106 protein-coding genes (2 of these 106 running past the window's edge) are annotated in these 114,689 nt (G+C 73.0%); 51 read left to right on the top strand and 55 right to left on the bottom strand.

The window, feature by feature from the left end:
* The 4 genes from O7625_RS12125 to mfd all read right to left on the bottom strand — a co-directional run.
* Positions 1-179 carry the 5' portion of a DUF885 domain-containing protein gene (locus tag O7625_RS12125; RefSeq protein ID WP_282345930.1) on the bottom strand. The gene continues 1,441 nt to the left of window position 1, outside the view, so 179 of the gene's 1,620 nt are visible here — the first part of the coding sequence; the start codon lies at positions 177-179; its stop codon lies off the left edge, out of view.
* A 150-nt stretch (positions 180-329) separates the two neighbouring features.
* Complete coding sequence (locus tag O7625_RS12120) at positions 330-1,313, bottom strand: nucleoside triphosphate pyrophosphohydrolase (RefSeq protein ID WP_282346921.1); 984 nt, start codon at positions 1,311-1,313, stop codon at positions 330-332.
* Positions 1,310-2,095: a hypothetical protein gene (locus tag O7625_RS12115; protein WP_067302936.1), complete on the bottom strand. Its 786-nt coding sequence runs from the start codon at positions 2,093-2,095 to the stop codon at positions 1,310-1,312. The genes O7625_RS12120 and O7625_RS12115 overlap by 4 nt, the downstream gene beginning before the upstream one ends.
* A 165-nt stretch (positions 2,096-2,260) precedes the next feature.
* Positions 2,261-5,908: a transcription-repair coupling factor gene (gene mfd, locus O7625_RS12110; protein WP_282345929.1), complete on the bottom strand. Its 3,648-nt coding sequence runs from the start codon at positions 5,906-5,908 to the stop codon at positions 2,261-2,263.
* A 136-nt stretch (positions 5,909-6,044) separates the two neighbouring features.
* Here mfd and O7625_RS12105 point away from each other — a divergent pair, with 136 nt between their 5' ends.
* The gene (locus tag O7625_RS12105; protein WP_282345928.1) at positions 6,045-6,965 is read left to right on the top strand and encodes an AraC family transcriptional regulator; all 921 of its coding nucleotides are present in this window, start codon (positions 6,045-6,047) and stop codon (positions 6,963-6,965) included.
* A gap of 467 nt (positions 6,966-7,432) precedes the next feature.
* Here O7625_RS12105 and O7625_RS12100 read toward each other — a convergent pair whose 3' ends face one another.
* Positions 7,433-7,705: a hypothetical protein gene (locus tag O7625_RS12100; protein WP_282345927.1), complete on the bottom strand. Its 273-nt coding sequence runs from the start codon at positions 7,703-7,705 to the stop codon at positions 7,433-7,435.
* 243 nt (positions 7,706-7,948) lie between these two features.
* Between O7625_RS12100 and O7625_RS12095 the strand changes: the two genes are divergently transcribed.
* The 3 genes from O7625_RS12095 (at position 7,949) to ppc (ending at position 12,259) form a co-directional block, all read left to right on the top strand.
* Entirely contained in the window at positions 7,949-8,176 is a 228-nt protein-coding gene (locus O7625_RS12095) for a winged helix-turn-helix domain-containing protein (RefSeq protein ID WP_282345926.1), read from the top strand.
* 167 nt (positions 8,177-8,343) lie between these two features.
* A complete protein-coding gene (locus tag O7625_RS12090; RefSeq protein ID WP_282345925.1) occupies positions 8,344-9,354 on the top strand; it encodes a hypothetical protein in 1,011 nt (336 codons plus the stop codon).
* Between the two features lie 118 nt (positions 9,355-9,472).
* A complete protein-coding gene (ppc, locus tag O7625_RS12085; RefSeq protein ID WP_282345924.1) occupies positions 9,473-12,259 on the top strand; it encodes a phosphoenolpyruvate carboxylase in 2,787 nt (928 codons plus the stop codon).
* A 92-nt stretch (positions 12,260-12,351) separates the two neighbouring features.
* Here the strand turns inward: ppc and O7625_RS12080 are convergent, their stop codons facing one another.
* Positions 12,352-13,134, bottom strand: a complete 783-nt coding sequence (locus O7625_RS12080) for a hypothetical protein (RefSeq protein WP_282345923.1) — start codon at positions 13,132-13,134, stop codon at positions 12,352-12,354.
* A gap of 53 nt (positions 13,135-13,187) precedes the next feature.
* Between O7625_RS12080 and O7625_RS12075 the strand changes: the two genes are divergently transcribed.
* Entirely contained in the window at positions 13,188-14,339 is a 1,152-nt protein-coding gene (locus O7625_RS12075; protein WP_282345922.1) for a DNA recombination protein RmuC, read from the top strand.
* Between the two features lie 168 nt (positions 14,340-14,507).
* Here O7625_RS12075 and O7625_RS12070 read toward each other — a convergent pair whose 3' ends face one another.
* A complete protein-coding gene (locus O7625_RS12070; protein ID WP_282345920.1) occupies positions 14,508-15,002 on the bottom strand; it encodes a hypothetical protein in 495 nt (164 codons plus the stop codon).
* Positions 15,003-15,197: 195 nt separating this feature from the next.
* Positions 15,198-16,181 carry a 4-hydroxy-3-methylbut-2-enyl diphosphate reductase gene (locus O7625_RS12065; RefSeq protein ID WP_067302820.1) on the bottom strand — a complete coding sequence of 328 codons (984 nt, stop codon included), beginning with the start codon at positions 16,179-16,181 and terminating at the stop codon, positions 15,198-15,200.
* Positions 16,182-16,314: 133 nt separating this feature from the next.
* On the opposite strand from O7625_RS12065, the gene xseA reads away from it, so the two are divergent.
* Positions 16,315-17,541, top strand: coding sequence for an exodeoxyribonuclease VII large subunit (gene xseA / locus O7625_RS12060; protein ID WP_282345916.1), 1,227 nt, complete (start codon positions 16,315-16,317; stop codon positions 17,539-17,541).
* Positions 17,538-17,750 carry an exodeoxyribonuclease VII small subunit gene (locus tag O7625_RS12055; RefSeq protein ID WP_067302822.1) on the top strand — a complete coding sequence of 71 codons (213 nt, stop codon included), beginning with the start codon at positions 17,538-17,540 and terminating at the stop codon, positions 17,748-17,750. The genes xseA and O7625_RS12055 overlap by 4 nt, the downstream gene beginning before the upstream one ends.
* A gap of 46 nt (positions 17,751-17,796) precedes the next feature.
* Here O7625_RS12055 and O7625_RS12050 read toward each other — a convergent pair whose 3' ends face one another.
* From O7625_RS12050 to O7625_RS12040, 3 genes are all read right to left on the bottom strand, one after another.
* On the bottom strand, positions 17,797-18,534 hold the full coding sequence (locus tag O7625_RS12050) for an alanyl-tRNA editing protein (protein WP_282345915.1): 738 nt from the start codon (positions 18,532-18,534) through the stop codon (positions 17,797-17,799).
* Between the two features lie 121 nt (positions 18,535-18,655).
* Positions 18,656-19,501: a hypothetical protein gene (locus O7625_RS12045; protein WP_067302828.1), complete on the bottom strand. Its 846-nt coding sequence runs from the start codon at positions 19,499-19,501 to the stop codon at positions 18,656-18,658.
* Positions 19,502-19,661: 160 nt separating this feature from the next.
* Positions 19,662-20,405, bottom strand: a complete 744-nt coding sequence (locus O7625_RS12040; RefSeq protein ID WP_282345914.1) for a DUF4245 domain-containing protein — start codon at positions 20,403-20,405, stop codon at positions 19,662-19,664.
* Positions 20,406-20,562: 157 nt separating this feature from the next.
* On the opposite strand from O7625_RS12040, the gene glpX reads away from it, so the two are divergent.
* Together glpX and O7625_RS12030 are read left to right on the top strand one after the other, a co-directional pair.
* Positions 20,563-21,594 carry a class II fructose-bisphosphatase gene (gene glpX, locus O7625_RS12035; RefSeq protein ID WP_282345913.1) on the top strand — a complete coding sequence of 344 codons (1,032 nt, stop codon included), beginning with the start codon at positions 20,563-20,565 and terminating at the stop codon, positions 21,592-21,594.
* Positions 21,591-22,562, top strand: a complete 972-nt coding sequence (locus O7625_RS12030; RefSeq protein ID WP_282345911.1) for a DMT family transporter — start codon at positions 21,591-21,593, stop codon at positions 22,560-22,562. Before glpX ends, O7625_RS12030 begins: the two co-directional genes overlap by 4 nt.
* Before the next feature lie 70 nt (positions 22,563-22,632).
* Here O7625_RS12030 and O7625_RS12025 read toward each other — a convergent pair whose 3' ends face one another.
* From O7625_RS12025 to O7625_RS12000, 6 genes are all read right to left on the bottom strand, one after another.
* A complete protein-coding gene (locus O7625_RS12025; RefSeq protein ID WP_067302841.1) occupies positions 22,633-23,601 on the bottom strand; it encodes an NAD(P)/FAD-dependent oxidoreductase in 969 nt (322 codons plus the stop codon).
* 117 nt (positions 23,602-23,718) lie between these two features.
* A complete protein-coding gene (locus O7625_RS12020; RefSeq protein ID WP_067302843.1) occupies positions 23,719-24,372 on the bottom strand; it encodes a rhomboid family intramembrane serine protease in 654 nt (217 codons plus the stop codon).
* 114 nt (positions 24,373-24,486) lie between these two features.
* Entirely contained in the window at positions 24,487-25,185 is a 699-nt protein-coding gene (locus O7625_RS12015) for a transglycosylase SLT domain-containing protein (protein WP_282345908.1), read from the bottom strand.
* A gap of 286 nt (positions 25,186-25,471) precedes the next feature.
* Positions 25,472-26,887: a PhoH family protein gene (locus O7625_RS12010; protein WP_067302850.1), complete on the bottom strand. Its 1,416-nt coding sequence runs from the start codon at positions 26,885-26,887 to the stop codon at positions 25,472-25,474.
* A gap of 401 nt (positions 26,888-27,288) precedes the next feature.
* On the bottom strand, positions 27,289-27,654 hold the full coding sequence (locus O7625_RS12005; protein ID WP_067302853.1) for a hypothetical protein: 366 nt from the start codon (positions 27,652-27,654) through the stop codon (positions 27,289-27,291).
* Positions 27,655-27,685: 31 nt separating this feature from the next.
* Positions 27,686-28,030, bottom strand: coding sequence for a hypothetical protein (locus O7625_RS12000; RefSeq protein ID WP_067302942.1), 345 nt, complete (start codon positions 28,028-28,030; stop codon positions 27,686-27,688).
* 265 nt (positions 28,031-28,295) lie between these two features.
* On the opposite strand from O7625_RS12000, the gene O7625_RS11995 reads away from it, so the two are divergent.
* The 3 genes from O7625_RS11995 (at position 28,296) to otsB (ending at position 30,167) form a co-directional block, all read left to right on the top strand.
* Complete coding sequence (locus O7625_RS11995; RefSeq protein ID WP_067302856.1) at positions 28,296-28,736, top strand: XRE family transcriptional regulator; 441 nt, start codon at positions 28,296-28,298, stop codon at positions 28,734-28,736.
* A 162-nt stretch (positions 28,737-28,898) separates the two neighbouring features.
* Entirely contained in the window at positions 28,899-29,252 is a 354-nt protein-coding gene (locus tag O7625_RS11990; RefSeq protein ID WP_282345906.1) for a hypothetical protein, read from the top strand.
* 90 nt (positions 29,253-29,342) lie between these two features.
* Positions 29,343-30,167: a trehalose-phosphatase gene (gene otsB / locus O7625_RS11985; RefSeq protein ID WP_282345904.1), complete on the top strand. Its 825-nt coding sequence runs from the start codon at positions 29,343-29,345 to the stop codon at positions 30,165-30,167.
* 116 nt (positions 30,168-30,283) lie between these two features.
* Here otsB and O7625_RS11980 read toward each other — a convergent pair whose 3' ends face one another.
* The 3 genes from O7625_RS11980 to O7625_RS11970 form a co-directional block, all read right to left on the bottom strand.
* Positions 30,284-31,054, bottom strand: coding sequence for an isoprenyl transferase (locus tag O7625_RS11980; protein ID WP_067302864.1), 771 nt, complete (start codon positions 31,052-31,054; stop codon positions 30,284-30,286).
* A gap of 112 nt (positions 31,055-31,166) precedes the next feature.
* Complete coding sequence (locus tag O7625_RS11975; RefSeq protein WP_282345903.1) at positions 31,167-32,045, bottom strand: hypothetical protein; 879 nt, start codon at positions 32,043-32,045, stop codon at positions 31,167-31,169.
* Between the two features lie 40 nt (positions 32,046-32,085).
* Positions 32,086-33,930: a phosphoenolpyruvate carboxykinase (GTP) gene (locus O7625_RS11970; protein ID WP_282345902.1), complete on the bottom strand. Its 1,845-nt coding sequence runs from the start codon at positions 33,928-33,930 to the stop codon at positions 32,086-32,088.
* Positions 33,931-34,299: 369 nt separating this feature from the next.
* Here O7625_RS11970 and O7625_RS11965 point away from each other — a divergent pair, with 369 nt between their 5' ends.
* Together O7625_RS11965 and O7625_RS11960 are read left to right on the top strand one after the other, a co-directional pair.
* Complete coding sequence (locus O7625_RS11965) at positions 34,300-34,836, top strand: GtrA family protein (RefSeq protein ID WP_067302944.1); 537 nt, start codon at positions 34,300-34,302, stop codon at positions 34,834-34,836.
* Between the two features lie 60 nt (positions 34,837-34,896).
* Entirely contained in the window at positions 34,897-35,658 is a 762-nt protein-coding gene (locus tag O7625_RS11960) for a GtrA family protein (RefSeq protein WP_282345901.1), read from the top strand.
* A gap of 104 nt (positions 35,659-35,762) precedes the next feature.
* Here the strand turns inward: O7625_RS11960 and O7625_RS11955 are convergent, their stop codons facing one another.
* Both O7625_RS11955 and O7625_RS11950 read right to left on the bottom strand, forming a co-directional pair.
* Positions 35,763-36,329, bottom strand: a complete 567-nt coding sequence (locus O7625_RS11955) for a PH domain-containing protein (protein ID WP_282345900.1) — start codon at positions 36,327-36,329, stop codon at positions 35,763-35,765.
* A 117-nt stretch (positions 36,330-36,446) separates the two neighbouring features.
* A complete protein-coding gene (locus O7625_RS11950) occupies positions 36,447-37,322 on the bottom strand; it encodes a biotin--[acetyl-CoA-carboxylase] ligase (RefSeq protein WP_282345899.1) in 876 nt (291 codons plus the stop codon).
* Between the two features lie 110 nt (positions 37,323-37,432).
* Between O7625_RS11950 and O7625_RS11945 the strand changes: the two genes are divergently transcribed.
* Positions 37,433-39,013 carry an acyl-CoA carboxylase subunit beta gene (locus O7625_RS11945; RefSeq protein WP_067302882.1) on the top strand — a complete coding sequence of 527 codons (1,581 nt, stop codon included), beginning with the start codon at positions 37,433-37,435 and terminating at the stop codon, positions 39,011-39,013.
* Positions 39,014-39,031: 18 nt separating this feature from the next.
* Here the strand turns inward: O7625_RS11945 and O7625_RS11940 are convergent, their stop codons facing one another.
* The 4 genes from O7625_RS11940 to O7625_RS11925 all read right to left on the bottom strand — a co-directional run bounded on the left by O7625_RS11940 (position 39,032) and on the right by O7625_RS11925 (position 42,369).
* Positions 39,032-39,949, bottom strand: a complete 918-nt coding sequence (locus O7625_RS11940) for a hypothetical protein (RefSeq protein ID WP_282345898.1) — start codon at positions 39,947-39,949, stop codon at positions 39,032-39,034.
* Positions 39,949-40,440: a SigE family RNA polymerase sigma factor gene (locus O7625_RS11935; protein WP_282345896.1), complete on the bottom strand. Its 492-nt coding sequence runs from the start codon at positions 40,438-40,440 to the stop codon at positions 39,949-39,951. Before O7625_RS11935 ends, O7625_RS11940 begins: the two co-directional genes overlap by 1 nt.
* Before the next feature lie 71 nt (positions 40,441-40,511).
* A complete protein-coding gene (locus O7625_RS11930; protein ID WP_282345895.1) occupies positions 40,512-41,504 on the bottom strand; it encodes a 2-dehydropantoate 2-reductase N-terminal domain-containing protein in 993 nt (330 codons plus the stop codon).
* A 106-nt stretch (positions 41,505-41,610) separates the two neighbouring features.
* Positions 41,611-42,369, bottom strand: coding sequence for a M50 family metallopeptidase (locus O7625_RS11925; protein ID WP_282345894.1), 759 nt, complete (start codon positions 42,367-42,369; stop codon positions 41,611-41,613).
* A 188-nt stretch (positions 42,370-42,557) separates the two neighbouring features.
* Here O7625_RS11925 and O7625_RS11920 point away from each other — a divergent pair, with 188 nt between their 5' ends.
* Complete coding sequence (locus O7625_RS11920) at positions 42,558-43,310, top strand: GH25 family lysozyme (RefSeq protein WP_282345893.1); 753 nt, start codon at positions 42,558-42,560, stop codon at positions 43,308-43,310.
* Positions 43,311-43,419: 109 nt separating this feature from the next.
* Here the strand turns inward: O7625_RS11920 and O7625_RS11915 are convergent, their stop codons facing one another.
* Both O7625_RS11915 and O7625_RS11910 read right to left on the bottom strand, forming a co-directional pair.
* Positions 43,420-43,653, bottom strand: a complete 234-nt coding sequence (locus O7625_RS11915) for a hypothetical protein (protein WP_282345892.1) — start codon at positions 43,651-43,653, stop codon at positions 43,420-43,422.
* A gap of 93 nt (positions 43,654-43,746) precedes the next feature.
* Entirely contained in the window at positions 43,747-45,864 is a 2,118-nt protein-coding gene (locus O7625_RS11910; protein ID WP_282345891.1) for a serine/threonine-protein kinase, read from the bottom strand.
* Between the two features lie 90 nt (positions 45,865-45,954).
* Between O7625_RS11910 and O7625_RS11905 the strand changes: the two genes are divergently transcribed.
* The 5 genes from O7625_RS11905 (at position 45,955) to O7625_RS11880 (ending at position 50,552) form a co-directional block, all read left to right on the top strand.
* Entirely contained in the window at positions 45,955-46,167 is a 213-nt protein-coding gene (locus tag O7625_RS11905; protein WP_282345890.1) for an acyl-CoA carboxylase subunit epsilon, read from the top strand.
* A gap of 90 nt (positions 46,168-46,257) precedes the next feature.
* Positions 46,258-46,725, top strand: coding sequence for a hypothetical protein (locus O7625_RS11900; protein ID WP_067302910.1), 468 nt, complete (start codon positions 46,258-46,260; stop codon positions 46,723-46,725).
* A gap of 1,360 nt (positions 46,726-48,085) precedes the next feature.
* Positions 48,086-49,222 (top strand): S8 family serine peptidase, encoded by a 1,137-nt coding sequence (locus tag O7625_RS11890; RefSeq protein WP_282345884.1) that lies wholly within the window; start codon positions 48,086-48,088, stop codon positions 49,220-49,222.
* A 9-nt stretch (positions 49,223-49,231) separates the two neighbouring features.
* Complete coding sequence (locus O7625_RS11885; protein WP_282345880.1) at positions 49,232-49,888, top strand: Maf family protein; 657 nt, start codon at positions 49,232-49,234, stop codon at positions 49,886-49,888.
* 10 nt (positions 49,889-49,898) lie between these two features.
* Positions 49,899-50,552, top strand: coding sequence for an O-methyltransferase (locus O7625_RS11880; RefSeq protein WP_067302913.1), 654 nt, complete (start codon positions 49,899-49,901; stop codon positions 50,550-50,552).
* 146 nt (positions 50,553-50,698) lie between these two features.
* Here O7625_RS11880 and O7625_RS11875 read toward each other — a convergent pair whose 3' ends face one another.
* The 3 genes from O7625_RS11875 to O7625_RS11865 all read right to left on the bottom strand — a co-directional run bounded on the left by O7625_RS11875 (position 50,699) and on the right by O7625_RS11865 (position 53,170).
* Positions 50,699-51,454 carry an ABC transporter permease gene (locus O7625_RS11875; RefSeq protein WP_067302917.1) on the bottom strand — a complete coding sequence of 252 codons (756 nt, stop codon included), beginning with the start codon at positions 51,452-51,454 and terminating at the stop codon, positions 50,699-50,701.
* Between the two features lie 19 nt (positions 51,455-51,473).
* Positions 51,474-52,433 (bottom strand): ATP-binding cassette domain-containing protein, encoded by a 960-nt coding sequence (locus O7625_RS11870; RefSeq protein WP_282270954.1) that lies wholly within the window; start codon positions 52,431-52,433, stop codon positions 51,474-51,476.
* Positions 52,434-52,549: 116 nt separating this feature from the next.
* Positions 52,550-53,170, bottom strand: coding sequence for a PadR family transcriptional regulator (locus tag O7625_RS11865; protein ID WP_282346919.1), 621 nt, complete (start codon positions 53,168-53,170; stop codon positions 52,550-52,552).
* Between the two features lie 147 nt (positions 53,171-53,317).
* On the opposite strand from O7625_RS11865, the gene O7625_RS11860 reads away from it, so the two are divergent.
* Together O7625_RS11860 and O7625_RS11855 are read left to right on the top strand one after the other, a co-directional pair.
* A complete protein-coding gene (locus O7625_RS11860; RefSeq protein WP_282345877.1) occupies positions 53,318-55,069 on the top strand; it encodes a biotin carboxylase N-terminal domain-containing protein in 1,752 nt (583 codons plus the stop codon).
* A 290-nt stretch (positions 55,070-55,359) separates the two neighbouring features.
* Positions 55,360-56,799, top strand: coding sequence for a GuaB1 family IMP dehydrogenase-related protein (locus O7625_RS11855; RefSeq protein ID WP_282345875.1), 1,440 nt, complete (start codon positions 55,360-55,362; stop codon positions 56,797-56,799).
* Between the two features lie 267 nt (positions 56,800-57,066).
* On the opposite strand, the gene O7625_RS11850 is transcribed toward O7625_RS11855, so the two are convergent.
* On the bottom strand, positions 57,067-57,690 hold the full coding sequence (locus tag O7625_RS11850) for a TetR/AcrR family transcriptional regulator (RefSeq protein ID WP_282345873.1): 624 nt from the start codon (positions 57,688-57,690) through the stop codon (positions 57,067-57,069).
* 86 nt (positions 57,691-57,776) lie between these two features.
* Between O7625_RS11850 and O7625_RS11845 the strand changes: the two genes are divergently transcribed.
* From O7625_RS11845 to O7625_RS11830, 4 genes are read left to right on the top strand one after another with little or no spacing between them, the layout of a single operon-like run.
* Positions 57,777-58,223 (top strand): DoxX family membrane protein, encoded by a 447-nt coding sequence (locus tag O7625_RS11845; protein WP_282345871.1) that lies wholly within the window; start codon positions 57,777-57,779, stop codon positions 58,221-58,223.
* A gap of 31 nt (positions 58,224-58,254) precedes the next feature.
* Positions 58,255-58,776: a MarR family winged helix-turn-helix transcriptional regulator gene (locus O7625_RS11840; protein WP_282346917.1), complete on the top strand. Its 522-nt coding sequence runs from the start codon at positions 58,255-58,257 to the stop codon at positions 58,774-58,776.
* Positions 58,770-60,503 (top strand): ABC transporter ATP-binding protein, encoded by a 1,734-nt coding sequence (locus O7625_RS11835; RefSeq protein WP_282345869.1) that lies wholly within the window; start codon positions 58,770-58,772, stop codon positions 60,501-60,503. Before O7625_RS11840 ends, O7625_RS11835 begins: the two co-directional genes overlap by 7 nt.
* Positions 60,500-62,536 carry an ABC transporter ATP-binding protein gene (locus tag O7625_RS11830; protein ID WP_282345867.1) on the top strand — a complete coding sequence of 679 codons (2,037 nt, stop codon included), beginning with the start codon at positions 60,500-60,502 and terminating at the stop codon, positions 62,534-62,536. The genes O7625_RS11835 and O7625_RS11830 overlap by 4 nt, the downstream gene beginning before the upstream one ends.
* 58 nt (positions 62,537-62,594) lie before the next feature.
* Here the strand turns inward: O7625_RS11830 and thrS are convergent, their stop codons facing one another.
* Both thrS and O7625_RS11820 read right to left on the bottom strand, forming a co-directional pair.
* Positions 62,595-63,821 (bottom strand): threonine--tRNA ligase, encoded by a 1,227-nt coding sequence (gene thrS, locus O7625_RS11825; protein ID WP_282345866.1) that lies wholly within the window; start codon positions 63,819-63,821, stop codon positions 62,595-62,597.
* A 286-nt stretch (positions 63,822-64,107) separates the two neighbouring features.
* A complete protein-coding gene (locus O7625_RS11820; protein WP_282345865.1) occupies positions 64,108-64,386 on the bottom strand; it encodes an excalibur calcium-binding domain-containing protein in 279 nt (92 codons plus the stop codon).
* A 405-nt stretch (positions 64,387-64,791) separates the two neighbouring features.
* On the opposite strand from O7625_RS11820, the gene O7625_RS11815 reads away from it, so the two are divergent.
* The 4 genes from O7625_RS11815 to O7625_RS11800 all read left to right on the top strand — a co-directional run bounded on the left by O7625_RS11815 (position 64,792) and on the right by O7625_RS11800 (position 67,674).
* The gene (locus O7625_RS11815; protein ID WP_282345864.1) at positions 64,792-65,454 is read left to right on the top strand and encodes a DUF433 domain-containing protein; all 663 of its coding nucleotides are present in this window, start codon (positions 64,792-64,794) and stop codon (positions 65,452-65,454) included.
* The gene (locus O7625_RS11810) at positions 65,363-65,869 is read left to right on the top strand and encodes a hypothetical protein (protein WP_282345863.1); all 507 of its coding nucleotides are present in this window, start codon (positions 65,363-65,365) and stop codon (positions 65,867-65,869) included. Before O7625_RS11815 ends, O7625_RS11810 begins: the two co-directional genes overlap by 92 nt.
* 264 nt (positions 65,870-66,133) lie before the next feature.
* Positions 66,134-66,466 (top strand): hypothetical protein, encoded by a 333-nt coding sequence (locus O7625_RS11805; protein ID WP_282345862.1) that lies wholly within the window; start codon positions 66,134-66,136, stop codon positions 66,464-66,466.
* 572 nt (positions 66,467-67,038) lie between these two features.
* The gene (locus O7625_RS11800) at positions 67,039-67,674 is read left to right on the top strand and encodes a DedA family protein (RefSeq protein ID WP_282345861.1); all 636 of its coding nucleotides are present in this window, start codon (positions 67,039-67,041) and stop codon (positions 67,672-67,674) included.
* Between the two features lie 91 nt (positions 67,675-67,765).
* Here O7625_RS11800 and O7625_RS11795 read toward each other — a convergent pair whose 3' ends face one another.
* A complete protein-coding gene (locus O7625_RS11795) occupies positions 67,766-69,169 on the bottom strand; it encodes an NAD(P)H-quinone dehydrogenase (protein ID WP_282345860.1) in 1,404 nt (467 codons plus the stop codon).
* Positions 69,170-69,275: 106 nt separating this feature from the next.
* On the opposite strand from O7625_RS11795, the gene O7625_RS11790 reads away from it, so the two are divergent.
* Positions 69,276-69,731, top strand: coding sequence for a gamma-glutamylcyclotransferase (locus O7625_RS11790; protein WP_067304651.1), 456 nt, complete (start codon positions 69,276-69,278; stop codon positions 69,729-69,731).
* Between the two features lie 163 nt (positions 69,732-69,894).
* Here O7625_RS11790 and O7625_RS11785 read toward each other — a convergent pair whose 3' ends face one another.
* From O7625_RS11785 to O7625_RS11770, 4 genes are all read right to left on the bottom strand, one after another.
* Entirely contained in the window at positions 69,895-70,857 is a 963-nt protein-coding gene (locus O7625_RS11785; RefSeq protein WP_282345859.1) for a GNAT family N-acetyltransferase, read from the bottom strand.
* 62 nt (positions 70,858-70,919) lie between these two features.
* Positions 70,920-71,669 carry a hypothetical protein gene (locus O7625_RS11780; protein WP_282345858.1) on the bottom strand — a complete coding sequence of 250 codons (750 nt, stop codon included), beginning with the start codon at positions 71,667-71,669 and terminating at the stop codon, positions 70,920-70,922.
* 31 nt (positions 71,670-71,700) lie between these two features.
* Positions 71,701-72,720: a hypothetical protein gene (locus tag O7625_RS11775; RefSeq protein ID WP_282345857.1), complete on the bottom strand. Its 1,020-nt coding sequence runs from the start codon at positions 72,718-72,720 to the stop codon at positions 71,701-71,703.
* 3 nt (positions 72,721-72,723) lie between these two features.
* Positions 72,724-73,353 (bottom strand): MBL fold metallo-hydrolase, encoded by a 630-nt coding sequence (locus O7625_RS11770; protein WP_282345856.1) that lies wholly within the window; start codon positions 73,351-73,353, stop codon positions 72,724-72,726.
* Positions 73,354-73,472: 119 nt separating this feature from the next.
* Between O7625_RS11770 and O7625_RS11765 the strand changes: the two genes are divergently transcribed.
* Positions 73,473-74,447 (top strand): DUF4349 domain-containing protein, encoded by a 975-nt coding sequence (locus O7625_RS11765; RefSeq protein ID WP_282345855.1) that lies wholly within the window; start codon positions 73,473-73,475, stop codon positions 74,445-74,447.
* Here O7625_RS11765 and O7625_RS11760 read toward each other — a convergent pair.
* Both O7625_RS11760 and O7625_RS11755 read right to left on the bottom strand, forming a co-directional pair.
* A complete protein-coding gene (locus O7625_RS11760) occupies positions 74,404-75,666 on the bottom strand; it encodes an amidohydrolase (RefSeq protein ID WP_282345852.1) in 1,263 nt (420 codons plus the stop codon). The genes O7625_RS11765 and O7625_RS11760 overlap by 44 nt on opposite strands.
* Positions 75,667-76,195: 529 nt before the next feature.
* On the bottom strand, positions 76,196-77,779 hold the full coding sequence (locus O7625_RS11755) for a methylmalonyl-CoA mutase family protein (protein WP_282345850.1): 1,584 nt from the start codon (positions 77,777-77,779) through the stop codon (positions 76,196-76,198).
* 230 nt (positions 77,780-78,009) lie between these two features.
* On the opposite strand from O7625_RS11755, the gene O7625_RS11750 reads away from it, so the two are divergent.
* The 4 genes from O7625_RS11750 (at position 78,010) to O7625_RS11735 (ending at position 82,355) form a co-directional block, all read left to right on the top strand.
* The gene (locus O7625_RS11750) at positions 78,010-80,184 is read left to right on the top strand and encodes a protein kinase (protein WP_282345849.1); all 2,175 of its coding nucleotides are present in this window, start codon (positions 78,010-78,012) and stop codon (positions 80,182-80,184) included.
* Positions 80,185-80,253: 69 nt separating this feature from the next.
* The gene (locus tag O7625_RS11745) at positions 80,254-81,957 is read left to right on the top strand and encodes a phospho-sugar mutase (protein ID WP_282345848.1); all 1,704 of its coding nucleotides are present in this window, start codon (positions 80,254-80,256) and stop codon (positions 81,955-81,957) included.
* A 70-nt stretch (positions 81,958-82,027) separates the two neighbouring features.
* The gene (locus O7625_RS11740; protein ID WP_282345847.1) at positions 82,028-82,159 is read left to right on the top strand and encodes a hypothetical protein; all 132 of its coding nucleotides are present in this window, start codon (positions 82,028-82,030) and stop codon (positions 82,157-82,159) included.
* Positions 82,152-82,355 carry a DUF397 domain-containing protein gene (locus tag O7625_RS11735; protein WP_282345846.1) on the top strand — a complete coding sequence of 68 codons (204 nt, stop codon included), beginning with the start codon at positions 82,152-82,154 and terminating at the stop codon, positions 82,353-82,355. Before O7625_RS11740 ends, O7625_RS11735 begins: the two co-directional genes overlap by 8 nt.
* 224 nt (positions 82,356-82,579) lie before the next feature.
* Here the strand turns inward: O7625_RS11735 and O7625_RS11730 are convergent, their stop codons facing one another.
* Together O7625_RS11730 and upp are read right to left on the bottom strand one after the other, a co-directional pair.
* The gene (locus O7625_RS11730; protein WP_282345845.1) at positions 82,580-83,263 is read right to left on the bottom strand and encodes a GPP34 family phosphoprotein; all 684 of its coding nucleotides are present in this window, start codon (positions 83,261-83,263) and stop codon (positions 82,580-82,582) included.
* Positions 83,264-83,408: 145 nt separating this feature from the next.
* Entirely contained in the window at positions 83,409-84,041 is a 633-nt protein-coding gene (gene upp, locus O7625_RS11725) for a uracil phosphoribosyltransferase (protein ID WP_067304681.1), read from the bottom strand.
* A 200-nt stretch (positions 84,042-84,241) separates the two neighbouring features.
* Between upp and deoC the strand changes: the two genes are divergently transcribed.
* The 10 genes from deoC to O7625_RS11675 all read left to right on the top strand — a co-directional run bounded on the left by deoC (position 84,242) and on the right by O7625_RS11675 (position 95,815).
* The gene (gene deoC / locus O7625_RS11720) at positions 84,242-85,219 is read left to right on the top strand and encodes a deoxyribose-phosphate aldolase (protein WP_282345844.1); all 978 of its coding nucleotides are present in this window, start codon (positions 84,242-84,244) and stop codon (positions 85,217-85,219) included.
* Between the two features lie 5 nt (positions 85,220-85,224).
* Complete coding sequence (locus O7625_RS11715; RefSeq protein WP_282346916.1) at positions 85,225-86,676, top strand: aldehyde dehydrogenase family protein; 1,452 nt, start codon at positions 85,225-85,227, stop codon at positions 86,674-86,676.
* Positions 86,669-87,493, top strand: a complete 825-nt coding sequence (locus O7625_RS11710) for an aldehyde dehydrogenase family protein (protein ID WP_282345842.1) — start codon at positions 86,669-86,671, stop codon at positions 87,491-87,493. Before O7625_RS11715 ends, O7625_RS11710 begins: the two co-directional genes overlap by 8 nt.
* A 169-nt stretch (positions 87,494-87,662) precedes the next feature.
* Positions 87,663-88,118: a BlaI/MecI/CopY family transcriptional regulator gene (locus tag O7625_RS11705; RefSeq protein WP_282345840.1), complete on the top strand. Its 456-nt coding sequence runs from the start codon at positions 87,663-87,665 to the stop codon at positions 88,116-88,118.
* A gap of 10 nt (positions 88,119-88,128) precedes the next feature.
* Positions 88,129-89,034 (top strand): M56 family metallopeptidase, encoded by a 906-nt coding sequence (locus O7625_RS11700; RefSeq protein ID WP_282345838.1) that lies wholly within the window; start codon positions 88,129-88,131, stop codon positions 89,032-89,034.
* Positions 89,035-89,146: 112 nt separating this feature from the next.
* Positions 89,147-90,397, top strand: coding sequence for a cytochrome ubiquinol oxidase subunit I (locus tag O7625_RS11695; RefSeq protein ID WP_282345836.1), 1,251 nt, complete (start codon positions 89,147-89,149; stop codon positions 90,395-90,397).
* A gap of 10 nt (positions 90,398-90,407) precedes the next feature.
* Positions 90,408-91,415 (top strand): cytochrome d ubiquinol oxidase subunit II, encoded by a 1,008-nt coding sequence (locus O7625_RS11690; protein WP_282345835.1) that lies wholly within the window; start codon positions 90,408-90,410, stop codon positions 91,413-91,415.
* Positions 91,412-93,259: a thiol reductant ABC exporter subunit CydD gene (cydD, locus tag O7625_RS11685; RefSeq protein WP_282345834.1), complete on the top strand. Its 1,848-nt coding sequence runs from the start codon at positions 91,412-91,414 to the stop codon at positions 93,257-93,259. The genes O7625_RS11690 and cydD overlap by 4 nt, the downstream gene beginning before the upstream one ends.
* Positions 93,256-95,076: a thiol reductant ABC exporter subunit CydC gene (gene cydC / locus O7625_RS11680; RefSeq protein WP_348774002.1), complete on the top strand. Its 1,821-nt coding sequence runs from the start codon at positions 93,256-93,258 to the stop codon at positions 95,074-95,076. The genes cydD and cydC overlap by 4 nt, the downstream gene beginning before the upstream one ends.
* Before the next feature lie 67 nt (positions 95,077-95,143).
* A complete protein-coding gene (locus O7625_RS11675) occupies positions 95,144-95,815 on the top strand; it encodes a permease prefix domain 1-containing protein (RefSeq protein ID WP_067304708.1) in 672 nt (223 codons plus the stop codon).
* Positions 95,816-95,976: 161 nt separating this feature from the next.
* Here O7625_RS11675 and O7625_RS11670 read toward each other — a convergent pair whose 3' ends face one another.
* Positions 95,977-96,318, bottom strand: a complete 342-nt coding sequence (locus O7625_RS11670) for a helix-turn-helix transcriptional regulator (protein WP_067304711.1) — start codon at positions 96,316-96,318, stop codon at positions 95,977-95,979.
* 140 nt (positions 96,319-96,458) lie between these two features.
* Between O7625_RS11670 and O7625_RS11665 the strand changes: the two genes are divergently transcribed.
* Together O7625_RS11665 and O7625_RS11660 are read left to right on the top strand one after the other, a co-directional pair.
* Positions 96,459-97,439: a DNA primase gene (locus O7625_RS11665; protein ID WP_282346915.1), complete on the top strand. Its 981-nt coding sequence runs from the start codon at positions 96,459-96,461 to the stop codon at positions 97,437-97,439.
* A gap of 41 nt (positions 97,440-97,480) precedes the next feature.
* Positions 97,481-100,093, top strand: a complete 2,613-nt coding sequence (locus O7625_RS11660; protein WP_282345832.1) for a transposase — start codon at positions 97,481-97,483, stop codon at positions 100,091-100,093.
* 281 nt (positions 100,094-100,374) lie between these two features.
* On the opposite strand, the gene O7625_RS11655 is transcribed toward O7625_RS11660, so the two are convergent.
* From O7625_RS11655 to O7625_RS11640, 4 genes are all read right to left on the bottom strand, one after another.
* A complete protein-coding gene (locus O7625_RS11655; RefSeq protein ID WP_067304720.1) occupies positions 100,375-100,968 on the bottom strand; it encodes an ATP/GTP-binding protein in 594 nt (197 codons plus the stop codon).
* Between the two features lies 1 nt (position 100,969).
* Entirely contained in the window at positions 100,970-101,347 is a 378-nt protein-coding gene (locus O7625_RS11650) for a DUF742 domain-containing protein (RefSeq protein WP_067304754.1), read from the bottom strand.
* A gap of 93 nt (positions 101,348-101,440) precedes the next feature.
* Complete coding sequence (locus O7625_RS11645) at positions 101,441-101,845, bottom strand: roadblock/LC7 domain-containing protein (RefSeq protein ID WP_067304724.1); 405 nt, start codon at positions 101,843-101,845, stop codon at positions 101,441-101,443.
* Positions 101,842-105,501, bottom strand: a complete 3,660-nt coding sequence (locus O7625_RS11640; protein WP_282345831.1) for a nitrate- and nitrite sensing domain-containing protein — start codon at positions 105,499-105,501, stop codon at positions 101,842-101,844. The genes O7625_RS11645 and O7625_RS11640 overlap by 4 nt, the downstream gene beginning before the upstream one ends.
* Positions 105,502-105,823: 322 nt before the next feature.
* Between O7625_RS11640 and O7625_RS11635 the strand changes: the two genes are divergently transcribed.
* Positions 105,824-106,297 carry an ATP-binding protein gene (locus O7625_RS11635; RefSeq protein ID WP_231932359.1) on the top strand — a complete coding sequence of 158 codons (474 nt, stop codon included), beginning with the start codon at positions 105,824-105,826 and terminating at the stop codon, positions 106,295-106,297.
* A 1-nt stretch (position 106,298) separates the two neighbouring features.
* Here O7625_RS11635 and O7625_RS11630 read toward each other — a convergent pair whose 3' ends face one another.
* Positions 106,299-107,375 (bottom strand): adenosine deaminase, encoded by a 1,077-nt coding sequence (locus tag O7625_RS11630; RefSeq protein ID WP_067304732.1) that lies wholly within the window; start codon positions 107,373-107,375, stop codon positions 106,299-106,301.
* Positions 107,376-107,816: 441 nt separating this feature from the next.
* Here O7625_RS11630 and O7625_RS11625 point away from each other — a divergent pair, with 441 nt between their 5' ends.
* Complete coding sequence (locus O7625_RS11625; protein WP_282346914.1) at positions 107,817-108,662, top strand: putative RNA methyltransferase; 846 nt, start codon at positions 107,817-107,819, stop codon at positions 108,660-108,662.
* A 100-nt stretch (positions 108,663-108,762) separates the two neighbouring features.
* Here the strand turns inward: O7625_RS11625 and O7625_RS11620 are convergent, their stop codons facing one another.
* The 6 genes from O7625_RS11620 to O7625_RS11595 form a co-directional block, all read right to left on the bottom strand.
* Positions 108,763-109,443: a DUF4272 domain-containing protein gene (locus O7625_RS11620; protein WP_282345830.1), complete on the bottom strand. Its 681-nt coding sequence runs from the start codon at positions 109,441-109,443 to the stop codon at positions 108,763-108,765.
* A 135-nt stretch (positions 109,444-109,578) separates the two neighbouring features.
* Positions 109,579-110,859 carry a thymidine phosphorylase gene (locus O7625_RS11615; RefSeq protein ID WP_282345829.1) on the bottom strand — a complete coding sequence of 427 codons (1,281 nt, stop codon included), beginning with the start codon at positions 110,857-110,859 and terminating at the stop codon, positions 109,579-109,581.
* 52 nt (positions 110,860-110,911) lie between these two features.
* Entirely contained in the window at positions 110,912-111,622 is a 711-nt protein-coding gene (locus O7625_RS11610; RefSeq protein WP_282345828.1) for a cytidine deaminase, read from the bottom strand.
* 124 nt (positions 111,623-111,746) lie between these two features.
* On the bottom strand, positions 111,747-113,027 hold the full coding sequence (locus O7625_RS11605; protein WP_282345826.1) for an ABC transporter permease: 1,281 nt from the start codon (positions 113,025-113,027) through the stop codon (positions 111,747-111,749).
* Positions 113,028-113,030: 3 nt separating this feature from the next.
* On the bottom strand, positions 113,031-114,356 hold the full coding sequence (locus O7625_RS11600; protein ID WP_282345824.1) for an ABC transporter permease: 1,326 nt from the start codon (positions 114,354-114,356) through the stop codon (positions 113,031-113,033).
* A protein-coding gene (locus tag O7625_RS11595) for an ABC transporter ATP-binding protein (protein WP_348774013.1) crosses the window boundary here: on the bottom strand, positions 114,353-114,689 show its final stretch. The gene runs 1,298 nt beyond the window's last position; 337 of the gene's 1,635 nt are visible here — the last part of the coding sequence; the start codon falls outside the window, past its right edge; its stop codon occupies positions 114,353-114,355. The genes O7625_RS11600 and O7625_RS11595 overlap by 4 nt, the downstream gene beginning before the upstream one ends.

Here is a 114,689-nt window from a genome sequence, read left to right as displayed (position 1 = left end):
ACCTCGGCGAGCGCGTCGGCGGCCTCCTTCAGCATCGCCTGGTCCGCTGCCACCGCCGGCCCGGAGAGATCGGGCAGCCGATCGTCGAACCGGTGGTCACCGCTGGAGGTGGCCAACCCCGGCCGGCTCTCCAGCACCGCATCGACGATCCGCTCCGCGAGCGGCACAAAGAACCCCACCCACCGACCCTACCCGCCCCCGGCCCGGCCCCGGTCCCGCCCGGCCCCGGCCCCACCCGGCCTCGCCCCGGTCCGGCCCCGCCCGGTCCCGCCCCGGTGATCAAGAGGTTTACGCCAGGAAACCGCGCGGGCCTGACGTGAACCTCTTGATCAACTCGACGAAGCGGGTGGAGGGAGGGTGGGGAGGGGGAGGGCGAGGGTGGTCTTGCGGAGGGCGGCCTCCGGGTCCAGGTGGGCCTGGCGGGCCTGAGCGACCAGGGCGAGCAGGGTCGCGCCGAGGCGGGATTCCGGGTCGGACTGGGCGTCGGGGGTGGGGAGCGGGACGGTCAGCCCGGCCCGGCCCGCCCGGTCCAGCACCTTGGCGGCCAGGGAAAGGGCCGGCTGGCTCAGCGCGACGCCGTCCAGCACCGACGTGCGGGCCTTCTCGGCCTGCTTGATCCGCTCCCAGTTGGCCTCGATCTCCGCCAGGGAGGTCGCCTCGGCACCGGCGAAGACGTGCGGATTACGGCGGACCATCTTGTCGACCAGGGCACCGGCCACGTCGTCGACGTTCCACCGCTCGCCCTCGGGCAGCTCCTCCGCGAGACGGGCGTGCAGCAGCACCTGGAGCAGCACGTCACCCAGCTCCTCGCGGAGCGCGTCGGTGTCATCGTCGTTGATCGCGTCGTACGCCTCGTAGCACTCCTCGATCAGGAAACCGGCGAGGCTGCGGTGCGTCTGCGCCCGCTTCCACGGGTCACCGCCCGGGGAGGCGAGCCGGTCCATCACCTCCACCGCGTCGAGCAGCCGGGCTCCCGGCGGATCCCACGAGCCGTACATCAGCTCCAGCTCGGCCAGCCCCGGTTGGCGGGCCAGCCGCAGGCCCAGCTCCCGGGCCAGGGTCGCGTCACCGGCCGGACCGGCCAGCCACACCGCCGTACCGTGGGTCGCCGCGGCGGCCAGCACCGCGTCGGTCGCCCCGCCGGACACCACCGTGACCTCGACACCCGCCGCGCGTACCGCCGTGACCTGGGCGCTCTCCGCGCCGGTCAGCACCGGCGCGGAGCGGAGCGTGTCCCAGGCGGCGGCGGTCAGCAGCCCCGCCGGCAACCGGGGCGAGGTGACCAGCAGGACGATCCGGTGGGACGTGCTCAGGAGGCCACCGGCCCCTGCGCCGGGGTCGGGCTGCCGACCGGCTCGGGGGTCGACACGTCGGTCACCGGGCCGCTGGCGTCGATGTAGGGCAGCGCGTAGAAGACCAGCTCCTGGCCCTTGTTGACCCAGGCGGGGACGCCGAGCGGCCGGTACCGGGGGTTGACCTCGACGTCCACCGTGTCGGCCTGCTCCCCCAGCGCGGCGCTCAACGCGGAGGCGCTGCGGACGAAACCGCCGTCACCGAAGAGCTGCCGCACCTGGGCCACCGGCAGCCCCTTGTCGATGCCGCCGGTCTTCTCGATCGCGTGGTAGACCGCCATCACCGACTCGTCGCTCAGGTCGGCCGGAGGGAGCTGCTGGCTGAGCACGGCGAACAGGTCGGCCCACTCGCCCCAGAGCTGCACGTACTCCGCCTGCGGCGGGATCTGGAGCTGCTCGGCCAGCTGGTCCGGGGTGATCTGGTCGGGCACCTGGAGGTTCTTCTCGGCCGCGACCCGCTTACCCAGGTCGATGCTGACCAGCAGGTTCACCACGTCCTGCCGGGTCACCCTGGCCCGCAGCTGCTCGGGGCCGGGGGTCTGCCCGGCCTGGGCCGCGCCCTGGCGGACCGCGTCCGCGTACTTGGCCTGCGCGTCGGAGTAGATCGCGTCCACCCGGGCCACCGAGTAACGACTGTCGCCGATGTATGCGGCCACATCCGGAGATGCCTTGCCGCAGGCGGAGAGGGAGAGGACACCCAGAGCCGCGACGCTGGCGGCGGCGATGAGACGGCGTGCACGCATGACGGTCACTCTCTCATGCCTGCCCGGGTACGGTGACGCCGCCCACCGGGAGCTGCGCCCCCAACCGGGCGTCGCGCCACCCGGCCCCGGCGCGTCGACGTGCCGCCGGACGGCCGACTCGACCACCCACGCCCACGCGCCGTGCCGGCGGACGGCCGCGACCGTTCACGCCCGCGCTCCGGCCAGCGGGGCCGGCTCACCGAGGACGTCGGCGAGGAGCTGGCCGCACCACTCCAGCAGCGCCTGGTCACGCAGCGGCTCACCGCCGATCCGGCGGGTGCTCGGCCGGGGCACACTGACCTGGTCGGTGGCCGCCTTGTAGACCGAATCCGGGTGGTAGCGCTTGAGCCGCAGCTGCTTCGAGTCGGGCAGCGGCAGCGGCCCGAACCGCAGGTGCCTGCCCTGCATGCTGACGTCGGTCAGGCCGTAACGGCGGGCCAGCAGCCGGAACCGGGCCACCGCGACCAGGTTCTGCACCGGGGCGGGCGGCTCGCCGTACCGGTCGGTCATCTCGGCCACCACCTCGCGCAGCCGCTCCTCGTCGCGCGCCTCGGCCAGCTTGCGGTACATCTCCAGCCGCAGCCGCTCCACCCCGACGTAGTCGAGCGGCAGGTGCGCGTCGATCGGAAGATCGATGCGGACATCGGCCGCCAGGTCGTCGGACTCGGTGCTCTCCCCCTTGAACGCCGACACCGCCTCACCGACCATCCGGACGTACAGGTCGAAACCGACACCCTCGATATGCCCGGACTGCTCGCCGCCGAGCAGGTTGCCGGCCCCCCGGATCTCCAGGTCCTTCATCGCCACGTACATGCCCGCGCCCAGCTCCGTGTGCTGGGCGATGGTGGCCAGCCGCTCGTGCGCGTGCTCGGTGAGCGGCTTCTCCGGCGGGTAGAGGAAGTAGGCGTACGCCCGCTCCCGGCCCCGGCCCACCCGGCCCCGGATCTGGTGCAGCTGGGCCAGGCCGAGCAGGTCGGCCCGCTCCACGATCAGGGTGTTGGCGTTCGGGATGTCGATACCGGACTCCACGATGGTGGTGCAGACCAGGACGTCGAACTCCTTCTCCCAGAAGCCGACCATCACCTTCTCCAGGGCCTCCTCGCCCATCTGCCCGTGCGCCACCGCCACCCGCGCCTCGGGCACCAGCTCGCGCAGCTTCCGCGCCGTCCGGTCGATCGACTCGACCCGGTTGTGCAGGTAGAACACCTGCCCGTCGCGGAGCAGCTCCCGGTGGATGGACGCGGCCACCTGCCGGTCGTCGTACGCCCCGACGAAGGTCAGCACCGGGTGCCGCTCCTCCGGCGGGGTGGCGATGGTCGACATCTCCCGGATGCCGGTGATCGCCATCTCCAGCGTCCTCGGGATCGGGGTGGCCGACATGCTCAGCACGTCGACCGAGGCGCGCAGCGTCTTGAGGTGCTCCTTGTGCTCGACGCCGAAGCGCTGCTCCTCGTCGATGACCACCATGCCGAGTTGCTTGAACCGGGTGGCCGTCTGGAGCAGCCGGTGGGTGCCGATGACGATGTCGACGGTGCCGTCGGCGACCATCTCCAGCGTCCGCTCGCTCTCCTTGGCGGTCTGGAACCGGGAGAGCTGCCGGATGGTCACCGGGAACTGGTTCATCCGCTCGGCGAACGTGTTGTAGTGCTGCTGCACCAGCAGCGTCGTCGGCACCAGTACCGCCACCTGCTTGCCGTCCTGCACCGCCTTGAACGCCGCCCGGACCGCGATCTCGGTCTTGCCGTACCCGACGTCGCCGCAGATCAGCCGGTCCATCGGGACGGTCTGCTCCATGTCCCGCTTGACCTCCTCGATGGCGGCCAGCTGGTCGGGCGTCTCCTGCCACGGGAAGGCGTCCTCCAGCTCCCGCTGCCACGGGGAGTCCGGGGCGAACGCGTGCCCCTTGGACGCTTTCCGGGCGGCGTAGAGCTGGATCAGCTGGGCGGCGATCTCCTTGACCGCCTTGCGGGCGCGGGCCTTGGACTTCTGCCAGTCCGAGCCGCCCATCTTGTGCAGGGTGGGCTGCTCGCCGCCGACGTACCGGGAGAGCTGGTCGAGCTGGTCGGTGGGGACGAACAGCCGGTCGCCGGGCTGGCCGCGCTTGCTCGCCGCGTACTCGATGACCAGGTACTCCCGGGACGCGCCGTTCACGGTGCGCTGCACCAGCTCGACGTACCGGCCGATGCCGTGCTGCTCGTGCACGACGAAGTCGCCGGCCTTCAGCTCCAGCGGGTCGATGGTGTTGCGCCGCCGGCTCGGCATCTTGCGCATGTCCCGGGTGGAGCTGCCCCGGCTGCCGCTGACGTCGTTGCCGGTGAGCAGCACGAACCTCGACGTCTCATCGACGAAGCCGGCGCTCAGGCAGCCGCAGGAGACCAGCACCTCGCCGGGGGCGGGCGCGGCCGGCACCTGCTCGGTGAGCCGGGCGCCCAGGCCCGCGTCGCGGAGCACCTCGACGGCCCGCTGGGCGGGGCCGTGCCCCTCGAAGACCAACGCGACCGACCAGCCCTCACCGGTCCAGCGCTTGATGTCGTCGACCACCCGGCCGGTCTCACCGTGGTAGAGCGGGGCCGGCTGGGCGGCCAGGGTGACCGCGATCGCGTCGTCGGGGGTCACGTCGACCTCGGCCGGCGCGTCCTCCCAGGGCTGCCGGGCGGGGGCGGCGGTGTCCGCCTCGACCAGCCCGAACGGGGCCAGCGTCCACCACGGCTGGCGCAGGGCGCGGGCGGTGGCGCGTACCTCGGCCAGGGACTTGAAGGCGGCGGCGCCGAGGTCGACCGGGGCCTGGCCACCGACGGCGGCCGCGGCCCAGCTCGCCTGGAGGAACTCCGCCGAGGTACGCACCAGGTCGTGCGCCCGGGTGCGGATCCGCTCCGGATCGCAGAGCAGCACGTGGGTGCCGGCCGGCATGGTATCGACCAGCAGCTCCAGGCTCTCGCTGCCGAGCAGCGCCGGCACCAGCGACTCCATCCCCTCGACCGGGATGCCCTCGGCCAGCTTGTCGAGGATCTCGGCCAGCTCGGGGTGCTCCCGCCCGAGGACGGCGGCCCGTTCCCGCACCCCCGGGGTGAGCAGCAGCTCCCGGCAGGGTGGTGCCCAGAGCATCGGCACCCCCTCGATGGTCCGCTGGTCGGCGACGGCGAAGGTGCGGATCTCCTCCACCTCGTCGCCCCAGAACTCGACCCGCGACGGGTGCTCGTCGGTGGGCGGGAAGACGTCCAGGATGCCGCCCCGGACGGCGAACTCGCCGCGCTTGGTGACCAGGTCCACCCGGGCGTACGCCAGGTCGGTGAGCTGCCGGGCGACCTCTTCGAGATCCGCCTCCTCGCCGGCGGCGAGCTGCACCGGCTCCAGGTCACCGAGCCGCTTGAGCTGCGGCTGGAGCAGTGAGCGCACGGGTGCCACCACGACCCGCAGCGGGCCGGTGCGGCCGTGCGCGTCGGCGGACCCCGGGTGCGCGAGCCGGCGCAGCACGGCCAGCCGTCGGCCGACCGTGTCGGAGCGGGGCGAGAGCCGTTCGTGCGGCAGCGTCTCCCAGGACGGGAAGACCGCCACCTGCTCCGGCGGGAGCAGGCTGCCCAGCGCGGAGGCGAGGTCGTCGGCCTCCCGGCTGGTCGCGGTCACCGCGAGCACCGGGCGGCCCGCCCCACCGGCCGGCTCGTCGGCGGCGACGGCGGCGACCGCGAACGGGCGCAGCGCGGCCGGGGCGGTCAGGTCCAAGCCGTCGATCTGGGCGGCGCCGGAGCGGGCCAGGTCACGCGCCCTGGCCAGCCCGGGATCGGCCAGGGCGGCGGCGAACAGTCCGGTGAGCATGCGTGATCACTTCCCGCGGATGGCACACGACGATCACCCCTCGCCCGGTCTGGACGGGGGGTCTACGGATTCGACACTATCTCTTATCGGAGACGATCGGCCGCCATGCTGGTCGGCGAGTGCCTGGGGGAACCGAATGCCCGAGGGAACCGGCAGCGATCCGCGCCGCAAGACCACGCCCGCCCGCTGGCGGGTGCTCGGCCACCCGGACGGGATCCTCGTCTACGAGGGCCAGTGCATGGTCGAGAACCCCGACTGGAGTGAGACGGTCGCCGACAAGACGTACAAGGTGGTGCTGGGCCGCTCCGGCGCGTCCCAATACCGGATCAACGGCCGGTCGGTGCTCGTCGACCCCACCTCGTTGGTGATCACCCGGCCCGGTGACGAGCAGTCGGCGGCGCACCCGTACGGCTGCGGCGACTCGTTCACCTGCCTGGAGATCGACCCGGAGGTGCTGGCGGACCGGCCGGACGGGGCCCGTTGGCTCGATCGGTCCGGCTGGGACGGCCACTCGGACGCCTCCCTGGACCTGGCGCACCGGTTACTGGTGGCGGAGTCCCTGCGTGGTCTGGACCGGTTCGAGATGGCCGAGCGGCTGCACCGGTTCCTCGGCCGGTTGCTCCAGCACAGCGCCCTGGCCGGGGACGACGAAGGGGCCGAGATCGACCGCGCGGTACGGCGGCGGCCGGCGACGTTGGCCGCTCACCGGCAGCTCGCCGACCGGGCCCGCGAGGTGCTGGCCACCTCGGACTTCACCCTGGGCCTCGCCGAGGTCGCCCGTACGGTGGGTGCCTCGCCGTACCACCTCAGCCGGGTCTTCCAGCGGGTCACCGGCAGCAGCCTCACCGCCTACCGCAACCGGCTACGGGTCCGGGCGGTGCTGGACACCCTCGCCGAGCCGGATGGTCCGCCGCTGGGCCGGCTGGCCAGCGACTACGGCTTCACCGACCAGTCGCACCTGACCCGGGTGGTCCGGGAACAGGTCGGCCATCCGCCGGCCCGGCTGCGCAAGTTGCTCGTCCCGAAGCGACCGGCCGCCGACCGACCGCAAATCTGAGCAAATTTCTACAAGAACGAAGACCACCCCGAAGGCGAGGATTGATCGCATCAGCCCGGAACGGTCACCGGACAGGCGGCCGGACGGGGGTATGCGGGCCCGTACGGGGGTGCCCGACACCCCCTGCCGGGCACCGGGTGGCCCACCTCGCGGCAACCCCGAAGGTGCCGTGCAGTCCCTGCACGGCACCTTCGCCCTTCTCCGCCCACGCCGGCCCGTCCGGCGGATCTTGACCGGGTACGCCGGGCACGGTGCGGTGAGGCGAGCTGCCCCGACCGGTTTCCGGTTCACCGCCGCCCCGCCCCGGGTGGCCAGCATGGGCACGTTCCCGGTCCGCGCCTTCGCCACGGTCGACGGCTGAGCAGCCGCCCACCCGCCGATCCGGCGTCGATCATGGCGGTCCGACAGCCGGCCAGGCGGGTCGACGGGTGCTCAGGCGGCTCGGGCCGCGCCCGGGTCGAGCCGGCTCACCAGCCGTCGGGACAGGTGGCCAGCGCACGTGACTGCGCCAGGTCGATCGGCCAGCGTTCGACGTCGGAGCCGGCGGAGAGCTCCAGCAACAGGCCCGACGGCGGGGTCGGACCGACGTCCATCCGCCACAGGCCGACCCTGACCTGGATCACCTCGTCGCCCCGCACGGCCGTGCCGATCAGCCGGGACAGGTGCAGATCGTTCGACCCGGCGCAGGCGGGGCCGGGCAGACACCAAGGTGGATGAACGGGGTTCGGTAGGTTACTCATGGGCCAGGGTCGTCCTTTCCTGGTCAAGGCCCGGGGAGCGGAGTGCCAGCTCCACCCCGGGCCGCCCTGTTTCGGCGGTGGGCCTGCCACGGCCACCCGATATCTATGTGGCAGACCTGCCACGGTCGCCACCTCCAAGCTATGACTACCTGTCATGCCAGGTCAAGACCTGTCAGCACTTTTGATTGACGCTCCACCGGCCGCCGTGATCACATGGGCTTCACCTGCCACGGAAGTCTGCCCATGCCTGCGTACACCAAGAAACAGCAAGTCATCGACGCGCTGACCCGGCGTATCGAATCGGGTGAGTACCCACCGGGTGGCAAGCTGCCCTCGGGCACCGAGCTTTGCGCGGAGTTCGGGGTGTCGCGCCAGGTGGTTCGCTCCGCCGTCGACTGGCTCAAGGCGCGCGGACTGGTGGAGGGCGCACCGGGCGCCGGTGTCTTCGTGCGGGAACCAGGCGCCCGGTAGCGCCAATCACTGGCCGGCGGAGGGTGAGACCACCGCGACCCGGCCGCCCGGCTCCGGCTTGGTGGGGTACGCGGGAAACGCCACGACCGGAACCAACCGCCCGCCACCAGCGGACATCACCCGACGAAACCCCACAGGCCGGGTATTACGGATCATAGGCTGGGCCGATGGACGAGGAGCCGCGTACCCGGGACTGGCTGCCCCGCACGGTGGCGCTGCTGGTCGGCACGCTGGCGCTGGCCACCGCGTTCATCGCGGCCTACGTCGGCGCGCTGCACCAGCCGCACCCCCGGGACGTGCCGGTCGGCGTGGTGACCGGCGACCAGCGCGCCGAGTCGCTGCTGGCCGCCGTGCGCGCCCGCACCGACACCATCGAACCCGTCGGGTACGACAGCCCCGGCGCGGCCGACGACGCGCTCACCGCCCGCCAGGTGTACGCCGTGCTGACCTCGACCCCCGACGGCACGCTCGTCCTGACCACCGCCAGCGCCTCGGCCCCGGCCGCCACCGAACTGGTCACCCAGGTCCTCACCCCGGCCGCCCAGCAGGCCCGACTGCCGCTGACCGTCACCGACCAGGTGCCAGTCTCCCCCGACGACCCGCGCGGCCTGGTGCCGTTCTACCTGGCCGTCGGGCTGGTGCTCGGCGGCTACCTGGCCTCGACCGCGCTCGGCGTCTCGCTCGGCACCGCCCCACGCGGCCTGCGCCGGGCCGGGCTGCGGATCGGCTCGTTGGCGGTGCACGCGGTGCTGCTCGGGACCATCGGCGCGGTGCTGGTCGGCCCGGTGCTCGGTGTCTGGGACCACGACCTGGTCGCGGTGGCGGCGGTCGGCGTGCTCACCGTCTTCACCGCCGCGATGGTGGCCGCCGCGGTGCAGGGCTGGCTGGGGCTGCTCGGCACCGGGCTGGTGATCCTGCTGCTGGTGGTGCTCGGCAACCCCGGCTCCGGCGGCATCTACGCCCCGGAGTTCCTGCCCGCCGCGCTGCGCGGCATGCACCGCTGGAACGTCCCCGGCCTCGCCACCGACCTACTCAAGTCGGTGGTCTACTTCGACTGGCGGTCCACCCGCTGGCCGCTGGCCGGGCTGCTGCTCTGGGCCGTCCTCGGGGTGTCCGGCCTGCTCACCGCCGCCCTGTTCCGCAGCCGACGGGCCGATTCGGCGGGAGCCACCCGGTGAGGTCGCCCCGATCGTGGGGAACGTGACACACCGCACCCCTTCCTCCCCGACCGGGCCGCGCGGATACCATCCAGGGAGTCGGACAGCGCTGTCCTTCGTACTCACGTAAGGAGCGCACGTGACCGACCAGCACGATCACGACGGGCCCGACGCCGCCCTGCGGGCCGACATCCGCCGGCTCGGCACCCTGCTCGGTCAGACCCTGGCCCGCCAGGAGGGTCGACCGCTGCTCGACCTGGTCGAGGAGATCCGCGCCCAGGTCCGCTCCGACGCGCCGGCCGCCGCCCAGCGCCTCGGCGGGCTCGACGTGACCACCGGCACCCGGCTGGCCCGCGCCTTCTCCACCTACTTCCACCTGGCCAACATCACCGAGCAGGTGCACCGCGCCCGGGACCTGCGCCGCCGTCGGGCGGTCCAGGGCGGCTGGCTGGACCAGGCCGCCAAGATGATCGCCGAGCGCGGGGTACCGGCCGAGGAGATCGCCGCCGCCGCCCGCCGGCTCGCGGTACGCCCCGTCTTCACCGCCCACCCCACCGAGGCGGCCCGCCGGTCGATCCTGTCCAAGCTGCGCGCCATCGCCGACGAGCTGGACGCCGAGACCGCCAACGCCATCCTCTACGGTGCCAGCGACGAGGCCCCGGCCAACCGCCGTCTCGCCGAACTCCTCGACCTGATGTGGCAGACCGACGAGCTGCGCCTCGACCGGCCCGACCCGACCGACGAGGCCCGCAACGCGATCTACTACCTGCGCGACCTGTACGCCGAGGCCGCCCCGCAGGTCCTCGACGACCTGGCCGACACGCTGCGCACCCTCGGCGTGGAGACCTCGCCGACGTCCCGCCCGCTGACCTTCGGCACCTGGATCGGCGGCGACCGGGACGGCAACCCGTTCGTCACCCCCGCCGTCACCCGCGAGGTGCTGCGCATCCAGCACGAGCACGGCATCGCGGCCACCGAGGCGGCGATGGAGCACCTGGTCAACGAGGTCTCCGTCTCCCGCCGGCTGCGCGCCGTATCGCTGGACCTGTCGGCCAGCCTCGCCGCCGACCTGGACGCGCTGCCCGAGGTGGCCCCCCGCTTCCGGCGGGTCAACGCCGAGGAGCCCTACCGACTCAAGGCCCGCTGCGTGAAGGCGAAGCTGGCCAACACCCGGGAGCGGCTGCGCGCCGGCACCCCACACGTGCCCGGCCGGGACTACCAGGGCTCCGCCGAGCTGGTCGCCGACCTGGAGCTGCTGCGCGCCTCGCTGGCCCGCAACTCCGGGCAGCTCACCGCCGTCGGCCGGCTGGCGTCGACCATCCGTACCGTCTCCGCGTTCGGCCTGCACCTGGCCACCATGGACGTCCGGGAGCACGCCGAGAAGCACCACGAGGTGCTCACCCAGCTCTACGCGGCGGTCGGCGAGGTGTCGGACTACCCGTCGCTGAGCCGGCTGGAGCGCACCAAGCTGCTCGCCGACGAGCTGACCGGCCGCCGGCCGCTGTCCACCCTGGACACCCCGTTGACCGAGGCGGCGCGCAAGACGTTCGACGTGTTCGGGGCGATCCGCGAGGCGCAGGACCGGTTCGGCGGCGAGGTCATCGAGTCGTACATCATCTCGATGACGCTCGGCGTGGACGACGTCCTCGCCGCGGTGGTGCTGGCCCGGGAGGCCGGCCTGGTCGACGTGCACACCGGGCGGGCCCGGATCGGCTTCGTGCCGCTGCTGGAGACCCCGGCCGAGCTGAACGCCGGCGGTGAGCTGCTCGACGAGCTGCTGTCCCTGCCGGCCTACCGGGCGCTGGTCGCGGCCCGGGGCGACGTGCAGGAGGTGATGCTGGGCTACTCCGACTCCAACAAGGAGGCCGGCATCACCACCAGCCAGTGGTCCATCCACCGGGCCCAGCGGGCGCTGCGGGACGTGGCCGCCCGGCACGGCGTGCACCTGCGGCTGTTCCACGGCCGGGGCGGCACCGTCGGCCGGGGCGGCGGCCCCACCCACGAGGCCATCCTGGCCCAGCCGTACGGCACCCTGGACGGCGCGATCAAGGTGACCGAGCAGGGCGAGGTCATCTCCGACAAGTACACCCTTCCGGCGCTGGCCCGGGAGAACCTGGAGCTGACCGTGGCCGCGGTGCTCCAGGCGACGCTGCTGCACACCGCCCCCCGGCAGCCCGCCGAGCAGCTCGAACGCTGGGACGCGGCGATGGACGTGGTCTCCGAGTCGGCCTTCCGGTCCTACCGTGGCCTGGTCGAGGACCCGGACCTGCCGGCGTACTTCTGGGCGTCCACGCCGACCGAACTGCTGGGCGCGCTCAACATCGGCTCCCGGCCGGCGAAGCGGCCCAACACCGGGGCCGGCCTGGGCGGGCTGCGGGCCATCCCGTGGGTGTTCGGCTGGACGCAGACCCGGCAGATCGTGCCGGGCTGGTTCGGGGTCGGCTCCGGCCTGGCCGCCGCCCGCGCGGCGGGCCTGGAGGACGTGCTGGCCGAGATGAACCGCAACTGGCACTTCTTCCGCACGTTCCTGTCGAACGTGGAGATGATGCTGACCAAGACCGACCTCAGCATCGCCCGCCGGTACGTGGAGACGCTGGTCCCCGAGCAGCTGCACCCGATCTTCGACAAGATCGAGCAGGAGTACGAGCTGACCAAGCAGGAGGTGCTCGCGGTCACCTCGTCGCCGGCCCTGCTGGAGAACTCGCCGGTGCTCCAGCGCACCCTCGCGGTGCGCGACACCTACCTGGAGCCGCTGCACCACCTCCAGGTCGCCCTGCTGCGGCAGTACCGCGACTCCGGCGCCGCCGGCCGGGCGGTGGCCACCGCGCCGGGTGGCCGACGCGCCCCCAGCGACGGTACGGCTCTGGAGCGCGCCCTGCTCACCACGGTCAACGGCATCGCCGCCGGGATGCGCAACACCGGCTGACCGACGCCGCCCCTGCCGCCGCCCCGGCGGTGGTGGGGGCCGGCCGGGCCGGAGTCCACACCCCTGCGGGGCTTCCGGCCGGCGGCACCGGATCAGAAGTCGCCGCCCCCGAAATCACCGCCGCCGAAGTCGCCCCCACCACCGAAGTCACCCCCACCGAAGTCACCCGCGGTGCCGAAATCGCCGCCCGGATCCCCGGCGGTGCCGAAGTCGCCGCCGAAGTCCGCGCCGTCGCCGAAGCCCTCCTGGTAGCCGGCGTCGTAACCGGGGTCGGCGAAGGCCGGCGAGAAGAGCGCGTCGGCGATCAGCATCCCGCCGACCACACCGACGCCGGCCCCCAGCGCGGTCTTCCACCAGGGCGTCGAGTACCAGCCGGCCGGCACCGGCCGCCCCTGGTAGCGCCCGCCCGGGTAGTAGTACGGGGTGTCCCGGCCGGGCTGCGGACCGGCCCTGAAGGTCTGCCCCTGCACGTCCACCTGACGGTCCCGGGTGATCTCCCCGGCCCCCTGCGCGGCGGCCAGCGGGGGCAGCTCCGGCCCGGGGTCCAGGCCGAGCGCCACCCGGGCGGCCCGGGCGTAGGCGAGCCCCTCCAGGGCGGTCTCCCGGGCCAGCCGGAACTGGTGGACGGTGCGTGCCTGCTCCAGCTGGCTGCCCGCCGCGTTGTACCGCTCACCCGCGTCGACCAGGGCCTGGCGTACCGCCGGCTCGTCGCCGTGCAGGTTCATCACCTGGCCGCCGAGGCGTTCGTACCAGCGCTGGGCGTCGGCGCGGACGTCGGCGAGGCTGCGCGCCTCCCGGGCCGCCTTCTCCCGCCGCCACCAGACGAAACCACCGGCCAGCATGGCGACCAGGATGAGCACGAGCAGAAATTCCATCCCCCGAACGTACCCGGGGGCGTCGAGTCGTACCCGTTTGGCAAGCTCTGGTGATGGACTTCTCGACGCTGGCCGTGGTGGTGGTCTGCCTCGCCGCCGGCGGCGCGGTCGGCTGGTACGCCGCCCGCTCCCGGTCGGCCACCGAGATCGCCCGGCTGGAGGCCACCCTCGCCGCCACCCGGGAGGGCGAGAGCCGGCTGGAGCAGTCGATGCGGGCGCTGAGCTACGAGGCGACAGCCCAGTCCCAGGAGGCGGTGGCCCGCGCGGTCGCCCCGCTGCACGACACCCTGCGCCGCTACGAGACCCGGGTCGGCGAGCTGGAACGGGACCGGGTCGACGCCTACGCCGAGCTGCGCGAACAGGTCCGCTCGATGGGGGCCGTCTCGAGCGAGCTGCGCACCGAGACCAAGCAGCTGGTCGCCGCGCTGCGCGCCCCGCAGGTACGCGGGCGCTGGGGCGAGCACCAGCTCCGCCGGATCGTCGAGGCGGCCGGCATGCTGGAGCACTGTGACTTCAGCGAGCAGGTCACCGCCGCCACCGACCACCAGGGGGTCCGCCCCGACCTGGTGGTCCGGCTGCACGGCGGGCGGACGGTGGTGGTGGACGCCAAGGCCCCCTTCGACGCCTACCTGACGGCGATGGAGGCGCGTGACGAATCCGGCCGAAACATCCATCTCGACCGGCACGCCAAGCACCTGCGCGGGCACGTCGACGCGCTGGCCGCGAAGACCTACTGGGCGGCGTTCGACGACACCCCGGAGTTCGTGGTGCTGTTCGTGCCGGCCGACCCGTTCCTGGACGTGGCGTTGCAGCGCGACCCGACGCTGTTGGAGCACGCGTTCGCCCGCAACGTGGTGCTGGCCACCCCGGCCACCCTGGTCGCGCTGCTGCGGACGGTGGCGTACTCGTGGCGGCAGGAGGCGCTGGCCCGCAACGCGGTGGCGGTGCACTCGCTGGCCCGCGAGCTCTACGGCCGGCTGTCCACCCTGGGCGATCACGTCGGCAAGCTCGGCACCTCGCTCGGCGGCGCGGTCACGGCGTACAACCGGGCGGTCGGTTCGTTGGAGGCGCGGGTGCTGGTCAGTGCGCGCAAGCTGGCCGAGCTGGGCGTCTCCGACCAGGAGCTGACCACGCCCGGCCAGGTCGAGGTGGCCCCCCGCCAGCCCCAGGCCCCCGAGCTGCTCCCCACCGACGACCGCCCCTGACCCCCACGCGGCGGGGCGCACGGGGCGCTGGGCGGGGCGCATGGGGCGCTGGGCGCGCGGGGCGAGGCGCAATGTCGCCGATGTGGCGGTATCAGGGCGGCTGGACACCGCAATATCGGCGACATCGCGTCGACCCGGGCCGGGCCGACCCGGGCCGGGCCGGGCGGGTCAGGAGCGGCGGGCGGATTCCACCAGGAACGGGACACCCTGCTGGCAGGTGCTCGTCAGGTCGGGTTGGGCCCGGCCGGTGACGGTGACCCGGGCTCCCTTCACGAGCACGTCGGTGGGGCCGCCGACCAACTGGTGACCGTCGAGCAGCAGGCACCCCGGCTCGACCCCCGCCTCGACGGTGCCGGTCAGCTCCGTCGCGCCCGGACCGGGCGGCAGCCGTGGGCCACCGGGCGGCGGCTTCACACCGGGCGGCGGCTTCAGCCCGCCGGGCGGCACCGACCCGGCCGGTGGTGCGGACGGGGCCACCGAGCCCGGCGGCGCGGACGGCGGCACGGCGTCCGACGGGGTGACCGGGTCCGAGGGGGTGACCGTGGGCGGCGGGGAACTGGTCGGGACGGCCGGCGGCCCGGTGACGTCGGCACCGTCACCACAGCCGGCGAGCGCCACACCGGCGGCCAGCAGCACGACGACCGCCATCCGAGGAGTTCTCATACCCACTGCGACGCGCCCCGTCCGTGATCCGTTCCGTCCGCTGGGAACCCGCCGGACGTACCGGCGCTCCACTCCGCCACCGCCGCCGACGAAGACCGAGGCCGGCGGGCCACCGCCGGACCCGCCGGGCACGGTCGGCGTACCGCCCCGTGCCGGGGTCGCCACGGACGATCCCCGCCCGCGGCTGATCCAGGGTCAGCCGCGGGCTGCGGCCTTCATGTCGCGCTTGAGCTCCTGCGGCAGCGAGAAGGTCAGCCGCTCGTTGGCGGTGACCACCTCGTCCACGTCGGTGAAGCCCCGCTCGGCGAGGTAGGCCAGCACCTCCTGGACCAGCTCGTCCGGCACGCTCGCGCCGGAGGTCAGCCCGACGGTGCCGGCACCGGCGAGCCAGGCGTCGTCGATCTCGTGGGCGAAGTCGATCAGGTAACCGGCGCGGGCGCCGGCGTCCAGGGCCACCTCGACCAGGCGTACCGAGTTGGACGAGTTGCGCGAGCCGACCACGAGCACCACGTCGCAGTCCGGGGCGATCTCCTTGACCACGTGCTGACGGTTGGAGGTGGCGTAGCAGATGTCGTCGCTGGGCGGCGACTGGAGCAGCGGCAGCCGGGTCTTGAGCCGGGCCACCGTCTCCAGCGTCTCGTCCACCGACAGGGTGGTCTGGGAGAGCCAGACGACCTTGTTCGGGTCGCGCACGGTGATCCGGTCGGCGTCGTCGGGGCCGTCGACCAGCTGGATGTGGGCGGGGGCCTCCCCGGCGGTGCCGATGACCTCCTCGTGCCCCTCGTGGCCGATCAGCAGGATGTCGTAGTCCTCCGCGGCGAACCGCTTGGCCTCCTGGTGCACCTTGGTCACCAGCGGGCAGGTCGCGTCGATCGCCTTGAGCGACCGGGCCTTGGCCTGCTCGTAGACCTCGGGGGCGACGCCGTGCGCGGAGAAGACGACGGTGGCCCCCTCCGGCACCTCCTCGTTCTCCTCCACGAAGATCGCGCCCTGGGCCTCCAGGGTCCGCACCACGTGCTTGTTGTGCACGATCTGCTTGCGGACGTAGATCGGAGCGCCGTAGAGCTTCAGCGCCTCCTCGACGGTCTGCACCGCCCGGTCGACCCCCGCGCAGTACCCGCGGGGCTTGGCCAGGAGCACGCGCTTGCCGGTCTTGGGGGTCGCCTCAGCCTCGGTCACCCGCCCATCGTACGTGCCGGCATCTCCCCCGGCAGCGGCTGCGACCGGGGCCACAGCGGGGGTACGGCGGGACGCGCGGCACGGGCGGTCGGGGCCGCCCCGGATCGTCGGAGGCGGACCGTAGGGTGGGCGGGTGACCGACGCCCCGCGCAGCACCCCCGAGGAGCCCTGGCCGGTCCGGGTGGTCAGCCAGAAGGTCGGCGCCTGGATCGCCAAGCTCGGTTGGGTCTGGGTCGACGGGCAGGTGGCGCAGATCAGCCGCCGGCCGGGAGCGGGCACCGTCTTCCTCACCCTGCGCGACCCGTCGGCCGATCTCAGCCTCACCGTCACCACCAACCGGGACGTCCTGGACGCCGGTGCGCCGGAGCTGCGCGAGGGCGCCCGGGTGGTGCTGCACGCCAAGCCGGAGTTCTACGCGGCCCGGGGCACGCTCAGCCTGCGCGCCGACGAGATCCGCCAGGTCGGGCTCGGTGAGCTGCTGGCCCGGCTGGAGAAACTCAAGAAGCTGCTCGCCGCCGAGGGGCTGTTCGACAGGTCCCGCAAGCGCCGGCCGCCGTTCCTGCCGCAGCGGGTCGGCCTGATCACCGGTCGGGCGTCGGCGGCCGAGCGGGACGTGTTGACCAATGCCCGGCGGCGCTGGCCGGCGGTGGAGTTCCGCACGGTCAACGTGGCGGTGCAGGGGCCGGGGGCGGTGTCGCAGATCGTCGACGCGCTGCGGGTCCTCGACGCCGACGAGCACGTCGACGTGATCGTCCTGGCCCGGGGCGGCGGTGGCATCGAGGATCTGCTGCCCTTCTCCGACGAGGCGCTGTGCCGGGCGGTCTTCGCCTGTCGTACCCCGGTGGTCAGCGCGATCGGCCACGAGACGGACGCCCCGCTGGTCGACTACGTCGCCGACGTCCGCGCGTCCACCCCCACGGACGCGGCCAAGCGGGTCGTCCCCGACCTGGCCGACGAGGTACGCCTGATCGGCCAGGCCCGGTCCCGGCTGGAGCGGGCGGTCCGCAACCTGCTCGACCGGGAGTCACACCGGCTGGCCCTGTTCCGGTCCCGCCCGGTGCTGGCCCGCCCGCAGGTGATGGTCGAGCAGCGGGCCGTCGAGGTGACCGCGCTGCGCGACCGTTCGATCCGCAGCCTGACCCACCGGCTCGGGGCGGCCACCGACGACCTGGGGCACACCGTGGCCCGGCTGCGTGCGCTCTCCCCCGCCGCCACCCTCGACCGGGGTTACGCCATCGTGCAGCGCGCCGACGGGCACGTGGTCCGGGCGGCCGACGAGGTGGCCGGTGGCGACCCGCTGCGGGTACGCCTCGCCGAGGGTGAGCTGACCGCGACCGTGCAGGAGACGAGGACGAGATGAGCGACCGGAACCCCGACGAGCGGCTCAGCTACGAGCAGGCCCGCGCCGAGTTGGCCCAGGTGGTGGAGCGGCTGGAGGCGGGCGGCACCTCGTTGGAGGAGTCGCTGGCGCTGTGGGAGCGCGGCGAGCGGCTCGCCGCGGACTGCCAACGTGCCCTCGACGGCGCACGGGCCCGGATCGACGCCGCCCGGTCGACCCCGGAGTCCTGACCGCGCGCGACGGGCCGGGGTCAGTCGGGCCGGCGGGGCGGACGGGTCAGTCGGCGAGGCGGATGCGTACCCGACGGTTCTGCCGGCCCTTGCTCTCCACCTTGACGACCCGGAGCCGCCCCACCTGCCCGATGGACGCGACGTGGGTGCCGCCGTCGGCCTGCACGTCGAGGCCCTCGATGTCGACGATCCGGACCTCCTGCTCGTCCGGGGGGATCAGGTTGGTCTGGGTACGCACGATGTCGGGGATGGCCAGCGCCTCGTCGCGCGGCAGCACCCGTACGGAGACCCGCCGGTCGGTGGCCAGTTCCTTGTTGACCGCCTCTTCGAGCAGCCCCTTGAAACCCTCGGGGACCTGCGGCAGGTTGAAGTCCATCCGGGCCTCGCCGGGCTCCATGTTGCCGCCGGTCACCAACGCGCCGAAGTCGCGGAACACCACCCCGCAGAGCACGTGCAGCCCGGAGTGGGTCCGCATCAGCGTGAACCGGCGGGCGTCCTCGACCGCCCCCTGGACCTCGACACCGACCGGTGGTACCGGGTCGCCCTCGGCCGGGATCAGGTACAGGTCGTCGCCCTTGTGGGTGCCGACGATCCGGGTCTGCACCCCCTGCCACAGCAGGACGCCGTGGTCCGGTGGCTGGCCGCCGCCGCCCGGGTAGAAGGCGGACCGGTCCAGCACGATGCCGCGCTCGGGGTCGACGTGCACCACCCGGCAGGTCCACTCGCGCAGCGAGGGGTCGGCCAGGTCGAGGCGCTCGGTACGTCCGTGCCGGGAGATGCCCATGACGGCGCAGCGTACTACCGGTGGGCGCGCACCGTCAGCCCTGCCGCGCCGGTCCGGCCGGTGGCCCGACCGGGCCGGTGGCGGGATGGTCCGGGACCGTCCCGCCACCGGTCGACCGACGTCAGTTGAACAGGTTGTACAGCTCCTGGGGCGCCTCGACCACCTGGTCGGCGGCGGGCTTCTGGGCGGCGGTGGCGTTGCCGTAGTCGGAGTAAGTGATCTTGATGTCCTGCGCGGCGCTCTGGCCGGCGGCCGGGATCTGGACCACCATCTCGCTGAGCCGGCCCTGCGGGTCCAGCTTCGCGGTGAACGGCACCGACTTCGCCTGCGCGCCCAGCGCGGTGATCACCGTCGAGTCGACGGAACCGGCCTCGGCGGCCTTCGACACGTCCAGGGTGCCGGCGTAGCTGCCCTCACCGGTCTGCCGGACCTCGGTGATGCCCTGGGTCAGCACCGCACTGCCCGCCGGGTCGATCTTGTCGAAGTCGAAGCCGAGCGACTTGTTGCCCTTGATCCGGGTCTGGTCGAGGTGCTGGTACTTGCCGAGGCTGAGCTTCTGCGCCCCGGGGATGCTGCTGGCCGACGTGCCGCCGAGGTCCAGCTTCACCCAGCTGTCCGGCTTGGCGTGGATCACGTCCAGGTTCATCATCAGGTCCGAGGACGCGTCACCGATGCTCAGCTTGATCTGGGCGCTCTGACTGGGCTGGTGCACCTGCCCCTCGGCGGTGGAGCCCACCCCGGTCATGGTGAACCGGAAGTTGCCGTTGCGGATCTCGTTGGTGGAGTTGAGCAGGGCCTGCTTGGCGTCGGAGGTGCCGGGCGAGGCGCTGCCCGAGGCGGCGCTGCCGGAGGCCGACGGGGATGCGGAGGCCCCCGCCTCGCCGCTCCCGGAGTTGTTGCAGGCGGCCAGGCCGGGGGTGAGCAGCGCCGCGGCGAAGACCGCCGCGCTGAAACGTCGAATGGTCACGTCAGGCTCTCCAGTCGGGTCGTCCGGCCCCCGGCGGGTGCCGGAGGCGTGGCGCGCGGCCCCCGCCCGGTCGTACCGGCACCGGCGCGCATCCCTTCTGTTCCCGGACGTCGCCTTCCGCAATCCCCCGCGTCGCCACCGACCACCGGCCCGTGACCGGTCAGCGCAGCGCGCCGGCCAGCTCGCGCAGCTCGTTGTCCCGGGCATCCCCGACCACGATCACGGTGCGGTTCGGTTCGAGCAGCACCAGGGCCTGCTCGTTGCCCCGCCCGGTGTACCGCTGCCAGCTCGCCCCGCCCAGGTCCGCCGGCCCCTGCGGCTGCCCGGCGGCGGTCAGCTCGGCGGGGAGCAGCCGCTCCGGCGGCACGTTGCTCTGCACCAGCTGCGCGCCCCGCCCCTCCGGGGTGAGATAGCCCACCCGCAGGTTCGCGCCGTCGTCGACGGTGCGGAAGCTGGCGCTCACCGTCCGCCAGCCGGAGCCGAGCCCGGACGGTTCGGTGACCGGGAAGGCGTTCGCGGCGCGGGCCTGCTCGTAGGCGGGGCCGGCGTCGACGACGGTCGGCTGCTCGCCGCCGAGGAAACCCCGGTAGAAGGCGAGCAGCAGGGCGATCGGGACCAGCAGCACCAGCAGGGACAGGGCCATGTCCTTCGGCGAACGCTCGGAGCGGGCCTTCGCCACCCGGCCGCCGTCCGTCGCCGTCCGCCCGTCGGCCGGCGCGACCAGCGCCGGCTCCGCGCCACCGCCTGCCACCGGCTCCGCCGCGCCGGCCGGGACGGATCCGTCCGCCGGCGCGGCGGCGGGCACGCCATCACCGACCGGCCCGGCGGCCGGGGGCAGCGGCGGCTGGCCGTCCGGCGGGGTCGGATCGGCGGGTACGCGGTCGGCAGGCTGTGCGGGTTCCACCGGCCCATTCTCGCAGCCGCCCGGTAGGGCGATCCCGCCCACCGTCGCCCCGCCCCGCCGCCGGACCTGGCATCGTGTGAGGATCAGCGACAGAGCCGGCAGCGGCGACCGCCGTCCCCGCCGGTCCGCCCCGCACCGTCGCGAGGAGGAAGCCGCCATGACGAACACCAGGACGCGCGTCCCGCAGGACCTCGACCGTAACCTCGCCCTCGACCTGGTCCGGGTCACCGAGGCCGCGGCGATGGCCGCCGGCCGGTGGGTCGGCCGGGGCGACAAGGAGGGCGGCGACGGGGCCGCCGTCGACGCCATGCGGAAACTGATCAACTCGATCCAGATGCGTGGCGTGGTGGTGATCGGCGAGGGCGAGAAGGACAACGCGCCGATGCTGTTCAACGGCGAGCAGGTGGGCGACGGCAGTGGCCCCGAGGTCGACGTGGCGGTGGACCCGGTCGACGGCACCACGCTGATGAGCAAGGGCATGCCGAACGCGCTCGCGGTGCTGGCCGTCTCCGAGCGGGGGGCGATGTTCGACCCGAGCGCCGTGTTCTACATGGAGAAGCTGGCCGTCGGCCCGGCGTACGCCGACGTGGTGGACATCGAGGCCGGGCCGGCGGAGAACCTCCGGCGGATCGCCAAGGTCAAGGGCACCGACGTCGCCGAGGTGACCGTCTGCGTGCTCGACCGCCCCCGTCACGGAGACCTGGTGGGGCAGATCAGGCGGACCGGGGCGGGCATCCGGTTCATCTCCGACGGCGACATCGCCGGGTCGATCGCCGCCGCCCGGGGCGAGTCGGGCGTCGACGTGCTGATGGGCATCGGCGGCACCCCGGAGGGGATCATCTCCGCCTGCGCGCTCAAGTGCATGGGTGGCGCGATGCAGGCCAAGCTCTGGCCGCAGGACGCGCGGGAGCGGGAGAAGGCGCTCGCCGCCGGGCACGACCTCGACCGGGTGCTCGGCACCGACGACCTGGTCACCGGGGACAACTGCTTCTTCGTGGCGACCGGGGTCACCTCCGGCGACCTGCTGCGCGGGGTGCGGTACGCGGCCGGCGGGGCGTACACCCAGTCGATCGTGATGCGGTCCAAGAGCGGCACCATCCGCGTGATCGACTCGTACCACCGGTTGGAGAAGCTGGCCCTCTACTCGGCGGTGGACTTCGACGGCAGGCCACTGGCAGAGCAGGAGTGACCGCAACCGGAACGGCGACCCGACCCGTCCTGTCCGCCCCCCGCCGGATCGCCGGGATCGGGCTGGCGACCGCCGCCGGGGTCGGGGTGGCCGTCCAGTCCCGGATCAACGGCGAGCTGGGCGTACGCCTGGCCGACGGGATCGCCGCGGCGGTGGTCTCCTTCGGCCTCGGGCTGCTGGTGCTGCTGGTACTGGTGCCGGCCCTGCCCGGGGGGCGACGCGGCCTGGCCGCGTTGCGTGGGTCGCTGCGCTCCGGCGCGTTGCGCCCCTGGCAGACGCTGGGCGGGGTGTGCGGGGCGCTCCTGGTCGCCACCCAGGGGCTCACCATCGGCGTGCTCGGCGTGGCGGTCTTCACCGTCGCCGTGGTCGCCGGGCAGTCGGCCAGCAGCCTGGCCGTGGACCGGGCCGGCATCGGCCCGGGCGGGCGACAGCCGGTGACCGTGGCCCGGCTGGCCGGGGCGGTGCTGACCGTGCTGGCCGTGCTGCTGGCGGTCGGTGACCGGCTCGGCGACCCGGGCACCCTGGCGCTGGCCCTGCTACCGCTGCTCGCCGGGCTGGGCCTGGCCTGGCAGCAGGCGGTCAACGGACTGGTCCGGGCGGCGTCGGGCAGCGCGCTCACCGCCACCCTGGTCAACTTCGCCGTCGGGACGGCCGCCCTGCTGGTCGCCTTCGGCGTGGAGGTGGCCGTCCGGGGTGTCCCGGGTGGGACGTTGCCGACCGAGCCGTGGCTCTACCTGGGTGGCCCGATCGGCATCGTGTTCATCACGGTCGCGGCGGCGATCGTCCGCTTCACCGGGGTGCTGCTGCTGGGGCTGGCCACCATCGCCGGTCAGGTGGTCGGGGCCGTCGCGCTCGACGCGGTGCTGCCGACGGCGGCGTCGCACCCGGGACCGGCCACCCTGGCCGGCGCGCTGCTCACCCTGGTGGCGGTGCTGATCGCGACGCTCGGCCCGGCACCCCGGCGCTGACCGGCGAGCCGGTGTCCACCGGCGGCCGGGCAGGCCGGCGCTGACCGGCACCCCGGCCCGGGCGGGGCGGTCAGCCGGCGTCGGAGGAGTGGCCGGGGAACAGATGGGCGGCCGGGTCGATCGCGACGGCCGCGTTGTTGACCGCGGTGGCGGCCTCGCCGAAACCGGTGGCGATCAGCCGTACCTTGCCCGGGTACTCGGTGATGTCACCGGCGGCGTAGACCCGGGGCAGGCTCGTCGCCATCGCGCTGTCCACCACGATGTGCCGCCGGTCCAGCCGCAGCCCCCACTCGGCCAGCGGACCCAGGTCGGCGGTGAAGCCGAGGGCCGCGACGACCGTGTCGACCGGCAGGGTCTCCGTCGCGCCACCCCGTACGGTGATCTCGGCGGCGGTGACCGTGTCGTCGCCGTGCAGCCGGGTCACCTCGGCGTTGACCACGACCCGCACCGGCAGGGAGAGCACCCGGGCGACCGTCCCGGCGTGCGCCCGGAAGCGCTCGCGGCGGTGCACCAGGGTCACTGAACGGGCCAGCGGTTGCAGGGTCGCCGCCCAGTCGAAGGCGGAGTCACCGCCGCCGACGATCAGCACGTCCCGGTCGGCCAGCGCGGCCGGGTCTGGTACGAAGTAGACGATCCCGCCGCCGAGGAAACTGTCCGCGACCGGCAGTGGACGCGGGGTGAAGCTGCCCAGCCCGCCGGTGACCACCACCGCGCCGCAGCGCAGCTCCTCGCCGCCCGAGAGGCCGAGCACCGGCCTGCCGTCGGCGTGCGAGAGCTTCTCGGCCCGGGTGCCGAGCAGGTATTCCGGGTGGTAGGGCGCGGCCTGGGCGACCAGGTTGGCCACCAGGTCACGGCCCTTGACGGCGGGGAAGCCGGCGACGTCGAGGATCAGCTTCTCCGGGTACATGGCGGTGATCTGCCCACCCGGCTCGGGCAGCGCGTCCACCACCGCCACCGACAGACCGCGGAAGCCCGCGTAGTAGGCGGCGAACAGCCCGGTCGGGCCTGCTCCGATCACGGCGACATCGACCTCGCGCATGGGCGTACCGTCGCTTTCCGCTGGCGATAAACGCGTGCTGATCCCGACGTTAGGCCCGCCGTCCCGATCGGGCAAGCACCGCGCGGCCCTGCCGTGCGCCGGGCGGGTCGTCGACGCTCAGGAGTTCAGCGTGGACTCCACCCGGTACGGCCCGTACGGGTCGTGGGGGCGGCGACGCCGGAACAGGATCGCCGCGACCACCCCGCCGAGCAGCCCGAACAGGTGGCCCTGCCAGGAGATCCGCTCGTCGGTGGGGAGGATGCCGAGCAGCTGCCAGCCGTAGAGGAGGCCGACCAGCAGCACCACCGCGAAGTTCCACCAGCTGCGTTCGACGATGCCCCGGGTGAGCAGCAGGCCGAGGTAGCCGAAGATGACCCCGCTGGCCCCGACGACCACCGAGTTGGGCGAGCCGGTGAACCAGACGCCGAGCCCGCTGACCAGGATGATGACCAGAGTGGACCAGAGGAACCGGCGGACCCCGGCGGCCAGCACGAAGGTGCCGAGCAGGATCAGCGGGATGCTGTTGCTGTAGAGGTGGTCGAAGCCGTGGTGCAGGAACGGCGAGAAGAACACCCCGTCGAGCCCCTGGATGCGCTGCGGGATGATCCCGGCGGCCACGTCGAGCCCGAAGCCGAGCCCCTGGTCGAGGGCCTCGATGAGGAAGAGGAACGGCACCACCGCGCACATGGCGACGAAGGCCCGGCCGAGCGACGCGTAGAACGCCTCGGTGCCGAACCGGTCGGGGTCGCCGCCCGTCGGGTGCAGGGTCACCCCACTATGGCTATCAGCATTCCGGGACGACCGCCACCTCGGTCCCGCGCCGCACCGGGCCACGAACACGGTGGGGCGGACGGTCACCCGTCCGCCCCACCGGCACGTCGTCGATCAGTACCAGCCGGAACTCTCGCTCTTGGCCCAGGCTCCGCACGGACTGTCGTACCGACCCTCGATGTAGCCGAGGCCCCACTTGATCTGGGTCACCGGGTTGGTCTTCCAGTCGCTGGCGACCGAGCTCATCTTGTTGCCCGGCACGGCCTGCGGGATGCCGTACGCCCCGGACGAGGAGTTGCTGGCCTTGGGGTTCCAGCCGCTCTCCCTGGTCCAGAGCTTGTCCAGGCAGGGCATCTGGTCGATCTTGAAGCCCGCGCTGAGGAGCATCGCGCAGCCGGTCTTGCGGTGGCCGCTGTAGGAGTTGCACGAGGAGGGGATCTTGCCGGCGAACGGCTTGATCTTCGTGTCCTCCTCCTTCGCCTTCGCCTCTTCTTCCTCACGTTCCTTCTTGCGCGACGCCGCCGCGTCCTCGGCGGCCTTGGCCCGCTGGGCGGCCTCCTTGGCCGCCGCGGCGGCCCGCAGCCTCGCCTGGTACTCGGCGGCCCGCTGCTTGGCGGACTCCCGCCGGTGGTCGGCCTGCCGGTCACGCTGGTAGTCGTACTCGGCCTGGTCGACCTGGAGGCCGACCTGTGCGGTCAGGCCCTGTTGCTGGGTTTCCCGGTCTTCGCCCAGATAGAAACCGCCGGCGACGCCCACGGAGAGCAGCGCGACAGCGGCCGTACGGGCACCGAACCGGCTCCACAGCCGACTCACGTAGTGTCCCTTCGTCGGGGGCAAGGGCGCGACGCGGACCGGCCCGAACGGGCGCGGCCGTGCCACGAGCGCCCCGACCTGAGCCGGTCGCCACCGACGTACCGGCGGCGGGGCGGCGGGGCCGTCCGAGGAGGGGACGGACGGTCGCCGACCACCGCGCCGGGACGTGGGCGCTCGATGGACACCATTGCGCACAGTGAGGCTGTTGGGAAACCCACCCGCAGATTTGTGATTTGCACCACAAAGTGAATGTGGACGATGGGGGCGGACCCCGCCGCCGGACGACTCAGCCCGGAATGTCCTCCAACAGATCCGTCACCATCGCGGCGATCGGGGACCGCTCGGACCGGTTCAGCGTGACGTGCGCGAAGAGCGGGTGGCCCTTCAACGCCTCGATCACCGCGGTCACCCCGTCGTGCCGCCCCACCCGCAGGTTGTCCCGCTGGGCCACGTCGTGGGTGAGCACCACCCGCGACCCCTGCCCGATCCGGGACAGCACGGTGAGCAGCACGCCCCGCTCCAACGACTGCGCCTCGTCGACGATGACGAAGGCGTCGTGCAGGCTCCGGCCCCGGATGTGGGTCAGCGGAAGGACCTCCAGGATGCCCCGGGAGGTGACCTCCTCCAGCACGTTCTCGTGCACCACCGCGCCGAGGGTGTCGAAGACGGCCTGCGCCCAGGGCGACATCTTCTCCGACTCCGAGCCGGGCAGGTAGCCCAACTCCTGGCCGCCGACGGCATAGAGCGGCCGGAAGACCACCACCTTCTTGTGCCGGCGGCGCTCCATCACCGCCTCCAGCCCGGCGCAGAGCGCCAGCGCCGACTTTCCGGTGCCGGCCCGGCCGCCCAGCGACACGATCCCGATCGACTCGTCCAGCAGCAGGTCCAGGGCGATCCGCTGTTCGGCCGACCGGCCGTGCACGCCGAACGCCTCCCGGTCGCCCCGGACCAGCCGGACCGTCTTGTCGGGCAGCACCCGGCCCAGCGCCGAACCCCGGGTGGAGTGCAGCACCAGGCCGGTGTGGCAGGACAGCCCGGCGGCGGCGTCCAGGTCCAGGCAGTCGCCGGCGTAGAGCCGGCCGATGTCGTCGTCGCCCAACTCCAGCTCGGCCATCCCCGTCCAGGTCGGGTCACTGGCCTGGCCGTGCCGGTACTCGTCGGCCCGCAGCCCGACCGAGGCGGCCTTGACCCGCAACGGCATGTCCTTGCTGACCAGGGTCACCTCCCGCCCCTCGGCGGCCAGGTTGAGCGCCACCGACAGGATCCGGGCGTCGTTGGACTCGTTGCGGAAACCCGGGGGCAGGACGCCGTCGTCCGAGTGGTTGAGCTCGACCTTCAGGGTGCCGCCGGACTCGTTGGCGGGCACCGGGTGGTCCAGTCGACCGTGCCGGACCCGCAGCTCGTCGAGCATGCGCAGGGACTGGCGGGCGAACCAGCCCAGCTCCGGGTGGTGCCGTTTGCCCTCCAGCTCCGAGATCACCACGAGGGGCAGGACCACCTCGTGCTCGGCGAAGCGGTGGAAGGCCGCCGGGTCGGAGAGGAGTACGGACGTGTCCAGGACGAATACCTGGCCGGCTGGACCGGGCTCCTCGGGGCCGGGCGGAGCGGCGGCCGTGGCGCGGCGGCTCCGGGTGGATCGGCGGGTCGTGGCAGTCGCGGCCGGGATCTGGTCGACACCGGCGGGCGTACGGCGAGTCGTCACAGGCCTGCTCCGACGGACGGGCATCCGCCGTCCGCGTTCCGCCTCCTCCGGTGCCCGGGGACACGGGGTCGGATGCGGAACCCCGTGCGCGAGGTCGCAGATCCGGGCGGGCCGGCTGACCCGGGAGAACCCCGTGCCATGCCTAGACGCTAGCGGCGCCGGGCCGCCTCGGCTAGAGGGCGGACGAGGATCTCCCCGGGTGGGTGGTGGCCGGCGGCGGACCGGCCGGGATGCCTGCCCCCTGCGCGCATCCCGGCCGGTGGCACCGCGCGTCAGCGGTCCGACGCGGCCCCGGCACACGCGCCGACGGCTCGACGCGGTCCCTGGCACCGCGTGGTCTGACGCGGTTCCGCCGGTCCGCGCCCACCGGGGACGGCGTACCGACGGGAGTCGACCCCCGGTCAGCCGGACCGGCGGACCAGGGTGCCGGCCGGGCGCTGCCCACCGGTGGGTGGTCCCGGCACGGCGGCGAACGAGGAGCCCGTGTAGGTGGTGCCCTGGCGCACCGCCGACGAGGCGTGCGGCGGCGGCAGCGGGGCGGGAAGCCCGGCGGGCGGCGGTGCCACCGGGACGGCCAGGGCCGAGGCGAGCACGGCCCGGGCTTCGCGTCGACGCCGGTTCCAGGCCCCCCGGTCACCGTCGAAGTAGCCCTGCCGGTAGCCGAAGCGGTACCCGACCCGGTAGCTGAGCTGGCCGTGCAGCCGACCGGCCGCGTAGCTGGCCGCGCCCAGGACGAGCACGAGGAACAGCGCGAGGAGCGGGCTCATCGGGCGGCTCCGGCACGCCGTACCGGCCGGGTCACCGTTCCTCCGGCCCGGCCGGACCCGGATCGACGACCAGCAACCGTTCCAGGTCCTCGGTGCTGACCTCCTCGACCAGTTCGACGCTGATCCGGCAGCCGTCCAGCACCACCTCGGCCATCGAGGAGCGCCGGATCTCGCCGCCGACGTCGTAGACGCGGACGCTCATCTCCGGGCAGCCGAGGTGGGTCCGCCAGGCGTTCCACTCGTCCCGGTCGCCGACGCTCAGCGACAGGTAGCGGCAACCCCGGGCGAGGTAGAGCCGCCAGGGTGCGCTCAGCCCCGCGGCGACCCCCTCGGCGATCAGGCCGAAGGCCTGGGCACGGGTCGCTAGTTCGGTCACCACACCCCCCTCGCACCGGGGGCGTGACGCATGTGAGCACTGATCGTCTCAAGCACGTGACACACCGTAGGTTGTCCCATGAACGTGACAGTATCAGCTTTTCGTCCGGTTTCCTGGACGTGCGGATGTGGCTATTATGCCCAGGTAAGACCCGACGAGAACGGGCATGGACCCCGAACGGACCCCACCGCGAGGCCGTCTCATATGCGTGACAAAGATCCGCCCCGGGCAGGCTGGACGAGCGCTGCGGTCGTACCGTCACAGGGTGACCGAGACCGCCCCCGCCCGGAAGATCGCATTCGCCACCTTCGTTCGTCGAGCGCTCGACGACGCCCGGGCGATGCGGGCCTGGACCGGCACCGAGGTCTCCCGACGGACCGGTGTCTCCCGGCAGACGATCAACCGGTGGGTCCGCGGCGACTGGGCCAGCGACCCGGAGGCGGAACGGGTGGTGGCCTTCTGCGAGGGGCTGGGCCTCAACCCCGCCGCCGCCTTCGCCGCCCTCGGCTGGGACCGGGCCGCGGCCCCCCGGAACGCCGCCGGCACCCCGCCGATGGACCCGGACGTCGAGGCGCTGCTGCGCCGGCTGGTCGATCCGGCGGTCTCGGACGCGGAGAAGTTCCACATTCGAGAAACCATCCGTTATCTCGCATACCGCCCGACTCTCCCGCTGGATGCCCGGACCGGTGGAGAGCGGGCCGGGTAGTTCCTCAGATGGCGAAAGAACGCCGGATCGGACCTGATCGTTTCGCTCCGGGGCCGCGACGGGCCCGCTAGCGTCCGTATTCGTACTGCTTGGGCTCGTCGTCGGCGGGGGGACGGGACAAGGCCGGAATCAGCCCTGCGGGACAGAAGGAGGGGTCTGTCCGTGACCCTGAAATGGTGGGCAGTGCTGGTAGCAGCCGTCTCCCTGACCGCATGCGTGACCGCGAACCTGGTGGTCGGGATCGGGGCGGGCGGGCAGATTCCCCTGGTCGTCAACCTCTTCGCCCTCACCGTCGCCGGCACCGCCGTCGTTTTGGCGGTGGTCGCCGCCCTGCACGACCGGCTCGACGACCGGATCAGCGCGCTCACCGAGTTCCTGGTGGCACGGCTCGACGAGATCGACGACCGCACCGGCGACCGGAACACCGGCTTCGTCGAGGGTTACCTGCTCAACCAGGGTCGACCGGCCACAGTGGTGCCGTTGGGACGGCCCCGACGGGGTGCCGCCGAGCGCTGAGGATCATTCGCGGACAGCACTGCACTGCGCTGTCAAGAAGCCACGCCGAAGCCACGAATCCGTCACCGGCCCCGGGGTACGCTTTCGCGCGTGCCGCCGTTGAATCTGGGTTCCCAGCAGCCGCAGACCCCGCTGGATGCTGAGCACGCCTGGCGTACCACCGCCGAGCGGGCCGCCGACACCGTCTTCTTCTTCGACTTCGACGGCACCCTAGCGCCGGTCGACGACGACCCCACCGCGGTACGCCCCGCGCCGAAGGTGCTCGCCGCACTGGAGGCCCTCGCCCCGGTGGTGCAGCGGGTGGCGATCGTCTCCGCACGCCCCGTCGACTTCCTCCGTGACCACCTCGGCGGCCTCACCGGGATCGACCTCTACGGGCTCTACGGACTGGAGCACAGCCACTCCGGCGGCGAGACGGTGACCGAGCCCGCCGCGCTGCCCTGGGTGCCCACCATGGCCGAACTGGCCGACCTGGCCCGCGCCGAACTGCCCGCCGGGGCGCTGGTGGAGTTCAAGCGGCTCAGCGTGGCGCTGCACTGGCGTACCGCGCAGCAACTCGGCCCGGCGGTCGAACGGTGGGGCCGCGCGCAGGCCGAACGGCTCGGGCTGCGGGTGCAGGCCGGGCGGATGGTGCTGGAGCTCAAGCCCCCCGTCGACCGGGACAAGGGCCTCGTCATCGGCGAGGTGGTCCGGGACGCGGGCGGCGCCTGGTACTTCGGCGACGACGTCTCCGACATCAAGGCGTTCGCGGCGCTGCGCGCCCGGTCCGCCGCCGACCCGGCGTTCCTCGGGGTCTGCGTGGCGGTGGCCAACCCGGAGACCGGTCATGAGGTCGCCGAGGCCGCCGACCTCACCATCGACTCCCCCGCCGCGCTGGGCGACTTCCTGACCCGTGCCCTGCACCACCTCACCTGACCGGGGGCCGACCGCCGCTGCGGCTCGGACCCCGTACCGGCGTTGCCGGAGTGCCGACGGCGCTGCGCCTCAGGCCCCGTTAGCGGCGTTCCCGGGTGCCCGACCGCCGCTGCGGCTCAGGCCCCGTAGCGGCGTTGGCGGGTGCCGTAGGAGCGCAGGGCGCGGAGGAAGTCGACCCGGCGGAAGTCGGGCCAGTTGAGTTCGCAGAAGTAGAACTCCGAGTGCGCCGACTGCCAGAGCATGAAGCCGGACAGGCGCTGCTCACCGCTGGTCCGGATGATCAGATCCGGGTCGGGCAGCCCCCGGGTGTAGAGGTGCTCGGAGATGTGGTCCACGTCCAGCGAGCCGGCCAGCTCCTCGATGGTGCCGCCCTTGGCGGCGTGCTCCACCAGCAGCGAACGGACCGCGTCGGCGATCTCGCGCCGGCCGCCGTACCCGACGGCGATGTTGACCTGCGCGCCGCCGGTGCGCTCCCGGGTGCGCTCCTCGGCGGCCTTGAGCGCCTGGGCGTGCTGCGTCGGCAGCACGTCGAGCGCTCCGACCATCCGCAACCGCCAGGGGTTGCCCTCCTCGGCCAGCTCGGTGGTCAGGTCCTCGATGATCTGGAGCAGTGGATCCAGCTCTTCCGCCGGCCGGGAGAGGTTGTCGGTGGAGAGCAGCCAGAGCGTGACGTGACCCACGCCGGCCGCGTCGCACCAGCGCAGCAACTCCTTGATCCGCTCGGCACCCATCCGGTGCCCGTCGTTCGGATCGACCAGGCCCATCTCCCGCGCCCACCGGCGGTTGCCGTCGCACATCACGCCCACGTGCCGGGGCACCGGCCGGCCGGCGAGCCGGGCCGTCAGCCGCCGCTCGTAGACGGAGTAGAGGAGTTTCCGCAGAGTCATCACCCTGCAGCGTAGCGACCCACCCCCACCACCAGTGCCGCGGTGGCGCACCTATTGCGTGATCAAGAGAAATACGTCAGCTACAGGCCGCTCGATGTCCGAAACCTCTTGATCACCGTGGCTCGCCGACGGGAGGCGGGGTGCGGGGCGGGGTGCGGGTGGCGCGGTGGAGGGCGTAGAGGGTGAGCAGGACGGCGGCCAGGAGGGGGGCGCCGTCGCGGATGAGGCCGTCCAGGCCCAGCAGCCACCAGCAGAGCGGGAGGTCGACCGCGAGGACGCCGAGGGCGATGGTCACCAGCAGGCGGCGGGCCCACGGCCGACCGCGCATCAGGAACGCCGTGCAGAACAGCACCAGGTAACTGAGCACGATGCCCGCGCCGAACCAGAGCAGCACCACCGGCAGGGCGGCGAGCCGGCCGTCCAGCACCGCCCCGCCGGCCACCAGGGCGGGCACCAGCGTCAACGGGCTGTAGGTGAAGGCGGCCACCCGGGCGGTGAGCAGCCAGCCGGTGACCTGGGGGCGTTTCGGCGCGACCTCCCGCCAGGTGATCGTCCCGCCCTCGACCACCAGGCCCTTACGGTGCCGCACCAGGTGCCCGGCGACCGCGTCCGAGCGGTAGAGCAGCACCACCACGGCGACGCAGAGCGCGGTGAGCGCCGCGAAGCCGAGCAGGCCGGGCAGCGGCGGCACACCCTGCCGGGGCACCACCAGCCGGCCGACCGCGAACACGGTGGTCACCGCGAGGATCAGCCCGAACGGCTTCGCCCCGGCCCGACCCCGGTCCACCTGCCCGATCAGCAGCAGGAAGCCCAGCGAGCGCAGCATCGCCCAACCGGTCCGCACCGCCAGGCCGAACTCCTGCTCCGGGGCGTACCACCAGTTGAGCAGCTCGACCACGACGGTGGCGGCGGCGGTCGACGCGAGCAGCACGGTCAGCGCCCGGACGGCGGACGGCCGCCGGACCTGCGGGGTCACGGCGGCCGTCCTCATGACTTCCGGTGTTGCCCGGTACGGGCCACCGGCACACCTGCTAGCGCCGCGGCTGCTCCGCGTCGAGCCGGGCGCGCAGCGCGTCCAGCTCCGACCAGAGGACGGCGGGCAGCTTGTCCCCGAACTTGTCGAACCACTCGGTGACCAGCGGCAACTCGTTGCGCCACTCCTCCGGGTCGACCTTGAGCGCGATCCGGACGTCCTCCGGGGTCATGTCGAGCCCGTCGACGTCCAGCGCGTCGGCGGTCGGGACCATGCCGATCGGCGTCTCGACCGCGTCGGCGGTGCCCTCGATCCGCTCGACGACCCACTTGAGCACCCGCGAGTTCTCGCCGAAACCCGGCCAGAGGAAGTTGCCCTCGGCGTCCTTGCGGAACCAGTTCACGTAGTAGATCCTGGGCAGCTTGGCGGCGTCGCCGTCCACGCCCTTGCCCATCTCGATCCAGTGGTTGAAGTAGTCCCCGGCGTGGTAGCCGATGAACGGCAGCATGGCCATCGGGTCACGGCGCACCACGCCGACCGCGCCGGACGCGGCGGCGGTCGTCTCCGAGGAGAGCGTCGCCCCCAGGTACACCCCGTGCACCCAGTCCCGCGCCTCGGTGACCAGCGGGATGGTGTCCCGGCGACGGCCACCGAACAGGATCGCGTCGATCGGCACCCCGTTCGGGTCGAAGTAGTCGTCGGACAGGATCGGGCACTGGGTGATCGGGGTGCAGAACCGGCTGTTCGCGTGGGAGGAGAGGTGCTCGCTCTCCGGCGTCCAGTCGTTGCCCTTCCAGTCGACCAGGTGGGCCGGCGGCTCGCCCATCCCCTCCCACCAGATGTCGCCGTCGTCGGTGAGGGCGACGTTGGTGAAGATCGAGTTGCCCCGGTCCAGCGTCCGCATCGCGTTGGCGTTGGTCTTCCAGTCGGTGCCCGGGGCGACGCCGAACAGGCCGTACTCCGGGTTGACCGCGTAGAGGCGGCCGTCGGAGCCGAACCGCATCCAGGCGATGTCGTCGCCGATGGTCTCGACCTTCCAGCCCGGGATGGTCGGCTCCAGCATGGCCAGGTTGGTCTTGCCGCAGGCGGACGGGAACGCGCCCGCCACGTGGTAGACCTTCCCCTCCGGCGAGGTGATCTTGAGGATCAGCATGTGCTCGGCGAGCCAGCCCTCGTCCCGCCCCATCACGCTGGCGATCCGCAGCGAGTAGCACTTCTTGCCGAGCAGCGAGTTGCCGCCGTAACCGGACCCGAAGGACCAGATCTCCCGGGTCTCCGGGAAGTGCGAGATGTACTTCGTCTCGTTGCACGGCCAGGCGACGTCGGACTGGCCGGGGGCGAGCGGGGCGCCGATGGAGTGCAGCGCGTGCACGAAGTCGGCGTCGTCGCCCATCGCGTCGAGCACGCTCGCGCCCATCCGGGTCATGATCCGCATGGAGGCGACCACGTACGGGCTGTCGGTGATCTCGACGCCGAACATCGGGTTCTCGGCCTCGACCGGCCCCATGCAGAAGGGGATGACGTACATCGTCCGGCCGCGCATCGCGCCCCGGTAGAGGTCGGTCATCGTCCGCTTCATCTCGGCCGGCGCCATCCAGTTGTTGGTGGGGCCGGCGTCCGCCTCGTCCACCGAACAGATGAACGTGCGCTCCTCGACGCGGGCGACGTCCGTGGGGTCCGTGCGAGCGTAGAACGAGTTCGGCTTCTTCTCCGGGTTCAGCCGGACCAGGGTGCCGTTGTCGACGAGTTCGTCGGTGAGACGCCGCCACTCCTCATCGGAACCGTCCACCCAGACCACCCGGTCCGGCGTGGTGAGTTCCGCGATCTCCCGGACCCAGGCGAGCAGCTTGGGGTGGGTGGTGGGGGCCTGATCGATCCCCCGCACAGTAGCCGGAGCAACCATGACTCATCTCCTTGTGGTCGACGCTGACCGATTTATGGGATGCACGAGTCTCGGCCGACGCGGGCCGCGTCGCCTTCGTGGAAACCTGGGATTGGCCCCAGCGTAAACCGGGTCGACCCGCGAGTCAGTGGGACTGGTTGTGAACAACTGCACAAGGTGCGGCCCGGCTGCGGCAACACGAGCTGATACCCGCTTTCACGCGCAGTTTCACGCAAATCTTCCGACGAACTGCCGACGCCCCGGTAACGGCGGGCGGGAAACGGCGGAAGCGGGCGGCCGGGCGGCCGGGGTGACGGCACGGCGGCGGGTCGTCGCCGGTGCCCCGTCCGAAGTGCCGGCAACCGGTACGCTCGCGAGGTGGCCGCGACGATGACCGGGGACCAGCCTGGTGCCCCGCATACCCGCCCGGGTCTGGTCCGTTCGTTGCTGGACCGCTTCGGCCACCTCATCCGCGAGTTGAGCAAGTTCGCCACGGTGGGCGGGGTGGCCTTTCTGGTCGACTTCGCCCTGTTCAACTACCTGACGCTGGTGCGGGGCGTGGAGCCGGTGACCGCCCGGGTGGTTTCGACGGTGATCGCGGCGACCGTCGCGTTCGTCGGCAACCGCTTCTGGACCTGGCGGCACCGGGCGCGCTCCAACCCGGCCCGCGAGTACGCGCTGTTCTTCTTCTTCAACGCGGTCGGCCTGGGCATCGCGGTGGCCTGCCTGGCGGGCAGCCGCTACGGGCTGGGCAGCGTCTGGCCCGGCGTCTTCCGCACCCCGTTGGCCGACAACATCGCCAGCTACGTGGTGGGCACCGCGCTCGGCACGATGTTCCGGTTCTGGTCGTACCGACGGTTCGTCTTCGTGGATGCGGGAACTCCTGCGGCTCCGGAGGTGACCGGCGACCCGTCACCCGGGTCGTGAGCGGTCGCCCACCGTCCAGCCGGAGACTCCGGCATCCTCCTCTGCCCTAAGGTGTTGCGCATGCGTCTTGTCCGTCTGCTGCCCGAGCGCTGGCAGAAGTTCATCCGCGAGGCGCTCAAATTCGGCATCGTCGGGGGCGTCAACACCGTTATCAATTACGCGGTGTTCAACGCCCTGGCACTCACCGTTTTTGTCGACGGTCAACTGAAGGCGACGGTCATCGCCACGATCGTGGCCACCATCACGTCGTATCTGATGAATCGTCACTGGACGTACCGGGATCGGCCGAAATCAGCACTTCGACGGGAATACGCCCTCTTCTTCCTGTTCAACGGTGCCGGTCTGATCATCGAGCTGGGCGTGCTCGCCGCCGCCAAGTACGGGCTGGGGTTCACCAGCCTGCTCGCGCTCAACGTGGCGAAGACCGGCGGCGTGCTGCTCGCCACCCTGTTCCGCTTCTGGTCCTACCGGACCTTCGTCTTCCAGCCGGTGCCCCGGCACGCCGAGGAGAGCTGGCACTCCATCAAACGGGACGAGTGGGACACGATGGCCGAGCTGGATCCGGTCGCCGAGCTGGCCGAATCCGTCAGCGAGCTGGAGGAGGCCCAGGACCAGCCGGACCGGCGGCCCGACCCGGCCGGCGGCCCCCCACTCCGGCCCGCCACCGAACCGCCGCTCACGCCCGCGCCGGCCACCGAAGGGGTGTTCACCTCCGCCCAGGGCGGGAGCGCCGGCGTCGGCCGGACGGCGGCCGGCGGTGACCTGAACGCGGAGCTGGCCACCGAGCTGCACGCCGGCACCAACCGCGCACCACGCGCCTGACCGGCCCGACCCCGCGACGCACCACACCGCTACCCGACCGGGCAGAGGCTCCACGATCCCGGCCGACACGGCCCCGGGGACGCCCCGGGGCCGGCGCGCCCGGATCAACCGGTGGTGTCGCGCAGTGGCTTGCCCTCCCGCATGTCGGCCAGGATGTCGCGCATCTCACCGTCGCCCAGCGTGTGCTTGTCGTGCTGCGCCTCCACCAGCTCGTAGAGGGTGGTCTGCACCCGGTCGACCCGGGGCACGTCGACGAGCACCGACTGACCGCGTTCCCCGGCCGACTCGATGGTCAGGGTGCCGCAGCCGAGCAGCCGCTCGACGAAACGCTGGCTCATCGAGTGGTCGTTGATCCGGGCCAGCGGCAGGTCCCGCCGGTGCCGGGAGAAGACCCCCTCCTGGAGCAGCACCCGCTCGTTGGTGAACAGGTAGTGCGTGCTGCGCCAGACCAGGAACGGCCACAGTCCCAGCCAGAGCGCCGCGACCAGGAACAGCCCGGCGAGGACGGCGAGCACGACCGCGCCGTCGTCGGGCAGCAGGAGCCAGCCCGCCACCACCACCGCGACGCCGACCACCAGCACCAGGACCGGCCGCAGCAGCGCCTTCCAGTGCGGGTGCAGGTGCAGGACGACGTGCTCGTCCTCGGTGAGCACGTCTTCGGGGAACGCCACGGGAACCTCCTAGCCGACAACCGGACGCGCTGACCGTAACCGGTCGGCGCGACCCGTCGGATCAGCCGGGCGGCCCGCCGTGCACCCCGCGCACGAACCGACCGGAGACCGCCCGGCTCAGCGCAGGTGCAGCACGTCCCCGGCGGCCAGCCGGCGCTCCCCGGCGGCGGTGTCGACCAGCAGGTGCCCGTCGGGATCCACACCGGTGGCGAGCCCGGTCAACGCGGAGCCGTCGGGCAGCAGCACCCGCACCTGCCGGCCCACCGTGGCGCAGGAGGCCAGGTAGGCCTCCCGCAGGCCGCACGCGTCGGCGTCACCGCCGGCCACCCGCCACCGGTCGTACCAGTCGGCGAGCGCCCGCAGCAGGGCGCGCAGCAGCGGATCACGATCGGTCGCCGTGGCACCGGCGAGCTGCAGCGAGGTGGCCGGCAGCCCGGTCGGGTTCGCCGGCAGCTCGTCGGCACGCAGCGTCACGTTCAACCCGATGCCGAGCACGATCGCGGGAGGCTCCCCGACGGCGGCGGCCGGCACCGCCTCGGCCAGGATGCCGGCGCACTTGGCCTCGCCGAGCAGCAGGTCGTTGGGCCACTTCAACCCGGCGTCCAGTTCGGCCAGCCGGGAGACCGCCTCGACCAGCGCGACGCCGGCCAGCAGCGGCAGCCAGCCGTACCCGGTCGGTGGGGCCGGCGGCCAGTCGCGTTCGGTGACCGCCTCGCCGGGCCGGAGCAGGACGCTGGTCGCCAGGCCCGCCCGGGGCGGCGACTGCCAGGCCCGGCCGCGCCGGCCCCGGCCGGCGGTCTGCCGCTCGGCGACCACGACCAGCCCCTCCGGCTCACCGGCCCGGGCGGCGTCGGCCGCGTCCGCGTTGGTCGAGCCGGTCTCCGGGCGCAGGTCCAGCCGCCGCCAGGGGCCCAGCGGCGCGGTCAACGCCCGGGACAGCCGCGCCGCCGACAGCGGCGGTCGGTCCAGATCGGTGTACGGCGAGCCCGGCATCCCGCCAGCCTACGGGCCGGGCCGGCGACCCCGCCCGATCAGCCGCCGACGGAGGCCGGTGAGGTGCACTGCACAGCGGCGCCGGCCTGAACCATCGTTATATTCCCTGGGTGACTACCGAGACCGGGACCAACATCCACAGCACCGCGGGCAAGCTGGCGGACCTGGAGCGCCGGGTCGACGAGGCGGTGCACGCGGGGGCGCGCGGCGTCGAGAAGCAGCACGCGCGGGGCAAGAAGACCGCCCGGGAGCGGATCGAGCTGCTGCTCGACGAGGGCTCCTTCGTCGAGTTGGACGAGTTCGCCCGGCACCGGTCCACCAACTTCGGGCTGGACCGCACCCGCCCGTACGGCGACGGGGTGGTCACCGGCTACGGCACCGTGGACGGCCGGCAGGTCTGCGTCTTCGCGCAGGACTTCACGGTCTTCGGCGGCTCCCTCGGCGAGGTCTTCGGCGAAAAGATCGTCAAGGTGATGGACCTGGCCATGAAGATCGGCTGTCCGGTGGTCGGGATCAACGACTCCGGTGGGGCACGCATCCAGGAGGGCGTCGTCTCTCTCGGCCTCTACGGCGAGATCTTCTTCCGCAACGTGCGGGCCAGCGGGGTCATCCCGCAGATCTCCCTGATCATGGGGCCGTGCGCGGGCGGCGCGGTCTACTCCCCGGCGGTCACCGACTTCACCGTGATGGTCGACCGGACCTCGCACATGTTCATCACCGGCCCGGACGTCATCAAGACGGTCACCGGCGAGGACGTGGCGATGGAGGAGCTGGGCGGCGCGCGCACCCACAACACGCGCAGCGGCAACGCGCACTACCTCGCCGCCGACGAGGACGACGCGATCGACTACGTCAGGGCGCTGCTGTCCTACCTGCCGTCGAACAACCTCGACGAGCCGGTCGTCGTGGACGCCCCGGCCGACCTCGACGTCACCGACGCCGACCGGGAGCTGGACACCCTGATCCCCGACTCGGCCAACCAGCCGTACGACATGCACCGCGTCGTCGCGCACGTCCTCGACGACGGCGAGTTCCTGGAGGTGCAGCCGCTCTACGCGCAGAACATGCTGGTCGGCTACGGCCGGGTGGAGGGCCGCCCGGTGGGGGTCGTCGCCAACCAGCCGATGCACTTCGCCGGCACCCTGGACATCGCCGCCTCGGAGAAGGCGGCCCGCTTCGTCCGCACCTGCGACGCCTTCAACATCCCGGTGCTGACCTTCGTGGACGTCCCCGGTTTCCTGCCCGGCACCGGCCAGGAGTGGGACGGCATCATCCGCCGGGGCGCGAAGCTCATCTACGCGTACGCCGAGGCCACCGTCCCGAAGGTCACCGTGATCACCCGCAAGGCGTACGGCGGGGCGTACGACGTGATGGGTTCCAAGCACCTCGGGGCGGACCTGAACTTCGCCTGGCCGACGGCGCAGATCGCGGTGATGGGCGCGCAGGGCGCGGTGAACATCCTCTACCGGCAGGAGCTGGCCGCCGCCGAGGACCCGGCCGCCGTGCGCGCCGAGCGGATCGCCGAGTACGAGGACACCCTGGCCAACCCGTACGTCGCCGCCGAGCGCGGGTACGTCGACGCGGTGATCCCGCCGCACGAGACCCGTACCCAGATCGTCCGGGCGCTGCGGGTGCTGCGGACCAAGCGGGAGACCCTGCCGCCGAAGAAGCACGGCAACATCCCGCTGTAGCCCGCCGGCCCGGGTGGGTCAGCAGGGCGGACCGGCCGGGCGGGTCGCTGCCGGGCAGAGCCGGCTCGCGGCGGCCTTACCCACGTCGATCAGGGGGCCGTAGTCGATCCCGGGGCCGGTGTCGTCGACCCGGTCGAGGACCGTTTCCCGGGCGGGCACGACCACGCTGACCAGGTCACCGACCCGGACCACCACGGTGTTCTCGACGGTCGACGGCATGCCGACCGGCTCCCCGTCGGGCTCCGCCCGGGGTTGCAGCGCCACGTGTCGCAGCAGCACCGACTGGTCACCGGCGAAGTCGCGCACCGACGGCTCCCAGCGGTGCTCCTGATGCGTGCGGGCCGGCTGCTGACCGGCCGTCAGCGTGGACGTGACGAGATTCCACCTCGAACACGCGTCGAGCAGGCGGTCGATCTCGTCGAAGAACCACCGACCCCGGGTCGGCTCGATCCGGTAGACGTCCTGGGTCAGCACCGGCCGGGCCGAGGCGTCGGCCCCGTCCGCCGACCGGAGCAGGGTCTGCGACCGGGAGGCCCGGGACACCGGCAGCTGGGCGGCGACCTCGCGTTCCCGGCCACACGATTCGAGCAGCGGGTCGACCCGGACGGTCTCGCCCAGCCCCGCCTCGCTCAGCCGCACCCTGGTCCTCGTGACCAGGTCGGCGGGGGCGAGCAGCGCGTCGAGCGGGATCTCCGCCCGGGTCGGGGCCGGGGACGACGCCGCGACCGGGGCGGCCGGGGTCGACGACTGCACGGTGGACCGTTGCCGCACCGCCACGGCGGAGCCGGCCAGCACGACGAGCACCGTCAGCGCCGACAGCGCCGCCGTACGACGGCTGCGGCGGCGGGCTCGGGCGCGGATCTCCGCCGGCTCGGGCCAGCCGACCTCGCGGAGGTCCCGGTGCAGCCGGTCGACGAAGGGCGGGACCTCACTCATCAGACCTCCTCCAGGTCAGAGACGGCGAGCAGCCCGGCGAGCGCGGTGCGGCCCCGGGAGAGCCGGGCCTTCACCGTGCCCACCGGGGCCGCGGTCTGGCGGGCCACCTCGGCGACGGGCATGCCGACCAGGTAGTAGAGGGCGAGCGCGGTGCGCTGCTCCTCGGGCAGTTGCCGCAGGGCACTGACCACCTCCAGGGTGTCGGTGCCGGGGCCGGGCACGCTCTCCGCCGCCCCGTGCCGCAGGTAGGCGCGGGCTCGGCTGCGCAGGCTGCGCCAGCGGCTGACCGCGATCCGGGAGGCCACCACCCGTACCCAGGCCTCCGGGTCGTCGTATTCGCCCACTGTCGACCAACGCTGCCAGGCACGGATGTACGCCTCCTGCACGGCGTCCTGCGCCTCGGCCAGGTTGCCGGTGAGCGCGCAGACGAAGGCGAGCAGCCGGTGTCGGCTGCCCCGGTAGAACTCGTCGAACCCGTCGACGTCCGGCACCCTGGTACCTCCCCCGTGGCGGTCGCAGGTGACACGCGTACCGGACCCCGGTGGGTTGCGTGCTCAGCCGGTCAATCCGGCCGCTCGACCAGGTGGTCCAGCTCGGCCGGCGGGAACGTGCCGGCGGGGAGCCGGTCCCGGGCCAGTCGCCGCACCGCGACCTGCACGGCGGCATTGGCCGGCGTGGGCACCCCGAGCCGCCGGCCGAGCTGCACGATCTCCCCGTTGAGGTGGTCGGCCTCGGTGGAGCCGGCCGCCCGGGCCAGGCTCTGCCAGGTCGAACTGCCGCTGCGCGGCTGCCCGTCTACCGGCCGGGTGCCGACCCGGTCACCCCGTTCGGCCCGTTCCTCGTCGTCGGAGGGGTGCGCGATGCCGGCGGCGGCGAGCACGGCGACGCCCTCGGCCCGGACCCGATCGACCAGCCGGCGGGGATGGTCCGCCCCGAACAGGGCCTGCACCCCGTTGCCGAGGTTGTTCAGCAGCTTGCCGTACTTCCAGCGCATCACGTCGTCCCGGACGGGGGCGACGAAGCCGGCGGCGGTCAGGTCGGCCGACACCGCCGCGTCGACCTCGTCGGCACCCGCCGGGTAGCGGCCCAGGTGCAGCATCCCCGGGTACGGGTGACCGCTGGCGATCACCACACCGGGGTCGAGGTGGGTCGCCGGCAGCCAGACGCAGACCGGATGGACGTGGGCGAACAGGCGCAGCGCGGTGGGTTCGTTCGCCACCCCGTTCTGCGCGGTGAACAGCGGAAGCCGCTCACCGGCCGTACCGCCCCCGGCGACCGGAGCGTCCGCCCAGGTGTCCAGGGCGGCCCAGGTGTGCTGCGACTTGACGGTGAGCACCAGCACGGTGTCGGCCGGCAGCGGCGCCGTCCCCGGCCCGTCCACCGCCGGCCCGTGCCAGGTCACCGCCCGGTCGGGGGTGCGCAGGGTGAGGCCCTGACGTCGGATCGCCGCCAGGTGCGGCCCACGGGCCACCAGCGTCACGTCGCGGCCGGCCTCCCCCAGCAGCACGCCGATGGTGCCGCCGACCGCGCCCGCCCCGATGATCAGGTATCGCATCCGCCGATTCTGCCCGGCGCCGGACGATCCGGCGACCTGGACCTGGTCACCGGGTCGTCCGGCGGCCTGGGCCTGGTCAGCGGATCGTCCGGCTACCTGGACCTGGTCAGCGCGGAAGGTCGGCTCCGGTGAGCAGGGGGCCGGCGAGCAGGGGGCCGGCGAGCAGGGCCGCGCCGACGGCGAGGGCGGTCAGGTTGACCAGCCCGAAGACGGTCACCCAGAGCAACGCCGGGAAGGGCGTCAGCCGGGCCAACTGGTCGGCGTCGGACTCGGGCATCCGGCCCCGGCTGCGCATCCGTCGCAGCTCGAACACCGGCCGGACCCCGCCGATCAGCAGGAACCACACCGAGGTCCAGGCGAACGCGGCCTGCACCTGCGGGCTGGCGTACCAGGAGACGAGGAGCACCACCCCGCCGGTGACCAGCAGGGAGAGCACCCCGAAGACGTTGCGGACCAGCAGCAGCAGGGCGAGCAGCAGGGCCACCGCGACCCAGAGCAGCAGGGTGATCCGGTTGCCGCCGAGCAGCCACGCGCCGGCCAGGCCGACCAGCGACGGGGCGACGTACCCCGCGAGCAGGGTGAGGATCATGCCGGGGCCGGTGGGGTGGCCGGCGCTGAGGGTGAGCCCGGAGGTGTCCGAGTGCAGCCGGATGCCGTGCAGCCGCCGCCCGGTGAGCAGCGCCGCCAGGGCGTGGCCGCCCTCGTGGGCGATGGTCACCGCGTTGCGGGCGATCCGCCAGGACGACCGGACCGCGACGACCACCAGCGCGGCCAGCGCGGTGAGCAGCACCAGCAGGGGCGGCGGGTCGGGTTGGGCGCTGAACAGCCGGTCCCAGAGGTCGCCCAGCCCGTCGATCGACACCATGGCCGGGGAGCCTACCCGTCGAACGGCCGACGACGCCCACCCGCGGCGACCCCACCGACCTGACCGGTTCAGATCAGCGCCCTCCGGGGTCGACAACCGTCGATGAAAGTTTTCTTAGGCCCCCTTGCGATCAAGGGCAGGAATCTCCAAGGATTGGCGTCAATCGATTGGCGTCCCTGGAGGAATCCATGACCCGTACCAGATTCTCGCTGCGCCGGTTGTTCGCCGCCGGTCTCACCGTGGCCGCCACCGCGGCCGCGGCCCTCGCCGTCACGGCCGCACCGGCGGCCGCCGCCACCACCGCCGGCGTCGACGTCTCCCACTACCAGGGCGCCATCAACTGGACCAGCGTCCGCAACGCCGGCGTCGAGTTCGCCTTCATCAAGGCCACCGAGGGATCGTCCTACAAGGACCCGAACTTCAACACCAACTACGTCAACGCCTACAACGCCGGGGTGATCCGCGGGGCGTACCACTTCGCCCGGCCGAACGTCTCCTCCGGCGCCACCCAGGCCGGCTACCTCGCCAGCAACGGCGGGGCGTGGTCGGCGGACAGCCGCACCCTCCCGGCCGCCCTGGACGTCGAGGCCAACCCGTACAGCGGCGGCACCTGCTACGGGCTGTCCACCACCGCGATGCGCAACTGGATCCAGGACTTCCTCAACACCTACCGCTCCCGCACCGGCCGGTACGCGGTCATCTACACCACCACTAGCTGGTGGAACCAGTGCACCGGGAGCTGGACCGGCCCGTGGGCCAACCACCCGCTCTGGCTGGCCCGCTGGGCGAGCGCGCCGGGCACCCTGCCCGCCGGCGCCTCGGTCTGGAGCTTCTGGCAGTACACCGCCACCGGCAGCGTCTCCGGGATCAGCGGCAACGTCGACCGCAACTACTGGAACGGCACCCGCGCCCGGCTGGTCGCGTTGGCCAACAACACCTGACCGTCGCCGTCCACGACGCGGCGGCAGCGGGACCGGTCACCCATCCTGCGGTGCCGACCGGTCCCGTTGCCGCCCGTCGTGCCGGCCGGTCGCCTTCCGGTCCGCCGGCTCAGGCGTTCCTGCGGCTGGTCAGCGGCATGGTCACCGGGTCCGCGCCGGTGGTCATCGTGGTCCGGCGGGTCAGCCGCCAGGCGGCGACCCCGGCGGCGGCGACCGTCACGACGGCGACCAGCGCGACCAGCACGGCCACGCCGGCGCTCACCAGCAGCAGGACGACATCGCCGAGGGCGACGAGCATCCACAGTGCCAGCCTGGGTCGGGCGTCCCTGCGTCGGTAACTCATCTCGCTACCTCCTTCCGTCGTCGGGTACACCGATACCCCGGACGACGGAAAGTCATGCGAAACGATTTCACCCCCGGCGGGAATCCCCCGGGATCAGTTCCTCCGGTCCGGCACGAACCGGCTGGTGATCAGGGCGAAGTTGTCGAGGTTGGCGTTCCAGTCCTTCGCCGCCACCTCCCAGCGGATCGCGAAGCCCCGGTTCGTGGCGGTGACGAAACCCCGGTTGCGGACGTGGATCCGGGTGTTGTCCCGGCTCTCCAACCAGTCCCAGTCGGCGCAGGTGCGGTAGCCGCCACACGCCTTGATGTCGAGGTACTGGTAGTTGCTGACGTAGCTGCTCCGGTTCGGCTCCTGCGCCTTCCAGTCGGCGACCGCGTCCTTCTTCGGGCTGGACGTCCACTGGATGAGCAGTTCCCGCACCCCACCGGGCTCGGTGATGGTCACCGAGTCGGACCGGACGCTGCGCCGCCAGCCCTTCGGCACCGGCACGCTGAACGTCGGCCCCGTGAACATCTCCCAGCCGACCGGCAGCGCGTTCGGATCCACCGAGGGGCTGGCCGACGGGCTGGGCGTGGGCGCGGCGCTGGTCGGCGGCGGAGCCGCCGGAGCCGACGTCGGGGCGGCGGAGGACGCGGCGACACTGGTCGGCGCGGCCGGTGACGGGCCGTCGTCCGGGTCGTCGGAGCGGGTCAGCAGCGGGACGGCCAGCGCCAGCCCCACCAGCAGCACCACGACCAGCGCGCCGAGCAGCAGGTTACGTCGCCGGTTGTCCGGCGGCGTCCCGTCGTACACCGGGACGGAGGCGACCCCGGCGGACCCGGCGGACGGGCCGACCGGCGCGTCCAGAACGGCGGTGGGGTTGCCCGGCGGGGGCGGATCGACCCGGGCCGGCGGGGCCACCGTGCCGGTCGCGGCGTCGGCGTCCGCCGGTGCGGCGACCACGCTGGTCGGCGAGCTGTCGGCCGGGTCCACCGAGCTGGTCGGCGCGGCTTCGGCCTCGGTCGGCGGGGTGACCTTCGTGGTGGGTCCGGCGTCCGCCCCGGCCGGGATCGTCGCCGTGGCGTCCCCGCCCATGGTGGGGGCGTCGGTGCCGACCGTCGCCGTGGCGTCGGTCGGGGCGGTACCGGCGGTGGTGGTCCGCGCGGCGGCGCTGTCGTTCGTGGCGGCGCTGTCCGACGCCGCCTTCGCCGCAGCTGCCTTCGCGGCTGCGGCTTTCGCGGCGGCGGCCTTCGCGGCCGCGGTGCCGGTGGCGGCCCCCGCAGCGGCCGCCAGTGACGACGAGATCTTCCCACCGGTGCCACCCTGCGCCGGCACCACCGGTGCGCGCGGCTCACGCGGACCGTTCGGCCCGGGGCGGCGTACCCCGTCGAGCAGTGAGATGCCCTTGGCCCGCTTGCCGGCGGCCCGCCGCAGCATGCGCTCCGCGACCTCGGCGGTGATCCGCTCGGTCGGGTCCTTGCGGAGCAGGCCGGTCAGCACCGGCTTCAGCGGGCCGGCGTTCCTGGCCGGCGGCAGCGGCTCGGTGGCCAGCGCGGCGAGCGTGCCGATCGCCGACGGCCGGGCGTACGGCGACTTGCCCTCCACCGCGGCGTAGAGCGTCGCCCCCAGCGACCAGAGGTCGGCCTCCGGCCCGGCGGTGCCGTCCCTGGCCCGCTCCGGCGCGATGTACGCGGGCGAGCCGAGCACCATGCCCGTCCGGGTGACGTTCGGATCGCCGGGGATGGTGGCCAGTCCGAAATCGGTCAGCACCACCCGGCCGTCGGTGCCGAGCAGCACGTTGCCCGGCTTGACGTCCCGGTGCATCACACCGGCCTTGTGGGCGGACTTCAGCGCGCCCAGCACGCCCAGGCCGATCTCCACCGCGCGGGCCGGGGACACCGGCCCGTCCTCGGCGAGAGTGTCCTGCAACGACCGCGACGCCACGTACTCCATGACGATCCACGGGTCGCCGTCGGTGCGCAGCACGTCGAAGATGCGGACCACGTTGACGTGGTTGAGCCGGGCGATGGCCCGCGCCTCACGCAGCGACCGCTCCCGCATCTCGCGGCGCTCGTCGTCGGTCAGGCTGGGCGGCGGGACGAGCTCCTTGATGGCCACGTCCCGGTGCAGCACCTCGTCGCGCGCCTTCCAGACCCGACCCATGCCACCCTGACCGAGCGGCGAGAGCAGCCGGTACCGGTCAGCGACGAGTTGGGAAGGCACGTCAGACATCGGTGAGACGGTACCCGGCCCCACGAAGGCACACACCGCCGGCACGCCACTGTGCGACGTGGGTCAACTTTCGCCGCGTACCCTGGCGGCATGTCTGCCGAAGAGCCGCTGTTCCGGGTCGTCCGGGGGAACCCGACCGCCGAGGAGCTGGCCGCCCTGGTGGGCGCGGTCCTGCTCCGTTCCCGGCCGACCGGCACACCCCCGCAGGTCACCCGCTCCGCGTGGACCAGCAGCGCCCGACCCGCCGGCGTGTCCCCGGTGGCCGGTCCCGGCGCCTGGCGCGCGTCCGGCCTGCCCCGCTGACGGTCGGCGCCGCCGATGGGGGCTGCCGGTATCGCCGGACAGCCACTAGCCTCACTCTGGGGGATGGCGTCGTTACATTCGGGAGGACCAGTGATCCCTGAGGAGGGCCGTCCAGCTTCCTGGCTCGGTGACTACGGCGGCATCGAGGCCGATATCCGACAGATGCGGGAGTTCGCCGATCAGCTCCAGACCGAGGTCGACCGGCACTACGCCCCGCACCTGCGCCACATCGCCGACGACATGACCGCCGCGGTGCCCAACCCGTGCGACGCGTTCATCGAGTTGGTGCACTTCCTCCAGGCACACTGGGAGACCCAGCAGGCCACCTCCGACCTGGTGCACGGCCTGGCCGGGGCCACCGGCCGGCTCGCCGCCGCCGCCAACCGGATCGCCGTCGACTACCAGGAGACCGACGCCTTCGCCGAGGCGCGGGTCACCGACGTCGAACGTGCCCTGCGCGGCGCGCAGGCCACCGGGTCCACCCTCGCCGCCCGCTCCCCGTGGACCGCCCCCGAGCCCAACAGCCCGGACAATCCGGGGCCGGTGGTCCTCCCATGATCGAACGCGGCGGTGGCCGCACGTCCGGGCTGACCGACTGGCACCTGATGGACGTGCTCAGCATGTGGGCCTGCCTCCAGGACCAGGAGACGCAGGGGCACTGGAAACACGTCGCCGGTTGGCGCAAGGTGTGCGACCTCGCCCAGACCCACCTGCGGCGGCTCCAGCAGTACCGCAGCGGCCTCGCCGAGGCGTGGCCGCCCGCCACGAACGCCGCCGCCCGCACCTACCTCGGCGAGCTGGACGAGCTGATCGGCAAGGTGCAGCGCACCCACGACACGGCCGCCGCCAACCACGACGCCCTCGCCGCCGCCGCCCGCGCCATCGACAGCGCCCGGCCGGAGATCAAGCGGCTGCACGACGACTACGCCCGGCAACTCCACCAGAAGCGAGGGTACGAAGCGACACTGGCCGATCCCAGGGCGGCGGCGGGCAGCCGGGTGGTGGACCCGCCGGTGACCGACGCGGACCTGGAGAAGTTGAACACGCAGGCGCGCGGGATCATGTTCGGACTCAGCGGCGAACTCCAACAAGCCCAGTCCATGCTCCAAAAGCCTCCCGTGGCGCGACCCGTGCCGAAGGTTGACGATGAGACTCGACCTTTTGTTGCGGGAGGCGAAGCAGGACCCCTTATTCCTCCAATCGTTCCTACGCCCATCGCGATTACACCGGAGACCAAGCGGTCGTCGTCACCCAACCGGGCAACTCTCCCTTCAGGGATTTCTGATATTGGACCAACCCTAGGTGGGGCTGGCTCAGCTACTAGCCCACCTACAGCCACTCCCACGCCACCAAATGCCAGCCCGGCAAGCCCGCCGCCCGGGAACCTCGGCCCAATGCCAAGTGGATCGCCGATAGGGCAACCACAAATGCGACATCCCTCCGGAACACCTACCCACAAAAGATTCCCGATCACTGGAATTAAAGGCGGCCCATCTCCCGAACTTCCTCGACCAACGCCTCCCGGCGGAATAATTGGCGGCACCCCGGGGGTAAATCTCGGGCCATTAAATAGCACTCCCTCGCCAAGGCGAGTAAATCCAATCGGCGGGATAATTGGAGGAGGTTCAGCTGGCACCGCCCCGACCGGCGCTGCGGGCACTCGGCCTGGCATCGGCCGGAGCGCTCAACCCGGCGGACTCCACGGATTGCCGCCGATTGGGGGAGCACCCACCTTCGGGACAAATCTTGGCTCAGGTATTCATGGCGACCGAAACCATCGCCGCGGCTCCAGCGAGCCGGGAGCGCGATGTTGGGACGTCGACAATCCTTGGGGTACAGACAAAGGCGTACCTCCGATTGTGCTCCCGCCAGAGGACGAAGGCCCGATTGATCCGGGTCCGACAATCGGCATCAATCGGTGACTCGGGGCATATTCTGCGGGATTTTTGCTTTGGCAGCGGTCGCAGGACTAACTACCATCCCTCAGAATTCGAACCATATTGATCATCACCGCACCCAGCAATGGCACCTGACATATCTCAATGCCTCGGCGGCTCAACAAATCAGTCAAGGAGCTGGTGTGGTAGTTGCAGTTCCGGACAGTGGAGTGGATCGCCATCCCGACCTGATCAGGAACCTACTACCAGGAGTAGATATAATCCGCGGCGGCGACGGCGATGGGAGAGAAGATCGAGACGGACATGGCACAGGAATGGCGGGATTAATAGCTGCACACGGGCAGAAAAACAATCGCGGAACTCTTGGCATTGCACCCCACGCCAAGATACTACCAATCTTCTACTCACCACCCCGCAAAGATGGCGATGTCGATGACCTAGCCGCAGGCATTGAGTACGCAACCGCAAAACATGCGGATATCATCAGCATTTCTGCCGTAGCAGAGGCTAGCGTGCGCCTCCAGCGGGCGGTAAGGGCTGCACTAAGCGCAAATATTGTAATTGTTGCAGCTTCAGGCAATAGGCCAAATTCGCCATCGGTGGGATACCCTGCCAGCGAAATTGGGGTCCTATCAGTAGGGGGAGTTGGACCCGACGGCAATCACGCGTCCATTTCTGTGAGCGGTCCGGAGATTGATGTCGTTGCTCCGGCGGTCGACATCTACAGCACCAGCATCGACGGCAAGTACCGCAAGGGCACCGGTACGTCCGATGCGACTGCGATCGTGGCCGGGGCTGCGGCGCTGGTCCGCTCGAAGTACCCCTATCTGCCCGCCGCCGAGGTCGTCCACCGGCTCACCGCCACCGCCGTCGACAAAGGTCCGCCGGGCCGCGACGACGAGTACGGCTACGGCGTCATCGACCTGGTGGCGGCGCTGACCGCCGACGTACCCCCGCTTGGTTTCGAGAGCGTGACGGCGGTGCCGCCGAGCGGCGTGACGAGCGCAGCCGCGCAGCCGGCCGGGGGTGACGGCGGCCGTGGTGCCGCCACCCGGGGGTGGGTCACGCTGGGGGTGATCGTGGCGGCCGGGTGCGGATTCCTGGTGTGGCGGCGACGCCGACGTGCCGACGATCCGCCGCCGCGGATCAGCCGGTAGCGTCGGCCCGTGCCCAACTCCATGCCGCTCCGCCTCGTGCTCGCCTCGCAGAGTCCCGCCCGCCGCAAGTTGCTGCACGCCGCCGGGATCGAACCCGACGTGCTGGTGAGCGGGGTGGACGAATCCCAGGTCGTCGCGGATAGGGCCGAGGACCTGTGCCTGGAGCTGGCCCGGATGAAGGCGCAGGCGGTGGCCGATCGGCTGCGCCCCACGCCGGACGAGCGCACGTTGGTGCTGGGTTGCGACTCCGTCCTCGCGTTCGACGGCGAGATTCTCGGCAAGCCGGCGGACGCGGCCGACGCGACCCGGCGCTGGGGACGGATGCGGGGGCGCTCCGGGGTGTTGCACACCGGGCACTGCCTGGTCGACGAGGTGCACGAGGCCCGCGTCGAGGCGGTGGCCTCGACCGTCGTGCGTTTCGCCGACGTCACCGACGAGGAGATCGCGGCGTACGTGGCCACGGGTGAGCCGTTGGCGGTGGCCGGGGCGTTCACCATCGACGGACTGGGTGGGGCGTTCCTGGACGGGATCGAGGGTGACCCGGGAACGGTGATCGGGTTGTCGTTGCCGCTGCTGCGTCGGCTGCTGGGTGACCTCGGGCTGAGCATCACGGACCTGTGGGCCAGGGTCGCGCCGGGAGCCCAGGAGATCCGGCCGCTGGGCTAACGTCCGGGTCATGACCTCGAAGTCGTTGCCGCTGACGCCGGAACTGCACGCCTATCTCGTCGCCCACGGCTCCCCGCCGGACGAGATCCTCCGCGACCTGGCCGAGGAGACCCGGGCCGTCCTGCCGGCGCACGCCGAGATGCAGGTGGCGCCGGAGCAGGCGGCGTTCCTCACCTTCCTGACCCGGTTGCTGGGGGCACGCCGGGCCGTCGAGGTGGGTACGTTCACCGGGCTGTCGTCGCTGGCCATCGCCCGTGGGTTGCCCGACGACGGTCGGCTGACCTGCTTCGACATCTCGGAGGAGTTCACCGGCATCGCCCGGTCGTACTGGCGGCGGGCCGGGGTGGCCGACCGGATCGAGCTGCGGATCGGCCCGGCCGCGGAGACGCTGCGGGAGCTGCCGCACGACCGGCACCTGGACTTCGCCTTCATCGATGCCGACAAGACCGGCTACCCGGTGTACTGGGCGGAGCTGGTGCCCCGGATGCGGCCCGGCGCGGTCATCGCGGTCGACAACACCCTGCGTGGCGGCCGGGTGCTCGCCCCGCGTGACGCCGCCGACCGGGCCATCGCGGCCTTCAACGACGAGGTGCTGGCCGACGTCCGTGTCGACGCGGTGATGCTCCCCCTCGCCGACGGGGTCACCCTCGCCCGGGTGCGCTGACCGCTCGACCTGGGGTCGGCTGCGGAGATCGGCTCCGCTGCGCCGATACAGCGGTGTCCGGCACGGGCAGACACCGCTGTATCGGCGACATTGAGTCGATCAAGGGCACCCGGGCGACGTGGCGGGCGGGTGGGCGCGGCTCCCCGTCAGCGGACGCTGCGGGCGAACTGCCGGGCCGCCCAGTAGACCCCGGCGGCGGCGAGCACCGTGATGATGGCCAGCCCCTGCCAGACCTTGTCGTTGCCGAGGTCACCGGCGAACAGTGCCCGGGTGCCGTCCACCGCCCAGGAGAACGGGTTCCACTCGGCGACCCCCTGCAGCCAGCCGGGGGCGAAGGTCAGCGGCAGCAGGATGCCGGAGAGCAGCAGCACCGGCTGGGCCACCGTGTTCATCAGCGGGGCGAGCGCGTCCTCGCTCTTGACCTTGAGCGCGACGCCGTACGAGACGGCCGAGGTCATCAGCGCGATCAGGGCCAGCATCAGGTACGCCAGGAGCAGGTCCACGATGAAGACCCGCAGGTCGAACAGGAGCGCCAGCAGGGTGATGATCACCGCCTGGACGAGGAGCGAGACGACGTCGCGCAGCGAGCGACCGAGCAGCAGGGCGAGCCGGCTGATCGGGGTGACCCGGGACCGCTCGATCACCCCGGCGCGCAGCTCGGCGATCAGGCCGAAGCCCTGGAACAGCCCGCCGAAGATGGCCAGCAGCACCAGCAGACCGGGTACGAAGATCTTGTACGCGGCGGCCTGGGTGGGCGCGTTCAGGGCCGGCTTGAGCAGCGGGGCGAAGAGCAGCAGGTACATCACCGGCTGGAAGACGCCGACGAAGACCCAGACCGGGTTGCGCAGCAGCAGTTGAAGTTGGCGTTGGAAGATCAGCCAGGTGTCGCGGGCGAATTTCATCCGTGGTCTCCGGGGTGTCTCAGGACTCGCGCAGCGAGCGGCCGGTCTTGGTGAGGAAGACGTCGTCGAGGCTGGGGCGGTGCAGCTCGATGGAGCTCATGACCAGCCCGGCGTGGTCGAGCCGGCGCAGGATCTGCGGGATGGCGGTGGCGCCCTCGTCGACGTAGAGACGCAGTCCGCCCTCGTCGACGGTCTCCAACTTGTTGAGGTACTCCTCGCTGTCGAGGAGCTGGGCGGCCTGCGGGGTGCTCGCCACGTCCAGGCCGACCAGCACGACGTCGCCGGAGATCTCCCGCTTCAGCTCGGCCGGCGTACCCTCGGCGACCACCTCGCCGTGATCCATGATCGAGATCCGGTCGCAGAGCGCGTCGGCCTCGTCGAGGTAGTGGGTGGTGATGAAGACCGTCATCCCCTCGGTACGCAGCCGGCGGATCTCGTCCCACATGTGCGCGCGGCTCTGCGGGTCGAGGCCGGTGGTCGGCTCGTCCAGGAAGACGATCTTCGGTTCGTGGATGATGCCGAGGGCGATCTCCACCCGCCGCCGCTGGCCGCCCGAGTAGGTCTTGCACTTGCGGTCGGCGTACTCGGTGAGCTGGAAGGCCTCCAGGGCGCGGACCGCGCGGCGGTGCGCCTCGGCCTTGCCGATGCCGTACATCCGGGCGTGCAGGACGAGTTCCTCGCGGGCGGTGCTCTCGTCCCAGGTGCTGCCGCCCTGGGCCACGTAGCCGATCCGGCGGCGCACCTCGGCCGGGTCCTTGCGCAGGTCGGCGCCGGCGATGACGGCCTCGCCCCCGTCGGGCTCGATCAACGTGGCGAGCATCCGCAGGGTGGTGGTCTTGCCGGCGCCGTTGGGGCCGAGGAAGCCGAAGATCTCCCCCGCCGGGACCTGGAGGTCCACCCCTCGTACGGCGTCCACCGTCTTCGTCTCCCGACCCTGCCGGGAGCGGAACGACTTCCGCAGCCCCCTGGTCTCGATCATTTCTGCTCCTGGTCGTCCGGGCCGGGTCGTGCCGGCCGCTCTCTGCCCCGAGGCACCGTGCGGCGCACTCCCCACCATCGGGTCGGGAGCAGGCTAACGCGATATAGCTTCTATGGTCAACTTTGATTATTGCTTTTCCGTTCGGCCGGCGGACCACCATCGGTCCAGCCGGGCCAGACGTCCGGCCCCGTCAGCCCAGCAGGCAGGTACGACACCCCCGAATCGATCCGCTCGGCGATCCGCCCGCACCACGCCACCTCCGCCTCGGCCCGCGCCATCCACAGCTCGAACATCCAGGCCACGTGCACCGGCCTGCTGTTGCGTGCCCAGTCGGAGTCCAACGAGGCACGCATCCACTCGACACCGGCACGCAGCAGGTTCGCCCGGTTGCGCAGCGCTGCCGCCGCCTCCTCGCGGGGCATCGCCGGCAGGAACGAGAAGGCCGCCGCGAACGGGTCCGGCACCTCGTGCAGCCGCCACCACTGCGCCCGCAGCAACGTCTCGAACTCCTCGTCTCCCTTGGGCGTCACCTCGTACGTGGTACGCGCCGGACGGGCACCGACCTGCTCGGTGGCGACCGTCCGTAACAGCCCCTCCTCGGTCAGCTTGCGCAACGCGTGGTAGATCGAGCCGGGCTGCACGTTCGCCCACTTGTCGGCACCCCAGCTCAACAGTTCGCGGCGCACGTCGTAGCCGTGTACGGGCTGCATCCACCGAACCAGCCCCAGGATCATCATCCGAGTCGCAGACACCGCACGAGCGTAATAGCCAAACTTGACTAACCCTCGGCGTGGACAGTGCGGCATCCCACACTGAGTGATCGTTAGGGGTGCTTCCGACCGGCCGATACACTCCCCAGTCAACGACCCCGGGAGGAGCACCAGGTGCGCAAGGTTCTCATCGCCAACCGCGGCGAGATCGCCGTCCGCGTCATCCGGGCCTGCCGCGACGCCGGGCTGGACAGCGTCGCCGTCTACGCCGACTCCGACCGGGACGCCCTGCACGCCACCCTCGCCGACGAGGCGTACGCCCTGGGCGGCGACACCGCCGCCGACAGCTACCTGCGGATCGACAGGCTGATCGAGGTGGCCCGGCGGTCCGGCGCGGACGCCGTACACCCGGGCTACGGCTTCCTCTCCGAGAACGCCGACTTCGCCCAGGCCGTCATCGACGCCCGGCTGACCTGGATCGGCCCCACCCCGCAGGCGATCCGCGACCTCGGCGACAAGGTGACCGCCCGGCACCTCGCCCAGCGGGCCGGCGCACCCCTGGTCCCCGGCACCCCCGACCCGGTGGCTGACGCCGCCGAGGTGACCGCCTTCGCCGTCGAGCACGGCCTGCCGGTCGCCATCAAGGCCGCCTTCGGCGGCGGCGGGCGCGGCCTCAAGGTGGCCCGCACCCTGGAGGAGATCCCGCACCTGTTCGAGTCGGCCACCCGGGAGGCGGTCGCCGCGTTCGGCCGGGGCGAGTGCTTCGTCGAGCGCTACCTCGACCGGCCCCGGCACGTGGAGGCGCAGGTCCTGGCCGACCAGCACGGCAACGTGGTCGTGGTCGGCACCCGGGACTGCTCACTCCAGCGCCGGCACCAGAAGCTGGTCGAGGAGGCCCCGGCGCCGTTCCTCACCGCCGCGCAGCGTGCCCAGATCCACGACAGCGCCAAGGCGATCTGCCGGGAGGCCGGCTACCACGGCGCCGGCACGGTCGAGTACCTGGTGGGTGGGGACGGCACCATCTCCTTCCTGGAGGTGAACACCCGGCTCCAGGTGGAACACCCGGTCACCGAGGAGACCGCCGGCGTCGACCTGGTCCGTGAGCAGTTCCGGATCGCCGACGGCGAGAAGCTGCGCCTCACCGAGGATCCGACCCCGCGCGGGCACGCCATCGAGTTCCGGATCAACGGCGAGGACCCGGGCCGCAACTTCCTCCCCGCCCCGGGCGTCATCACCGCGCTGCGCCTGCCCAGCGGTCCCGGCGTCCGGGTCGACACCGGGGTACGGGCCGGGGACGTGATCGGCGGCAACTTCGACTCGCTGCTGGCCAAGGTGATCGTCACCGGCGAGACCCGCGCCGAGGCCGTCGAGCGGGCCCGCCGGGTGCTCGACGAGATGGTCGTCGAGGGGATGGCCACCGCGCTGCCGTTCCACCGCCTCGTCGTACGGGATCCGGCGTTCACCACCGAGCCGTTCACCGTGCACACCCGGTGGATCGAGACCGAGTTCGACAACACCGTCCCGGCGTTCACCCCGACCGCCGCCCCCGCCGAGACGGCGGCGGCACGCGAGACCGTCGTGGTCGAGGTGGGCGGCAAGCGGCTGGAGGTCACCCTCCCCGCCGGCCTTTCCGGGGGTACGACCACCGCCGCGCCGACCGCCCGGAAGCCGGCCCGCCGGGGCGGCGGCGCCAACGCCGGCGCGACGGTCAGCGGCGACGCGCTCACCTCCCCCATGCAGGGCACCATCGTCAAGATCGCCGTCGCGGACGGGGACACCGTCGCCGAGGGGGACCTGGTCGTCGTCCTGGAGGCGATGAAGATGGAGCAGCCGCTGCACGCCCACCGGGCCGGCACGGTCGCCGGGCTCACCGCCGAGGTCGGCGCGGTGCTCACCGCCGGCGCGGCGATCTGCACCATCACCTGAACCGCCCGGCTGCCCCGCCGTACACCTGCCACCCCCCCGCGCCGGTCACCGGCATCGCGTCGTCGGCATCCGGTCACCGGCATCCCGTCGCCGGCGGCATCCGGTCGTCGGACGACTCCGGCCGTACCCCGTGGTGAACCGGTGGGTCGGCACCGGCCTCCCGCCGCCGGACGGCCCCGGCCCCGGCCTCGTCGGGAACCGGTGGCCCGCCGCCGGGCAGTCCTGCCGCGGTGGGTGGTCCGGGCCACCGACGGGCGGCGGGAGGGACCGGGACCGGGAATGATGGTCGGGTGAGGTTCCTTCATGGCGCGGTGCCCGCGCACGACCTGACCTACAACGACGTCTTCATGGCGCCGAACCGCTCCGAGGTGGGTTCGCGGCTCGACGTCGACCTGGCCACCGGCGACGGCACCGGCACCACCATCCCCCTGGTGGTGGCGAACATGACCGCGGTGTCCGGTCGGCGGATGGCCGAGACGGTGGCCCGGCGCGGCGCGATCGCGGTGATCCCGCAGGACATCCCGATCGACGTGGTCGCCACCGTGGTCGACTGGGTCAAGCAACGGCACCTGGTGCACGACACCCCGATCACGCTCGGCCCGACCGACACCGTCGGTGACGCCATCCACCTGCTGCCCAAGAAGTCCCACGGTGCGGTGGTGGTGATCGACGAGGCCGGCCGGCCGGTGGGGGTGGTCACCGAAGGTGACACCCACGAGGTGGACAGGTTCGCCCAGCTCCAGCACGTGATGTCCACCGAGCTGCACACCGTGCCGGCCGACGCGGACCCGCGTACCGGATTCGAGCGGCTCAACGCGGGACGGCGGCGGCTGGCCCCGGTGGTGGACGCCGACGGCCGCCTCGTCGGGGTGCTCACCCGGCAGGGCGCGCTGCGCGCCACCCTCTACAAGCCGGCCGTCGACGACCGGGGACGGCTGCGGATAGCCGCCGCGGTGGGCATCAACGGAGACGTCACCGGCAAGGCCGAGGCGCTCCTCGCGGCCGGGGTGGACACGCTGGTGGTGGACACCGCCCATGGGCACCAGCATCGGATGCTCGCCGCCCTGCGGGCGGTGCGCAAGCTCGACCCGCCGGTGCCGGTGGCGGCCGGCAACGTGGTCACCGCCGAGGGGGTACGCGATCTGGTCGAGGCGGGCGCGGACATCGTCAAGGTCGGCGTCGGACCGGGCGCGATGTGCACCACCCGGATGATGACCGGGGTCGGCCGACCGCAGTTCTCGGCGGTGCTCGACTGCGCGGCGGCGGCCCGCGCCCTCGGCCGGCACGTCTGGGCCGACGGGGGCGTCCGGCACCCCCGCGACGTGGCGCTGGCGCTGGCCGCCGGGGCGTCCAACGTGATGGTGGGCTCCTGGTTCGCCGGCACCTACGAGTCCCCGGGCGACCTCTACACCGAGCCCGACGGCCGCCGCTACAAGGAGAGCTTCGGGATGGCCTCCTCGCGGGCGGTCAGTGCGCGGACCGCCGAGGACAGCGCCTTCGACCGGGCCCGGAAGGCGATCTTCGAGGAGGGCATCTCCACCGCGCGGATGTACCTGGATCCGACCCGCCCCAGCGTCGAGGACCTGATCGACGAGATCGTCTCCGGGGTACGCAGCGCCTGCACCTACGCCGGCGCCCGCACCCTGGACGAGTTCCACGAACGCGCCCTGGTCGGCGTCCAGAGCACCGCCGGCTACACCGAAGGCATGCCCCTCCCCACCAGCTGGTAACCCCACCCCTGCGCTCCGCCTGCGCCTGCGCCTGCGCCTGCGCGAGTTGATCAAGAGCTTTACGTCACCCCGCCCGCCCAGCCATGCCCCAAACCTCTTGATCACCGATACCAGAGCCGTCGGCGCCGGGTGATCAAGAGGTTTGGGGCAGCTCTGAGCAGGTGGGTGACGCAAAGCTCTTGATCACCCGTTCACACCGGGCGGGCGAGGCGGCGATCAAGAGGTTTGCGTCAGGTTTGGGCGGGTGGGGTGACGTAAAGCTCTTGATCAACCCGTGCGGGCAGGGTGGGGTGGGGAGGGAGGGGGCGGGGGAGGGAGGGGGGAGGGGGACGGGAAGAGGCGGCGGATGACGGTGCGGGCGGCGATGCGGGGGTCGGCCTCGACGTCGGGCGGCAGCGCACCGGAGAGCCAGAGCGTGGCGAAGCCGTGCACGATCGACCAGGCGGCCAGCGAATCCGTCCGCGAGCCGTCCGGGTCGGCACGGTCCGGCGGTAGGGCCGCCACCCCGACGTGCAGCGAAGCGCCGGCCCGTTCCCGGGCCGCCCGCACCTCGGGGGCGTCGGCGCGGTAGAGGTCGGGGCGGAACATCACCTCGAAGTGCGCCCGGTGGCGGACGGCGAAGTCGACGTACGCCACCCCCACGTCGAGCAGGTCGTCCCCGGCCGCGGACAGGGCGGCGGCCAGCAGGTCGAACCCCTCGACGGCGAGGGCGGTGAGCAGCCCCGCCTTGTCACCGAAGTGGTGGGTGGGGGCGGCGTGCGAGACGCCGGCGCGGCGGGCGAGGTCGCGCAGGCTGAGCGCCGCCGGGCCGGACTCCTCGATCGCCGCCACCGCCGCCGCGAGCAGGGCGCGTGGCAGGTCGCCGTGGTGGTAGGCGCGGGTGTCGGTCATGACACCGAGCATATCTTTACGTTGACAAGACGGCCATTCCTCCAGCTATCTTGTCAGCATAAAGATTTGCACCCGAGGAGGCCCGCATGGTTCCGTTGATCGCTCTGCTCGTCGGCACCGCCGCCGCGCGCCTGGCCGGGCTGGCCGGCGTGGCCGCGCTCGACGGCTGGCACCCCGCGCTCCGCGTCGGGCTGGCACTGCTGTTCGTGTTGACCGGCTTCGCCCACTTCACCTCACCCCGCCGGGAGGACCTGATCGCCATGGTCCCGCCACGCCTGCCCCGCCCGGGCGGTCTGGTCACCGTCACCGGGGTGCTGGAGTTGGCCGGGGCCGTGGCGTTGCTGGTCCCGGTCACCGCCCGACCGGCCGCCGCCGCCCTGGCACTGTTGATGGTGGCGATGTTCCCCGCCAACGTCTCGGCGGCCCGGCGCGGTCTGACGCTCGCCGACCGACCCGTCACCCCGCTCGGACCGCGCACGGTGTTGCAGATCGGGTACGTCGCAGTGGCCCTGACCATTTCGTTTGGCCCCTGACGGTCCGGGGGCTAACATACTGACCGTGCAGATGGAACCACTGCCCGCATATCCGGACGTGCTCCGCGGCGTGCCACTCGGCCGGCTGCTGTCGGTCGCCGGGCATCTCGTCGACCAGCACTGGGGTCGCTACCTCGCCGAGCACCACGGCCTGACCCCGGCCGGGATGCGGGTGCTGTTCACCCTCACCCATCTCGACGACGCCACCCACCGGGACGTGGCCGACCGCTGTTTCGTCCGGCCCGCCACCCTCACCGGGATCATCGACACCCTGGAACGGGACGGCTTCGTCGAGCGCCGCCGCGACGACGCCGACCGACGCACCGTCCGACTGGCGCTGACCGACAAGGGGCGCGAGCGCACCCAGGCCCTGGTCGACCAGATGCACACCGCCACCCCGCTCACCTCCGTCGACGCTGATCCGGCCCGGCGCGCGGTGATCCGGGATTTCCTGATCGAGGTCATCACGACCATGTCCGACGGGGAGGACAAGAGGTTGACAACACAGCACCAGGGAACGACCGACCCGAGGCCCGGGAGCCATCCGTGCTGATCAGTCTGTTGCGCCGCTACCTGCGGCCCTACCACCGGCCGCTGGGCCTGGTGGTGCTGCTCCAGTTCGTCGGCACGATGGCGTCGCTCTACCTGCCGAGCCTCAACGCCGACATCATCGACCTGGGGGTGGCCCGGGGCGACACCGACTACATCATCCGTACCGGTGGCTGGATGCTGGTGGTCAGCCTGGTGCAGATCGCCTGCTCGGTGGCGGCGGTCTACTTCGGCGCCCGCACCGCGATGGCCTTCGGCCGGGACCTCCGCTCGGCGATCTTCGGGCAGGTCAACCGCTTCTCCGCGCGGGAGGTCGCCCACTTCGGCGCCCCCTCGTTGATCACCCGCAACACCAACGACGTGCAGCAGGTGCAGATGCTCGTGCTGACCAGCTGCACCATGCTGGTCGCGGCCCCGATCATGAGCATCGGCGGGGTGGTGATGGCGCTGCGGGAGGACATCGGCCTGTCCTGGCTGATGCTGGTCAGCGTGCCGGTGCTCGCCGTCACGCTCGGGCTGGTCATCCGCCGGATGGTGCCCGGCTTCCGGCTCATGCAGACCCGGATCGACACCGTCAACCGGGTGCTCCGGGAGCAGATCACCGGCATCCGGGTGGTCCGGGCGTTCGTCCGGGAACCGTACGAGACGCAGCGGTTCGGGGTCGCGAACGCCGATCTCACCGCCACCGCCCTGCGGGTCGGCCGGCTGATGGCGCTGATCTTCCCGGTGGTGATGCTGGTGCTCAACGTCTCCAGCGTCGCCGTGCTCTGGTTCGGCGCCCAGCGGGTCGACTCCGGGCAGATCCAGATCGGCGCGCTGACCGCCTTCCTGGCGTACCTCATGCAGATCCTGATGGCGGTCATGATGGCCACCTTCATGCTGATGCTGGTGCCCCGCGCGGCGGTCTGCGCCGAACGCGTCGCCGAGGTGCTGGACACCGAGTCCTCGGTGGTCCCGTCGACCACCCCGGTCACCGACGTCGACGGGCACGGCGAGCTGGAGCTGCGCGGCGTCTCCTTCCAGTACCCGGGGGCCAGCGCGCCGGTGCTGCACGACATCTCGTTCCGGGCCACCCCCGGCCGAACCACCGCCGTGATCGGATCCACCGGCGCCGGCAAGACGACCCTGTTGACCCTGATCCCCCGGCTGGTCGACCCGACCGCGGGCCAGGTGCTGGTCGACGGGGTCGACGTCCGGGACCTCGCCCCGGAGGAGTTGTGGCGGCGGATCGGCCTGGTGCCGCAGAAGCCGTACCTGTTCACCGGCACGGTGGCGAGCAACCTGCGGTACGGCAACCCGGACGCCACCGACGACGAGCTGTGGACGGCGTTGGAGATCGCCCAGGCCCGCGACTTCGTGGCCCAGATGTCCGGCGGGCTGGACGCCCCGATCGCCCAGGGCGGCACCAACGTCTCCGGCGGGCAACGGCAACGCCTGGCCATCGCCCGCGCGCTGGTCCGCAAACCGGAGATCTACCTCTTCGACGACTCGTTCTCGGCGCTCGACCTGGGCACCGACGCCCGGTTGCGGGCCGCGTTGCGCCCGGTCACCGCCGAGGCCGCAGTGGTGATCGTGGCCCAGCGGGTGTCCACGATCATCGACGCCGACCAGATCATCGTGCTGGAGGACGGGGGTGTGGTCGGAATGGGCCGACACGACGAACTGCTCGACGACTGCCCGACGTACGCCGAGATCGTGGCGTCCCAGCAGACCACGGGGGTGCCGGCATGACCGCCGTACCCGAGCAGAAGAAGGCCCCGGAGGCGACCACGCCGCAGCGGCTGCCCACCGCCGCCGGCCGGCGCGGTGGCGGCCCGCCGTGGATGAGCGCCGCCATGCCCGCGGAGAAGTCGATGAACTTCGGGCCGTCGGCCCGCCGGCTGCTCCGCCGGCTGCGGCCGCACCGGGTGACGCTGACCGGCATCATCACCCTGGCCGTGGCCAGCGTCGGGTTCAGCGTGATCGGCCCGAAGATCCTCGGCCACGCCACCGACATCATCTTCGCCGGGGTGCTCGGCCGGCAGCTTCCTCCCGGCACCACCGTCGACCAGGCGGTGGCCGGGATGCGGGCCGCCGGCAACGACAACCTCGCCGACATGCTCGCCCGGATGGACGTGGTCCCCGGGGCCGGCATCGACTTCGACGCCCTCGGCCGGACGCTGCTGTTCGCGCTCGGCCTGTACGTGGCGGCCAGCCTGCTGGCCTGGTGGCAGGGCTGGCTGCTCAACGGGGTGGTGCAGGCCACCGTGCTGCGGCTGCGCGCCGAGGTGGAGGAGAAGCTCAACCGGCTGCCGCTGCCCTACTTCGACCGGCAGCCCCGGGGCGAGCTGCTCAGCCGGGTCACCAACGACATCGACAACATCTCGCAGACCCTGTCGCAGACGCTCAGCCAACTGCTCACCTCGCTGCTGACCGTGGTCGGCGTCCTGGCGATGATGTTCTGGATCTCGCCGCTGCTGGCGCTGGTCGCGCTGATCGCGGTGCCGCTGTCGGTGATCGTGACGCAGCGGATCGCCAAGCGGTCACAGCGCAAGTTCATCGCCCAGTGGACGCACACCGGTGAGCTGAACGGCCAGATCGAGGAGGCGTTCACCGGCCACGAACTGGTCAAGGTCTTCGGCCGCCAGCCGGAGGTCGAGGCCAGTTTCCACGCCAAGAACGAGGAGCTGTTCCGGGCCAGCTTCGGCGCGCAGTTCATCTCCGGGATCATCATGCCGGCGATGATGTTCATCGGGAACCTCAGCTACGTGGCGATCGCCGTGGTCGGTGGGCTGCGGGTGGCGTCCGGGTCGATGAGCCTCGGTGACGTGCAGGCGTTCATCCAGTACTCGCGGCAGTTCACCCAGCCCCTCACCCAGGTCGCGTCGATGGCGAACCTGCTCCAGTCCGGGGTGGCCTCCGCCGAACGGGTCTTCGCCGTGCTCGACGCCGACGAGCAGAGCCCCGACCCGGCCGCCCCGACCCGGATCGCCGCACCGCACGGCCGGGTCGAGTTCGAGAACATCTCCTTCCGGTACGACCCGGACAAGCCGCTGATCGACGACCTCTCCCTGGTCGCCGAGCCCGGCCACACCGTGGCGATCGTCGGCCCCACCGGCGCCGGGAAGACCACCCTGGTCAACCTGGTGATGCGCTTCTACGAACTGGACGCCGGGCGGATCACCCTGGACGGGGTTGACATCACCACGCTGCGCCGCGACGACCTGCGCGGCCGGATCGGCATGGTGCTCCAGGACACCTGGCTCTTCGGCGGCACCATCCGGGACAACATCGCCTACGGCCGCCCGGACGCCACCGAGGAGGAGATCCTCGCCGCCAGCCGGGCCACCTTCGTGGACCGGTTCGTCCGCAGCCTCCCCGACGGGTACGACACCGTCATCGACGAGGAGGGCAGCAACGTCAGCGCCGGTGAGAAGCAGCTCATCACCATCGCGCGGGCGTTCCTCGCCGAGCCGTCGCTGCTGATCCTGGACGAGGCCACCAGCTCGGTGGACACCCGTACCGAGGTGCTGTTGCAACGGGCGATGGCGGCGCTGCGCTCCGACCGGACCAGCTTCGTCATCGCGCACCGGCTCTCCACCATCCGCGACGCCCACCTGATCCTGATGATGGAGAACGGCCGGATCGTCGAGCAGGGCACCCATCAGCAGCTGCTCGCCGCGCGGGGGGCGTACCACCGGCTCTACCAGGCGCAGTTCACCGCCGCGGTGGTCGACGACGAGGCCGTGCCGGCACCGGCGGCCGCGGCACCGGCCCGGGGCTGAGCGTCGCACCGACCGGGGCGGGACCGGGGGCGTCGCTCCCGGTCCCGCCCCGCACCGGTCAGCGGGCCGGGAGCAGCTCGGCCGAGCGGGCCGCGACCACCGCGCCGATCAGCCGCACCGCGTCGTCCACCGGCATCGGGTCGAGGCTGCGGCCGTCGCGCAGGCGCAGCGCCACCGCGTCGCCGGCCGCCTCCCGGGCACCGACCACCCCGATGTACGGCACCCGGCGGCGGGCCGCGTCACGGATCCGGGCACCCAGCGAACCGGTGGCGTCCACCTCGACCCGCAGCCCGGCGTCGACCGCCCGGCGGGCCAGCCGGGCCACCGCCCCGGCCTGCCCGGCGGGCCCGGCGTCGACCGGCAGGAGCAGCAGCTGCACCGGGGCGTACCAGGGCGGGAACGCGCCCTGGTGCACCTCGATCAGGTAGGCGAACAGCCGCTCCATGCTCCCGACCAGACTGCGGTGCACCAGCACCGGCCGCCGCCGGTCGCCAGCCGGACCGGTGTACGACAGGTCGAACTTCTCCGGCTTGTCGAAGTCGAGCTGCACGGTGGAGAGGGTCGACTCCCGGCCGGCCGCGTCGACGACCTGAATGTCGATCTTCGGACCGTAGAAGGCGGCCTCGCCGGGGGCCTCCTCGTGGGCCACCCCGTCGAGCGCGGCACGCAGCAACTCCTCGGCGCGGGCCCAGGACGCGTCGTCCCCGACGTACTTCGCCCCCGGCCCGCGCAGCGACAGCCGGAACCCGGACGGGCGGACGCCGAGCGCGGCGTGCGCCTCCCGGATCAGCCGCAGGATCTCCCGGACCTCGTCACCGACCTGCTCCAGGGTGCAGAAGTTGTGCGCGTCATTGAGCGAGATGGCCCGCACCCGGGACAGCCCGCCGAGCACACCGGACCGCTCCGCCCGGTACATCCCGCCCAGCTCGCCGACGCGCAGCGGCAACTCCCGGTAGGAGCGGCCCCGGGCGCGGTAGACCAGTGCGTGGTGCGGGCAGAGCGCCGGCCGGAGCACGAACTCGTCGTCGGCGCTCAGCCGCATCGGCGGGAACATGTCGTCGGCGAAGTAGCCGAGATGCCCGGACAGCGCGAACAACTCCCGCTTGCCCAGCGGCGGGGAGTAGACGTGCTGGTAGCCGGCCCGGCGCTCCACCTCGCGGAGGTACTCCTCGACGGCGTGCCGGGCCGCCGCGCCGGCCGGCAGCCAGATCGGCAGCCCGGCCCCCGCCAGCGGATCGGAGACGAACAGGTCCAGCTCCCGGCCGAGCCTACGGTGGTCGATCATGTCGCGCTCCTTGATCGGGTACGACCCGGAGGCGACCTGCCCCGAACGCCAGAAGGCCCCGGGCGGATCGCCCGGGGCCTCGTCGACGGTGAACGTCAGTGCGGCATGCCGGGATCTCCCGGCGTCGTGGTCACCACGGCACTGCGCATACCGGCCACGGTACGACCCCGGCGACGCCCCGGGCGAACGCTTTACCGCCGACCGGCCTCCGGCGCTTGGCCCGGCGTGGTCCGGCGCGGCGCAGTCTGGCCCCGCGCGGCCCGACGCTCGGCCCGCGCCGGCCCGGTCAGCGCTTCTCGCAGGCGACCTTGTCCTTGTCCCGGTCCAGGTGGGTGTTCTTCGCGTATACCGAATCCGACACGGTGAAGTTCGTGACCGGCTTGGTGCTGCCCCGGACCTTGTCCTTCGCGCCCTTCTTGCCCACCCCGTGCTTGTACTTCTTGTTCAACGCGGTGCAGTTCTTGTACTTCGTCGCCGCAGCCTCGGCCGGGCCGGTCACGACGACGAGGGTGCTGCCGAGCGCGAGGGTCACGGCGAGCGCGCCCCGCACCAGGGTGGATAGCATCTGCGAGCCTCCGGAAGGAATGTCGGTTGAGCCCGGAACGCTAGCCGGGCGACACCGGCGAGCGGGGTGTCGTGTCCCCGGGCCGACAGCCGGTGTGTCCGAACGACGATCACCGGTCGGCCGATTGCGGCACGACACCGCGCGGGCGGCAGCGACGTGTCGTACCAACCCGCCCCGACCACCGCCAGAAAGGGGAGGATGCCGCTCGGTGAGCCAAACGGCGGGGTGCATACCGGTCAACCCTCGACCCACTCAAACATGGGGACCGCGATGGTACGGGTGGGCAGCTTCGGGAGCCTGTCGGCTTCGCCATCGGACGAGCCGACACCTCCACAACGGTGGTACGCAGAGCGGACTGACTATGCAATGCTGGGTGCAGCCGGATGGCGTACGGGGAGGAGGGGCATGGACGACATCAGGTTCACGGAGGGAATCCTGAACCTGGCCCAAGCCGCACGTCATCTGCGGGTCCCGAGGCAGACGTTCCACCGTTGGGCGCGCGGCTACCCTCGGGGTGGTCCGCTGTTGCACGTCATTGACGAACGCGGCGACGTACTGCCGGTCACGTTCATCGCCCTAGCGGAGGCGCACGTTCTGGAGGCGCTACGGACGGCCGGCGTAGTGCCACAGAAGATCCGCCCTGCGCTGAAGGAGCTGCAACGCGAGTTCGGGCGGGAATACGTCCTGGCAGCCCCCGAGCTGGCCACGGACGGTATCGACGTGCTCTGGGACTTCAGTAAGAGCCGCGCAGGTGAGGGCCTGATCGTGGGCGGCACGAACCAGCATGTGATCAAAGAGATCGTGGCCGATCACATGGAGTACATCGCGTTCGACAGCAACGACGTTCCCGAGCAGCTGACGCTGGCCAGTTGGCAGCCGGCGAAGGTGGTCGTCAACATGCGCCGTTCGTTCGGCCAGCCCATCTTCGCGGACACTGGCACTAGGGTGGCCGACGTCGCCGGCATGATAAAGGCGGGTGAGAGCGCTGAGACAGTCGCGGGCGAGTTCGGCATCTCCCCCTTCGAAGCACGAGCCGCCGCACGCATCCTTCTGGGCCGCGCCGCCTGAGTTCTACATCGACGAGAATATGCATGGCCGGACACTGCGCCGGTTCATCGCCGACCTCGGATATCTGGTACACAGTCCGGCGTCAATCTTCGGACGGGAGCGTCTGGAACAGGGCCTTCGGGACGAAGACTGGCTACCTGTGATCGGTGCCCACGGCTGGGTTGTGTTTGGCCGTGATCAGAATATTCTCAAGCGGGAGGTCGAGCTACGGGCACTGCTCGACGCCAAGGTACACATGTTCCTCTTTCCCGGTGACGTTCCCCGGCAGGGGATCATCGAGCTGGTGCAGGCCAATCTGGGCGAAATCTGCACGCTGGCGTCCGCCCGCCGGCCGAGTGTCTACTGGCTACGTCCCGATCGGGTGGTCAGCTACGAGCAGCGCCAAGGGGAGCTGGCCCGCCGACGCCCTCGCTGACACCGATCGCGCGCTGACACTACCGCTCAAGCGGGCTGCCTGAGCATCGCGTCGACCCGCATTTCTCAGTTTCTCATCTCCTTACTCCCTGCGGTAGCTCTTGGGCTCTCGCCTCTCCCCCGTGGCTTCGGAACAGTTCGCCTAACCCTCGTCACCCTCGGCCACAGGGTGAGGGTGACCGGTGTGTGGCTATCCATGTCGCCGGGAATCGTGATCAAGGTTCGGCAGCATGGGCCGGCCTCCGGCCGCCAGTATCATGCGGGGATGGGTAGGTTCCTCGCACTCTTCAACGGCGCGGCTGATGAGGCCGGCAAGGCCGAACTCACCGAACAGCAGCAAACGGAGTTCATCCACGCCTGGGCGTCATGGGCGCAGGCCAACGAGAGGGCTCTCGTCGATCCCGGCAGTCCGTTGTACGCGAAGAAGCTGGTCACGGCGCAGGGGGTCGAGGACTTTACCGACGCCATGACCGGTTACACCATCGTGGAGGCGGACTCGCACGATGAGGCAGTGCGGATCTTCTCCGGACATCCGCACCTGGGGCTGTTCGCCGGAAACTCGATCGCGGTCGTCGAGTGCCCACCTCCGCCCGGCTGACACTTCCGCTGGCGACGCCGACGTCGATCGTTCGGCAACGTCAATGGTCGGTCGTTGGCCGGCGACGGCGATACGGTGGAGTCACCTTTCCGCGGCAGAATCGACGGCCAGAATGATCAACAGGTACGACCCGGGACCGGCCGGTACCGTGGCTCCGGCTGGAATCCGGTGACCTCCGGTGCGACGCCCCGACCCTGAGCGTCACCCCCCGGTGCGGCCGGGGCGGAGATTAGGAGGGTCGCCGGCACGGGACCTGCCGGCGACCCACGGCGGCCCACGCGTCAGGAACGGGGGACCTGACGCGGGTGGGACCGCGTACCCAACGGTACGCCGACGACCCCCGATCCGCCGACCCCCTCCGGGCGACGAGCGGCGAGCGGCAGACGGCGAGCGGCAGACGGCGGACGGCCCTCCGCACTGCTACCGGTGGCACACGGCGCGCAGTCACCCGGTCCTCCCCGCAGCGCCCGGTGGTGTCCGTGGTCACCAACTTCCGGTCCGCCCGTCGGCGTCGACGCCGCCGCCGGGAGGCTCGGAGCCTGGAATCGACCCTGACCGGCGAGGTGGCAGTCGTGCCCGAGCTTCTCACTGACGTCGCATCGCCCCTGTTGGCGTACCTGTTGCTGATGGGCCTGCTCGTCGCGGACGCCTTCGTGCCGGTCATCCCGACCCAGGCGGTCATGATCACCGGAGGTGCGCTCACCGTGGTGGGCGGGCTGAGCCTGCCGCTGACCATCGGGGTCGGGGCGCTCGGCGTCTTCGTCGGCGACCTGGCCTGCTACCTGCTCGGCCGCAGCGCCCCGGACCGGCGACCGGCCCGGCACGTGGCACCCGGTCGGGCCCGTCGGGTCGCCGGCCGGGTCACCCGGGGGCTGCGCCGCCCCGGACCGCTGACCATCCTGCTCTGCCGGTTCGTGCCCGGCGGGCGGATGGCGGCCTGCTTCTCCGCCGGCCGCAACCGCTACCCCTACCGGCTGTTCCTCTGCTACGAGGCGCTGGCGGCCGTCGGCTGGGCCAGCTACGGCGCGCTGGTCGGCCACCTCGGCGGCACCGCGCTCACCGGATCGGCCTGGCGGTTGGGGCTGGTCGCCGCAGCGGCGGCGATCGGGTTCGGGGCGGCCGGCTGGACGATGACCCTGCTCAGCGCCCGCGCCGCCAGCAGAGCAACCCCCACCGACCTGGCCGCCTCCACCCCGAACCAACCATGACCACCCGATCTCGTCGAGGTGGCGACGGCCGGCCGCTCCGACACCGGCGGACCGCCGGACGCGCGCGAGCGGCCCCGCCGGGGTCACCGGGTCATTCGAGTTCGTGCAGCATGAGCTGGCGGGCCGCCTCGGTGATCGAACCGGACAGGCTCGGATAGATGGTGATGGTCTGGGCCAGCTCGTTGACGGTGAGGTTGTTCTCGATCGCCATCGTGATCGGCAGGATCAGCTCGCTGGCCTTGGGGGCCACCACCACCCCGCCGACCACCTGGCCGGTGGACGGGCGGCAGAACAGCTTGACGAAGCCGTCCGCCAGGTCGTCCATCTTCGCCCGGGCGTTGCCGGTCAGCGGCAGCATCACCTGGCGGGCCAGGGTCCGGCCGGCGTCCGCCTCGTCCTGCGAGACGCCGACGGTGGCCAGCTCCGGGTCGGTGAAGACGTTCGCGGCCACGGTCCGCAACCGCAGCGGCCGGACCGCCTCGCCGAGGGCGTGCCACATCGCGATCCGGCCCTGCATGGCGGCGACGCTGGCCAGCGGCAGGACGCCGGTGCAGTCGCCGGCGGCGTAGATGCCGGGGACGTTGGTCCGGGACACCCGGTCGACCGTGACGTAGCCGCCCTTGGCCAGCTCGACGCCGTACTCGGCCAGGCCGAGGCCGGCGGTGTTCGGGATCGAGCCGACGGCGATCAGGGCGTGCGAGCCGGTCACCACCCGCCCGTCGGAGAGGACCACCTCCACCCCGTCGTCGGTACGCCGGACCGCGTCCGCCCGGGAGTTGTTGAGGATGCTCATGCCCCGGCTGCGGAACACCTGCTCGATGGCCATCGCCGCGTCGGCGTCCTCGTGCGGCATCACCCGGTCCCGGCTGGACACCAGGGTCACCTCGACCCCCATCGCCTGGTAGGCGCTGGCGAACTCGGCACCGGTCACGCCGGACCCCACCACGATCAGGTGGGTGGGCAGCTCGGGCAGGTCGTAGACCTGCCGCCAGGTGAGGATGCGCTCCCCGTCGGGCAGCGCGGTGGGCAGCTGGCGCGGGGTGGCGCCGGTGGCGACCAGCACGGTGGACGCGGCGATCGAGTACTCCGCGCCACCGTCGGCCGGGGTGACCACGACCCGGTGGGTGTGACCGAGAGTGTCCTCGCCGAGCCGGGCGGTGCCCGCGACGAAGGTCACCCCGGCCTTGAGCAGCTTGGCGTGGATGTCGGCGGACTGGGCCAGGGCGAGCCGCTTGACCCGCTCGTGCACGGCCCGGGCGTCGACCGTGACCGCCTCCAGACCGTCGGAGTGGATGCCGAACTCCTCGGTGTCCCGGTAGCCGGTCACCACCTCGGAGCTGGCGATGAAGGTCTTCGACGGGACACAGTCGGAGAGCACGCAGGCACCCCCGGCGCCGTCGGCCTCCACCACGGTGACGTCGGCGTCCAGCTGGGCGGCGACCAGGGCCGCCTCGTAGCCGGCCGGCCCCCCGCCGATGATCACGATGCGGCTCACAGCCCTCGCCCTCTCTCGGTGTTCACAGTGACTTTCTTCTCCCGAACCCGTGCGACACGCACCGTCGTATTCTCCCCCACCCGTCCGGCGGGCTATCGTCATCGCCGTGCGTCACTACGCGGCCTACGGCTCAAACCTGGACCCCGCCCGGATGCGTGCCTACTGTCCGCATTCGCCGATGGTGGGTGTCGGCTGGCTGGAGGGGTGGCGGCTGACCTTCGCCGGCGAGGACGTGATCGGCTGGGAGGGTTCGGTCAGCACCGTGGTCGAGTCCCCGGGCGACCGGGTCTTCGTGGCGCTGTACGACATCGACCCGTACGACGCCGCGCAGCTCGACGAGCTGGAGGGCGTCACCGCCGGCACGTACCGCAAGCTCACCGTGCGGGTCTCGACGCTCGACGGGGACGTGACCGCCTGGGTGTACGTCTTCGACGGCTACGAGGGCGGCCTGCCGACCGCCTGGTACCTGTCGGAGATCGCGAACGCCGCCGAGAAGGCGGGCGCACCCGACGACTACGTCTCCGAGCTGCGGTCCCGCCCCACCGGCACCGCCTCGGCGTAACGCGTATCGCACCCGCCCAGTCTGCTCCCGGGGCCGGTGCCGCCCGACGGCGGCCCCGCCGGGTGTGCCGCGTGACCCACCCGCCCCGCCGTGGTCAAGCGCGCGGACGACCGTGATCAGGCAGTGTGGGGCGGCCCCGGTCGGGTGGCCCCGGCTGTCGGCGTCAGGCGGGGGCGGCCGGCACACTCCGCTCGTACACGTCGGTCCAGCGGGTGTCGCGCAGGCCCACGGAGCGGTAGAGGGTGACCGGGGCGGTCGGGTTGGCCAGGTCGACACCGAGCCCGGCATGAGCCCGGCCCTTGCCCGCGTAGACCGCGAACGCCCGTCGCAGCAGCGCCGCCCCCACCCCGCGCCGCCGATGGGCGGGCAGCACCGACAGGGTGCGTACCCAGCCCATGTCCTGTTCCACCGCCTGGTCGGAGGAGTTCAGCGCGCCGGCCGGCTCGCCGTCGACCTCGGCGACGAACCACTCGTCCCAGACCCGGCCGGCGTCGGTGAGCCGGTCCCGCCAGCCGGCGAAGCCGACCGGCTCGTAGTCCGGGGTGTCCCGGAAGGCGGTGTCGTGGATCCGGTGGAACAGCCGTAGGTCGGCCTCGTCACCGGCCCGCAGCGGGCGGACCGTCACCCCGGGCGGGGGCGGTGGCTCGGCGGGCAGGTCGGCCAGCGGCAGGCTCATCCGCAGGTACCGCTTGACCCGGGTGAATCCGGCGGCGGTCAGCTCATCGGCCCAGCGGGTCTCCGGGGCGCAGACGGTCGCGCGGACGGTCAGCGCGGGTAGGCCCCGCTCGGCGGCCCGGGCGGCGATCCGGTGCAGCATCCGGTCGAGCAGCGTGGCGCGCAGCGCCGCCGCCCGGTGCGGGTCGACGAAGACGTCCAGGGCCTCGCGGCCCACCCCGGTCGGGTTGTCCACCAGCGCCCAGCCGACGACCCGCTGACCGGGATCGGTCAGCAGCCAGGAGTCGCGCCGCGGGTCGAAGAACGGCGCGGTCAGCGCGGCCCGGACGTCGTCGGCGTCGAAGTCGGGATGACCGATGGCGAACGTGTCGGCGGCGTGCACCACGGCGAGCAACGCGGGCACGTCGTCCAGGGTGGGGCGGCGGGCGGTCCAGCCGGCGGGGAGCGTCACGCCGCAGATCCTGGCAGCCCACCGGGCCGTCCGCCGCCGGTTTTCCGGCCGCCCCCGGCGGGCTACCCGGCCGGGTCGGGCCGCAGTACCGACCGGAGGTCGCTGAGCAGCTCGATCAGCTCCCGCCCCTCGGCCGGTCGGAGCGCCCGGAAGCCGGTCGACGCCAACCGGTCGGTCACCGCCTCGGCCCACAGCCGACGCCGCACCAACGGCCCGACCGCCGGGTAGGGCGGGGACCACCCGCACGCCGCCGCCCCGTCCTCCCCCGCCGGACCGGCCAGCACCGCCTCCAGCGGTGTCATCCCGGCGGCCCGCACCGCGAGCAGGTACGCCCCGGCGAAGTACTCCCGCAGCAGCAGGAGCGCGGCGGCCGCGCGGGCGCCGTCGGTGTGCTCCGGCAGCGGCATGGCCCGCCAGGCGGCGAAGAGCGGCATACCTGTCGCGTCGGCGGCGGCCACCACCCGTTCCAGCAGGGCGGTCAGCCGGGGCGTGCCGGGCAGCCCGTCGAGGTGTGCGGTGCCCCACCGGCAGCACTCGGTCAGGTTGGCGGTGGCCACCGTCAGCGGCCGGACCACCCGGACGGCGGTGTCCCACCCGTCGGCGACGGCTTCCGGGGCGAGGAAGCCCAGCGCCGCCACCACCGTGTCGGCGTGGATGTCGCCCAGCGCGCCGGCCCGCCCGGTGACGTAGAACGCCCACCCGGAGAGGCCCAGCTCCCTGGCCCGTTGCAGGGTCTCCGGGCTCCTGCTGAACAGTTCCCCCAGCTCCAGCACGGCGGGCTTGCTGCCGGCGGCGACCTGTTCGGGCGTCATCCCGACCACCCGTTGCACGTATCCATCGCGCTCAGTCTGCCTGGCCGCCGCCAGCCGTGGTGTCCTCCCCTTCGGCGTCCAGTGCCTCGATGGCCGCCTCGACCTCTCCGGTGCGGCGGCGGGCCGCGACGTGGGTCCGTTCGGCCGCCCGGCGGGCCAGCCGGGCCCGGCTCAGCTCCTGCTCGGCGGCGGCCCGACGACGCTCCAGGTCGGCCAGCTCGCGCTCGATCCGGTCGAGCGCGTCGGCACCCGTCCGCTCGGCAGTCGCCGTGCCGTCCCGCTCCCGTTCCGCCTGCCGCTGGGCGGCCCGGGCCGCCGCCAGCTCCCGCACCAGGGCGCGACGGCGTCGATCCCGTTCGGCCCGGACGGCCCGCGCCGCCGCCCGCTCGTCGCGGACCCGCCGGACACCACCCCGGTCGACCCCCCGCCCGGGTACGCCGACAGCCTCCGTCCCACCGCCGGCAGCCTTCCTCCCGCCACCGCCGGTGGTCTGCGCGCCGCCGGTGGTCTGCGCGCCGCCGGTGGTCTGCGCGCCGTCGGTGACCAGGCGTAGTTGCGGGCGGGGGACCTCACCGAAACCGGAGTGGTGCACCGCCTTGAGCAGCCGCCCGGCGCGCACCTGCCCGGCGACCCCGGGGTCGGCGAGCGCCGCGTGCAGGGTCGCCTCCACCTCGGCCAGAGGCAGCCGGGCGGCCGGGGGCGCGTCGGGACGGTCGGCGGCGAGCCGGCGTACCTCGGTGACCAGGGCGGCGACCAGCGCCCGCCGCTGCCCGGACAGCTCCCGCAACCGGGCCCCCTTCAGGTCGCGCTGGGCGCCGCGCAGCGCTTCGGCGAGCGGCCCCAGCTCGGCCACCAGCTCGGGACGGTCCAGGGCGAGCAGGTTCACCAGCCAGGCCGCCACGGTGGGCCGCCTCGACCCGGCCAGTCGGCGGGCGGCGGCGGTGTCCCCGGCCCGGCGGGCCTCGGCGGCGGCGGCCTCCCGGGCGGCGACGAACCGGGCGGGCGGGGTGCGGTAGAGCTGCCGGGTCAGCTCGGACTCGTCGGCGGCCACGGTTCACACGTCGATCCGGGTACCCGGCTCCAGCCGCTGGTAGTCGGTACGGGACAGCGCGGCGTACTGCCGGTCGAGCACGCCGTACCCGTTGTCGTTGAGCATCGCGTCGTGCAGGGCGTACGCCCGGCGGGGGGCGACCGCCCGGATGAAGTCGACCACCTCGGAGAACTTCGACCAGGGGGCGTGGATCGGGGCGAAGAGCGTGTCCACCTCGACGTCCTCGGGGACGTGCAGCGCGTCGCCGGGGTGGTAGACGGTCGCGTCGAACAGGTAGCCGATGTTCTCCACCACCGGGATGTCCGGGTGGATGACGGCGTGCCGGCCGCCGACGGCGCGTACCGGGACACCGGCGGCGGTGAAGGTGTCACCCGGGGTGACCGGGACCAGTGCCGTCGCCGCGTCGCCGAGCACGCCGCCGAGCGCGGCGGGTCCGTACACCGGGATGGGGCTCCGGTCCAGCCGCCGGGTCAGCGCGGCCACGTCCAGGTGGTCGGGGTGCTCGTGGGTGACCAGCACCGCGTCCGCCCCGTCCAGCGCCGCCGGGTCGCTGAACCCGCCCGGGTCGACGACCAGCACCGCCCCGTCGTGTTCGAGCCGGAGGCAGGAGTGCGCGTACTTGGTGAGCCGCATCGTGATTCCTCGCTTATCGAATCGTGATGTCCTCAGCGCAGTCTGCCGGAACCGGAGCGGCCCCGTGCCGCGTCCGAACTATCGCCCGAGTGACCGGGGCGACGACGACGGGAGCGGGGATGACACTGAGGACAGCGACCGGCGGGGCACGCGCGCTCGCCGCGATCGGGTTGGCGGCGCTGCTGCTGGCCGGCTGCGGGGCAGCCGACCGGAGCAGGGACTCGGCCGACTCCGGCGGGGCCGCGCCGGCCGAGAAGGCGCCGGCGCGGGCGGCACCGGACGGCGCGGCGGCGTCGGGGCAGGCCGGTGCGGGCACCCCGGACCTGCGGGTCGACCAGCGGGCGATCATCTACACCGGAACGATGCGGGTGCAGGTGGACGACGTGGAGGGCGCGGCCCGGCGGGCGGTGGAGGCGGTCACCGCCGCGGGCGGTTTCGTCGGCGGGGACCAGCGCCGCAGTGCCGCCGCCTCCGCCCAGGCGGAACTGGAGCTGCGGGTGCCGGCGGCGAAGTTCGCCACGCTCGTCGACGAGCTGGCCGGGTTCGGTCGGCAGCAGCGCCGCGAGATCCGTACCCAGGACGTCACCGAGGAGACCGTCGACCTGGACGCCCGGATCACCACCCAGCGGGCCCGGGTGGACAGCGCCCGCCGGCTGCTGGCCCGCGCCGACACGGTGGCCGAGCTGGTCACCCTGGAGAACGAGGTGACCCGCCGGGAGGCGGACCTGGCCTCGCTGGAGGCGAAGAAGCGTCGGCTGGCCGACCTGACCGCGCTCTCCACGGTCACGGTGACCTTCGTGGGCCGGGACGCCTCGACGGCCGACGAGGAGGAGGCGGACCGGACCGGCTTCATGGTGGGCCTGCGCGGCGGTTGGACGGTCTTCCTCGCCTCGATGGGCGTGCTGCTGACCGTGCTCGGCGCGCTGCTGCCCTGGCTGCTGCTCATCGGGGTGCCGGTGACCGCGCTGGTGGTGGTGCTGCGGCGGCGACGCCGGCGGCGGCAGCCCCCGCCGCCGGTGGGACCGGTCGGCGGAGACCGCCCGCCGGCTCCTACCGGGCCGCCGCCAGTGCCCGCAACGCGGTCTGCACCATGAGCCGTACCCCGACCGGGACGGCGCGCTCGTCGACGTCGAAGGACGCCCGGTGCAGGTCGACGCTGGGGCCGTCGGCCCGGCCGACGCCGAGCCGGGCGAGCGCGCCGGGGACGTGTTCCAGGTACCAGGAGAAGTCCTCGCCGCCCATGCTCTGCGGCGTCTCCGCGATCCCCTCCGGCCCGAGGGCGGCGGCGGTGGCGGCGGTGAGGACGTCGATGGCGCGGGCGTCGTTGCTGACCGGCGGACGACCGCGCAGGTACTCCAGGTCGACGGTGGCGCCGGTGGGCGCGATGACGTCCCTGACGACCTGAGCGACGATCTTGGGAGCCCGCTCCCAGGTGTCGCGGTCCATCACCCGCAGGGTGCCGGCCGCGCTCGCCTCGGACGGGATGACGTTGTACCGGGTGCCGGCCGAGGCGTGGCCGAACACCAGCAGCAGGCCGCTGTTGGCCGGCACCCGGCGGGCGACCAGGGCCGGAACCTCGGTGACCAGCCTGCCGAGCGCGTCGACCAGGTCGACGGTCAGGTGCGGACGGGCGGTATGCCCACCCGGCCCGGTGAGCCGCACGGTGACGTTGTCGGCCGCCGCGGTGATCGGGCCGACCCGCAGCCCCACCTTGCCCACCGGCTGGTTGGGGTCGCAGTGCAGGGCGAAGATCTGCACCACGTCCGCCAGGCCGCCGGCCTCGATGACCTCCAGCGACCCGCAGGGCAGGATCTCCTCCGCCGGCTGGAAGATCAGCCGGACCCGGCCGTCGAGCTGGCCGGCGTCGGCGAGCTGGGCCAGCAGCATCCCGACGCCGAGCAGCACCGTCGTGTGCACGTCGTGGCCACAGGCGTGGCAGACCCCGTCCACCGTGGAACGGTAGGAGACGTCCTTCACGTCGGTCAGCGGCAGCGCGTCGATGTCGGCGCGGAGCGCGACGACCGGGCCGTCGGGGCGGCCGTCGATGTCGCAGATCACCCCGTTGCCCTTGGGGAGCAGTCGGGGGTGCAGCCCGGCGAGGGTGAGCTCCCGGGCGATCAGCGCCGCGGTCTCGAACTCCTCCCCGGAGAGTTCCGGGTGGGAGTGGAGGTGGCGGCGGGTGGCGATCAGGCCGGGCACCCGCAGCGCGAGGAGGTGGTCCAGGTCGTGGGGCAGCGGCTGCGACCCGGACGGCGCCTCCGGCCAGGACGACGCCAGCAGGCTGCCCTCGGGCAGCGTCAACGCACTCGTCACGTCGAATTCTCGATCACTAGAAATGGATGGATCATCGGGGCGGACAGCAGACAGCCTAGACCTCCGACGGTGACGCTGCGCAACCTCGTTACGGTAGTGATCAGACCGCGTAGCGTCACGTAAGCCCTGGTGAGAGGGCTCGAATATCTGCGGGACAGCAGGTAGATCGCGGTCGGACGCCGTCATCTGCCCCCCACCTCCTACAACGCGTAACCGATTGGGCGGTCGCGAAATCGGCGTCGATCCGGGCCGTCGTACCCGAATTGTCGCATTGGTCGCCTCGGCTGACCGTCGGTCGGACAACTACCCGACGCCCCTGCGTGAGCGCCCGGTTCCCGACCGTGGCACGACCCCCCTGAGCATGCCCGGACGTGCTGTCCGTCCCGATCACCCGTTCGGGTTTACCCACCGGCCCCGGGAGTCACGCCCCGGTGGGCGGGACCACCGCCCACCCGGGCGGCGCCACGACCGTCGCCGGCGTGGGCTGTCACCGAACGTAGCTCCCCACCGGTGGGCCGGTCGGGTCGGATCAGAAGCTGTCGCTCGGGCGGTACGTCCCCCAGACCTGGCGCAGTGTCCCGCAGACCTCACCCACGGTGGCCCGGGCCCGCAGCGCCTCCCGCATCGGGTAGAGCACGTTCCCGTCCCCCTCGGCGGCGGTCCGCAGCTCGGCGAGGGCGCGCTCGACCGCCGCCGGATCCCGCCCGGCCCGCAGCCGGGCCAGGCGCTCCGCCTGCGCCGCCTCGATCGCCGGGTCCACCCGCAGCGGCTCGTACGGCTCCTCGGTGTCGACCCGGAACCGGTTCAGCCCGACCACCACCCGCTCCCCCGCGTCGACCTGCTGGGCGAACCGGTACGCGGACTGCTCGATCTCCCGCTTCTGGAACCCGGCCTCGATCGCGTCCACCGCCGAACCGTGGTCGAAGACCCGGTCCATCAGGCCGTTCACCGCCGCCTCGAGCTCCGCGGTCATCGCCTCCACCACGTACGACCCGGCGAACGGGTCGACGGTGGCGGTCAGGTCCGTCTCGTACGCCAGCACCTGCTGGGTGCGCAGCGCCAGCCGGGCGGCCTTCTCGGTGGGCAGCGCGATCGCCTCGTCGAAGCTGTTGGTGTGCAGCGACTGGGTGCCGCCGAGCACCGCGCCGAGCCCCTGGATCGCCACCCGCACCAGGTTCACCTCGGGCTGCTGGGCGGTGAGCTGCACCCCCGCCGTCTGGGTGTGGAACCGCAGCATCATCGACTTCGGGTCCTTCGCGCCGAAGTCGTCGCGCATCAGCCGGGCCCAGATCCGCCGGGCGGCGCGGAACTTCGCCACCTCCTCCAGCAGCGTCGTGCGGGCGACGAAGAAGAACGACAGCCGGGGGGCGAAGTCGTCCACCGCCAGCCCGGCGGCCAGCGCGGCCCGGACGTACTCCACCCCGTTGGCCAGGGTGAACGCGATCTCCTGCGCGGGCGTCGCGCCGGCCTCGGCCATGTGGTAGCCGGAGATGGAGATGGTGTTCCACTTCGGCACCTCCGTGCGGCAGTAGGCGAAGGTGTCGGCCACCAGCCGCAGCGACGGTTTCGGCGGGAAGATGTACGTCCCCCGGGCGATGTACTCCTTGAGGATGTCGTTCTGGATGGTGCCGTTGAGCGCCGAACCCGGCAGGCCGTTCTCCTCGGCGACGAGCTGGTAGAGCAGCAGCAGCACCGAGCCGGGGGCGTTGATGGTCATCGAGGTGGAGACCCGGTCCAGCGGGATGCCGGCGAGGAGCAGCCGCATGTCCTCGATGGAGTCGATCGCCACCCCGACCTTGCCCACCTCGCCGTGCGCGATGGCGTCGTCGGAGTCGTACCCCATCTGGGTGGGCAGGTCGAAGGCGACCGAGAGGCCCATCGTGCCGGCCTCCAGCAGCTGGTGGTAGCGCGCGTTGGACTCGGTGGCGGTGCCGAAGCCGGCGTACTGCCGCATCGTCCACGGCCGGGCGGTGTACATCGTCGGGTAGACCCCCCGGGTGTACGGGTACCCGCCCGGCTCGCCGAGCCGGGAGTCGAGCTCCGGGGGGAGGTCGGCGGCCGTGTAGACGCCCTTGACCGGGAACCCCGACTCGCTCACCCGCGCATCGCTCATCCACGGATGGTAGGACGCGGAGCGGTCGTCGGCGTGGTGAGGGATGCCGCACATCTCGGTTCGGCATCGGTCGACGGGAGGTGAACGGCCAGGTACACACGGTTCGGCGACGCGGTCGGTACCGTCGGGGAGGACAAAGGTCCGCCGCGTCGGGTTTCGCATCGGGCGTCGGAACCAGCAAGATAGAGAGGTTGTGTCCCAGCCCCCTCGACTTTCCCGGTGGCTTTTCTGTGACTCAGATCCCGACGTGGAGCGGCGGACCAGTGAGTCCCCCCAACGGACGCGCGGCACCCGGCACCATCATCGGTGGCCGGTACTCGCTGCGCTCCTCGGTGGGCAACGGCGGCATGGGCACGGTCTGGCGGGCGACAGACACCCTGCTGCGGCGTGACGTGGCGGTCAAGGAGGTGGTCCTGCCGCCGGGGCTGGCCCCCAGCGACCGGGACGCGATGTACGAACGCACCCTGCGCGAGGCCCGCGCCGCCGCCGCGATCCAGCACCCGGCCGTGGTCCAGGTGTACGACGTGGTCACCGAGGGTGGCCGGCCGTGGATCGTGATGGAGCTGCTGGACGCCCGCAGCCTCGCCGACATGGTGATCGAGGACGGCCCGGTGGCCGGCCGGGCGGTCGCCAAGATCGGCATCGCGCTGCTCGGCGCGCTGGAGGTCGCGCACGCCAACGGGGTGCTGCACCGCGACGTCAAGCCGGCCAACGTGCTGATCTGCACCGACGGCCGCTGCGTGCTGACCGACTTCGGGGTGGCCCGGATGCCCACCGACGTCCAGCTCACCACCCCCGGGATGGTGCTCGGCTCGCCGCACTTCATCTCCCCCGAGCGCGCCATGGGGCAGGATTTCGGCCCGCCCAGTGACCTGTTCTCGCTGGGCGTGACGCTCTACACGGCCGTCGAGGGGCGTCCCCCGTTCGACAAGGGCGACCCGATCGAGACGATGCACGCGGTGGTCGAGGACCCGCCGGCCACCCCGCAGCGCAGCGGCCCGCTGACCCGGGTGCTGATGGGCCTGCTGGAGAAGGACCCGGCCCGCCGGCTCGACGTGCACACCGCGCGGGCAATGCTGCGCGAGCTGCTCGCCGGCCCGCTGACCAGCACGGCGACCGCGGTCAACTCGATCACCGACCCGTACTCGGTGGTGCCGGTGCAGCGTCCGACAACGACGCCGGCCATCGCCGCACCGCCGGCCGAGCCGAAGCCGAGTGGGCAGATCGGCGGCCGGGCGATGCTGGCCGCCGATGAGTCGCTGACCGACCGGCTGGCGAAGCTGCGCCGGGGTGAGCGGCCCAAGCCGGTGGTGACCCCCGCCGCCAACCTCGACGACACCAGCGCCGACGCCCTCGCCGGCCCGCTGCACACCCCGACCGGCGCGATGCCGGCACCCGGCGGGTCCACCCCCGACGCGCTGCCGACCCGCCCCACCGCCGGGACGTACGGCGGCACCACCGAGGCCACCCAGCGGATCACCCCGGGCGGCGCGCCGGAGGCCACCCAGCGGATCGGCGGCGGCACCGCCGACGCCACCCAGCGCATCGGCGGGCGCCCGGACGCCACCCAACGGATCGGCTCGGGCACCGAGTCGACCCGGCCCGCCTACGGGGCGGCGGAGCCGACCCAGGCCATCTACGGCGGTGGCGGCAACTCCGAACAGACCCAGGCGGTGTACGGCGGGCAGTGGTCCATCCCCGGCACCGGCCAGTCCTGGACGTCGCCACCCCCGTCGCCGGACGGCGCCGACGGTGGCGCGCTCGGCCGGGCGAAGGGCACCGGCGGTCGGCTCGTCGGCACGGTCAAGGGCTGGCCGCGCAAGCTGCAGCTCGCGGCGGCCGGCGGCCTGGCCGTGGTGCTGCTGATCGGCGCGTTCGCGCTGTTCGGCGGCGGCGACCCCGAGCAGACCCCGCCCCCGCAGGCCGGCCCGAGCACGCCGGCCGCCGGTGGCGGCGCGCTACCGCCGATGCAGGAGCACAGCGCCCGGGGCATCCGAGTGAACGTGCCGAAGGGCTGGCAGCGGGCCACCGGCGGGGTCTACATCGACTACGTCGACCCGCAGGACAAGGGACGCAAGGTGCGTATCCTCACCGAGAAGTTCGGCGGCTCCTCGACCCGGTGGGCCGAGGTCGCGGAGAACGGCCTGCAGAACCGGACGAGCTCCTGCCCCAAGCCCTACGAGCAGCTGGCGATGGGTGAGAAGGACCTGGCCGGCAAGTCGGCCGCCGAGTTCGAGTACACCTGCGGCGAGGGCGACGACAAGCGGCACGGCGTGTGGCGCGGGGTGGTGCACGAGGGGAAGGTCTACTCGTTCTACCTCTCCGCCACCGATGCCAAGTTCGCCGAGAGCCGGCCGATCTTCGACGAGATGGTCAAGTCGTTCCAGCTCACCGGGGCGAGCTGAGCCGGGTCGTCCGGCGGGGTGATCCGGGTCGACCGGACCCGGTGATCCGCCGCCGTGCTATCAAGGGGCATGGTGGCGGAAAGCACTGACCTCGACCGGATGCGCGACCAGGCCCGGCGCTGGCTCGACGACGACCCCGACCCGGCCAGCCGGGACGAGCTGCGGGCCGTGCTCGACCGGCTGCCGGCCAGCGCGCCGGAGCTGGCCGACCGGTTCGCCGGCCCGCTGACCTTCGGCACGGCCGGGCTGCGCGGCCCGCTGCGCGCCGGGCCGAACGGCATGAACCTCGCGGTGGTCACCCGGGCGGCGGCCGGGCTGGTCGGCTGGCTCGTTGCCGAGGGCGGTGAAGGTCCGCTGGTCATCGGGTACGACGCCCGGCACGGTTCCCGGGAGTTCGCCGAGCGCACCGCCCAGGTCGCCACCGGTGCCGGCCAGCCGGCGCTGCTGCTGCCCCGGCCGCTGCCCACCCCCGTGCTGGCGTACGCGGTGCGCAGACTCGGCGGGGTGGCCGGAGTGATGGTGACGGCCAGCCACAACCCGCCGCAGGACAACGGCTACAAGGTCTACCTGGGTGCCCAGCTCGGTGGGGCGCTCGGCGCGGGGGCACAGATCGTGCCGCCCGCCGACGCCGGCATCGAGGCGGCCATCCGCGCGGTCGGTCCGCTGGCGCAGGTGCCGCTGGGGCCGCCCGGCCAGGTGCTCGGCGACGACCTCGTCGCCGCGTACGTGGAGCGGGCCGTCGCGGTGATCGATCCGGGCGGGCCGCGTGACCTGCGGGTGGCGTACACCCCGTTGCACGGGGTGGGGGCGGCGGTGCTGACCGCGACCTTCGCGCGGGCCGGTTTCCCGGTGCCCGGGGTGGTGCCCGACCAGGCGGAGCCGGATCCGGCGTTCCCGACCGTCAGCTTCCCCAACCCGGAGGAGCCCGGCGCGGTGGACCGGCTGGTGGCCCTCGCCCGGGCCACCGACGCCGACCTGGCGATCGCCAACGACCCGGACGCCGACCGCTGCGCCGTGGTGGTCCGCGAGCCGGTGCCCTCATCTCCCGCAGCGGAGGTGGCGGGTGCCGGGACGGGGTGGCGGATGTTGCGCGGGGACGAGGTGGGGGTGCTGCTCGCCGACCACCTGATGCGCCGTGGCGTCGACGGCCTGTACGCCACCACGATCGTGTCGTCGTCCCTGCTCCGGGCGATGTGCACGGCCCGGGGCCGGGCCTACGACGAAACGTTGACCGGGTTCAAGTGGATCGTCCGGGCCGGGGGTGGGACGCCACCGCTGGCGTACGGCTACGAGGAGGCGCTCGGCTACTGCGTGGCCCCCGACCACGTACGGGACAAGGACGGCATCACCGCCGCGCTGACCGTCGCCGAGCTGGCCGCCGGGCTGAAGGCGCAGGGGCGCACCCTGACCGACCGACTGGACGAGCTGGCCGCCGAGTTCGGCGTGCACCACACCGACCAGTTGTCGGTCCGGGTGGACGACCTGCGGATCATCGCCGACGCGATGGCCCGGGTCCGGGCGGCCACCCCGACCACGCTGCTCGGTGCACCGGTCACCGAGGCGCAGGACCTGCTGCCCGCCGCCGACGTGGTGATCCTGCGGACCGCCGCCGCCCGGGTGGTGATCCGCCCCTCGGGCACCGAGCCGAAGCTCAAGGCGTACCTGGAGGTGGTGGAGCCGGTCGCGGACGGGGACGTGCCGGCGGCCCGGACCCGCGCGGCGGCGGCGCTCACCACGCTGCGCACCGAGGTCGCCACCGCCCTCGGCATCTGATCCCACCCGCCGCGTCTACCGCCGCCGGGCCGCGCCCCGCCGCGCGGCCAGCGCGCATGATCAACTCAACGTGGCCGATACAGCGGTATCCGTCCTGTCCGGATACCGCCATATCGGCGACATTGGGCTGGATTCCCTCGCCCTCGACGCGGGACAATCGACCGAGCTGATCGACGCGATCCGGGGAGAGTTCCATGGCTGACCTGACCGGCGCCCGCTGGCGCACCAGCACCCGCAGCGGCACCAACGGCGGCGAATGCGTCGAGGTGGCCGACAACCTCCCCGGCATCATCGGCATCCGGGACAGCAAGGACCCGACCGGCCCCGCCCTCACCGTCCCACCCACCGCCTGGTCCGCCTTCGTCACCGACCTGAAGGCCCACCGGCTCACCCGCTGACGGCGGTCCGGTCAGCCCACGGTGCGCCTGCTGATCCCGGCCCGCACGCCCTGCGCACCGGGACCGCCGCTGCCCTCGCCCTCTCACACCCCCGCACGCACTCCGCGCGGCATGATCAACTCAGTTTCCTGGTTGTAGTGGCATCCGAGCGGGGTGGATGCCACTACAACCAGGAAACTGCGAGGCTCCTCCGCAACCAGCGGAGTCGCGTGCGGTGGTGGCGGTCAGCCCACCGTGCGCTTGCCGAGGGCGTGGTCGACGGCCTGGCCGAGGGCGGTGACCACCAGGGCCACCGAGGGGCGGACCACCGACTCCTCCAGGCTGATCGTGCCGGAGAAGCCGGCCCCGCCGGCGATCTCCTCCAGCCGTCGCCGGGCGTCCTGGGCGGCGGTGCCGGTCAGGCCGAGCGCCGGCTCCATCCGCAGCACCGCCACCAGCGTGGCCAGTGCCGCCGTCCGCTCGTCGGGGAGCTGCTCGCCGGCCAGCGCCTCGGCCAGCCGGCGGCGGCTGTCCTGCTCCACCGACGGGTCCGTGGTCGGGTAGCGGTGCACCACGATGAAGTCCAGCTCGGTCTCCTCGACGTCACGGACCACGCCCCGGTCGACGAGGTCGCCGAGGATGCGGTCGCGCAGGCCGTGCCGCAGCCGCTGCACCCAGGAGGAGGGGCTGTGCGGGGTGTCGGCGGCCAGCCGGCCCAGCACCCCGTCCAGGATCGGCTCGCCGACCGGCGTCGGGTCGGTCACCGCCAGGTTCCCGTCGACGTACGCGATCCGGCCGGCGAGGGCCAGCTCGACCAGGACGGCGGCGGCCATCCCCAGGTCGAGACCGATCCGGGGCATGGTCGCCTTGCCGGACTCATCGTCATACGCGAGGAGCAGCAACTCCTCGGCCAGCGCAACACCAGTCATGGCCCGAGACGGTAGCGCCTGAACGCACACCGCGCTCCCCGACTCGCTCTCCGTGGGAAGGCGGCCCGGCCCGCCGCCCGTACCGCCTCCCCCGCCGTCCACCGGCTGACCGGGTGTTTCCGCAGCTCGTGCGGGTGCACGCCGGTCAGAAGCGGGGCATGCCGCCGAACTGCCGGTCGCCGGCGTCGCCGAGCCCCGGGACGATGAACATGTGGTCGTTCAGCCCCTGGTCGATCGACGCGGTGACCAGCCGCAGCGGCAGCCCCGACCGCTCCAGGCGGGCGATGCCGACCGGTGCGGCGAGCACGCAGAGCACGGTGATGTCGGTGCAGCCCCGGTCGGCGAGCAGCCGGCAGCAGTGCTCCAGCGAACCGCCGGTGGCGAGCATCGGGTCGAGCACCAGCACCGGCAGCCCGGCCAGGTCCCGGGGCAGCGACTCCATGTAGGCGCGCGGCTCGTACGTCTCCTCGTCGCGGGCCAGGCCGACGAAGCCCATCGACGACTCCGGCAGCAGCCCGAGCGCCGCGTCGGCCATCCCGAGGCCGGCCCGCAGCACCGGCACCAGCAGCGGCGGGTTCGCCAGCCGGGTGCCCTCGGCCCCGGTGACCGGGGTCTGCACCGGGTACTTCTCGACCGGGAAGGTGCGCGCGGCCTCGTACACCAGCATGGTGGTGAGTTCGTGCAGCGCGGCCCGGAACGACGACGAGTCGGTCCGGGCGTCCCGCATGGCGGTCAGCCGCGACTGGGCGAGCGGGTGGTCAATGACGTGTACGTCCACGATCGCCCAACCTACCGGTCCCGGTCGGCCGGCAGTACGGGTGCGCGGCGGGCGACGACGTGGCTCACCCCCGGCCTGCCCGTGGCCGTGGCACCTCGGGCCACCCGCGCCCGACGACACCCCGCCGGGCCGGACCGACCGGCCAACCCGGGGAGCTGTGACCAGGATCACCCGATCGTCGGCTGCGTAGTATTCGGGGCATGACGGCGACAACGACGTCGGCCCGGTCGGACCTGTCCGAGCTGGGGCGATCCGAGACCACGCTACGGGCCTTCCTGCACGGCCTGCCCGGGGTCGACCAGGTCGGCGTGGAGCAGCGGGCCGCCCAGCTCGGCACCCGCTCGATCAAGACCACCGCCAAGGCGCAGGCCATCGACCTGGCCATCCGGATGGTCGACCTGACCACCCTGGAGGGGGCCGACACCCCGGGCAAGGTCCGCGCCCTGGCCGCCAAGGCGCTGCGGCCGGACCCGGCCGACCCGAGCTGCCCGCACGTCGGCGCGGTCTGCGTCTACCCGGCGATGGTGCCGCACGTGGCCGAGGTGCTGCGCGGCAGCGCCGTGCACCTGGCCAGCGTGGCGACCGCCTTCCCGTCCGGCCAGGCCCCGCTGGACGTCAAGCTCGCCGACACCCGGGCGGCCGTCGCCGCCGGGGCCGACGAGATCGACATGGTGATCAACCGGGGCGCGTTCCTGGCCGGCCGCTACGCCGAGGTCTACGACGAGATCAAGGCGGTCAAGGAGGCCTGCGGCTCTGCCGACGGCGGTCCGGCGGCCCACCTCAAGGTGATCCTGGAGACCGGCGAGCTGGCCACCTACGACAACGTCCGGCGGGCCTCCTGGCTGGCGATGCTGGCCGGCGGCGACTTCATCAAGACCTCCACCGGCAAGGTCCCGGTCGCCGCCACCCTGCCGGTGACCCTGGTGATGCTGGAGGCGGTCCGCGACTTCCGGGCCGCCACCGGGCGGCAGGTCGGCGTCAAGCCGGCCGGCGGGATCAAGAACACCAAGGACGCGATCAAGTACCTGGTGATGGTCAACGAGACCGTCGGCGACGACTGGCTGAGCCCGGACTGGTTCCGGTTCGGCGCGTCCAGCCTGCTCAACGACCTGCTCATGCAGCGCACCAAGCTGACGACCGGCACCTACTCCGGTCCCGACTACTTCACCCTGGACTGAGCATGATGTTCGAGTACGCCCCTGCGCCCGAGTCGCGCGCGATCGTCGACATCAGGCCGTCCTACGGGCTGTTCATCGATGGCACATTCGTCGACGGCGAGAGCCTCGACAAGACGGTCAACCCGGCCACCGAGGAGGTGCTCGCCGAGGTCGCCTGGGCCGGCGAGCAGGACGTCGACCGGGCGGTCCGCGCCGCCCGCAAGGCGTACGACAAGGTCTGGGGTCCGATGCCGGGCCGGGACCGGGCCAAGTACCTCTACCGGATCGCCCGGCTCATCCAGGAACGCTCCCGTGAGCTGGCGGTGCTGGAGTCGCTCGACAACGGCAAGCCGATCCGGGAGTCCCGGGACGTCGACCTGCCGCTGGTCGCCGCGCACTTCTTCTACTACGCCGGCTGGGCCGACAAGCTGTCGTACGCCGGGTTCGGCCAGCCGTCGACGAGCCGGCACGGCGGCGCGGACCCGCGACCGCTCGGGGTGGCCGCGCAGGTCATCCCGTGGAACTTCCCGCTGCTCATGCTCGCCTGGAAGGTCGCCCCGGCGCTGGCCGCCGGCAACACGGTGGTGCTCAAGCCGGCCGAGACCACCCCGCTGACCGCGCTGCTGTTCGCCGAGATCTGCCAGCAGGCCGACCTGCCGCCCGGCGTGGTCAACATCGTCACCGGCGCGGGCGACACCGGCCGGGCGCTGGTGGAGCACCCGGGCGTGGACAAGGTCGCCTTCACCGGCTCCACCGAGGTGGGCAAGGCCATCGCCCGGTCGGTGGCCGGCACCGGCAAGAAGGTCACCCTGGAGCTGGGCGGCAAGGCCGCCAACATCGTCTACGACGACGCGCCGATCGACCAGGCCGTCGAGGGGATCGTCAACGGCATCTTCTTCAACCAGGGCCACGTCTGCTGCGCCGGCTCCCGGCTGCTGGTCCAGGAGAACGTCGCCGAGCAGGTGCTCGACGCGCTCAAGCGGCGGATGGCGCTGCTGCGGGTCGGCGACCCGCTGGACAAGAACACCGACGTCGGGGCGATCAACTCGGCCGCCCAACTCGCCCGGATCCGGGAGCTGTCCGACGCCGGGGCCGTCGAGGGCGCGCAGCGCTGGTCGCCGCCGTGCGAGCTGCCCGAGCGGGGGTTCTGGTTCGCGCCGACCATCTTCACCGGGGTCACCCAGGCGCACCGGGTGGCCCGCGAGGAGATCTTCGGCCCGGTGCTGGCCGTGCTGACCTTCCGCACCCCGGCCGAAGCCGTGGAGAAGGCCAACAACACGCCGTACGGGCTGTCGGCCGGGATCTGGACCGACAAGGGCTCGCGCATCCTGTGGACCGCCGACCGGCTGCGCGCCGGGGTGGTCTGGGCCAACACGTTCAACAAGTTCGACCCGACGTCGCCGTTCGGCGGCTACAAGGAGTCGGGCTACGGCCGCGAGGGTGGCCGGCACGGGCTGGAGGCGTACCTCAATGTCTGAGCGGGTCGCGGTACGCAAGACGTACAAGCTCTTCATCGGCGGGAAGTTCCCGCGCAGCGAGTCGGGACGGACGTATCTCGTGCAGGACTCGAACGTGTCGCTGGCCTCCCGCAAGGACGCACGGGACGCCGTGGTCGCCGCCCGCGCCGCCGTCAAGGGCTGGGCCGGGACGACCGCGTACAACCGGGGTCAGATCCTCTACCGCGTCGCCGAGATGCTGGAGGGCCGCCGCGAGCAGTTCGTCGCCCTCGGCGTCCCGGCCGACGAGGTGGACGCGGCGGTCGACCGCTGGGTCTGGTACGCCGGCTGGGCCGACAAGCTCGCCCAGGTGTACGGTGGCGCGAACCCGGTCGCCGGGCCGTACTTCAACCTGTCCGCGCCCGAGCCGACCGGGGTGGTTGCCGTGGTGGCCCCCGGGTCCCCGGCGCTGCTCGGCCTGGTCAGCGTGATCGCCCCGGCCATCGTCACCGGCAACACGGTGGTGGTGGCGGCCTCCCCGGCGGCTCCGCTGGCGGCGGTGACCCTGGCCGAGGTGCTGGCCACCTCGGACCTGCCCGGCGGGGTGGTCAACCTGCTCACCGGCCGGATCACCGAGACCGCGCCGACGCTCGCCGCGCACCTGGACGTCAACGCGATCGACCTGACCGGGGTGGCCGACACCGAGCTGGCGACCGACCTGGAGGCCAGGGCGGCGGAGAACCTCAAGCGGGTGCTCCGGCCGACCCCGACCGACCACGACTGGACGGGCGACCCGGGCCTGGGCCGGATGACCGCGCTGCTGGAGACCAAGACCGTCTGGCACCCCAAGGGGGTGTGACCGGCCGGGTCACGCCGGTGCGGTCGACGACCCGCCGCCAGCGCGACGACCGGGCGGTCGACCGTGACCGGGGCCGGTCCGCACCGGTGGCCGCGACGACCCGGTGGGGCGGTACCGGCCCGCCGGGAGGTCCGACAGCCGGTCGTACTACCGGGGGTAGGATTGCCGGGTGACTCGGTTGGGCGATCTTGAGCGGGCGGTGATGGACGTGCTCTGGGACGTGGTCCCGGGCACGTCGGACGGGGTGACCGTGCGCGAGGTCGCCGAGGCACTGGACGGGCGCGAGCTGGCGTACACGACGGTGATGACCGTGTTGGACCGGCTCGCCGGCAAGGGCATGGTGCAGCGCAGACGCGAGGGGCGGGCCTGGCGCTACCGGGCCGCCGCCAGCCGCGAGGCGCACATCGCCCAGCTCATGCTCGACGCCCTGGACCTCGGCGGCAGCCGGGACGCCGCGCTGGTGCGCTTCGCCCGCTCGGTGACCGGCACCGAGGCCGAGGTGCTGCGGGCAGCGCTCGGCGCGGAGGCGGGGCTGACCGGGCCGGCGTCGGCCGCGTCGACCGACCAGTTCGTGGAACCCCGTACCGGCCGGGCCAGGGTCGCCGACGAGGCGACGGACCGGTAGGGCGGCCACCATGGCGTACGCGGTGCACTTCGCCGGGGCGGTGCTGGCCTGCTGGCTGACCGCGCAGGTCCTGGCCGCCTCCACCTGGACGTGGCGGGCACCCCGGGTGGCGATCGTCTGCTGGCAGGCGGTCGGGCTGGCCCTCGGGCTGTCCGCGATGGGCCTGCCGATGGCGCTCGGGCTGACCGCGTACGACCGCCCGACCGGCGGGGCGCTGCTGGCCCTCGCCGACGATCTCGGCCACGGCACCCTCCCGGCCGGGGTGACCGCCGTCCACCTGGCCCTGGTCGGGGTGGGCTTCGGCATCGGCGCGGTGCTGCTCGCCACCACCGTGCGCAGCGTGCACTCCACCGTCCGCGCCCAGCGTCGGCACCGGGACCTACTCACCCTGGTCGCCCGCCGGGATCCGGCGATTCCCGGCGCGCTGGTGCTCGACCACCCCAGCGCCGCCGCGTACTGCCTGCCCGGGGTGCGGCCCCGGGTGGTGGTCAGCGCCGGCACCCTCAGCCTGCTGGACCGGGCCGAGCTGGCGGCGGTGCTCGCCCACGAGCGGGCGCACGCCCAGGAGCGGCACGACCTGGTGCTGCTCCCGTTCACCGCGCTGCGCCGGGCGCTGCCCTGGTTCGGCTGGGTCCGCGCCGCGCACGACCGGGTGGCCCTGCTGGTCGAGATGCGGGCCGACGACAAGGCGCGCTCGCTGCACGCGGAGGCACCGCTGGCGGGCGCGTTGCGGCGCTTCGCCGCCGCCGGTGACCGGGTCACCCCGGCCGGCGCGCTGGGCATGGGTGACCGCGACCTCGACGTCCGGGTGCAGCGGCTGCTGGTCGCCGACCGGCCACCCCGGCTGCTCGGTGCCGCCGCGTTGGCGCTGACGACCACCCTGGCCGCGCTCCCGATCTCCCTCTTCCTGAGCTGACACCCCGCTCCCGGTGGCACCCGTCCCGTTCGGGGACGACACGCGGCCCGATAGGTAGACAAGCTACGTGTAGGCTCGCTACAAAAAGCGAGCCAACCCCTGGAGAGCGGTCATGGACACCCTGCTCCTCGCACGCCTGCAGTTCGCCACCACCACCTCCCTGCACTTCCTCTTCGTCGTGGTCACCCTCGGGCTGGTCACCCTGCTGGTCGGCATGCAGACCACCTGGTTCGTCACCGGCAATCCGCGGTGGGAACGGCTGACCCGGTTCTGGGGCCAGCTCTACGTGATCAACTACGTGCTCGGCATCGCCAGCGGCATCCTGATGGAGTTCCAGTTCGGGCTGAACTGGAGCGGCCTGTCGCGCTACGTAGGCAACGTCTTCGGCGCCCCACTGGCGATCGAGACGCTCGTCGCGTTCTTCCTGGAGTCGACGTTCCTCGGCATGTGGATCTTCGGCTGGCACCGGCTGCGACGCGGGGTGCACCTGGCGCTGCTCTGGGGGGTCGCGCTCACCGCGTACGCCTCCGCTTTCTGGATCATGGTGGCGAACGCCTGGCTCCAGCACCCGGTCGGCTACCGGGTACGCGACGGCGTCGCCCACCTCACCGACTTCGGGGCGCTGCTGCGCAACCCCACCCTCGGTATGGCCCTCGGCCACGTGCTCGCCACCGGGCTGCTCACCGGCGGCATGCTGATGGCCGCGGTGAGCGCCGGGCACCTGCTGCGGCGTACCGCCGACTTCACCCTGCACCGCACCGGGCTGCGGATCGGGCTGGTCACCGCCGCCCTGGCGGTCAGCCTGGTGCAGGGTTTCGGCTTCGCCCAGTTCGGCCCGGTCGGCGAGTTCCAGCCGACCAAGTTCGACGGCGGCCCGACCGCCGACGCCCGGATCGCCGAGTGGACCACACGGTTCGGGCCGGGTGACTACACCCCGCCGGCGCTCTCCGGCGTCGGGCTCGGCTTCATGATCCTGATCGGCTTCCTGCTGGGCGGCGTCTGGCTGCTGCTGCCGCTGCTCTGGCGGGACTGGGCGATCCGACTGCGCTTCCCGCTCTGGCTGATCCTGCTCGCCCTGCCGCTGCCCTTCGGCGCGGTGATCCTCGGCTGGCTCGCCCGCGAGGTCGGCCGGCAGCCCTGGGCCGCGTACGGGCTGCTCCCCACCGAGCGGGCCGTCTCCGGCGTCGACCCGGGCCTGATGCTCGCCTCGCTGATCGGCTTCAGCCTGCTCCTCGGCGGGCTCACCGTCGCCAACTGGACGCTGTTCGCCCGGCACGCCGCCCGGGGCGCGGCCGACCCGGCGCTCGGTCGACCGCCCGACGCCCTCGACACCGAGCCCCGGCCCACCCCCGCGTTCGCCTGAGAGGACCCCGATGGCACCCGTCTGGTACGCCCTGCTCGGTCTCTTCTTCGCCGGCTACCTGGTCCTCGGCGGCCTCGACTACGGGGTCGGGCTGCTGCTGGCCCGGCGCGGCACCCCGGCGGCGCACCGCGCCACGCTGACCGCGCTCGGCCCGTTCTTCCTCGGCAACGAGGTCTGGCTGGTGGCCGCCGTCGGCCTGCTCTTCGGTGCCTTCCCCACCCTGGAGGGGGAACTCCTCTCCGGCCACTACCCCGCCGTCGCCGGGGCCCTGGCCGGGGTGATCCTGGTCACCGTCGGCGTACAGCTGCGCAGTCGCGTCACCGGGGCGTCCGCCCGGCAGGGCTGGGAGCGGGTGGTGGCGGCCGGCAGCGCGCTGGCCGCGTACGGCTGGGGCGCCCTGCTCGCCGGGCAGCTCCAGGGGGTACCGCAGGCGGTCGACGGCCACGTCACCGGGGTGACCCACCTGGCGACCCCGTTCGTCGCCGCCACCGGGCTCGCGCTGGTCGCCCTGGTGGCGGCGCACGGTGCGACCTTCCTCACCCTGCGGCTGCCGGCGGCCGACGCCCCGGCCACCGCCCGGCTGGCCCGCCGGCTGGTCACCGGGGCACTCGCCGCGGTCGGCGCGGCCACCGCGCTGGGCCTGCTCGCCGACCGGGTACGCGCCACGGTCCGCCAGCCGCTGCCCGCCGTACTGCTGGTGGTGGCGCTGGTCGGAGCGTTGCTGGTGGCCCGGGCGGCGCTCGGCCGCGGGCGGCCCGGGGTGGCCCTCGCCGCCACCGGCGCGGCGCTGGCGCTGCCGGTGGCCGTGACCGGTGCGGCGCTCTGGCCGGCCGCGCTGGTCTCCACCGTCGACCCGGCGGCCACGCTGGGTGTCGCCGACGCGGCGGCCAGTGGGCCGACCCTGCGGTTACTGGGCTGGCTGGCGCTGCCCCTCCTGCCGGCCCTACTAGGCTTCCAGGCGATGTGCTGGTGGGTGTTCCGGGGACGGACCGACGGCAGGGCACCGGTGTACTGGTGAACCGCCGTCCCTTCGACCCGCGTCTGCTGCGCCGGGTTCCTGGGGCCCGGCGCGACCTCGCCGTGCTCGCGGCCCTCGGCGGGCTCACCGCGCTGCTGGTCGTCGCCCAGGCCACCGCCCTGGCCACGGTGCTCGCCACCGGCATCCACGGGCGGCTGGACACCGTCGCGCTGGCCGGCTTCGTTGTCGCCGTCGGCGCGCGGTCCCTGGTCACCTGGGGGCAGGGCACCGTCGCCGCGTGGGCCGCCGCCACCGTCAAGGCCACCCTCCGCGCCGACCTGCTCGCCGCCGTCGGCCGGCACGGTCCGGGCTGGGTCGCCGGCCAGCGGGCCGGGCAGCTCGCCACCCTCACCGGGCGCGGCCTCGACGCGCTGGACGCCTACTTCACCGGCTACCTCCCCCAGCTCGTGCTCAGTGTCACCGTGCCGGCGGCCGTGCTCGCCCGGCTGGTCCTCGCCGACTGGAGTTCGGCGCTGATCGTCGTGCTGACCCTTCCGCTGATCCCGGTCTTCGGCGCGCTGCTCGGCTGGCAGGCCCAGGCCGCCACCGAACGGCAGTGGCGGCGGCTGTCGATGCTCGGCGGGCACTTCCTCGACATGATCGCCGGGCTGCCCACCCTGCGCGCGTTCGGTCGGGCCAGGGCACAGACCGAGGTGGTCCGCCGGATGGCCGACGGGCACCGGGCCGCCACCATGAAGACCCTGCGGATCGCCTTCCTCTCCGCGCTGGTGCTGGAGCTGGTCGCCACCCTGTCGGTGGCGCTGGTCGCGGTGCCGGTCGGCATCCGGCTGCTCGACGGCGGGATCACCCTGGCCACCGCGCTGCTGGTGCTGCTGCTCACCCCGGAGGCGTACCTGCCGTTGCGGGTCGCCGGCAGCCGGTTCCACGCCAGCATGGAGGGGCTCACCGCGCTGGACGAGGCGCTGACCGTCTCCGCCGTGCCCGGCGGACCGGCCGCTCCCGGGACCACCGCAACCGGGACCGCCGACGCCGGGGCCACCACCACCGGGACCGCCGCCATCGGGGCCACCGCGACCGGGACCGCCGCCACCCGGGCCGCCGCCACCCGGGCCACCGGCGCCGCAGCCGCCGGTCCGGTCGCCACGGCGTCGGCCGGCTCCTCCCCGGCCGGCGGCACCGCCCGGACGGCGTCCGGGGCCGGCGAGATCCGGTTCCACGACGTCACCGTCGCCTACCCACGTGCCACCGCGCTACGGGACGTCACGCTCACCGTCCGGCCCGGCGAACGGATCGCCATCGTCGGGCCGAGCGGCGCCGGCAAGAGCACCCTGCTCGGCCTGCTGCTCGGCTTCGTCACCCCGACCGCCGGCCGGATCACCGTCGACGGGGTCGACCTCGCCGACGTCGACCCCGACGACTGGCGTCGGCAGATCGCCTGGGTGCCACAGCGGGCCCACCTGTTCGCCGCCACGCTGGCCGACAACATCCGGCTCGGCGCCCCCGACACCCCGGACGCCGCCCTGGCCCGCGCGGTCGCCGACGCCGCCCTGGGTGAGGTCGTGCGCGCCCTCCCCGACGGGCTGGACACCCTGCTCGGCGAGCGTGGTCACGGGCTGTCCAGCGGCCAGCGGCAGCGGATCGCCCTGGCCCGCGCCTTCCTCCGGGACGCCCCACTGGTGCTGCTCGACGAGCCGACCGCCCGGCTGGACACCGCGAGCGAGGCGGTCGTCCTGGACGCCACCCGGAGACTGGTGGCCGGTCGTACCGCCCTGCTGGTGGCGCACCGGCCGGCCCTGCTGGCGGACGCCGACCGGGTGCTGCACGTCGCCGCCGGCCGGGTGACCGAACTGACCCCGACCCCGGCCGGGGAGGCCAGCCGATGAGCACCGGTCCCGCCCCCACTGAGCGGGCCGCACGGGCCGCCCCCACCGAGCGGGCCACCCGGGTCGAACGGCCCGAGCGGGTGGTGCTGCGGCTGGCCCGACCGTACCTGGGTCGGCTGCTCGGGGCCGGGCTGCTCGCCTCGGCCACCGAGTTCGCCGGGCTGGCCCTGATGGCCACCGCCACCTGGCTGCTGATGAGCGCCGCCGGCCAGCCACCGCTGGACCGGCTCACCGTCGCCATCGTCGCCGTCCGGGCGCTCGCCGTCAGCCGGGGCGTGCTGCGGTACACCGAGCGACTCGCCGGCCACGACGCCGTCCTACGCCTGGTCACCGACGTCCGCGCCCGGGTCTTCGCCACCCTCGCCGCCCGCCCCGGCCGGGCCGTCCCCCGCACCGGCGACGCCCTGAGCCGGCTGGTCTCCGACGTGGAGGCGGTCCAGGACCTGCTGCTGCGGGTGCTCGTCCCGGGGGCGGCGGCGGCCCTGGTCGGGGTCGTCGCCGTCGGCGGGGCCGCGCTGATCTCGCTGCCCTCCGCCGGGGTGCTCACGGTCGGCCTGCTGGTCGCCGGGGTGGCGCTGCCGATGCTGGCCACCACGTTGACCCGACGGGCCGCCGACGAGGTGGCGCCGCTGCGCGGGGCACTCGCCACCGACGCCGTCGACCTCACCCAGGGCGCCGCCGACCTGGCCGCCTTCGGGGCCACCGGCCAGGCGTTACGGGCCGCCACCCGCCGCGCCGACCGGCTGGCCCGGCTGGAGCGCCGGCTCGCCGCGACCGGGTTCGCGGTGGACGCGGCCGGGGTGCTGGTCGCCGGACTGACCGCCGCCGGGGTCGTGCTCACCGCCCTCCGTGCGCAGGTGGGCGGGGTGCTGGTGGGCGTACTCGCGATCGGTGCCCTCGCCGCCGTGGAGATCGCGCTGGCGCTGGTCGGCGCGGCCCGGCAGCGCACCCAGCTCCGCGCCGGCCTGTCCCGGGTCGCCGCCCTGCTCGGCGAGCCCGCGCCCCGGCCGCCCCGACGCCCGGAGCCGGCGGCCCCGGACGCCGCCACCACGATCGGGTACGACGTCCGCTTCAACGGGGTCGTCGTGCGCTACCGGGAGGGTGCCGCGCCCGCCCTGGCCGGGATCGACCTCGACCTGCCCGCCGGCCGGCGGATCGCCGTCGTGGGCCCCAGCGGGGCCGGCAAGAGCACCCTGGCCGCGGTGCTGACCGGGGCGGTGGTGCCCGACGCCGGCCGGGTCACCCTGGCCGGGCGGGACGTGTCGGCGTACCCGCCCGAGGAGCTGCCCCGGGCGATCGGCGGGCTGCTCGCCGAGGCGTACGTCTTCCACGCCTCGGTACGGGAGAACCTGCTGCTCGGCCGACCCGACGCGGGCGAGGCGGAGCTGGCCGACGCGAGCCGGGCCGCCGGCCTGCTGGACTGGGTACGGGAGCAGCCGGACGGTTGGGACACCCTGGTCGGCGAGGAGGGCGGGCAGCTCTCCGGCGGGCAGCGGCAACGACTCGCGCTGGCCCGCGCACTGCTCGCCGCCCCCGGCGTGCTGGTGTTGGACGAACCGACCGAGGGCCTCGACCCGGCCGCCGCCGACGCGGTGCTCGCCGGGGCGCTGGCGGCCACCCCCGTCGGGCACTCGGTGCTGCTGATCAGCCACCGGCTCAGCGGGCTGGCCGGGCTGGACGAGGTCGTGGTCCTGGACGCCGGACGGGTCATCCAACGTGGACGGCACGCCGACCTGGTGGCGAGCCCCGGCTGGTACCGGGACCAGTGGTTGCTCCAGCAGGCCGCCGAGCGCGGATACCTGGCCCTGACACCCTGACCGACCGGGACGCGGGTCCGGGAATCTCCCCGACGCGCCGGGGCACCGGCCGTGGCAGGGTGGTGCCATGCGCGCCTGCGACGAGGTGGGGATCGACGAGCGGCTCCGTGACCTGACGTCCCGGCTGCACGGCCCGAAGCGGATGAAGACCGAACTGCTCCGCGAGGTGCGGGACGCGCTGCACGACGCGACCGAGGCGTACCGGGACGGGGGGTTGCCGGCGCGGGAGGCCGAACGGCGTGCGGTGGCCGACTTCGGGACGCCGGGCGAGCTGGTCCCGGCGTACCAGGCGGAGCTGGCCGCCGGGGCGCTGCGCGGGCTGTCCCGGCGGGCGCTGGGGATCGCGGTGGTGCTGTCGGCCGGCGGGGACCTCACCTGGCAGGGGTCGAGTTGGAGTGACGGCGGGACGCCTCCTCCGGCCGGCTACCAGCTGCTCTCCGCGTCGCTGAACGCGGTCTGGCTGGCCGTGGCCGGGCTGGCGCTGGCCATCCTGCTGTCCGGACGCTGGGCGGCCCGGCGGGGACGGGCCGGCACGCCGGCGGGTCGGCTGCTCGGGCTGGGGCTGGTCGGCACGCTCGCCTTCGGTGCGGTCGCCGGGACGGCGCTCTTCGGCTGGTCGGTCGGGCTGTGGGAAGCCGCCGTGACCTGGCCGCCGATGATCGTCGGTGCGGTGCTGGCCGGTGCCGCGCACTTCTCGCTGTTCCGGGCCACCCGTTCCTGGCTGACCGCCGCTCGCTGACCGGCGACGCGGCACACCGTGGCGACCGGATGCCCCGGGTCGCCTCCGACGACCGGCGGCGGCGCCGGGCGGGCGGGCGGCCCGGCCGTGGCCGGGCGGCGGGATCAGGCGGGTGAGGGAGCCGGGCCGGGGGCAGCCCGGCCGTGGCCGGGCCACGGGGATCAGGCGGGTGAGGGAGCCGGGCCGGCCGGGTCGAGGAAGCGGCCGACGGTGGCGCTGAACTCACGCCAGCCGGCCCGCTCGCCGGCCAGTGCGCCCCGACCGGAGTCGGTGAGCCGGTAGGTACGCCGCTCCCGGCCGTTGACGGTGCTCCAGGAACTGGCCACGTGCCCGGCCCGCTCCAGTCGGCGCAGCGCCGGGTAGATGGTGCCGGTCGGCAGGTCGAGCTGGCCGTCGCTGCGGGCGCGCAGCGCCTCGATGACGGCGTAACCGTGCAGTTCGCCCTGCTCCAGCACGGCCAGCAGCAGGGCGTCGAGGTGGCCGTGCAGCGCCTGAGCCTTCATGCGTAGTTACGCTACTTGTCAGTCGGTCGGACCGCCAGCGGTCGCCGGTTTCGACCGCCGTCGGGGTGCGGGGTCGGCCGATGGACGGACGCCCATTAGGGTATGTGCCCAGAGTCACTTGGCAGCCGCGGTGCCGCCAAGTGGGCAACCCGACGCACACGGAGGTCAGCGTGGCCCGCCAGTCGCCCCAACGGCCCGACGCCGACGAACCCGAGCTCGGCGACACCGACGGGCCGGACCTGGAGCCCGGCACGGTCGACCGCTCGCTCTGGGACGAGTTCGCCATCGACCCGGTCGAGATCGCCCTGCCCGCCGGCACCGGTTTCACGCTCCGGGCGTACCGGCCCGCGCGTGAGCTGACCCCGACGGACGTCGCCGAGCGCGACGAGGACGACCCCTTCCTGGCCCGCCGCCAGGTCGTCGAGACCGAGGACGACGATGAGGTGGTGATCCTCGACGAGGAGTTCGCCGCCCTCTCGGCCGGGGACGACGAGGACGACGCCGACCGCAAGGACGACGACCGCAAGGACGGCGACGGCAAGGACGACGCCGACGGCAAGCGCGACGCCGCCGACACCGACGCCGACGACGACGCCGCGGAGGCTGACGCCGACAGCGCCGACGAGGACGACGACGAGGAGGTGCCGGTCTTCCTGAGCCACAAGGGCCGGCTGCTGTTGTTCAAGACGCCCGAATCGCTCGTCACCTTCATCCGGTCCGGCGCACCCAACGATCTATCTCAACTGGACGGTTGGAATGAACTGTCCGAACGGGTGGAGCCGGCCGACATCGCCCCGCGCGACGAGGACACCTACGAACTCGATCTGGTCGTCGAGAACCTGCGCGGCGGGCACGACACGTGGGATCCGACCCTCCTTATCGAGGCCGGCGAGGTGGCCCGTGACCTGTCCTATGCCCTGCGGCTACCCGCCGTGCTCGACATGCTCTCGGCCGGTTCCAGCCTGGACGACCTCGACGAGGCGCTCCGCGCTTCTGTCAACGGCGGAGTCGGTGGATTTCTCGGCCGTAGGCGGCTGAAGAAAATCGGGGCACAGACCGCAAGTCTGGGATGGCGCACCATTGTCGGCAAGATCTCTGCCGTCGTGGACTGGCGCGACTGACCCTGAGCGGGGAGCATCAGTGGCTGGCAGAGAATAGACCTGTGTCCCGGGAGGAGGACGACGCCGTGGCGCTCGTGCGCGTGTACTGCGGTCTGGCCTCGGCAGATCCGGCCGACCGACCGGCCTCGGCCGGATCGACGCTGACGTACGCCGTGGTCGACGACGCAGGCCGTCTGCTGCATGTCTACGAGATCGGTGACGACGCGGCGGGCTACGCCCAGCTCGTCACGCTCCTCGTGGAACGGTCGGGCGGGCCGAGCGGCGTGGCGATCGCCGCCGACAGCGACGACCACGCGGTCACCTCGCTGCTGAGCGCGGCCGGTCGTCCACTGGCCATCGCCGACGACGACTCGGTCGACGACTTCGCCGAGCGGTTCGCCGACGACGACTCCCTGGAGGAGATGCAGTCCGCGCCGGCCGAACGGCGGGCGGTGGGCCTGGCCCGCGCCCTCCAGGCCGGCGCGCTCTCCGCGGTCACCCTCCCGGCCTCCCGGGATCTGGCCGGCTTCAAGCAGGTCCTCGCCGCGCACGCCGCGCTGTCCAGCGGCCGGCACTCCGCCGCCGTGGCGCTGCGCGAGGTGCTCCGCGAGCTCTACCCGGCCGCCCTGCGGGCGTACCCGGACCCGGCCGAGCCGGTGGCGTTGGCCGTCCTGGACGCGCTGCCCGAGCCGAACATGCTCGGCGGGACCTCGGCCCGGGGCCGCGACCTGTCGGTGGCCGCCGACGCGGTGACCGCGCAGCTCACCGCCGACGGAGTGGCCGAGGCCGGGGAGATCGAGGCGGCGGTCACCGCGCTACGGGTGGCCATCGCCGAGACGCCGCGCCGGGCCACCGTTAACCGGGCGCTCACCTCCGCCGTGGCCGAGACCGTCCGGCAGTCGGTCGCCGCGGTACGTGCGTGCGACGCCGGCTGCGAGGCGCTGGTGAGCGCGCTCAGCACCCGGGTCAGCGCCCCGAGCCCGCTGCCGGGCCGCCGGGCCGCCGCCCGCCGCGGCGAGCAGGTCGGCGAGTTGACCGGCATCAGCGGCACCGGCACCGGTCTGCGTCCACTGCGGCCCGTCGAGCCGGCGCCGCCCGTCCCGACCGGCCGGCGCAGCCGCCCCGAGCCGGTCCCCGGCGGGGCGACACCGACCGCACCCCGGCCGCTCGGTCCGCCGCCGGTCGCCCCCGCCCCGGTCGCCCCGCCGCCGGTGGCTCCCCGCCCGGTGACCCCCGCGGCCGTGTCCACGCTGCCGACCTCGGCACCACCCGGACGCGTCGACCCGGCGGCCCGATCGGCGTCGGACGCCCCGACCACGATGATCCCGCCGATCCGGCGGGGGATGGACGCACCGGCCAACCGGCCGGTCTCGGCCCCACCGCCGCCTCCACCGGGCATCACGCCGATCGCCCCGGCGCAGCGTGGCAACGTGCCGCCCGCCGAGGCCGGTGAGCCGTTCCGGCCGACGCTGACCACGGCCGCTATCAACAACGCCCGGGCCGAACGGCAGCGCACCGTGATCCCGCCCCGGCCCAAGACGACCGGCGCGCTCTCGACGCCCACCGGCGGCTTCAGCGCGACCGACCTGAACGTGCCGGTGCCGATCTCCCGCCCCGAGCCGGAGCCCACCGCCCCGCCGGGCTCGCGGGCGAACTGGCCGCTGGTCAACAACCCCGAGGACCCGGCCGCCAGCTCCGCCGACAACCCGGTGGTCCCGGCGTACGGTGAGCGGGCCGGCCGCCCGGCGGACGCCCCTGCCGACCCCGGGGCCGGGCGTCGGGTCACCCCGCCCTGGCTCGCCGACGACCTGCCCCAGGAGCCGCCGATGCTGCGGCTGGTGGAGCCGCCGCCGCTGGCCGACCGGGCGCTACGGGACGGCCTCGACACCGCCGACACGCACCTGGACACTCCGCCCCTGCGCCTGGTCGACCGGGAGGAGGCCGGCCGGTCCGCAAGGCCCAGCCGGTCCGAGCGTCCGGAACGCCTCGACCGGGCGGAACACCTGGACCGCCCCGCCCGGGTCGACCGTCCCGGGCGGCTCGACCGCCCCGAGCGCCTCGACCGGGCCGCGCGCCTCGACCGCCTCGACCGCCCCGAGCGCCTCGACCGGGCCGACCGGCCGGAACCCCTGGACCGTCCCGAGCGGCCGATCCGCAGCGAACGGGCCAGCCTGGACCGTCGGCCGGAGCCGGCCGAGCGTCGTCCCCCGCCGATGGAGCACCGGCCGCCGCCGGTTTCCGACGAGGGCGACGGTGATCTGCTGATCTTCGCCCAGGCCAAGTCGGCGTGGTTCGTCGGGCACGGCGACGAGAGCGACCTGGAGTGGTCGTCCACCGCGGACACCGGCTGGCAGGCCGCCGAGAAGGTGGCTCGTCCGGCGGTGGGTGCGGAAACCCCTGCCGGGCTGCCCAAGCGGGTTCCCCAGGCCAACCTGGTGCCCGGCTCACCGCTGCGCGAGGAGCGTCCGCTGCGCATCGTCCGGGACGCGGCGAGCCTCGCCGAGAACACCACCGGCTACTTCCGGGGTTGGCGGCGGGGACAGGAGATCGGCGGCTTCGCGGTCGGCGGTCGGCCGGGGCGTGAGGCCGCCGGCGGCTGGGACTTCAGCCGGGATCCGACCGAGCGGGACGACGACCGGGAGTACGAGTTCCGCTCCGCCGGCTACCGGTCCTGACGAAAACCCACGCTGGCCGGGCACACCGAGATGGTGTGTCCGGCCGGTCGCTGTGGTGCCGGCTCCCCTGAGGCGGGCGACCCGACGGACATGCCGGGTGTGCGCTCCGACGGGCGCGGGCGCTCTGGCCGTCCCCTCGGACACGACCGGCGCTCTGACCATCTCCCTCGGACACGACCGGCGGTTTGGCCGTCCCCGCGGGCAGCCCGGCCCTCTGGCCGTCCCTACACGCGGACGCGCCCGGTCACGGCCGGAGCCGCCACCGGGCGCGTCGAGATCGGTCAGGCCGGTGCCGCCGCGCGCGAACGACGCATGGTCAGCACGTACTCGACCAGCGAGATCAGCACGTGCTTGGTCGACTCGCGGTTACGGGCGTCGCAGGCCACCACCGGGACGTCGGTCGAGATCGCCAGCGCGTCCCGGACGTCCTGCGGGTCGTGGTACTGCATCCCGTCGAAGCAGTTGATGGCCACCAGGTACGGCAACCGCCGGTGCTCGAAGAAGTCGATCGCCGCGAAGCAGTCGGCCAACCGGCGGGTGTCGACCAGGACCACGGCGCCGATGGCGCCCCGGACCAGCTCGTCCCACATGAACCAGAACCGCGTCTGACCGGGCGTCCCGAACAGGTACAGGATCAGATCCCGGTCGATCGAGATACGGCCGAAGTCCATCGCCACCGTGGTCGTCGTCTTGCCCGGCACCTGCCGGGTGTCGTCGACGCCCACGCCCGCGGAGGTCATGATGGCCTCGGTGGTCAGCGGTGTGATCTCCGAGACCGAACCGACCAGCGTCGTCTTGCCGACGCCGAACCCACCGGCGATAACGATCTTCGCCGACGTCACGCGCCCGTTCGGGGCAGGCGGTCGCTGCGACATGTCAGAGCCTGCGAAGTCCACTCAGCACCCTCTCCAGCAGTTCAGTGCCCACCGCGTCGTCCGAGTCGTCCAAGATGGTCGGCTCGTGGACCGCGACCAGGCCGTCCGTCGCCATGTCGGCGATGAGCACCCGGGCCACGCCGAGCGGAAGCTGCATCCGGGCCGCGATCTCGGCCAGCGACTGCACGCGTCCGTCACACAGCGCGGCGATGTACTGGTGCTCCCGGCCCTGACCGCCGTTGCCACCGGCAGCAGCGCGACCGCGCACCGTCGTCTCGACGAGCGCCTCCAGGGCGATGTCGAGCCGGGGACGGGTACGACCACGGGTCACGGCGTACGGTCGGACCAACGCGCCTGTCGGTTCGTCACGATCGATCATGTAGCCGCTCACCTCCTTCGCACCCGACACCGGCTCTCACCCGGTGGAACCCGTCGTTGTTGTCGTCCCGTGCCGACCGGATGGCCAGCCCGATCAGCCCATCATCCCGACAGCCGTACGGGCCTGCGGGGTGAGCGCGTCACCCACCCGGTCGACCAGCAACGCCATCTCGTAGCCGACCTGACCGACATCGCAACTGCGGGCGGCCAGCACGGCGAACGACGAGCCGTCCGAGATGGACATCAGGAACAGGAAACCGTTGTCCATCTCGACGACGGTCTGCAGCACCGCGCCGCCCTCGAAGCAGCGGGCCGCCCCCTGGGTCAGGCTGACCAGGCCGGACGCGATCGCGGCCAGCTGGTCGGCCCGGTCCCGGGGCAGGTCGCGCGACGAAGCGAGGAGCAGGCCGTCGGCGGATACCGCGACCGCGTGCGCGACACCCGGCACCCGGTCGGCGAAGTTGGCCAGCAGCCAACCAAGATCCTGCGTAGTTGTCATCCTTCTTGCTCCTTCTGCCCGCTCCCGCCCGCCGGGCCGAAGCCAGACGGCGAGGATTGCTGCCCGCCCGGAGTCGCGTCCGGGTTGGTGGGGTTGTCCGAGGTGGTCCGGCCGCGTTGCACACCTCGATGGTAGGCCGAGAGCAGACCCCTGACCGCTTCCGGCGTACGTCGCTGCACCGACGCGGCCGGCTTCTCGATCGCCCCCGGCACGAGCTGCGCCATCGGCGTCCGCTTCGGCAGGCCGGTCTGGGTGGTCCCGGCCACCGGCGCCTCGGTCGCGGCCACCGCCGCCCGCCAGCCATCGTCGGCGGCGGTCTGCCAGGCGGTGGGCTGCGGGGCGGGGCGACGGGTCGCCGGACCGTCACCGCGACCGGGGAGGCCCCCGTTCGTCGTCCCGTTGTCGCGCGGCATGCCTCCGGCCGGCGCAGTCTCTGCCATCGGTGCGCTACCTGTCGTCCCTGGGGCGGGGTACTGAACGGCGGGGTCGGCCATGGTGGACCGCGCGGTCATGGTGCCGCCGCCCGCCGGCTGCCGGGCACCGGGCGCCTCCTCCGGACCCGGCTTGCGGGTGCGGAACCAGGCCGATTCGAGCTCCCGGAAGATCGGCAGCTCCATCGTCTCGTCCGCGTACCGCTGCTGGGGTGCCTGCTGCGGAGCCGACGGCCGTTGGCCGACCGACGACGGCTGCCCGGCCCGTACCGGCGGGGCCGCAGGCTGCCGTGGTGCCGGCGCTGCCGACTCGGTGCGCGGCACCCGGGGCAGTTCGGTGGTCATGTCCAGGGCGGCGGCGAGCCGCTCCGGGACCGGCGGGGTGGCGGTGTCCCGCTCGGGGTTGGCCACCGGCGGCCAGGCCGGCGGCGCGGCGGCACCCGGCGCGGCACCGCCCGAGGTCGGCCGGGACGGCAGCGGAGCGCCGGGCGACCCGGAGACCGGCGCGACCGGACCCGGCTGGCCGGCGTACGGCGACGCGGACACCGGATATCCCGCGGCGGGCTGGCCCGACACCGGGTGACCGGAGACCGGCTGCCCCGAGACCGGGTAACCCGAGACCGGCTGCCCCGACACCGGGTAGCCGGACGCCGGCTGACCCGACACCGGGTAGCCGGAAACGGGCTGCCCGGAGACCGGCGCGGACGGGTACGAGGGGGGCAGCGGCGGTGCCGACACCGGCGGGACCGGCGGGGAGCTGTACGGCCGGGCCTCCGGGCTGCTCGGCAGCTGACGCGGGATGACCGGCTGCTGCCCGGTGCTGTCCGGGTCGTCGCCGCTACGCCGCTGGGGCAGCGGGTCGATCTGCTGGCCGTTCGTGCTGCGCGGGGTGAAGGCGTCCCCGCCGTTGATCCCGCCGGCACCGGTGAGGTCCGACCAGGCGGGCATCCCCCGGCCACCGTTGGCGGGGGCGGGGGAACCGTTGCGCGGCGGAGCCGGGTCGAAGGGGCGTCCGCCGAAGGTGACCTGGTTGCCGGATTCGCCGTGCCGGGCGGCCGCCGGCTGGCCGTTGCCGAGCGCGGGGAGCGCCCCGAAGGCCGGGGTACCACCGGAGCCGCCGAGGGCGGGGGCCGGCGAGCCACCGAAGGCGGGGGTGGGGGCGCCACCGAAGGCGGGCGCGGCGCCACCGAAGTGCGGGCCGGCGGCCGGCAGACCGGGGGTGCCCGGGGCCCGGCCGGTGAGGGCGCGGGGCACCAGCACCGACGTGGGCAGGACCACCTCGGCCACCGTGCCCCGGTCGGTGCCGGGACGCAGCTCCACCTTGACGCCGTGCCGGGACGCCAACCGGGCGACCACGACCAGGCCCATCATCCGGGAGACGGCCACGTCGACCTGGGGCGGGGTGGCGAGCCGCTCGTTGAGGTCGGCCAGTTGCTCGGCGCTGATGCCGATGCCCCGGTCCTCGACGTAGAGCGACGCCCGGTCGCCGACCCGGCGGGCCTCGACCATCACCTGGGAGTCCGGCGGGGAGAACGCCGTCGCGTTGTCGAACAGCTCGGCGACCAGGTGGACCAGGTCGTTGACCGCGTGCGCGGAGACCTCGATGTCCCGGTCGATGATCCCGAACTCGATCCGGGTGTAGTGCTCGACCTCGGACTGCGCGGCGCGCAGCACGTCGATCAGGGCGGCCGGCTCCCGCTGCACCCGGGTGGAGTCGGCACCGGCGAGGACCAGCAGGTTCTCGTCGTTGCGGCGCATCCGGGTGGCCAGGTGGTCGAGCTGGAACAACTCGGCCAGACGGTCCGGGTCCTCCTCGCCGCGCTCCAGCCGGTCGAGGTGGCCGATCAGCCGGTCGACCAGGATCTGCGAGCGGCGGGCGAGGTTGACGAACATCGTCGCGACCGAGGAGCGGAGCGCGGCCTGCTCGGCGGCGGTCCGGACGGCTTCCAGGTGGACGGCGTTGAACGCCTCGGTCACCTGGCCGAACTCGTCCCGGCTGCGGACCGGCAGCGGCTCGGCGATCTGGTTGGCGAGCTGGGCCGGGGACTGCTGGCCGGTGAACTGCGGGTCACGCAGCCGGGCCACCGCCTGCGGCAGGCCGAACTGGGCGATCGACAGGGCACCCTGCCGCAACTCGCGCAGGGACCGGGCCATCGACCGGGCGACCAGGTAGGCGAAGAGGATCGCCAGCAGCAGCATGCTGAGCAGCAGGCCGGTCTCCAGGAAGACCTGGCGCTGGACGTCGGAGCGCAGCTCGTCGGCCTTGGCCACGACGTCGCTGTCGAGGCGTACCTCGACGGAGCGGTTGAGCTGGGCGTACGCGACCATGGCCGCGTCCCACTGGTCGGTGGTGAAGGTGAGGCCGTCCAGCTTGTCGCTGTTCAACGCGCTGACCTGGCCGGCGTAGATGTCCGCCTGGCGCCGGTCCGAGCCGGAGACGCTCTGGTCCTGGAACTCGCGCTCGGCGCGGGTCGCCACCGCCTGGAAACTCTGCAGCGCCTGCTGTTCACCGGTGTTGCTGGAGATGTACAGCTCCCGCAGGGCGGGGGTGTACGCCCTCTGGAGCAGCACCTGGTGCACCGCGATCCGGCGGACCGAGGCGTACTCCTTGGCCCGGGCCATCGCGGCGGCGGCCCGCATCTGGTCGCTCAGGTCGTTGTCGCCGGCGAGCTGGGTGGCCGAGTCGCGGATGGTGATCAGGTTGTTGATCAGACCGGTGTACCGGCTGACCGCCTCGCTGAGGCGGAGCTTGCCGTTGTAGACCTGGCTGCGGATGCCGGGCATCTCGGTGAGGTCGCTGTCGATCCGGTCGAGCTGTGTCTCCAGGGTCGCCGGCAGGCCCTCGATCTCGGCGCGCTGCTGCGAGTAGGGCACCTTGGACTGGTCGACCCGCTGGTTGACCCGGTTGTACGCCTCCTGGTACTGCTCACGGGCCTGCCCCTTGGGCGAGCCGAGCAGCAGGACGGCGTTGGTGCGTTCGTCCTGGAGGGTGTTGACCAGGTCACCGGAGTAACCCACCAGGTTGGCCAGGTCACCCGCCCGGTTGGCGTTGTTGAGCGTCTGCAGGTGGTCCACCAGGCCGCTGGTGCCCACGACGACCGTGGCGATGGTCGGCACGATCATGATCAGGCCGAGCTTGGACCAGATCGGCATGTCGCGGAGCCGGCCGGCCGGCCGACGCAGACGCGACAGGAAGGAGCCCGCCGTCGTTGGCCGTTTGCTCACGTCACCGCCCTCGCGATTACAGCGTCTCCACGTTGCCACGGGCAACGCCCAGCAACCGACCCGGCGGGTCGGACCTCCGAGATTCCATCACGCCTCCCCTGAAAGAGAAAGCCCAGGTTGTCGGTCACCGGAGGTGTGATGAGATGTTGATGCAATTTGATCGCAATCCGTCTGGCCGGAGTTACTCAAAGTAATGGAATGTCCCCACCGCGTGGTCCTGCTGGCCGGCCCTTCCGGGTCCGGAAAGTCGTACATAGCCCATCGAACCGGTCTCCCCGTACTCTGTCTGGACGACTTCTACAAGAACGGCGATGACCCTACGTTGCCCCGACAGAACGGACTGGTCGACTGGGACGCGCCCGAGTCGTGGGACGCGGAAACCGCCGTGGAGACAATTGCCCGACTGGCCCGGCAGGGCCGGACCGAAGTTCCGGTCTATGCGATCGGCGCCGATCGACAAGTGGCCACCCGGCCATTTGAGGTGACCGGATCGCCACTCTTCATCGCCGAAGGGATTTTCGCTGCCGAGATCGTCGAGGAGTGCCGCCGACGGGGCATCCTCGCCGCAGCGTACGCGCTGCGCCGGCCGCGCGGGGCGACCTTCGTCCGCCGGCTGGCCCGCGACCTGGCAGAGCAGCGCAAGGCGCCCGGGGTGCTGCTCCGGCGCGGGGTGGCACTGCTGCGCGCCGAACCGGCGGTGCTGCGCCGACAGACCGGCCTCGGCGCCGAGGCGGCCCACGCCCGGGAAATCCTGCGCCGGGTGGCCGACCTGGTCGCCGGCCACCCGCACCGGTGAGTCAGCCGATCAGCTTCGCGTACGCCGGCTTGATCACCTCGTCGATGATGGCCAGCCGCTCGTCGAACGGGATGAAGGCGCTCTTCATCGCGTTGACGGTGAACCACTGCAGCTCCGCCCAGCCGTAGCCGAAGTTCTCCACCAGCAGCGCCATCTCCCGGGACATCGAGGTGCCGCTCATCAACCGGTTGTCGGTGTTCACCGTCACCCGGAACCGCAGCTCCCGCAGCAGCCCGATCGGGTGGTCGGCGATCGACGCCACCGCCCCGGTCTGCACGTTGGACGACGGGCACAGCTCCAGCGGGATCCGCTTGTCCCGCACGTAGGCGGCCAGCCGGCCCAGCGTCGGCGTCGGGCCGGGGGTGATGTCGTCCACGATCCGTACCCCGTGACCCAGCCGGTCCGCCCCGCACCACTGGATGGCCTGCCAGATCGACGGCAGCCCGAACGCCTCGCCGGCGTGGATGGTGAAGTGGAAGTTCTCCCGCTGGAGGTACTCGAAGGCGTCCAGGTGCCGGGTGGGCGGGAAACCCGCCTCGGCGCCCGCGATGTCGAAGCCCACCACTCCGGCGTCGCGGTGCCGGACGGCCAGCTCGGCGATCTCCTGCGACCGGGCGGCGTGCCGCATCGCGGTGAGCAGGGTGCCGACCCGGATCTGGGTGCCCGCCGCAGCGGCCTCGGCGCTGCCCTCGACGAAGCCGGCGACGACCGCCTCGACCACCTCGTCCAGAGTGAGGTTCTGCTCCAGGTGCTGCTCGGGGGCGAACCGGACCTCCGCGTAGACCACGCCGTCGGCGGCCAGGTCGAGCGCGCACTCGCGGGCCACCCGGCGCAGCGCCGGGGCGGTCTGCATGACGGCGACGGTGTGCGCGAACGTCTCCAGGTAGCGCTCCAGCGAACCGGAGTGCGCCGCCTCCGCGAACCACCGGCCGAGTGCCTCCGGATCGGTGCTCGGCAGCTCGTGCCCCACCTCGGCGGCCAGCTCGACGATCGTCGCCGGCCGCAGGCCGCCGTCGAGGTGATCGTGCAGCAGCGCTTTCGGGACCTTGACGATGTCCTCGTATCGGATTGCGACCATCCCCCGACCCTAGTCACGCGCACCGGCGGCCCACGACCAGGCTCGCGGTGATCCGCCACCGCGCCGGCCCGCCCCGATCGGCCCCGCCCCGATCTGCCCCGCCCCACCCGGGCCTGCCCCGGTCAGGCCCGCGGCCCGGCCCGCACCATCGCCGAGGTGGCGGTATCAGCGCGAGTGGACACCGCCACCCCGGCACCCTTGAGTCAACCGAGGACCTCCCGGGACACCTCGGCCGCCACGTCGGTCCCGCGCCGTAGGCTGCTGCGGGTGAACGCGTCGCACTCGTCCGACCGTCCCGGCAACGCGCCGCAGCCGGACGACACGACCCGGCCGGATGACACGACCCGGCCGGGCGACACCACGAAGGCGGGCGACACCACGAAGGCGGACGACACGACCCAGCCGGACGGCTTGACGACGCCCGTCAACGCGACGCATCCGCTGGTCGTGGCCCGGTTGCGCTGCCCGGTCTGCGCCGGGCCGCTGGCCGCCGCGACCGACACCCGCGCGTTGCGCTGCCCCCGCAGGCACAGCTTCGACCTGGCCCGCCAGGGGTACGTCAACCTGCTCACCGGCCGCTCCCCACACGTCGGGGACACCGCCGAGATGGTCGCCGCCCGAGCTGACTTCCTGGCCGCCGGGCACTACCAGCTCATCTCGTCCGCCCTGGCCGAGGCGGCAGCGACCCACGCGGGCACCGCGGGCTTCGGGGCGTACCCGCTGGTGGTGGATGCCGGAGCGGGCACCGGGCGGCACCTCGCGGCGGTGCTGGCGGCGCTGCCCGACGCCGTCGGCCTGGCCCTGGACGTCGCCAAGCCGGCGCTGCGCCGCGCCGCCCGCGCCCACCCGCGGGCCGCCGCCGCGCTCGCCGACACCTGGCGGCCGCTGCCGCTGGCCGACCGCTCGGTCGCCGTGCTGCTCAACGTCTTCGCGCCGCGCAACGGCGACGAGTTCCACCGGGTGCTCCACCCGGCCGGGGCGCTGCTGGTGGTCACCCCCACCGACGCCCACCTGGCCGAACTGGTCGAGGTGCTCGGGCTGCTGCGGGTCGACCCGGCCAAGGCCGACCGGGTCGCCGACAGCCTCGCCGGGCGGTTCACCCCGGAGCACGCCACCGTGCACACCGCCCGGCTCGCGCTGGACCGGGCCGAGGTCACCACCCTGGTCGGGATGGGGCCGAGCGCCTGGCACACCGACCCGCACCGGCTCGCCGCCGCGATCGACGCGCTGCCCGCCCCGGTCACGGTGACCGCCTCGGTACGGCTCACCGTCTGGCGTCCCCGCTGACCTGCGGCGGCACCCGCCCCGCTCACCTCCGGCGACATCCGCCCCGCTGACCTGCGGCGGCACCGGCCCCCGACCTGCGGCGGCAGCCTGTCCCGCCGGGTCAGGTGGAGAGGTCGACCTCTTCCCAGCCGGGCGGCTCGTCGTGGTACGGCCCCCGCAGCATCACCGCCCACTCCAACGCCCACCGGCGCTGGCCGATCGCGTTCGCGTCCACCAGGCCGGGCAGCCGGTGCCCCGACCGCTCCACCTCCAGGTACGCCCAGTCCAGGCAGTAGTGCAGGTCGAGCAGGGCGGCGGCGTCCCCCGGGTGCTGCGGAGCGGCCAGGATCCGGGCCCGCCACTGGTCGAAGGTCTCCCCACCGGCGAGGTACGGCATCCGCTCCACCAGCCGCTCGTCCACCGGTACGGTCGGGTCGAGCTGCTTGCTCAGGCCGAGCACCCAGGACAGCGAGAAGAGCGCGTCGTGGTGCAGGACGAACGAGCGGTGGTCGCCCCTGCCGCCCACCACGAACTGCCACTCCGGCGGGGTGACCATGTCGACCAGGTGGGATTCGAGCAGCCAGCTCATCGCGGTCTGGGCGGGCATCCCGAAGCACCGGGCCAGGATCAGGTGCAGCACCGCGATGCGGGCCTCGATCTCCCCGGTGGGTCGCAGCTCGACCTCGTCGCCCGGCTCCCACACCAGGGGAAACTTGGCCGGCGGCAGCGGTAGGCCCAGCCGGGACAACTCGTCGAGGCTCGCCTCGCGGACCTCCCGTGGATCGGGGGCGGCTACCAGCACGGTCGGAAATCCTGTCTGCTCACGTCGGCGTCACCGCCGTTCGATCCCCCTGGCCAGGGAGAATAACGTTCCGTGGCGACCAGCGCCATGCCGGCCACCCCGATCGGCCGCACCGGTCGGGACCGGGCCGGCGGTTCAGCCGATCCGCTCGATGACCAGCGGCGACGGCGGCGGCGCGGCGGCGGCGACCCGGACCGCCCGGTCCGCCTCGGCCCGCGCCGCCGGCAGCCGCGACGCGTCGTCGGCCCGCAGCTCGTACAGCGGGTCGCCGGCCCGCACCGGGTCGCCGGGGCGCTTGTGCAGCACCACCCCGGCCGCGGCGCTGACCGGGTCCTCCTTGCGGGCGCGACCGGCGCCGAGTCGCCACGCGGCCACCCCGATGGCGTACGCGTCGACCGACTCGACGAACCCGTCGGCCCCGGCGCGGACCGTCTCCACCTCGTTGGGGGTCGGCAGCGGGGCGTCCGGGTCACCGCCCTGCGCCCGGATCATCGCCCGCCAGGCGTCCATGGCGCGCCCGTCGCGCAGCGCGGCGGCCGGGTCCGCGTCGGTCAGGCCGGCGGCGTCGAGCATCTCCCGGGCCAGCGCCAGGGTCAGCTCCACCACGTCGGGCGGGCCACCGCCGGCCAGCACCTGCACCGACTCGGTCACCTCGACCGCGTTGCCGACGGTCAGGCCGAGCGGGGTGGACATGTCGGTGAGCAGGGCGACCGTCCTGACCCCGTGCGCGTCGCCGAGGGCCACCATGGTCCGGGCCAGCTCCCGGGCGTCGGCCACGTTCTTCATGAACGCGCCGGAGCCGACCTTGACGTCGAGGACCAGCGCCCCGGTGCCCTCGGCGATCTTCTTGCTCATGATCGAACTGGCGATCAGCGGGATCGCCTCCACGGTGCCGGTGACGTCGCGCAGCGCGTACAGCTTGCGGTCGGCCGGGGCGAGCGCGTCACCGGCCGCGCAGATCACCGCGCCGACCTCGCGGAGCTGGGCGATGAACTCGGCGTTGCCCAACGACGCCCGCCAGCCGGGGATCGACTCCAGCTTGTCCAGCGTGCCGCCGGTGTGCCCGAGCCCCCGGCCGGAGAGCTGCGGCACCGCGCCGCCGCAGGCCGCCACCAGCGGGGTGAGCGGTAGGGTGATCTTGTCACCGACCCCGCCGGTGGAGTGTTTGTCGACGGTCGGCCGGGCCACCGCCGACAGGTCCAGCCGCTCGCCGCTGGCGATCATCGCGGCGGTCCACCGGGCGATCTCCGGCACCGTCATCCCGCGCAGCAGGATCGCCATGGCCAGCGCCGACATCTGCTCGTCGGCCACCAGCCCCCTGGTGTAGGCGTCGACGACCCAGTCGATCTGGCCGTCGCTCAGCACGCCCCCGTCCCGCTTGGCCCGGATGACGTCGACCGCGGTAAAAGCACTCACCGTTGAGTTCCTTCTGAAGTCGTTGCAGGTAGCGGCCCGGTCACCGGTCGGTTCAGGAGGCGGCCCAGCGGGCCGGAATCTCAAGCGGCGGCTCGCCCTCACCGGCCCAGAAGATGGTGCCCTCCGCGTCCACCACCACTACCCTGGGGGTACGGGCCAACCCCCAGGTGATCGCCTCTGCCGGGTCGCCCCAGCTCGGCCCCTCCTCCAGCACCCCGGGTCCGGCCTCGTCGGTGTCCCCCACCGACCGCTCCCAGTACGCCGTCCAGATCTGCTGCCCGGCGGAGAGATCCGGGTGCACGAAGACCGTCCCCCGCCCCCGCCAGGCGGCCAGCCTGTCCGGCACCACCGGCACCGGGTTCTCGCCGACGACCGCCTCGATGTCGGCCACGTCGAAGGCGTGCGGCAGCAGCTCCGCCATCCGCAGCGGACCGGTCCTGGACTCCACCAGGCACTCCGGGCCGCCGTTCTCCCAGAGCAGTTGCCGGCACCGGCCGCACGGCATCAGCGGTTCACCGGTCGCGTCGACGCAGGACATCGCGACCAGCCGCCCGCCACCGGTGGCGTGCAGCGCGGAGACCACTCCGCACTCGGCGCAGAGGGTCACCCCGTACCCGGCGTTCTCCACGTTGCAGCCGACCACCACCCGGCCGTCGTCCACCAGGGCCGCCGCGCCGACCGGGAAGTGGGAGTACGGCACGTAGGCGTGTCGCATCACCTCGGTGGCGGCGGCCCGCAGCCGCTTCCAGTCGATGTCGCTCATATCCCTCATTCTGCCCAGGTCACTCGGCCCGGACACGCGCCGGGTGCCGGTCGGCCACGGCCGTACGCCGGAAATGCCCCGGCCCGGCGGGACGGATCCCGCCGGGCCGGGAGCGGGCTGCGTCTCAGCCCTTGACGTACGGCTTGCCGTCGGCGGCGGGCGCCCGGACCCGACCGACCAGCCCGGCCACCGCCAGGATGGTCGCCAGGTAGGGAAGCATCGCCAGGAACTGGCTGGGGATGCTGCTGCCGATCGCCCCGAGGTAGGTGGCGAGCTGGTCGGCGAAGCCGAAGAAGAGCGCGGCGAGCAGCGCGCCGGTCGGGCTCCACCGGCCGAAGATCAGCGCGGCCAGGGCGATGAAGCCCTTACCGCCGATCATGTTCTTGGTGAAGCTGTAGAGCGCCAGCGTGTACGACGCGCCACCGATGCCGGCCACCAGCCCGGCCAGCAGCACGTTGCGGTAGCGCAGCCGCAGCACCTTCACGCCGAGGGTGTCGGCGGCCGTCGGGTGCTCGCCCACCGACCGGGTCCGCAGCCCCCACCGGGTACGGAACAGCGCGAAGTGGATGACCAGCACCAGCAGCAGGCCGAGGTAGAGGAAGATGTTGCCCCGGAACAGCGCCGGGCCGAGCAGCGGGATGTCCTTCAGCAGCGGGATCTCCCAGTTGCCGAACCGCGGCGCGCTGTTGTACTTGTCCGCGTTGGTCTGCATCAGCCGCTCGTAGAGGAAGCCGGTGACGCCGACCGCCAGCAGGTTGAGCACCACCCCCATCACCACCTGGTCGACCAGGTAGCGGATGGCGAACACGGCCAGCAGCAGCGAGATCAGCGCGCCGCCGATCGCCGCCGCCACCAGACCGACCCAGACGCTGCCGGTGAGGCTGCCGAAGAGCGCGCCGCTGAACGCACCCATCAGCAGCTGCCCCTCGATGGCGACGTTGACCACCCCGGACCGCTCACAGAGCACCCCGGCCAGCGCGCCGAAGATCAGCGGCAGGGCCAGCACGAAGGTGCCCCGCACGATGTTGACCATCGGCATGAAGTTGCGGCCCTCGGGGGCGGCCGAGACCTGCCAGCACAGGAAGCTCAGCACGAAGCCGACCAGACCGACGCCGAGCAGCACGGTGAACCAGCGCTTCGGCACCCCGGCCAGCAGCGCGCCACCGGCCGCCGCGGCGACGACCCCGAACAGGACCGCGCCGAGGGTGCCGTGGACCTCCAACGCCGCGCCGCCCTCGGTCTCGCTGAGGGTGAACCGGGCCTGCTGGCCGGTGGCCAGCGCCCCGAACAGCACGGTGGCGAGCACGCCCAGCGCCAGCAGGACCAGGCCGACCTTGCGCGGGCGGGTCCAGAAACCCTCGTCGACCGCGGCCACGGCGACGTCGGGGACAGCGGTGGTGGACATGCCTCACCAGCCCTTCGCGAGGCTCGTCTGCAACCGGGCGGCACGGGCGGCCCGGAGCTGGAAGATCGCCTTCACCAGGGCCGGCGCGGCGATGAAGATGACGATCAGTGCCTGGAGCACGGTGACCAGTTCCAGCGAGATCCCGGAGTACGACTGCATCCGGTTGCCGCCGGCCTGGAGCGCGCCGAAGAGCAGCGCGGCCAGCAGCACCCCCCAGGGCTTCACCCGGCCGAGCAGCGCCACCAGGATGCCGTCGAAGCCGATCTGCGCGATCACCAGCGGGGTCAGCGCGTTCGCGGTGGAGCCGAGCACCATCTGGCTGCCACCGAGGCCGGCGAGCATCCCGGCGATCACCATCACCAGCACGTACGTCTTGGTGACGCTGATGCCGGCGGTCCGGGCCGCGTCCGGGTTGGCCCCGACGGCCCGCAGCTCGAAGCCGAGCGTGGACCGGGTGAGCAGCCAGGCGACGGCCCAGGTGGCGAGCACCGCGAGCAGGATGCCGGCGTGCACCCGCAGGCCGTCGCCGAGCAGCCGGGGGAACGCCGCCGAGGAGTCGACGGGCCGGCTGATCGCGTCCGACCGGTCCGGGTTCTGGACGCCGTTCTGCACGATGACCCAGGACAGGAAGTAGACCGCGACGTAGTTGAGCATGATCGTGTTGATCACCTCGTGCGCGCCGGTCCGGGCCTTGAGGATGCCGGGCACGAAGCCCCAGACCGCGCCGCCGACCGCACCGGCGATCAACGCGACGACCAGGTGCACCACCGGGGGCAGCGGCAGCGCGAAGCCGGCCACGGCCGCCAGGATCACTCCCATCGTCGCCTGACCCTGGGCGCCGATGTTGAACAGGCCGCCCCGGAAGGCGAGCGCCACCGACAGCCCGGTGAAGACCAGCGGCGCGGTGTAGGTGAGGGTCTCCGAGATCGGGCTCAGCGCGGCGGTGAAGCCGGACGCCTCCGGGTCGAAGACCGCCCCCTTGAACAGGTTGGCGTACGCCTCGCTGACCACCGTCCAGCTCGCGTTCAGCGCGTCGGTCGGGCGGGCGGTGATGTAGCTGTAGGTGGCCAGCACCTCCGGATCCGACACGATGATCAGGATCGCGCCGACCAGCATCGCCAGGACCAGCGCGAGGACGGTCACGGTCACCGTGTTGGCGGCCCAGAGGTTGTCCAGGAAGAGCCGGCCCAGCGTCGGCCGGGGCCCCGGCGCGGGCTGCTTCGGTGAGGTCATGGTGGCACCCCGGTCAGCCTTGCCGGTCGCGGTCAGCTCCGGTCCGGTCGCCGGCTCCTTGTCCGGGGAGCCGGACACCGGGTTCGGGTTGCTCATGCCTCGTCCTCGTTGCCAGGGCGCTCGGATGCCGGTGCCACCCCGCCGGCCACCCCGCCGGCCGCCTCGGTGGGGGTCGCCGGGCCGGAGGTGGCCGAGCCAGGGGTCGCCGGGCCCGGGGTCGGCACGGTGGGGGTGGCGGTGCCGGGGGTGGCCGAGCCACCGGCCGGGGCGGTGCCGGGGGTGTCCGGGGTGATGCCGGCCATCAGCAGGCCGATCTCCTCGCGCGGGGTGTCCGGGCCGACGATGCCGATGATCCGGCCCCGGTACATCACCGCGATCCGGTCGGCGAGGCCGATCACCTCGTCCAGCTCACTGGAGACCACCAGGACG

Origin of the sequence: Micromonospora sp. WMMD714, assembly GCF_029581315.1 — a bacterium.
In the GTDB taxonomy this organism is placed as follows: Bacteria; Actinomycetota; Actinomycetes; order Mycobacteriales; family Micromonosporaceae; genus Micromonospora; species Micromonospora rifamycinica.
Note: the sequence above shows the minus strand (reverse complement) of the source record. Positions and strands in the feature narration are given on the sequence as shown.

Coding starts and splice junctions, on each gene's coding strand:
- O7625_RS12115 (WP_067302936.1), bottom strand. CDS start 2,095: ATGCGTGCACGCCGTCTCATCGCCGCCGCCAGCGTCGCGGCTCTGGGT.
- mfd (WP_282345929.1), bottom strand. CDS start 5,908: ATGCTCACCGGACTGTTCGCCGCCGCCCTGGCCGATCCCGGGCTGGCC.
- O7625_RS12105 (WP_282345928.1), top strand. CDS start 6,045: ATGCCCGAGGGAACCGGCAGCGATCCGCGCCGCAAGACCACGCCCGCC.
- O7625_RS12100 (WP_282345927.1), bottom strand. CDS start 7,705: ATGAGTAACCTACCGAACCCCGTTCATCCACCTTGGTGTCTGCCCGGC.
- O7625_RS12095 (WP_282345926.1), top strand. CDS start 7,949: ATGCCTGCGTACACCAAGAAACAGCAAGTCATCGACGCGCTGACCCGG.
- O7625_RS12090 (WP_282345925.1), top strand. CDS start 8,344: ATGGACGAGGAGCCGCGTACCCGGGACTGGCTGCCCCGCACGGTGGCG.
- O7625_RS12080 (WP_282345923.1), bottom strand. CDS start 13,134: ATGGAATTTCTGCTCGTGCTCATCCTGGTCGCCATGCTGGCCGGTGGT.
- O7625_RS12075 (WP_282345922.1), top strand. CDS start 13,188: ATGGACTTCTCGACGCTGGCCGTGGTGGTGGTCTGCCTCGCCGCCGGC.
- O7625_RS12070 (WP_282345920.1), bottom strand. CDS start 15,002: ATGAGAACTCCTCGGATGGCGGTCGTCGTGCTGCTGGCCGCCGGTGTG.
- O7625_RS12055 (WP_067302822.1), top strand. CDS start 17,538: ATGAGCGACCGGAACCCCGACGAGCGGCTCAGCTACGAGCAGGCCCGC.
- O7625_RS12050 (WP_282345915.1), bottom strand. CDS start 18,534: ATGGGCATCTCCCGGCACGGACGTACCGAGCGCCTCGACCTGGCCGAC.
- glpX (WP_282345913.1), top strand. CDS start 20,563: ATGACGAACACCAGGACGCGCGTCCCGCAGGACCTCGACCGTAACCTC.
- O7625_RS12025 (WP_067302841.1), bottom strand. CDS start 23,601: ATGCGCGAGGTCGATGTCGCCGTGATCGGAGCAGGCCCGACCGGGCTG.
- O7625_RS12005 (WP_067302853.1), bottom strand. CDS start 27,654: ATGAGCCCGCTCCTCGCGCTGTTCCTCGTGCTCGTCCTGGGCGCGGCC.
- O7625_RS11980 (WP_067302864.1), bottom strand. CDS start 31,054: ATGACTCTGCGGAAACTCCTCTACTCCGTCTACGAGCGGCGGCTGACG.
- O7625_RS11975 (WP_282345903.1), bottom strand. CDS start 32,045: ATGAGGACGGCCGCCGTGACCCCGCAGGTCCGGCGGCCGTCCGCCGTC.
- O7625_RS11970 (WP_282345902.1), bottom strand. CDS start 33,930: ATGGTTGCTCCGGCTACTGTGCGGGGGATCGATCAGGCCCCCACCACC.
- O7625_RS11965 (WP_067302944.1), top strand. CDS start 34,300: ATGACCGGGGACCAGCCTGGTGCCCCGCATACCCGCCCGGGTCTGGTC.
- O7625_RS11960 (WP_282345901.1), top strand. CDS start 34,897: ATGCGTCTTGTCCGTCTGCTGCCCGAGCGCTGGCAGAAGTTCATCCGC.
- O7625_RS11950 (WP_282345899.1), bottom strand. CDS start 37,322: ATGCCGGGCTCGCCGTACACCGATCTGGACCGACCGCCGCTGTCGGCG.
- O7625_RS11940 (WP_282345898.1), bottom strand. CDS start 39,949: ATGAGTGAGGTCCCGCCCTTCGTCGACCGGCTGCACCGGGACCTCCGC.
- O7625_RS11930 (WP_282345895.1), bottom strand. CDS start 41,504: ATGCGATACCTGATCATCGGGGCGGGCGCGGTCGGCGGCACCATCGGC.
- O7625_RS11925 (WP_282345894.1), bottom strand. CDS start 42,369: ATGGTGTCGATCGACGGGCTGGGCGACCTCTGGGACCGGCTGTTCAGC.
- O7625_RS11920 (WP_282345893.1), top strand. CDS start 42,558: ATGACCCGTACCAGATTCTCGCTGCGCCGGTTGTTCGCCGCCGGTCTC.
- O7625_RS11915 (WP_282345892.1), bottom strand. CDS start 43,653: ATGAGTTACCGACGCAGGGACGCCCGACCCAGGCTGGCACTGTGGATG.
- O7625_RS11910 (WP_282345891.1), bottom strand. CDS start 45,864: ATGTCTGACGTGCCTTCCCAACTCGTCGCTGACCGGTACCGGCTGCTC.
- O7625_RS11905 (WP_282345890.1), top strand. CDS start 45,955: ATGTCTGCCGAAGAGCCGCTGTTCCGGGTCGTCCGGGGGAACCCGACC.
- O7625_RS11880 (WP_067302913.1), top strand. CDS start 49,899: ATGACCTCGAAGTCGTTGCCGCTGACGCCGGAACTGCACGCCTATCTC.
- O7625_RS11875 (WP_067302917.1), bottom strand. CDS start 51,454: ATGAAATTCGCCCGCGACACCTGGCTGATCTTCCAACGCCAACTTCAA.
- O7625_RS11870 (WP_282270954.1), bottom strand. CDS start 52,433: ATGATCGAGACCAGGGGGCTGCGGAAGTCGTTCCGCTCCCGGCAGGGT.
- O7625_RS11865 (WP_282346919.1), bottom strand. CDS start 53,170: ATGATGATCCTGGGGCTGGTTCGGTGGATGCAGCCCGTACACGGCTAC.
- O7625_RS11850 (WP_282345873.1), bottom strand. CDS start 57,690: ATGACCGACACCCGCGCCTACCACCACGGCGACCTGCCACGCGCCCTG.
- O7625_RS11845 (WP_282345871.1), top strand. CDS start 57,777: ATGGTTCCGTTGATCGCTCTGCTCGTCGGCACCGCCGCCGCGCGCCTG.
- O7625_RS11840 (WP_282346917.1), top strand. CDS start 58,255: ATGGAACCACTGCCCGCATATCCGGACGTGCTCCGCGGCGTGCCACTC.
- O7625_RS11830 (WP_282345867.1), top strand. CDS start 60,500: ATGACCGCCGTACCCGAGCAGAAGAAGGCCCCGGAGGCGACCACGCCG.
- thrS (WP_282345866.1), bottom strand. CDS start 63,821: ATGATCGACCACCGTAGGCTCGGCCGGGAGCTGGACCTGTTCGTCTCC.
- O7625_RS11820 (WP_282345865.1), bottom strand. CDS start 64,386: ATGCTATCCACCCTGGTGCGGGGCGCGCTCGCCGTGACCCTCGCGCTC.
- O7625_RS11815 (WP_282345864.1), top strand. CDS start 64,792: ATGGACGACATCAGGTTCACGGAGGGAATCCTGAACCTGGCCCAAGCC.
- O7625_RS11805 (WP_282345862.1), top strand. CDS start 66,134: ATGGGTAGGTTCCTCGCACTCTTCAACGGCGCGGCTGATGAGGCCGGC.
- O7625_RS11780 (WP_282345858.1), bottom strand. CDS start 71,669: ATGACGCCCGAACAGGTCGCCGCCGGCAGCAAGCCCGCCGTGCTGGAG.
- O7625_RS11770 (WP_282345856.1), bottom strand. CDS start 73,353: ATGCGGCTCACCAAGTACGCGCACTCCTGCCTCCGGCTCGAACACGAC.
- O7625_RS11765 (WP_282345855.1), top strand. CDS start 73,473: ATGACACTGAGGACAGCGACCGGCGGGGCACGCGCGCTCGCCGCGATC.
- O7625_RS11755 (WP_282345850.1), bottom strand. CDS start 77,779: ATGAGCGATGCGCGGGTGAGCGAGTCGGGGTTCCCGGTCAAGGGCGTC.
- O7625_RS11745 (WP_282345848.1), top strand. CDS start 80,254: ATGGTGGCGGAAAGCACTGACCTCGACCGGATGCGCGACCAGGCCCGG.
- O7625_RS11735 (WP_282345846.1), top strand. CDS start 82,152: ATGGCTGACCTGACCGGCGCCCGCTGGCGCACCAGCACCCGCAGCGGC.
- O7625_RS11730 (WP_282345845.1), bottom strand. CDS start 83,263: ATGACTGGTGTTGCGCTGGCCGAGGAGTTGCTGCTCCTCGCGTATGAC.
- deoC (WP_282345844.1), top strand. CDS start 84,242: ATGACGGCGACAACGACGTCGGCCCGGTCGGACCTGTCCGAGCTGGGG.
- O7625_RS11715 (WP_282346916.1), top strand. CDS start 85,225: ATGTTCGAGTACGCCCCTGCGCCCGAGTCGCGCGCGATCGTCGACATC.
- O7625_RS11710 (WP_282345842.1), top strand. CDS start 86,669: ATGTCTGAGCGGGTCGCGGTACGCAAGACGTACAAGCTCTTCATCGGC.
- O7625_RS11700 (WP_282345838.1), top strand. CDS start 88,129: ATGGCGTACGCGGTGCACTTCGCCGGGGCGGTGCTGGCCTGCTGGCTG.
- O7625_RS11695 (WP_282345836.1), top strand. CDS start 89,147: ATGGACACCCTGCTCCTCGCACGCCTGCAGTTCGCCACCACCACCTCC.
- O7625_RS11690 (WP_282345835.1), top strand. CDS start 90,408: ATGGCACCCGTCTGGTACGCCCTGCTCGGTCTCTTCTTCGCCGGCTAC.
- cydC (WP_348774002.1), top strand. CDS start 93,256: ATGAGCACCGGTCCCGCCCCCACTGAGCGGGCCGCACGGGCCGCCCCC.
- O7625_RS11675 (WP_067304708.1), top strand. CDS start 95,144: ATGCGCGCCTGCGACGAGGTGGGGATCGACGAGCGGCTCCGTGACCTG.
- O7625_RS11670 (WP_067304711.1), bottom strand. CDS start 96,318: ATGAAGGCTCAGGCGCTGCACGGCCACCTCGACGCCCTGCTGCTGGCC.
- O7625_RS11655 (WP_067304720.1), bottom strand. CDS start 100,968: ATGTCGCAGCGACCGCCTGCCCCGAACGGGCGCGTGACGTCGGCGAAG.
- O7625_RS11650 (WP_067304754.1), bottom strand. CDS start 101,347: ATGATCGATCGTGACGAACCGACAGGCGCGTTGGTCCGACCGTACGCC.
- O7625_RS11645 (WP_067304724.1), bottom strand. CDS start 101,845: ATGACAACTACGCAGGATCTTGGTTGGCTGCTGGCCAACTTCGCCGAC.
- O7625_RS11630 (WP_067304732.1), bottom strand. CDS start 107,375: ATGGTCGCAATCCGATACGAGGACATCGTCAAGGTCCCGAAAGCGCTG.
- O7625_RS11610 (WP_282345828.1), bottom strand. CDS start 111,622: ATGAGCGACATCGACTGGAAGCGGCTGCGGGCCGCCGCCACCGAGGTG.
- O7625_RS11605 (WP_282345826.1), bottom strand. CDS start 113,027: ATGTCCACCACCGCTGTCCCCGACGTCGCCGTGGCCGCGGTCGACGAG.
- O7625_RS11600 (WP_282345824.1), bottom strand. CDS start 114,356: ATGAGCAACCCGAACCCGGTGTCCGGCTCCCCGGACAAGGAGCCGGCG.